The organism is Pontivivens ytuae (genome assembly GCF_015679265.1).
Taxonomy (GTDB): Bacteria; Pseudomonadota; Alphaproteobacteria; order Rhodobacterales; family Rhodobacteraceae; genus Pontivivens; species Pontivivens ytuae.
In genome coordinates this window covers 2,460,001-2,569,083 of record NZ_CP064942.1, presented here as the reverse complement: position 1 = coordinate 2,569,083, position 109,083 = coordinate 2,460,001, and the positions used below count along the sequence as shown (strand labels likewise).

The following is a 109,083-nucleotide window of genomic DNA, read 5'->3' as shown; positions in this document are numbered from 1 at the left end:
AGGGGAATCGTGGTCTGACGGTGTCATGTCAGTCGAACCGAGACAGCTCGATTTCCTTGAGGCGCTAGATCGCCCGCCGATTCCGGTACCGTCGCCGGATCTGGCACGCCGACGCCGAGGTGCCTTGGCCCACGCAGCCGGCGAGGCGGCCGAGGAGGCCGCCCTGCGGCTCTACCGGATGCAGGGCGCTCGGCTGGTCGCACGGCGGTTCCGGCGGCGCGGCGTCGGGGAGATCGACCTGATCCTGGAACTCGGCGGCAGGCTCGTCTTTTGCGAGGTCAAATCCCGCCGCACGATCGAGGAGGCCGCAGCCGCCATCACACCCCGGCAATGGTCACGCTTGGAGGCGGCGGCGAACGCCTATATCATGGAACACGGAGTGAGCGCACGGACCGACCTGCGCTTCGACGTGGTCCTCGCCGACCGCCATGGCGGCGTCGAGATCCTGGAGAACGCTCACCCGTACTGAGGCATGGATACAGGCGGAAAAGGGATCGAGCATGTCTTTCTTCAAACGGGGGCCGGGCGTGATGCTCGCCTTTGCGCTGGCGGCGGGCGGATGCGCTCCGCTGACGGTTGGCGGCATCGCCACGGGGGCGGTCACCGCCGCCCAGGAACGCAGCACCGGTGAGGCGCTGACCGATACCGAGATCAAGGTGCGGATCAACAATGCGCTGCTGCAGACGGATGCCAGCCTCTTCGGGCAGGTCTCCACCGACGTGACCGAGGGCCGCGTCGTCCTTCTGGGCGCCGTTCCGAACGAGGCACGGCGCCAGCAGGCGGAGGAGATCGCGCTCTCCGTGCAGGACGTGCGCGACGTGATCAACGAGCTCATCGTTGCGGATCGAGGCTTCGGCGACCTCGCCAACGACGCGCGGATCAGCAACACGGTGCGCTTCCGCCTCCTCGATCTGGAGGACGTGCAGTTCGTGAACTACAGCGTTGAAACGGTGAACGGTGTGGTCCATGTGATGGGGCTGGCGCAGGACGCCGAGGAGCTGCGCAAGGTCACCGATGCGGCCGCCCGGGTCTCCGGCGTCGAACAGGTGGTCAGCCACGTACTGTTCGTCGACGATCCGCGGCGCCGGCGCGACAATACCTGAGCGCCCGGTTCCGGGTGCTCCGTCCCGGAAAGGAGAGGCGATGACGCTCAAGGTCGCCGTTCAGATGGACCCGCTCGCCGATGTCGACATCGATGCGGACAGCACGTTCCGCATCATGGAGGAGGCGCAGGCGCGCGGGCACGAGCTCTTCGTCTACACCCCGAACGGGCTAAGCTGGCGGGAGGGGCGCGTGCTCGCGCGCGGCCATCGCGTCTCTCTCCGGCGGACCCATGGCGATCACTACGACGCGGAGCCCGAGACCGAGGTCGATCTCGCCGACTGGGACGTGGTCTGGCTGCGCCAGGACCCGCCCTTCGACATGAGCTACATCACGACCACGCATCTGCTCGACTTCGTCCACCCGGGCACGCTGGTGGTGAATGACCCGACCTGGGTGCGCAATTTCCCGGAGAAGCTTCTGGTGCTCCGCTTCCCCGACCTCACCCCACCCACGCTGATCGCGCGCGACCTGCAGACCCTGCGCGAGTTCCGCGCCGAGCACGAGGACGTCATCCTCAAGCCGCTCTACGGCAATGGCGGCGCGGGCGTGTTCCGCCTGACGCCGGAGGACCGCAACCTCGCCTCGCTGCATGAGCTCTTCTCCGGCATCAACCGCGAACCCCTGATCATGCAAAAGTTCCTGCCCGCCGTCTCCAAGGGCGACAAGCGCATCATCCTCGTCGATGGGGAGCCGGTCGGCGCGATCAACCGGGTGCCCGCGGCGGGCGAGACCCGTTCGAACATGCATGTCGGCGGCAAGGCGGAGAAGGTGGAGCTGACCCCGCGCGACCGCGAGATCTGCGAGGCCATCGGACCGACCTTGCGTGATCACGGGCAGATCTTCGTCGGCATCGACGTGATCGGCGACTGGCTGACGGAGATCAACGTGACCTCCCCCACGGGCCTGCAGGAGCTCGAACGCTTCGACGGCACCAATGTCACCGCCCGCATCTGGGAGGCCATCGAGGCGCGGCGGACCTGATGTCGATCCAGCTTGCCCTTCTCAACACCTACCTGCGCTGGATCGAGAAGCCGCTGCTCGCGCGCGCACCCGACGATCCGATGCGCCTGCGCGCGGGCATGAAGCGCACCGCGGATCGCGTCTTCCGCTGGCCGGAGACGGTGCGCCAGCACGGCGATTTCGTGCCCGGCCCCTATGGTTCGATCGAATGCGTCTGGATCATACCCGACGGCGCGCCGCAGGACCGGATGATCATCCATTTCCACGGCGGCGCCTTCCTGATGGGCTCGCCCGCGACGCACCGGCACCTTGCCGCCGCCCTCGCGGAGCGCACCGGTCTGCGCGTGCTGCTGCCCCATTACCGCCTCGCGCCGGAGCATCCGTTCCCCGCGGCCGTCGAGGATGCGCGGGCCGTCTGGCAGGCGATGCTCGAGAAGGGGCTCTCCCCAGACCGCATCGGCCTGACCGGGGACAGCGCGGGCGGCGGCCTTGCCCTCGCGCTCCTGCACAGCCTCTGCATCGAAGACGCCCCGCGGCCCGGCGCGCTCGCCCTGATGAGCCCGTGGACCGACATGACGCTGTCGAACGAGAGCCATCACCGCAACGCGCTGCGCGAGGCGATGCTGCCCACCAGCCGCATCGGACAGGCGCGCGACATCTACATGGGCGGCGGCCCGGCGGATGATCCCACCGCCTCGCCGCTCTTCGGCACGTTCCGTGGCGCGCCGCCCGTGCTGATCCACGCCAGCGCCGCCGAGGTGCTGGAGGATGACGCCCGCCTCATGGCGGCCCGGCTCGAACGCTTCGGAACGGATGTCACGCTGGAGATCTGGAACCGCACGCCCCATTGCTGGCACCTGTTCCACGGCTGGCTGCCGGAGGCCGACGAGGCGCTCGACCGCATCGGCAGCTTCCTGCGGCATCATCTCGACGCCGAAGCGCTGGAAAAGGCCGAGCGCCCGCGTTACGAGGAGCTTCGACCTCCAGCGAAGGCCTAGAAATGACCCACCAGATCGCCCCGCAACCCGGCATTCTCGACGTGATCCCCTACCAGGGTGGCGAGAGCAAGGTTCACGGCGCGAACCGCGTGGTGAAGCTCAGCTCCAACGAGAACCTGCTCGGCCCCTCGCAGCGCGCCATCGACGCCTACCGGCGTGTGGGCGACGGTCTCAACATCTATCCCGACGGCAGCCACGCGGAGCTGCGCCGCGCGATCGGCGAGGTGCACGGCCTCGACCCCGCGCGCCTGATCTGCGGTGCGGGCTCGGACGAGATCCTGAGCCTTCTCTGCCAGGCCTATGCCGGGCCGGGGACGGAGCTCGTCCACACCGAGCACGGCTTCGCGATGTACGCGATCTACGGCAAGGTCGCGGGCGCGACGCCCGTGGTGGTGAAGGAGAAGAACCGGGAAACGGATGTCGACGCGCTTCTCGCCGGCGTCACGGACAAGACCCGCCTCCTCTTCGTCGCCAACCCCAACAACCCGACGGGCACGCTGATCCCGGATGCGGAGATCGCACGGCTCGCCGACAGCCTGCCGCCGCATGTCCTCTTGGTGCTGGACGGCGCCTATTCGGAATTCGTGCGAGAGCCGGGCTATCAGCCGCTCTCGATCGTCGAGGGGCGGGACAACGTGGTGATGACCCGCACCTTCTCGAAGGTCTACGGCCTCGGCGCGCTTCGCATCGGCTGGGCCTACGCGCCCGCCCACGTGATCGACGTGCTGAACCGGGTGCGCGGTCCGTTCAACGTGACGGCGGCCGCACTCGCGGCGGCGGAAGCGGCGGTGCGCGACACCGAGTGGACCGAGCACTGCGTGATCCAGACAGAGATCTGGCGCGAGTGGCTGGCGCGCGAGTTGCGCCGCGCGGGGATCGAGAGCGATCCCTCGCACTGCAACTTCATCTGCGCCCGCTTCCCCGACGACGCGACCGCGAAGGCCGCCGACAAGGCCCTGCGCGAGCGCGGACTGATCGTGCGCGACGTGTCGGGCTACAACCTGCCCGGCTCGCTGCGCATCACGATCGGGGACGAAGCCTCGATGCGCGGCGTCGCCGACACGCTGACCCGGTTCATGGCCGCGCGATGATCTACCGCCGCGTCGCTCTCATCGGCCTCGGCCTGATCGCCGGGTCCATCGCGCTGGCCGCGAAACGGCGCGGGCTGGCCAGGGAAGTCGTGGGCACAGCCCGCACGGCAGAGACCCGCGCCACCGCAGCCCGCATCGGCCTCGTGGATCGCGTGACGGAGACGGCGGTCGAAGCGGTCGAGGGCGCCGAGCTCGTCATCCTCTGCGTCCCCGTCGGCGCGATGGAGGCTGTCGCGCGCGAGATCGGCCCGAAGCTGGCGCCCGGAACCGTCGTCTCCGATGTCGGGTCTGTGAAACAGGCGGTGACCGACGCCGTCGCGCCCCATCTGCCCGAGGGCGCCGTCTTCATCCCCGCCCACCCCCTCGCAGGCACTGAGCATTCGGGCCCGGAGTCCGGCTTCGCGACCCTCTTCGAGAACCGCTTCTGCGTGCTGACCCCTCATGATGCGCCGCGCGACGAGGTCGCCCGCTACCGGCAGTTCTGGGAGGGCATGGGCGCCAATGTCGACGAGATGGATCCGGCGCACCACGACCGCGTGCTCGCCGTGACCTCCCATGTGCCGCACCTGATCGCCTACACCATGGTCGGCGTGGCCGACGACCTGCGCCGGGTGACGAATTCCGAGGTCATCAAGTACTCCGCCGCGGGCTTTCGCGACTTCACCCGGATCGCGGCGTCCGATCCCACGATGTGGCGGGACGTGTTCCTCAACAATACCGGTGCGACGCTGGAGATCCTGGGCCGCTTCACAGAGGAGCTCTTCGCCCTGCAACGCGCGGTGCGAAAGGGCGACGGGGAGCACCTCCACGACTACTTCACCCGCACCCGCGCCATCCGCCGCGGGATCCTGGAGGCCGGGCAGGACACCGACGCACCCGATTTCGGACGGGTGAAGAAGGACTGATCTCCGTCGGGAGGGCCTGCCGGGCGATAGGTTGGTTCTGTACGCTACCACCCCGGACTTGATCCGGGGTCTCTTGCTGCCAAGCGCAACCGAACGGTCCCGGCGCTTCGGCCGGGACGGTCCCTCCTTCTACCGCCGCTGCAAGCGCGGCGAGGGTCCCAGGATGATCGGACCGAGCCGGGTCAGACCGTCGCGAAACTGCAGCGGTGCCGACAGGCTGCTCGGATCGCCGCTGGTGCGCGCCAGCAGCCGCAAGCCGAAGACCACGGCCTGCGCATTGCCTTCGGGAATCGCTCCGTTCGCGACGCCAAGCTGGATCATCTCCTCCCAGTTCCGCGCGCGGATCGTCATCTCGCCCTCGGCGAGGCCCTGCGGATCCGCCGTCACCTCCCCCAAGGCCCGCAGGTCGAGCGCACCCCAGGTCGCACTCGCATCCGCCACGTCGAGCGCCACGACATCCGGCAGGTCCTGCTCCAGCGCCGTGAGGCTGAGCGCCGCGTCGAAGGTCGCGACCGCGTCCAGATGCACCACGTCGAAGATCGGGGGCAGGATATCGCCCGGATCGATCCGGCCGCGCAAGTCGTCGGAGAGCGTCATCTCCGTCAGCGACAGGCCCAGCCGGTGCGTGGTCCCGTCCATCGGTTCCGCCGTATCCGTGGCCGCCGCGACCTGCGCGATCGCGGCCGTCCAGCCTTGCGTGCTCTCGACCGAGACCTCCTGTCCCTCGATCCGCGAGCGGCTGAGCGTGAAGGAGCCGTCGGCGGTCACCGCGGCCGACGCGCGCAGCACCTCGCCCTGCACCGCCAGCCGCTCGAAGGGTGTGGCGACCGTGTGCACACCGGGCCAGGCGAGGATCAGCTCGAAGGGCCGGTAGCTCAGCGTCAGCATTTCGAAACGCGGGCCGGACCAGCTCCACCCGCTCTGCGGATCGGCAAGCTCGACCCCGGTCAGGATCGTGTCGATCCGGTTGGGAAAGCCGGTGATGGTCAGGTCGTCATACTCCGCCACCCAGCCTTCGGCCGCGCGGGCCGCGAACCAGGTCTCCACCGCATCGCGGCGCAGGTCGGCACTGACCCACCAGTAGCCCGACCAGCCGAGGGCCGCGATCACGATAACGATGATGAGCGCGCGCATCTGCATGGCGATCTTCCCCCTCTCGATCCAAGCGCAGGACCGGCCTATAGCATGGGAACGAAAGGACGGTAAGCAATGGACCTCACGCAACTCTGGGTATTCGGCTACGGCTCGCTGATGTGGAACCCCGGCTTCGCCCATGCCGAGCGGCAGGTTGCCGAGCTGCCAGGCTTTCGCCGCTCGTTCTGCATGCGCTCTGTCGAGCATCGCGGCACGCCGGAGGCTCCAGGCCTCGTGCTGGCGCTGGAGGAACATGCCGGCACGTCCTGCCGCGGCGTCGCCTTCCGTCCGGAGGCCAGCGCGGCGGAGCAGACGCTCGCCTATCTGCGGGAGCGGGAGCTGGTGACGTCAGCTTATCTGGAGACCGCACAGGAGGTACATCTCGACGACGGGCGGCGCGTGACGGCGCTCACCTACGTGATGGACCCGCACCACGTGCAGTACGCCGGCGGGCTGCCGCTCGCTGAACAGGCAGAGATCATCGCACGCTCCACCGGCGGTCGGGGACCGAACGCCGACTACCTCTTCGCCACAGTGGATGCGCTGAAGGAGCTCGATATCGCCGATGTCGAGCTGGAGGAGTTGGGCCGCCGGGTGGCGGCCCATCCGAAGATCAACGGGCGGCGAGCTGCCGCGACACGATAGAGAACCACTGCCCATCGCCGCGCATCTGCTCCAGCCCCCGGTTGAGGCGGGAGATGGCGCGCACGCCGTCCGGGTTGGACTGGTTGGCGACCGCATGCAGCGTCACACCCCGCTCCAGCGCGGGCACCGGCGCGACCTGCGCGCTGAGGCCCCGCTCCGTGATGATGTCGCGCGCGTCGGTGAACGGCATGCTGATGAGGTCGACCTCACCGGCCAGCAGCGCATTGAAGCAGCCGCCATTGTCCGGGCGGCTGACCAGCGCACCACCGCGACCCGGCAGACGATCGGCCTCCAGATCGAAGGTGAACAGGTCCTCGGGCCGGCAGATGCGGGCAGAGGACAGTTCCGCGGGCTCGGACGCACCGGCAAAGCTGTTGCCGTTCAGCGCCCAGGCCGTCATCCGGATCTCGTGGAACGGCTCGGAGAACGCGTATTTCGCGCAGAGCTCGATCATCTCCACCGCCAGCGTCTCGATGACGTTGCAGTTCGGACGGATCGACGGGAAGCCCACGTCGTAGGCCTCGCTGCCCATCGCCATGAGGAACGCGAAGTTGTCGGTGACGAGCGTCGTGTCCACCTCGGCATCGGGCGCGATGCGGCCATAGGCGGTTTCCAGAAGCTCGGTCGCAAGCCCACCGTTCGGCAGGTTCGCCCCCGAATAGGGCGCGTTTCCGTCATAGGTGACGAAGCGCACGTCGGCCGGACCGCTGAGGTCGATCTCGGGCTCCGGCTCCTCGGGCACCAGGGCCGCGATGGTGGTTTCCGGCTCGGGCTCAGGCTCAGGCGCCTCGGTGACCCGCTCAGGCGCGGGCTGCGGCGGCGTCGCCTCGATCACGACCGTGGACGCGGCCGTACCCGTGTTCGAACAGGGCAGATCGATCACGTCGCCCACCTCGATGACGTTCGGGTCGAACCCGATCACGTTCCGGTTGGCTTCGAAGATCGGGCGGAAGTTGCCGTTGCCATAGGCGCGCTCGGTAATGCCCCGCAGCGTGTCGCCCGACTGAATGATGTAGGGCTCGCAGGGGACTTGCGCGGCGGCGTCTGACGCTACCATGACCGTTGCCGCCCCCGCGGCCATGAGGAGAGATGACCGTCTCACACGTACTATCCCGAATAAGTTTTGTTATTAGGTGTAACTGCACACCATGACCGCATGGCTTACAAGTGCGGTGCGGCAACAATGCGGCACCATGTTGCCGACCGTCCGCGGGACCGCCGAACGTCGTTGGATTGCCCGCGCACTGCGCGTAGGATCGCGAAAAAAAGCGGACTACGCGGGGCAGTATGATACTGGAAACCGACAAAGAGCCACACTTTTCGCAGCCCATACGCCAGGTGCTGCTGATGGTTCTCATCCTCGGGCTGACGGGCGCAGGTGCGTTCCTGATATATGGCTCGGTCGCATCGGTGTTCTTTGCGAACATCTATCTCAACGGCTTCATCCTCGGGGTGTTCGTCGTGGGCGTGCTCGCCTGTTTCTGGCAGGTGCTCACGCTGATCAGCGCCGTGAACTGGATCGAGGGCTTCGCGCTCAACCGGCCCGGCCATGAATTCGTGCAATCGCCACGGCTTCTCGCCTCGCTTGCCGCGTTGCTCAAGGACCAGCGGGCGCGGCGGGGGCTGACGGCGAACTCCACCCGCTCGATCCTCGACTCGGTGGCGACCCGCCTCGATGAGGCGCGCGACATCACGCGCTACATCATCAACCTGCTGATCTTCCTCGGCCTTCTGGGTACGTTCTACGGCCTTGCCACGACCGTTCCGGCGGTGGTGGAGACCATCCAGGCCCTCGCCCCGTCCGAGGGCGAACAGGGCATCGCCGTCTTCCAACGCCTGATGACCGGGCTTGAGAGCCAGCTCGGCGGCATGGGCACCGCCTTCGCCTCCTCGCTGCTGGGCCTCGCCGCCTCGCTCGTCGTGGGCCTCCTGGAGCTCTTCGCGGGCCATGGCCAGAACCGCTTCTACATGGAGCTGGAGGAGTGGCTGAGCTCCATCACCCGCATCGGCATCTCGACCGAGGGGGAAGGCGGCGCGCAAGGCCCCATCGCCTTCGACCTCGAAGGTCTGGGCGAACTGATGCGCCGGGCCGAGGAGCGGCGGGCCGAAACCGACGCCCGCATCGGTGAGCTGATCAATGTCGTCGCCGGTCTCGCCTCCCGCATCGACAGCGGCCAGAACGGCAGCTCCAGCGAGGACATCAACCGCCTCGTCGCAAGCCAGGAGCGCATGACCGCCGCCGTCGAGGCGCGAGAAGAAGAAGCGGGTGCCCTCGATGCAGAGACGCGGATGCGCCTCAAGAACATCGACGTCCAGCTCCTGCGCGTGCTGGAGGAACTGGCCGCGGGCCGTCAGGACAGCGTGTCCGAGATCCGGGCCGAGATCGCGGCGCTCACCTCCGCGGTGAGGGGCGACTGATGGCACTGCTCCGCCGTTCGGGCCAGCGTTTCACGGCCAACATATGGCCGGGCTTCGTGGACGCGATGACCGCGCTCCTGCTCGTGCTGATGTTCGTGCTGACGATCTTCATGGTCATGCAGTTCGTCTTGCAGGAGACGATCTCGGGCCAGGGCCGCCGGCTGGAGGAGCTCTCCACCGAGCTTGCCACGCTGGCCGAGGCACTGGGGCTGGAGCAGCAGCGCACCGACCAGCTCGAAACCGAGGTCGGCACGCTGACCGGCTCCCTCGATGAGGCCAACGAACTGGCAGAAACGCAGCGCCTCCTCATCGCATCGCTAGAGGCGGAGGCCGCCGACGCCGCCACCCGCATCGCGAGCTTCGAGGAGCAGGTGGCGAGCCTTCTGGCCCGCAACACCGACCTCACCGCCTCGCTGACCGCATCGCGGGACGAGGCGGCCGCGCAGGCCGAAGAGCTCACCGCGAGTGCCGAGGAAATCGCCCGCCTGCGCGACGAGAGCACCGAGCAGATCAGCCAGATCGAAGCCTTGCAGCTCGCCCTCGCCAGCGCCCGCGACGAGATCAGCGCGCAGGAGGAGGCCGCCCGCCTCGCCGCCGCACAGCGGGAAGCGCTCGACGCCCTCGTCGCCGATTTGCGCGCCGAGGCCGCCGAGCAGGAGGTCTCCCTCGCCGAGCTCTCCGCCGCACTCGACGAGACGCGCAACGCCAATACCGAGCTTCAGACCGCCCTCGCCGACACCCGCGCCGAGCTGACGGAAGAGGAGCAGGCGCTCCTCGCCGAACAGGCGGCCGCCGCGCGCCTGCGTGAACAGCTCGCCAATGCCGAAGGCGCGTTGACCGAGGAAGAGCAGGCCCGCCTCGCCGAGGCCGCCGCCGCCGAGGCCCTGCGCGAGCGGCTGCAGAACGCCGATGCCGAACTCACCGCCATGACCCTCGCGCTGGAGGAGCAGCGCCGCGAAGCCGAGGAGACGCTCACACTACTCGCCGCCGCCGAGGCCGCGCGCCAGATCAGCGACCAGGCGCAGGCCGACCAGGTCAGCGAGCTCGATCGCCAGCGCGCCCTGCTCGCCCAGGCCAACCAGCTCCTGACCGAGCAGCGCAGCGAGACCGCGGATGCCCGTCGGCAGATCGCGCTTCTCAACCAGCAGACCGCCGAGCTGCGCCGCCAGCTCTCCGGGCTGCAGAACCTGCTCGACGCCGCGGCCGAGCGTGATGCGGAGAACCAGGTCCAGATCGAGGCGCTCGGCTCCCAGCTCAACACCGCGCTCGCCCAGGTCGCCGCCGACCAGCGTCGCCGCGCCGAGCTGGCCGAGGACGAGGCGGAGCAGCTACGCAACGCCCGCTCCGAGTTCTTCGGCCGCCTGCGCGAGATCCTCGGCAATCAGGAGGGCGTGCGCATCGTCGGCGACCGCTTCGTCTTCTCCTCCGAAGTGCTGTTCGAGATCGGCTCGGCGCAGCTCGGACCCGAGGGGCGCCAGCAGATCTCCGACGTGGCGAGCGTCATCCAGCAGATCTCCGGCGAGATCCCGGAGGACATCGACTGGATCCTGCAGGTGAACGGCCATACCGACCGCATCCCGGTCAGCACCGCGTCCGCCTATGCCGACAACTGGGAGCTCAGCCAGGCGCGCGCGTTGTCGGTGGTTCGCTACCTCCAGCAGGTCGAGGGCATCCCGCCGAACCGACTCGCCGCGACGGGCTTCGGCGAGTACCAGCCGGTCGATGAGGGTTCGAGCTTCGAGGCGCTGGCCCGCAACCGCCGAATCGAGCTGAAGTTCACCCAGCGCTGACGGCCTGTGCTACCCTCCGAGGCCGGAGGTGACGCCATGCTCGAACTCTTTCACGCGCCGCAAAGCCGCTCCTCCCGCATCCTCTGGCTGCTGGAGGAATTGGGCGCGGACGCGGTCAAGGTCCGCTACGTGAACATCACCCGGCGCGACGGCAGCGGCGGGCGCGATCCGGCAAACCCGCATCCCGACGGCAAGGTGCCTGCCCTGCTCCACGACGGCGCGCTGGTGCTGGAGACGACGGCGATCATCCAGCACCTGTGTGACCTGCACCCCGAGGCCGGGCTGCTGCCACCGGTCGGCACCCCGCAGCGCGGCGCCGCACTCGGCTGGCTGGCCTACTATGGCGCCGTGCTCGAACCGGTGCTGATCGCGCAGTTCATGGGGCTGGGCGACGACCCGATGATCGCACGGACCTACCGCGACCTCGGCGCCGTGCATGCGAGGATCGAAGCGGCGCTGGCCGACGCTCCCTATCTCAGCGGCGAGACCTTCGGCGCGGCCGACCTGCTCTATGCCAGCCTCGGTACTTGGATGCGCGATGCGCTGCCCCAGAGTGACACCGTCCAGGACTGGCTCGACCGCTGCCTCGCCCGCCCCGCCTGCGTTGCCGGAGCCGCTCGCGATGCAGAGCCGGTCGCGTAGGGGCGGTATCGGAGAGACGGCCGATAAGGGCCCGGGCCGCGCAGGGCCTAAATATCAAAATCTCACCACCGTCCCGGCCGAAGCGCCGGGACCGCTCAGAACGAATCTCTCAGTAGCCAAAGGCCCCGGATCAAGTCCGGGGCGGTGCTACTTTGAAGCAGCGCTCCACCCAGCAGCATGGCGATGGCATCGGGCAGAACAGCTCGTTTAAGGAAAACTCGCGCGGGCCTTACCCCAACCCAAAAGGGCGGCCCACCGGACCGCCCTTTCCAATCACCTCACCCGGATCACTCCGCCGTCAGCAACGGGGGCCGGTCGTTGGAGGACAGGCGCTTGCCATCCTCGTCGATGTCGAGCTGGAGCTTGCCGTCGCGGACCGAGACCCGGACGACGCCACCCTTCGCCAGCTTGCCGAAGAGCAGTTCCTCGGCCAGCGGCTTCTTGATGTTCTCCTGGATCACGCGGGCCAGCGGCCGCGCGCCCATCTTCTCGTCGTAGCCCTTGTCGGCCAGCCACTCGGCGGCGGGCTTCGTGAGCTCGATGGTCACGTTGCGATCCATCAGCTGCGCTTCGAGTTGCAGCACGAACTTCTCGACCACCTGCAGGATCACCTCCTTCGGCAGCGCGCCGAACGAGATCACTGCATCGAGGCGGTTGCGGAACTCGGGGCTGAACGTCCGCTCGATCGCGGCCGTATCCTCACCCTCGCGCCGGTCGCGGCCGAAGCCCATGGCGGTCTTCGCCTGCTCCGCAGCCCCCGCGTTCGAGGTCATGATCAGGACCACATTGCGGAAATCGACGGTCCGCCCGTTATGGTCGGTCAGCTTCCCGTGATCCATCACCTGCAACAGGATATTGTAGACGTCCGGATGCGCCTTCTCGATCTCGTCGAGCAGCAGCACGCAGTGCGGGTGCTGGTCCACGCCATCGGTGAGCAAGCCGCCCTGGTCGAAGCCGACATAGCCCGGAGGCGCGCCGATCAAGCGGGAGACGGCGTGCTTCTCCATGTACTCGGACATGTCGAAGCGCAGCAGTTCCACGCCCAGCGTATCCGCGAGCTGCTTGGCCACCTCGGTCTTGCCCACACCGGTCGGACCGGCGAACAGGTAGTTGCCGATCGGCTTTTCCGGCTCGCGCAGACCCGCGCGGGACAGCTTGATCGCCGCGGACAGCGCCTCGATCGCCTCGTCCTGACCGAAGACGACGCGCTTCAGCGACGCCTCCAGATCCTTCAGCACCTCGGCATCGTCCTTGGAGACGTTCTTCGGCGGAATGCGGGCGATCTTGGCGACAACCGCCTCGATCTCCTTCGCCGTGATCGTCTTGCGCCGCTTCGACTCGGGCAGCAGGTGCTGCGCCGCGCCCGCCTCGTCGATCACGTCGATCGCCTTGTCGGGCAGCTTGCGGTCGTGGATGTAGCGCGCCGCGAGATCGACGGCCGACTTGATGGCCTCCTGCGTGTAGCGGATCTCGTGATGCTCCTCGAAGATCGGCTTCAGACCGCGCAGGATCTTCACCGCGTCGTCCACGGTGGGCTCCTTCACGTCGATCTTCTGGAACCGACGGGAGAGCGCGCGGTCCTTCTCGAAGTGCTGGCGGAACTCCTTGTAGGTGGTCGAGCCCATGCAGCGCAGCCCCCCGTTCTGAAGCGCGGGCTTCAGCAGGTTGGAGGCGTCCATGGCCCCGCCGGAGGTCGCACCGGCACCGATCACCGTGTGGATCTCATCGATGAAGAGCACCGCGTCGGGGTGATCCTCGAGCTCCTTCATCACGGCCTTCAGCCGCTCCTCGAAATCACCGCGATAGCGGGTTCCGGCGAGCAACGCGCCCATGTCGAGCGAGTAGATCGTGGTGTTCTCCAGCACCTTCGGCGTCTGGCCGTCCACGATCTTGCGCGCGAGGCCCTCGGCGATGGCAGTCTTGCCCACGCCGGGGTCGCCCACCAGCAGCGGGTTGTTCTTGCGGCGGCGGCACAGCACCTGGATGCAGCGCTCGACCTCGTCATCACGGCCGATCAGCGGATCGACATCACCGACGCGCGACTTGGCGTTGAGATCGACGCAGTATTTCTCGAGCGCCGTCTCCTCCTTGCCGCCCTGAGGGCCAGAGTTCGACGCCTGCTCCTCGTTCACGTCCTCGGCCCCCAGTACGGGGCGCGAGTCGGAATGGGCCGGATCCTTGGCCACCCCGTGGGAGATGTAGTTGACCGCGTCGTAGCGGGTCATGTCCTGCTCCTGCAGGAAGTAGGCGGCGTGGCTTTCCCGCTCGGCGAAGATCGCGACGAGCACGTTGGCCCCCGTCACCTCCGTCCGGCCGGAGCTCTGAACGTGGATCGCGGCGCGCTGGATCACGCGCTGGAAGCCGGTGGTCGGCGCGGCTTCAGACCCTTCGATGTCGCTCACCAGCGCGTCCAGCTCCTCGTCGAGGAAGTCTGTCAGGGTCGTGCGCAGGCGGTCGAGGTTGACGGAACACGCCGTCATCACCCGTGCCGCATCGGGTTCGTCGATGAGCGCGAGCAGCAGGTGCTCCAGCGTGGCGAGTTCGTGCTTGCGTGCGTTGGCCAGCGCCAGCGCGTTGTGAATTGCGGCTTCAAGTGTATTCGAGAATGACGGCATACCGCAGGTCCTTTCGTCTGCCGCCGCGCGTGAGAGCACGGCGGGCGAGCGCGACGGAAGCGCTCCCTTCATCATTTCGGCTTCACCGGGATCGGATCAAGGGTGAAAGTCGGGCTTTCCACCAATTCGCGGGGAATTGCCGCAGAGTGAGCCCCCCGATCACCAGGACTGCCGATATGGTGAGCATTTGTTAACGGATCAAGATGTGGGGTCCGGAGGCGGGAAAGACTCACTGCGGGCCGCGAAAGTCCTGTTCGGGAACGCGCAGCCCGCCTAGCGTGGCCCGGCCATGCGACGACCGCCCGCCCTCCGCAACGCAGGACTGCGCCGACTGCTCCTCGCGCAGATGCCCGCGGATTTCGCGGACTGGCTCGATTTCGTCGCGATCGGCGCGCTGCTGGCGTTCACCTGGCAGGCCGAGCCCTTCGTCTTCGCCCTGCTAGCGGTCAGCATTGGCGCACCGTACCTGCTGTTCGGTCCGCTCGCCGGCGTGGTCGTCGACCGGGTCGCCCTGCGCCGCGTGCTGATCCTGAGCAACCTACTGCGCGGCCTCGTGACGGCCATGATGTTCCTCGCGCCCGACTGGCCGGTGCTGCTGGCTCTCGTCGCGCTGCGCAGCGGGGTCGACACCTTCTTCACCCCCGCCAAGCAGGCGGCGATCCAGGTGCTGACAGGGCCGGCGGAGCGGACCTCCGCGAACGGTCTCAGCCACGCGATCAACCAGGCGTCCAAGATCGTGGCCCCGGCCCTCGGCGGCGCGCTGTTGCTGCAGCTCGATGCGTCGGAGGTCTTCCTCGTGAACGCAGCCGTATCGATCCTCGCCGCAGCGCTGGCCCTTCGGCTGAACCTGCCAGGCCGCGCGGGGGCGGAGAGCAGACCTTCGTTCGGACAGGACCTTCGCGCCGGGCTCAACGACATCCGGGGCAACGCCATCGTCCGTGCCGCACTGCTGATGATGGCCGCGGGGTACTTCGCGATGTTCTTCTACGACACGCTGATCGCACCTCTGATCCGCAGCCTCGGCTTCACCCCGACCGATCTGGGTCTTGCGCTCGCCTCCGTCGGTGCGGGCGGCGTGATCGGGGCGCTCGGGCTGGCGCTGGGGCCCGAGCCGCGCCGCCCCTTCCTCTGGATCGGCGCGGGCGCTTTCGTCGCAGCCGTGCTTGTCATCTGGATCGGACTGGCGGAGCTCGGCCTGGCCGCGATGCCGCGCCCCGTGTTCCTCGTCATCTTCGGGATCGTCGGCTTCGCCACCGCGCTCGCCGTGGTGCCGTTCCGCACGATCCTGCAAAACAACGTGGCCGAGGATCGGATGGGCCGGGTCACAGCACTCAGCGAGGCGGCGAACACGCTCGCCCTCCTCTCCGCCCCGTTCATCGGCGCGGCCGTGGCGGCGGTTTTCGGGATCGGCGCCGCCTTCGTTCTGGGCGGCGCCGTCATGCTCCTCGTCGCGGGCGCGGGCGTTGTCCTGCGCAACCGCCGCTAGCGGGCTCAGCCGAACTCGACGAGCAGGTCCTTCGCGTCGACCTGGCTGCCCGCCGGGGCGTGGACGGCCTTCACCGTGCCCTTGCGGTCGGCATGGATCGCCGTCTCCATCTTCATCGCCTCGATGGTGAGCAACAGGTCGCCCTCCGCCACCTCCTGCCCCGCCGCGACTGCAACGGAGGCGATCACGCCCGGCATCGGGGCGGCCACGTGGTCGGCATTGCCGAGCTCCGCCTTCGGCCGCTTCGCCACGCCCGCCGCCGCCTTGCGGTCCGGCACCCGGATCACCCGCGGCTGGCCGTTGAGTTCGAAGAAGACGCGGACCTCGCCCTCCTCCGTCGTGTCGCCGATCGCCTGCAGGCGGATCACGAGCGTCTTGCCCTGGGCAAGCTCCGGCTGGATCTCCTCCCCCGGTTCCATGCCGTAGAAGTAGACATGGGTCGGCAGGATCCGCACCGGGCCGTAGTCGCGGTGGCGGCCCATGTAGTCGAGGAACACCTTCGGATACATCAGGTAGCCGTTCAGATCCTCGTCATCGACATTCCAGCCGTTGAGCTGTTCGGAGAGGTCCTTGCGCGTCGCCTCCAGATCGACGGGCGGCAGATGGGCGCCCGGCCGGTCGGTCGAGGGCTTCTCGCCCTTCAGCACCTTCTTGACCAGCGGCTTCGGCCACCCGCCCGGCGGCTGGCCGAGATTGCCGCGCAGCATGTCGATGACGGAATCGGGGAAGGCGACGTCCTTCTTGGGATCCTCCACATCGGCCCGGGTCAGGCCCTGGCTCACCATCATCAGCGCCATGTCGCCCACGACCTTGGAGGACGGCGTCACCTTCACGATGTCGCCGAACATCTGGTTGGCGTCGGCATAGGCCTGGGCCACCTCGTGCCAGCGCTCCTCCAGCCCCAGCGAGCGCGCCTGCGCCTTGAGGTTGGTGAACTGGCCGCCCGGCATCTCGTGCAGCCAGACCTCGGAGGAGCCCGACTTCATCGTGGTCTCGAAGGCGGCGTACTGCTCGCGCACGTCCTCCCAGTACTCGCTGACCCGCCGCAGCGACGCGCGGTCGAGGCCGGTGGCACGCTCCGTATTCTCCAGCGCCTCGACGATGGAGCCGAGCGGCGGCTGCGCGGTGAGGCCCGAGAACGCGTCCATCGCCGCGTCCGCCGCATCCACCCCGGCCTCCGCCGCGGCGAGCACCGTCGCGCCGGAGATGCCGGAGGTATCGTGCGTGTGGAAGTGGATCGGCAGGCCCACCTCCTCCTTCAACGCCTTGATGAGGACGCGGGCGCCGGCGGGCTTCAACAGCCCCGCCATGTCCTTAACGCCCAGCACATGCGCCCCGCCATCGCGGAGCTGCTTGCCCATGTCGACATAGTATTTCAGGTCGTACTTCGCCCGGTCGGGGTCGAGGATGTCGCCCGTGTAGCAGATCGTCCCCTCGCAGACCTTCCCGTTCTCGATCACCGCGTCCATGGCGACCCGCATGTTCTCGACCCAGTTGAGGCTGTCGAAGACGCGGAACACGTCCACGCCGGACTCCGCGGCCTGCTTGACGAAGAACTGCACCACGTTGTCGGGGTAGTTGGTGTAGCCGACCCCGTTCGAGGCGCGCAGCAGCATCTGCGTCATGATGTTGGGCATCCGCTCGCGGATGTCGCGCAAGCGCTGCCAAGGGCATTCCTGCAGGAAGCGATAGGCCACGTCGAAGGTCGCCCCGCCCCAGCACTCGACCGAGAACAGGCCGGAGAGCTCATGCGCATAGGTCGGCGCGATCGCGATCATGTCGGCGGAGCGCATCCGGGTGGCCAGCAGCGACTGGTGCCCGTCGCGCATCGTCGTGTCGGTGAGCAGCAGCCGCTTCTGGTCGAGCATCCAGTCCGCGACCGCCTTGGGCCCATGCTCGTCGAGGATCTGACGCGTGCCCTTGGGTGCCGTCTCCGCCCGCTGCCGCGGCGCCTTGGGCAGCTTCGCGTGGGCTGACGGCTTCGGCCGCCCCTCCACATCGGGATGCCCGTTCACCGTGATGTCGGCGATGTAGTTCAGGAGCTTCGTCGCCCGGTCCCGCCGCCTGCGGAAGTCGAAGAGCTCCGGCGTCGTGTCGATGAACTTCGTCGTGTAGGTGTTGTTGAGGAAGGTCGGGTGCTTCAGCAGGTTCTCGACGAAGGCGATGTTCGTCGCCACACCGCGGATCCGGAACTCCCGCAACGCCCGGTCCATCCGGCTGATCGCCGCATCCGGCGTCGGCGCCCAGGCCGTCACCTTGGTCAGCAGCGAGTCGTAGAAGCGGGTGATGACGGCACCCGAATAGGCGGTGCCGCCGTCCAGGCGAATGCCCATGCCCGTGGCCGAACGATAGGTGGTGATGCGGCCGTAATCGGGGATGAAGTTGTTCTGCGGATCCTCGGTCGTGACCCGGCACTGCAGGGCGTGCCCGTCGAGCTTCACGTCATACTGGCTCGCGACGCCCGTCGCCTCGGTCAGGCTCTTTCCTTCCGCGATCAGGATCTGGGCGCGGACGATGTCGATGCCGGTGACTTCCTCGGTCACCGTATGCTCGACCTGCACCCGCGGGTTCACCTCGATGAAGTAGAAATCGCCCGAATCCATGTCCATCAGGAACTCGACCGTGCCCGCGCACTCGTAGTTCACGTGGGCGCAGATCTTCCGGCCGAGCTCGCAAAGCTGCTCGCGCTGGGTCGGCGACAGGTATGGCGCGGGCGCGCGCTCCACGACCTTCTGGTTGCGGCGCTGCACGGAGCAATCCCGCTCGTAGAGGTGATAGATGTTGCCGTGCTTGTCGCCGAGGATCTGCACCTCGACATGCCGCGCGTTCTGCACGAGCTTTTCGAGGTAACCCTCTCCGTTGCCGAAGGCCGCCTCCGCCTCGCGCCGACCGGCGAGGACCATGTCCTCCAGCTCCTCGGGCTTCATGATCGGGCGCATGCCCCGGCCGCCGCCGCCCCAGCTCGCCTTGAGCATGAAGGGATAGCCGACCGCGTCGGCCATCCTGCGCACCTCGTCCATGTCGTCGGGCAGCACCTCGGTCGCGGGCACCACGGGCACGCCCGCCTCGACCGCCACGCGGCGGGCGGAGGCCTTGTCGCCCAGCGCCCTCATCGTCTCCGCCTTCGGACCGATGAAGGTGATCCCGGCCGCGACGCAGGCATCGACGAAATCGGGGTTCTCGCTGAGCAGGCCGTAACCCGGATGGATCGCGTCCGCGCCGGACAGCTTGGCGACCCGGATGATCTCCTCGATCGAAAGATAGGCCGCCACCGGCCCCAGCCCCTCGCCGATCTGGTAGGCCTCGTCCGCCTTGAAGCGGTGCAGGCCCAGCTTGTCCTCCTCGGCGAAGACGGCGACGGTCCTCTTTCCCAGCTCGTTGGCCGCACGCATGATGCGGATGGCAATCTCGCCACGGTTGGCGATCAGGATCTTCTGGAATTCGGGCATGGAAAGTCCCTCCGGGCCGGGGGTCGCGTCGCCGTGAGTGTTAGCAACCGCACAATTGCGTCACAATACGCAATAGCGGGTAGCTGCACGGTTCGGGGAGGATGGCAGATGACGATGACAGGCGGATGCTATTGCGGCGCGCTGCGCTACGAGGTGACGGGCCGGCCGCTCTTCAAGGCGCAGTGCCACTGCCGCGCCTGCCAGCACATCGCGGGCGGCGGGCCGAACTACTTCATGGTGCTGCCGCCGGACGGGTTCGCCTATGTGACAGGCGCGCCGAAGCGCTTCGCCCGCCCGGATCTGGAGCAGCCGGTGACCCGCGAGTTCTGTGAGACGTGCGGGACACACATCACAACCCGCCGTCCCGATCTCAACGGTGTGGTGCTGAAGGTGGGAACACTGGACGATCCGGCGGCCTTCGGCGGACCGAAGGCTGCAATCTTCATGGAGGATCGGCAGCCCTTCCATATCGTCGCCGACGACGTCCCCTGCTTCGAGACGCTGCCGACGGGGGGCTGAAGGCGCATCGAAGCCCCCTTCCGCCCGGCTGAGAGGCCGGGCAGCGCCCGACCCTCCCCACGGGAGGGCGCTCTTGCGACGGTTCAAACCGTCGAACCGAAACTCGCCTGGCTACGACGGTGACTTGCGGCGCCGTCAGGAAGCGCCCACCCAAGGTCGTGCGCCGCCCTCCACACACTGCTCGAGTGCGGATATCAGAACCAAGAGGCCTCGGCCTCCAGACAGGTACGATCCTGCGCCGCCAGCAGGTCGAGCCACGGCCCCGTCGCCGGCAGCTCGTAGCGGAAGAAATAGCGACAAGCCGCCCTCTTCCCTGCCGCGAAATCGGCATCCGGATGGCTCTCGGCGGCCAGCGCCATGCGCAGCCACATCCAACCGACGACGACGTGCCCCAGCATGTCGAGATAGACCGTCGCGTTCGCCAGATACCCCTTCGGATCCTGCGCCGCCGTCGCCGCCATCCCCATCGTGACCTCGCCGACCCGACCCACCAACGCCGCCAGCGCATCGCGCTCTTCCGGCATTGCTTCGGCGGCCTTGAGCGTCGCCCCGATCTCGGCCAGCAGCGCCCGGAGCGGCGCGCCACCATCCTGCACCACCTTGCGGCCGAGCAGGTCCATCCCCTGGATGCCCTTCGTCCCTTCATGGATCGGGTTGAGACGGTTGTCGCGGTAGAGCCGCTCCACCGGGTAGTCCCGCGTGTAGCCGTAGCCGCCGTGCACCTGGATCGCGATGTCATTGGCGCGCAGGGCGAATTCCGAGGGCCAGGACTTCACGATCGGGGTCAGGATCGCCAGCAACTGCGTGGCAGCCGCATCCCCCGCCTTCTCCCGATCCACGAGGCTCGCGGCGTAAAGGCAGAGCGCGAGTGCTCCCTCCGCATAGCTCTTCGCCTGCATCAGTTGCCGCCGCACGTCCGCATGCTCGATGATCGGCACCATGGGCGTTGTCACATCGCGCTCGGTCACGTCGCGGCCCTGCGTCCGCTCCTTCGCGTAGTCGAGTGCGTGGAGGTAGCCCGAGACACCCAACACCGCCGCGCCCTGCCCCACGCCGATCCGCGCCTCGTTCATCATGTGGAACATCACGGCGAGGCCGCGGTGCGGCTCACCGACCAGATAGCCGACCGCCCCGCCCTCTTCCCCGAAGTTCAGCGCACAGTTCGTGGCACCGCGGTAGCCCATCTTGTGGTTGAGACCGGCCAGCCGGACGTCGTTGAGCGTGCCGTCCTCCAGCACCTTCGGCACGAGGAAGAGCGAGATCCCCTTGGTCCCCGCCGGCCCGCCGGGGATCTTGGCGAGCACCAGGTGAACGATGTTCTCCCCCATCTCGTGCGCCCCGCCCGAGATCCACATCTTGTCGCCGAAGAGCCGATAGCTCCCGTCCTCCTGCGGCTCGGCCCGTGTGCGGATATCGGCGAGCGACGAGCCCGCCTGCGGCTCGCTGAGGCACATGGTGCCGAAGAAGCGCCCCTCGACGATCGGTGCGAGATACTTCGCCTTCTGCTCCTCCGTCCCGTAGGCCGCGAGCAGGTTGCCCGCCGCCTGCGCAAGGAAGGGATAGGCCGCAAAGCCCACATTGGCCGCCGTGAACCACCCCGCCGCCGCCTGGCACAGCAGGTAGGGCAGCCCCATCCCGCCGTCGGCTTCGGCAAATCCCGCCGCCGGGAAGCCCGCCTCGGCATAGGCCTTCAGAGCCGGTTCCGTCTCCGGGATCAGGTGGACGCGCGTGCCGTCGAAGCGCGGTTCCTCCGCATCGGCCTTGGCGGCGAAGGGCTGGAACAGCTCCTCGGCCATCCGCTCCGCCGTCGCGAGGATGCCATCCGCCGTCGCGCGATCATGGCCTGTCGCCTCCAGCAGCGCCTCGAGCCCCAGCAGATCGTAGAGCAGGAACGAGATGTCGCGCGGATCCAGAATGTTCGGCATGGGCCCCTCACTTCGTTTTCCCGCAGGGTGGAGCGCCCCCGCGGCAAAGTCAGCCCTGACGTGGCGGAGGGGGCTTTTGCGTATTTGAAGAGAGTGATGGGCTAGAGGTGGCGCGAGAGGACCAGGGCATCTACCCGGCGGCCATCGCCGCGGCGGTAGTAGCCCTTGCGCTGGCCCGACAGGGTGAAGCTCGCGCTGGCATAGAGTGCGCGCGCGGCCGCGTTGTCCGCAGCGACCTCCAGGAACAGGAAGCGCGCACCGCGCCGGGCGAGCTCCGCCATCATGTCGGCGAGCAGGCCGGTGGCGCGGCCCTGGCCGCGGGCTTCCGGGGCGACGGCGATGGTGAGCAGTTCGGCCTCGTCCCCCGCCTGCTGGGCTACGGCGAGCGCACCGGGTGCGGTCAGGATCAGCGCCTCCGGCGCCGCGTCGAAATCGGCGAACTCACGCGCCGTCCACGGGCGCGGGCCGTCGGTGAAGCAGCGGGCATGCAGGTCCGCCAGCGCGTCCGCGTCGATCATGGCAGGATGACCGGCGGCGGTTCGGAGGGCAGCGCCGCGTCCGGCGGCCGGACATAGAGCGGTGCCGGGCGCGGAGCATCGGGGCGGGTCGCTGCGATCCGGGCGATGGCGGCGAGATCCGCCACCTCCCGCACGTCGAAGGAGGGGGCGGCGAGGCGCTCCGCGATCTCCTCCGCCCGGTGGCCGACCACGTGCCAGCGCTGGGGTGCGGCCTCCGCGATCTCGTCGGCATCGGTCAGGCGGATGTCGGCCTGCGCCACCCCGTCCCGGAACATCTGGGCATAGAGCCGCTCCTGCCGCGCATCGGCGAGAACCAGCGCCTCGCCGCTCTCGGGCGCAAGGCTTTCGAGCACGCTCACGCCGACCGCGGGAATGCCCTTGGCAAGCGCCAGCCCCCGGGCCGCGGCCACCGCGATGCGGATGCCGGTGAAGTTGCCCGGACCAACGCAGACCGCGAGCAGGTCGACCTCAAAGCCCGAGACCTCCTCCAGCATCGGCATCAGCCGCTCGGCCTGGCCGCGGGCCATCTCCTCCCGCGCATGGGCGAGCATCCGGCCACCCTGAAACAACGCGGCCGCGCAGTGCGCGGCCGAGGTGTCGAAGGCAAGGATGCGGGGGTCAGACGCCGACAGGGCGGACCTCCGTCACCTCGGGGATGTAGTGCCGCAGCAGGTTCTCGATCCCCATCTTCAGCGTCATCGTCGACGACGGGCAGCCCGCGCACGCACCCTGCATGTGCAGGTAGACCACGCCGCGGTCGAAGCCGTGGAACGTGATGTCGCCGCCGTCCTGTGCAACGGCCGGGCGGACCCGGGTGTCGAGCAGCGTCTTGATCTGGCCGACGATCTCACCGTCCTCACCGGTATGCTCGGCATGGCCGACGGTGCCAGCATCGCTCTCCATCACCGGCTGGCCGGACTGGAAATGCTCCATGATCGCGCCGAGGATCGCGGGCTTCACATGGTCCCACTGCACGGCATCCGCCTTAGTCACGGTCACGAAGTCGGGGCCGAAGAACACGCCGGTCACGCCCTCGACGCCGAAGACGCGGCGGGCGAGCGGCGAAGCCTCCGCCGCCTCAGCGGATGGAAAATCGGCGGTGCCGGCGGACATTACGGCCTGCCCGGGCAGGAATTTCAGGGTGGCCGGGTTCGGCGTCGCCTCGGTCTGGATAAACATGGGGCACCCCCTTCTGATTGCTTTCCCTACATGCCCTTTCCGAGTGAATTGTTCAAGTTCTCTTTAGAACCAATCTAAATCGCAACCTCAAGGCGAGTCGGCATGCTGCAATGCAACGTCAAGTTGAATTTTCAGCACCCGTTCGTTGGACGCACTGCAACATTCGGCTACACTTTTCGGCGGGGGGCCTTTGGTCGGGTTACGGCTGGGCCATTTTTTATGAGGCTCGTCGTGGACCGATCCAACCGGATTCTGTCGCTGGATATCCTGCGCTTTCTGACCGTGACCTTCGCTTTGGTGTCGCACACCGTGCTGCACTACGACTTCGAAGATCTGATGAGCGAGAACGTCTACCTCGTGGTGAAGTCCGTGACACGGACCGCCACGCCGGCGCTTCTCGTTCTCTTCGGCATCATGGCCGAGATCGTCTACACCCGGAAATTCCACCGCGACCGCCGCGGGCTGTCGATCGCGCTGATCAACCGGGCGATCGTCTGTTACCTCTGCTTCGTCCTGCTGGCGCTCGTCGCACTGATCGTGGGCGAGATCGGGGTAGCGCGCTTCGTCGGCGCGCTCGCGCTGGTGAAGACGGCGCCGCTCGCCAACATCTTCAAGATGTATGCGCTGCTGCTCCTCCTCATCATCTTCCTCGTCGCGCTGCGCGTCCGCTTCGGCATGTGGGGGATCTGGAGCTTCGCCGCCGCGATCTGGCTCGCGGACTGGGCCGTGCTGCGGCATGTGGAGGCGCTGCCGGGTCACCTCGACCATGTCGGCGGGCTTCTCTTCGGAATCGGCGATGTCTGGGGGCCGAGCATCCTGCACGCGCTCTTCCTCGTCATCGCGGGCATCACCTTCGGCAACGCGCTCTATGTCCGGCAGCCGAGCGGCGCGGGCCGCGTCGCCCTCGCACTGCTCATCGCGATCTGCCTTGGCGGGCTCGGGGCCTTCATGGCGGAGCACGGCCTGCGCGGCGTGCTGCACCGGATCTCCGACTACGACGCGTGGCGGGCCTCGAACCATATCGGCTACTACCTCTACGGCGTTCTTTCGTTGGGGGTGATCGCTCTGCTGGCCGAGGTGCTCAGCCGCGTCCTGCCGCGCGCCATCCTGCAACCCGCGACGCAGATCGGCGCACAGACGCTGCCCTACTTCCTCCTCGGCAACCTCGTCCTTCTGGCCGTGCCAGCCTATCCGGCGACGACCGGCTGGATGATCGCCGCGATCTGCGTGGTGGAGATCCTGGCGGCCTGCATCCTCACCCTCGCCTGGTCCCGGCTGCTTGCCCCGACCTCGCCGGTGGTCACGCTGAACCGCCAGCTTCGCCTCTTCGCCGAGCGGTTCGTGGAGATCGGCAGCCGCACGCGCCTCGTCGAATGGGTGGTGATCCGGCCGTTGCGGAGTGCGGCGGCCTAAGCGATCAGGCCTCCGCCGGCTCGAATGTCAGCGCCGTGCCGTTGATGCAGTGGAGCAGCTTGCGCTCCACGATCAGGATGTGGCCGAGATGGCTGGAGCAGCGGCGGCAATGCGCCTCGATATTGGTGAGGCTTTCAAGGCCCATACCCGCCTGCCCATACGCTTCCTCCGGCCCGTCGATCGCCATCAGCACCGTGTCGGGCTGCGCGTGGCGGAAGAAGACCCAGCCCTTGTCCACCTGCTCCCGCCAGCGTGAGACGTAGACGCAGAGGCCGCATCCCTTGCACAGGAACTCACCGGCCCGGTAGTCCTGCGACAGCGGATGCGAGTGCGGCCGCTCGGTCCCGCCCTCGCGCAGGATGGCGTATTCGTCCTCGGTCAGCTGCTCGCGCCACTCCGCCTCGCTGCGAACGACCTCGTAGTCCATCGCGTCGGTTTCGGCGCGAGCGGGCCGGGCAATGGTGATTGGGGCGAGGGCCGCGCCCGCAGCGGTGGCTCCGAGGAAACGGCGGCGGCTGGGCTGGGATATGGGGGCTCTCCTCTACCGATGTGCCGAAGGGAAGCCCCATCCTACCACGCCGTACCGCCCCACCCTCACAATCCGCCGTGACCCCGGCGTGAGGGCGCACAACCACCCCGGACCCGATCCGGGGCCTTTCGGAGCAGAGAGCGACGCGCGGGGAACCGAGCGGTCCCGGCTCTTCGGCCGGGACGGTTGCAAGTAGCATCAACCACCCCGGACTTGATCCGGGGCCGCTCACCACAGCTCGAGCCGCTCAACCGAAACCGAACAAAAGCTCCCAGAACTGCAGCACCTCAGCCTACCCGCCCACACCGCGCCGCTGCAGCACCGTCGTCCCGCCACGGCCCGCGCGCAGCAAACCCAGCGAAGCCATCTGCCGCCGCTGATAGGAGATCCGCCGCGCATCTCGTACCAGCCGCCCCGGGGACATCAGGACGATGCACTGCCCCTCGTCGCCGAGCCTCAGCCGCGCGACCTCCCGCGGGCCGATCCGCGCCATGAAGACCCAGACATGCCCCCAGCGACCGCGCACGCGACGCGCCCGCTCCAGCCGCCCCACTGGCAGCCGCAGTCCCGTCTCTTCCTCCAGCTCCCGCAGGACACATTCCACCGGGCTCTCCCCCGGCTCGCGCTGGCCGCCCGGAAAGTCCCAGCGGTCGGGCCATGGGATCCACGCCTTCCGGTCCCGCCGGAGCAACACGACGCGCTCGCCAGCGAAGAGAACGAGCTTCGTGCCATGGAACGACCGCCGCCCGATATGCGCATCCGCACTCAACATGGGGCGCTCAGCACCACCGGCTCAATATGACAGGCTCGGCATCAGATCCTCAGCATACGGAGCGGATCTGCTCCAGCGTCATGCCACCCGGCACGACCGTCACGGGCACCGGCATCTGAGCCGCCATCCGCCCCGCGAGCTGCGTGACCAGCGGCCCCGGCCCGTCCCCTTGCGTGCCAGCGGCGAGCACCAGGACCCCGATCTCGCGATCCTCCTTGATCTGGTCGAGCACCTCCTTCGCCGTCTCGCCCTCGCGGATGACGAGCTCGGGGGTCACGCCCTCGTTCTCCTTCATCTTCTCGGCGAAGAAGGCGAACTTCTCCTCGATCTTCTCGCGCGCCTCGGCCCGCATCAGGTCGCCGACGCCGATCCAGTGCTGGAATTCCTCGGGCTGGATGACGGCGAGGATCTGCACACCACCTTCGGTATTGCACGCCCGCAGCGCCGCGAAGCGCATCGCGTTGATGCACTCGGGACTGTCATCCATCACCACGAGGAACTTGCGCATTCTACGCTCCGCCCTGCTTCGCAAACCGCCCCACCTTGCCGGAGCGGCCCCGCCCGCGCAACAAAGCCCTGAGCATCATTTGCATAAGAAACAAGCCAATCTGCGCGCCGAGCCCGATGAGCAGCAGCAGCGCCGTTGCCGCCCGATCCGTCAGCCGCACCGTCGCACGAAAGAGGCGCGACTTGCCGAGCACCACCACCGCCTCCGACGTGCGCCCTCCCATCGCTTCGCTCACCCGGGCAAAGCGCGCCGCATCCGCGGGGCCGTCGATCAGGGGCAGCATGCGGAAGAGCCCGGTGGTCGTGGCGTTGGCCCGGATGGCGCCCAGATCGCCCATGGTCCGGCGCAGCCGCACCAGCCCCGCCGCATCGGCGCCCGGCCGCAGCGCCTTCGCCCCGTCCGTCACAACCGCGCGCAGGCCCGGCGTCAGCCGCCCCGTGCGCTTGGCCACCCGAACCACGCCCGACGCCGCCTTCACGCTGAGGCTGGAGCCCGCGGTGACCAGACCCGCGCCCGTCGCCGTCAGCCCCGCCGCGGCCAGCCCCACATCGAGCTGATCGACCTCGTCGCCCGCAGCCCAGTCCTGCGCCCCGCGCCGCAGCGCGTTGAGATCGCCGAAGGGCGTCAGCTCGAAGGGCAGGTTGCAGGCCAGGATCTCGCCAAGGCCGGGACAGCTCTCCGGCTCCACGGCGCAGCGCAGGCAGATCGCGGGCATCTCCGCCCGGTGCTGCGTGACGAAGGCCGCGACCTCCGCCTCCTGCGCCTCGGTCAGCGGGAGGCCATGCTGCGCCGCGATCCCGGTCAGCAGCTCCACGCGGTCGCTGTCCCGCGCCGCGATCGCCTCGGTCAGCCGGGGCGCAAGCCACTCCGCATCGACCTCCCGCGCCAGCTCCGCCTCGACGGCCACCCGGATCTCCGCCGCCGTCCGCTCCACGTAGGGAGCCACGAAGGGCTGCTGCGCCAGCGACCAGAGCGTCGCCAGCGTGGTCAGCGCCAGCAGCAGGCGGAGCGCACGCATCTCATCCGTCCGCGATCAGCCTGAGGCCGAGGGCGCCGAGGAACGTGCCGCTGACCCGGTCGATCACGGGCTTGGCCGAGGCATAGCGCCGCCGCATCGCGCGGGCAGCCATCACGGCTGCGACGATCCCGTACCAGGCGAACTCATTGAGGAAAACGATGGCAAAGACCGCGGCCAGCATCATCGGCGAGGGGTCGGCAGGCAGGATCACCACGAAGATCGAGCCGAAGAACACCGCGACCTTCGGGTTCGCAAGCTGCGTCAGCAGCCCCAGCCGGATCGCGTCCCACGGCCCCTTGGTCTCCGCCGCTTCCGTCGCCTCGACCACTGCCGGCGCGCGGGCATGGCGCCAGAGCTGGATGGCGAGCCAGATCAGGAACGCAGCCCCCGCCCAGCGCAGGACGTTAAGCATCCAGGGAAAGACCTCGAAGAGGGCCGCCAGCCCGAACCACGCCCCGCTCGCCCAGACGAGCGTGCCGAGGCCCAGCCCGAAGGCCACCAGCAGCCCCCGCCGCCGCGCGCCCGACACGGTCTCGCGCAGCACGACGATGAAGGACGGACCGGGACTGACAACGGCGGCCAGATGCGTCAGCGCGAAGGTCAGAAGGATGGCGGCGGTTTCCATGCGGGTCTCCTTTGCCGCGCAGGGTGCGGTGTCCCGCCGCACATGTCCATGCCTCAGGCGAGGAGCCGGGCGGCGACCTCCGGCCCCAGATACACCGGTCGGCCCCCGGCGAAGGTCGCGGCGACCCGGCCCGTCGCGGCCTCCAGCACCACCAGATCGGCACGCAGGCCCGGCGCGATGCGGCCGCGATTGGCGAGGCCCAGCATCTCCGCCGGACCACCCGAGATCAGGTGCCAGGCGTCGGCCAGCGGCAGTCCCGCCTCCGCCAGCTTCAGCGCCGCCGGCACCATCGCCGGGTAGTGGTAGTCGGAGGCGAGCGCGGTCACCCGCCCCTCCGCCACCGCCTCCGCCGCACTCGGCCCCCTGTCGTGGGAGCCGCCGCGCAGCACGTTAGGCGCGCCCATCACCGCAGGCCCCGCGTCAGGCAGCTCCACCGGAAACTCCGCGATCTCCACGCCCAACGCCGCATAGCGCGCCCGCGTCGCCGCATCGTCATCGTGGGAGGCGAGCTTCACCCCCGGCATCTCCGCGATCAGCCGGGCGAGGGCGGTCGGCACTTCCGTCGCGTTTGCCGCCAGCTCCTGCATCAGCGCCAGATGCGCCTCGGGCGAGCGTTTGGCCCGCAGCGCCGCACTTGTCAGCCGCTCGGGCCGTTTGCCTGCCGCCAACGCGCGATGCGGCAGATGATCCGAAAAGCCGACATAGCCGATCCCCGCCTGCCGCACGAAGCGGGCGATGGCGTTGAAATCGGCGATCATGTGGGTCTCGACACGCAATTGCAGCCGCAGGTCCAGCGCCCCGCGCCGCCCCGCCAGCGCCGCCGCCATGGCGCGCGCGAAGTCGGGCGAGCGCAGCCCGCCCTGCCAGCTCCAGAACTGCGCGAGCCACGCCGTGGTGATCCCGCAGGCGGCGAGCTCCGCCTCCAGCATCGGCAGTCCATCACCCGGATCGGGCACGAGGCCCCGGCGCGGCGCGACGTGCCGCTCGAACCCGTCGCCATGCACATCGATCACGCCGGGCAGGATGAGGTGGCCGCCGAGGTCCACCTCCCGCCCCGGTCCGTCCGCGATCCGCCCCTCGGCGAGGGTCAGCGCCGTCTCCTCCAGCCCGCCGGGCAGCAGCACTCGGGCGCCGGTCAGGCGCAGGGCAGGCATCATCGGCAGGGCTCCGTCAAACGGTCAGCCCGCACACTCCGCGATCGCCGTCGCCATGTCTAGGATCAGCGCGGGGTAAAGCCCGGCCCCCGGCTCATGCGCCGACCCCAGCGGGTCGATCGTGGCGATGGTCACGCCGCTGCCCTCGAACACCGTCTCCAGCAGCGAGGCGTTGAGCTGCGGCTCGATGAAGGCGCAGGCGAGCTCACGCTCGGCCACCAGCTCACGCAATGCGGCCACCCGCCGCGCGCCGGGCTGGGCCGCATCACCCAGCGCGACCGCCGCGGTCGCGGGGACGTCAAAGCGGGTCTCGAAGTACTGGTAAGCGTCATGCAGCACGATGTAGCCGGGCCGCCCTCCGTCCGCGAGGATCTCGGAGACGCGGGCCGACAGCTCTTCCATCTCCGCCTGCCCGGCGGCGGCGTTGGCGGCATAGGTCTCCGCATTGGCCGGATCCGCCTCCGACAGCTCCGCTGCGATGACGCCCAGCCAGTTCGCCGCATTCACCGGGTCGAGCCAGGCATGGGCGTCGGTATCGCCGTGCTCATGGGCATGGTCACCGTGGCCGTGATCGTCGTGACCGTGGTCGTCGTCGGCATGCTCCGCGTGCTCCTCATGGCCATGGTCGTCGTGCGCATGCTCCTCATGACCGTGGTCGTCATGCGCATGATCCGCGTCGGCGTGCTCCTCATGACCATGGTCGTCATCCCCGTGGTCATGATCATGATCGTGCGCGCCCTCCACCTCGAACGCGACACCCTCGCGCGTCGGCAGCAACACCGTGCCCTCGGCCTCCAGCAGCTCCACGACCTCGGCGTCCGCTGCGACGTTGGAGATCACCCGCGGCAGCCAAGGCGTCAGCTCTTCCGAGACCCAGAACACCATGTCAGCCGCTTGCAACGCATCCGCCTCGGACGGCCGCATCGCGTAGCCGTGGGGCGAGCTGCCGGGCGGGATCAGCAGGTCCGGTGTGCCCACACCCTCCATCACGCGCGCCACCAGCGCATGCACCGCAGCGATATCGGCGGACACGCGGGGCACCTCGGCCCGGGCCACGCCGCCACAGACCAGGGCGATCGGAAGCGAAAGGAGAAGCGCGCGCATTGCCAGTAACCTCGTATCTGGTAGAGAGGTGTCTGGACTAGCCGATATGTTATAATGTAGCAACCCGCCTCATCACAGGAGGACTGGATGACCGATCGCGGCTTCGAACAGCACGACCACGCGGCCTGCATCGCCAATGCGATGGGGGCGGCCGAGCGTCACTGTGCCGAGGCCAAGCTGCAGTTCACCCCGGCCCGGCGGGAGGTTCTGTCGATCCTGCTCGACGCGCACCGCGCGATGGGCGCCTACGACATCCTCGACAAGCTCAAGGAGGGCGGGCGCAGCGCGCAGCCCCCCGTGGTCTACCGCGCGCTCGACTTCCTGATGGCCCACGGCTTCGCCCACCGCATCGAGCGGCTGAACGCCTATATCGCCTGCTCCCATCCCGGAGCCAATCACGCCCCCGCCTTCCTGATCTGCAGGAGCTGCCAGACCGTGGCGGAGGCTCCGTCCGGCATGATGGCGCTGATGGGCGACGTGGCGAGCGAAGCGGGCTTCCGGCTGGAGACCGTGGTGATGGAGGCCGAGGGCCTCTGCCCCCGCTGCGACCGGGCGGAGAAGCAGGCGTGAGCCTCGTCACCGTCACCGGCCTCGGCGTCGACGCGGGCGCCCAGCGGATCCTGACCGGCGTCGATCTCACCCTCGCTCCGGGAGAGATCGTGACGGTCGTCGGCCCCAACGGCTCGGGCAAGACGACGCTGCTACGCGCGATCCTCGGCGCGATCCAGCCCTCGACGGGGCGGGTGGAGCGCCAGGCAGGGCTGCGCATCGGCTACGTGCCGCAGGTGCTCCATATCGACCAGACGCTGCCGTTGACCGTGCGCCGCTTCCTCGACCTGCCGGTCCGGCGCGGGGCCGCCGCCGTGCGCGAGGCACTCGTGGACGCCGGGGCCGATGGCCTCGAAAAACGGCAGATGACGGATCTCTCCGGCGGGCAGTTCCGCCGCGTGCTCCTCGCCCGCGCACTGTTGGAGAAGCCGGAGCTCCTGATTCTCGACGAGCCGACCACCGGCCTCGACCAGCCCGGCTCCGCCGCGTTCTACCGCCAGATCGAGGCGGTGCGCGCCACGCTGGGCTGCGCAGTGCTGATGGTCAGCCACGAGCTGCATGTCGTGATGAGCGCGTCCGACCGGGTGATCTGCCTCAACGGCCATGTCTGCTGCCACGGCACGCCCGAGGTGGTCGCCTCCGCCCCCGAATACCGGGCGCTGTTCGGCACCGGCACGCAGGGCGCGCTGGCGCTCTACCGCCACGACCATGATCATGGGCATGACCACGGGCACGATCATGATCACAGCCATGGCCATGACCACGCCCCGCGCGAGGATACGGCGGTCTGATGCTCGACGATTTTCTGATGCGCGCAGCCCTCGCCGGGCTGGGCGTCGCACTTGCGACCGCGCCGCTCGGCTGCTTCGTCGTCTGGCGGCGCATGGCCTATTTCGGCGACGCGACGGCGCATGCGGCGATCCTCGGCGTCGCCCTGTCGCTCGCCTTCTCCACCTCGATCTTCGCGGGCACGCTGGCGACGGCGCTGGCCATGGCGCTGGCGATCACGTCGCTCAGTGAGCGGGGCTACGCGATCGACACCCTGCTCGGGGTCCTGTCCCACGCGGCCCTCGCGATCGGCCTCGTGGCCGTATCCTTCCTGCCGGGCGCGCGGATCGACCTGATGAGCTATCTCTTCGGCGACATCCTCGCCGTGGGGCGCACAGACCTCGCGGTGATCTGGGTGGGCGCGGCGCTCGTCCTCGGCCTCGTCGCGTGGCGCTGGTCGGCCCTGCTCGCGGCGACGCTCAACGCGGATCTCGCGCGCGCGGCGGGCATCGACCCGAAGCGCGAGAAGATGATCCTGACCCTCGCACTCGCCCTCGTCGTCGCCGTCGCGATCAAGGTCGTGGGCGCGCTCCTGATCGCGGCCATGCTCATCATCCCTGCCGCCGCCGCCCGCCCGCTGAGCCGCACGCCCGAGGCGATGGCCGTGATCGCGGGGGCCATCGCCGGGCTCTCGGCCCTCTCGGGCCTCTGGCTCTCCTATCTCTACGATACGCCCGCCGGCCCCACGATCATCTGCGTCGCCGCCACCTGCTTCGCGCTGGCGGCCCTGCGCCGGCTGTCGCGCTTGTGACAAAGAGACACGGAAGTCGCTCAACAGCCGAAGGTGATTTCGCGAGCGTTGAACTGCTTTCTCGGGGATCTCCTACTTGACCTCGCCCGATCTGCTCTCCATTCCGTCCCAAAGTCGGTAAGGCAGGCTGCGCCTCCGCCGACACGATACGATTGGCATTTGCCCAACAACTCCCGTAAGAGATTGGCGCTTTGACTGAATATTCTGGCCCGAAAGATGACGCGAACCGTCCACGTCTCCTATTCATGGCTACGGAGGATTGGTTCTTCGCATCCCATTTTAAAGGCTTCGCGGCCGCTGCGCGCGCCGCAGGCTTCGCTCCCGTCCTCGCTGCACAGCTGGGAACGCGGGGTGACGTGGGGCTCGCGGAGGTGCTTCCGCAGATCGCCGTCAATACGCCCCGGTCGGCCGTGAGCATCGAAGGGCTACGCGCCGCTGTATCTGGTTACCGCTCTGCGATCCGGAAGGTGCAGCCAGAGATCGTGCATTGTATCGCGCTTAAACCGGCGCTGAACGGCGGAATAGCAGCACGACTGGAAGGGTCACCCCGGCTGGTAATCGCACCAACGGGACTTGGCGCACTCTGGGTTGCGGAGGGATGGCGTGCCCGAGCTGCTCGTGCAGGCGTGCGTATGGCTTTACGTGGCCTTTGCCTTCGCTCGCACATGCGTTTCCTTTTTGAAAACCACGATGATCCGGTATCTCTTGGGGTGCCGGACCATCATGTTCGCCGTGCGGCATTTGTTTCGGGCGCTGGCGTTGCGGCAAGCAGCTTTCCGCGCCATCCACTACCACAGAACGGCGCCGTCATGCGCGTTGCCGTGGTTGCGCGGATGGTGCACTCCAAGGGTATCCTGGAATCGATAGAAGCGGTCCGACAGGTCCGCGCCGAGGGGCACCCGGTGACACTTGATCTATGGGGCGCGCCAGATGCTGAGAACCCGGCAAGCCTCGAAAACGCAGAGTTGGAGGCGCTTGGTAGCGAGCCGGGCGTCCGGTGGCGCGGCCCTACGAGCAACGTCTCCAACATCTGGAAGGAAACCGATGTGGCGATGCTGCTCTCGCGCGGGGGCGAGGGCCTACCGCGCAGCCTTGTAGAGGCTGCAGCCTCGGGCCGTCCCATTGTCACCACGGATGTGCCCGGATGCCGCGATGTCGTAAGGGATGGGATAGAGGGTTATCTCGTGCCACCACGCGATCCCGCCGCTGCGGCGCGCGCGCTCGCAAGCCTGTCTCAAGATGCCGGGATACGCTATCAGATGGCCGACGCAGCCTACCGGCGTTTCGCCCGGGACATGACCGATAAGGCGGTTCAGACAACCGTTGAGCAGCTCTACCGCGATCTTATTACGGATTGAAGAAGCCGAGGTCCTCCTGACGAAAACCGCCCGCCAATCCGGAGTGATTTAGTGTTGCGACCTGCCCTATTTCTCGATCGCGACGGTGTGGTGAACGAAGAGACTAACTTCTGCCACAGACCCGAAGATTTTCATCCTCGTAAAGGCATCTTTGATCTCGTTCGCCTTGCACGCAACGCAGGTCGATCCGTGATCGTCGTCACTAACCAGTCCGGTATCGCGCGCGGTCTTTTCGACGAGAAAATCTATGCAGCGCTCACCACGCACATGCTTAGGCTTTTCGAACAGAAGGGCGCAGCACTAACCGATGTGCTCCATTGTCCCTACCATCCCGAAGCACCACTGGCGCAGTACCGCGTAGACCATTCCTGGAGGAAGCCGAGACCGGGCATGATTCTGGAAGCCCGAGATCGGCACGGACTCGATCTGGCAGCATCTGCTCTGATTGGCGACCGGCCCTCCGACATAGGCGCGGCGCAGGCAGCCGGGCTGGAGGCTGCCTGTCTTGTGGGTACTACACTCTCGCCTGAAGCGCCGCGGCCACGCCGCTTTGCTGTAGCACCTGACATCGTTGCCGCTTCCAGGTGGTATGCAGACTTGCTAGCCAAGGGCCAGGGGGGTTAGGGTCGCGATGGATGAAATTCCTCATGTGCGCGCTGTAGGCTCTCCGGATTGCCGATGTCGCGATGATATCCGGACGTCTCCACCGCAAGAATGCGCCCGAGGAAGTGTGGAATGACCTCTGTCGATAGATCAATGATGGGCCGCCCAAGCGATGCGGCATGCGTAGCGATCTCGGGTGTGACGACGTAGACCGCCCCGTTTGCAAGGTTGCCCGGCGGATCCGGCACCTTTTCGTGGAATGCCTGAACAATACCGTCAGCATCACATTCCAGGATCCCGCACGAAGACGGATCGTCCGTGCGAAAGGCGAGCATCGTCATCACAACATTCGGCATGCGCGCCCGATGTTGCGTGATTAGCCAATGCGGATCGAAATCGGTCAGATTGTCGGCGTGTGCAATGAGGAAATCCGAGCTCCCGAAATAGTCGCGATTAGCAAGCAGCGTACCACCAGTCCCGAGCAACTCCGCCTCGTGAACGAGATCGACTCTGGACTGCCAACGCGATCCTTCCACATGGCGGTGAACCTGATGGGCAAGATAGTGCGTGTTAAGAAGCACACGCTCGATCGCATGTGTTCCAAGCAAAAGATCAAACCAGTAATCAAGCAACGGTCGCCCGTGGATCGGAACAAGACACTTAGGCGTCGTATCGGTGATGGGCCGTAATCGCGAACCGACACCGGCAGCCAGCAGAAGCGCGTGCATCACATTGTCCCTAGCTCGGTTTGTAGTCGATTTCAGTAGCAAGCTCTGCCTGCGTCAGTGGCGTATTCCCCACCCTCGATACTTGACATCCTGCCGCCAGCGCACCGAGGTAAACCGAACGCCAGACATCTATGCCAGCGCAAAGCGCCATCGACGTGCATGTAAAGAAGCTATCGCCCGCACCAGCAACATCTTTCGGCGCGGAATTGAAGGCAGGAAGCCGGTCTGTCTCCAACTGGCCCTCCTTGTTGACATACATCAGCAAACCCTCCTCCCCAAGCGTCACCACGACATGCTCAGCCTTTGCGGTCTTACGCAATTCTTCAGCGACCATTATCAGGCCCGACTCGGCGTCCTTCAGTGCCATACGCGCCTCACGCTCAGTGGGTGTAATCAAAGTCATCCCGCGGAAACGCGAGATGTCGGCGGCCTGCGATGAGGCTTGGCTATCAGCCGCCATCATTATGCCCCGCGCTGCCGCTTTCTCACAGATGCTGTCGACAACAGGCTGAGGCAAACAACCGTAATTGAAATCGGAGAACAGCAACAGATCGGTCTGTGGCAGACGATCCTCGACTGCGGCGATCAGCTCACTCGATAGCGCAGCATCTACCGAGAGCTGCCGCAGGTGGTTCACACGCAGCAGGGTTTTTCCACGGGCTCGGAACCTCTGCTTATTTGTAGTCGGTCGCGCGGTGTCAGTGAAAAGACAGGCATCAACATCGTAATCTGCGAGCTTCGAACGCGCGAAATTGGCGGACTCGTCGTCACCACACACAGTGACGAATGAGACGTTCGCTCCAAGACCGCGCGCGTGTGCGGCCACGATTCCAGCACCACCTACAAAAGTTGTTTGCTCGATAGGCGAAACAACGATCGTCGGATCTTCTTGCGACATTCCGAGCGCCTCGCAATTTATGTATGTGTCCACTATGAGATCACCTATCACCAGCACTCTGAGATTTCTAAATTTCTCCAACACCTCCTTAAGATCTCGAATATCGAATTTACGTCGTACCGGGAAATCTTTCGGCTTTATGATTGATGAGTAATTTGTTTCAAAATACTCGCGCTTTAGAAGTGAAAATGAGGAAAAAAAGACATCACCTGATCCAAATAAGAGCCTCCCTCCATAGGATTTTAATACAGACTCTTCCTCGTTCTCACGCTCTTGATACTCCTTACCCTTGACAACAACGTCAGGGCGGAGCTGACGGATGATCTCAACAAGCGGGAAGCTCATGACGAAAGCGTGGTCGACGAAGGTAAGCGACTTCAACGCTTCGATCCGCATTGCGCCCGGCACGGATACATCTTTGTCATCATCAGGAACCAAACCGACAAGAACAACATCTCCCTGCTCTGCAGCGAATTTGAGAAGTCGGGTATGTCCAGGATGCAAAATGTTGAACTTGCCGGAGATGAAGACAATTGCCTTCTCTTTCGAACGCGCCTCTGTGATGAGATCCGAAATCGAAGTGATCGCAGAGTGGTCTATCATGCTATTGTCCTGCCTTACGTTTACGTACGGGCGAAGCCCCAGCTTTCGAGAGCATCGCGCCGTTGCGGGGCAGTTAGCTCTGAATGCCCGCATTATGGAAGCGGTCAAACCGCTTTCGCTCCGACTTTACGCTTGCTAAAGACCGCACCAGACAACCGAGCGGAGATGCACGGGATGACACCAACCAAAGGGCCTCTCGGGACCGGGATAACAGGCGTGACGGCAGTCATCCCCAATTACAACCATGGGTCGGTCATTTCCGATGCGATAGCAGCCCTCACCGCCCAAAATCCCGCCCCCAGCCGTATTGTAGTCGTCGATGACGGCTCGACCGATGACAGTCGGCGAGTGCTGCAGCGGCTTGCGGAGACTCAACCATTACTGCACGTGGTTTTTCATGAGCGGAATATGGGTGCCATCGGGGCGCTGAACACGGGCCTAGCGGCGACGCAGACGGAGTACGTCTACTTCGGCGCTGCTGACGACAAGGTGCAGCCCGGCCTGTTTGAAGCGCTGCTGCCACTGCTGGCCAGTGCGCCGGCGATCGCACTGGCCTCGACTGAGGCAATTGTCACCGATCTCGATACGGGCAGCTCTGCGTTGCGCCCGCCGGTGCTGCCGGCTTTCGAACCAGCTGTCTTTTCTCGCGACGATGTCTGCGCCCTTTTCCGGAACATTGACAACTGGATCCTAACCGGGGCTACGATATGGCGCACGGATAAGCTGCGAGCGGCAGGCGCCTTCAACCCTGCGCTTGGCGCACTAGCGGATGGCTTCGTCGCGCGGCAACTCGCATTTCGGCATGGCTCCGCGTTCGCCCCCGTACCAGGGGTCGAGTGGCGACTCAGCAACAGTGGAATTTCGCGCAGCCTCGCCTCAGATCCAGATAGCGCAGAACAGATCTTGTCCGCAGCGATGAGGCAGATGGCCACCGATCCTTGTTTTCCGTCGTGGTATCCAAAGCTGTTTGCGCGGCGATGGCGATTTGGAACTGCTCGAGTACGTCTCGCTGCGTCGCCTGCGTGGCGCCGGCTTGTTCTGCAAGTCCTACTCACGTTGCATTATCGCCCTACCAACGTTCTTCGGATCATAAAAACTATGATTTGGCGACAACTTCGTCGGATCTGATTGGCTCCGCGCCGGAAGCGCGCACAAGATCTAAAGGAACGAGAACGCCGCAAGGCCACCGAGTTGATCACCAGTGGCGCAGGGGACCACGCGCAGCGGCACAAGTTGACACCGGCGGACGGTCGGCCTATCGCAAAGCTCCTCGAGAGCTTGTCTGGCGACCACCATCATACAGGCGCTGCCCTACCATCGGCCCTGGAGAGTAAAATATGAATCCGAGTATCGGCAACCCGCTGCCGGAACGAACCTATGGTGATCCGGCACAAGCCACGGCAAAGGCCATTGGCGACCTGACGGAGGGGCTGCAGTCATGGCAACTCTGGACTAATCTCGGCTGGCAGGACGTTCAGCAACGCTACCGGCGCGCTGTGCTTGGCCCTTTCTGGATTACCATTAGCATGATGACGCTGGTTCTCGCGCTGGGTATAATTTATGCTGGCATGTTCCGGATCGAAGTCGATGTTTTCATACCACATATTGCTTCTGGTTTCGTTATTTGGTACTATTTTTCCTCTACCATCAATGATGGCAACTAGTGGCTTTACTGGTGCTGAAAATATTATAAAAGACGGGGGACGGCCCCTATCGATCCATATATTTCGGTTATGTTACAGAAATCTCATTATCGCACTACATAATGTAGCTGTAATGCTTGGCATTTATATTTGGAATCCCTCTCTCCTTAGCTGGAACTTTCTCTTTTTGATACCTGCCACTGTGCTTTTGATTATTAATATGGTGTGGCTGTCATTGCTCGTCGCTATAGTTTGTGCCCGTTTCCGCGACGTGCCCCCTATCGTCGCAAACGTTGTGCAGATGCTGTTCTTCGTGTCTCCAGTGATATTCAAGCCGGAAATCCTTCCGCCGGAACTCTCCTTTGTCGTGGACTACAATCCTTTGGCTTATATGATGGAAGTCATGCGCAGCCCGTTGCTGGGGCAGCCCCCCTCGCTTCTTTCTTTTGCTCTGATGGCGGTTTTTGCGCTTATCGGCTGGAGCTTTACGTTCAGATTCTTCCGTATGACGCGGCATCGGATCGCTTACTGGCTGTGAGGACTTCGGTATGACCCAACTCATGGATATCAAGCCCGACACTGATGTTGGCGCTCACGTCAGCTTCGAGAATGTCAACGTCGAGTTCCCGATCTATTCGTCCCATGGTCGGTCACTGAAGCGTTCAATGCTTCAGTTCACGACTGCAGGGCGAGTAGGCCTCAGTTCCGACGACCGGCTGGTCGTCCGTGCTCTGAAGTCCCTGAGCTTCGAGGCTAAACACGGTGATCGCATCGGCCTGATTGGCCGGAACGGCTCTGGAAAGTCCACACTCCTGCGTGCACTCGCCGGCGTATATGAGCCTGTATCGGGCCTCGTACGCATTCGGGGGCGTGTCCAATCCCTCATCGACATCAATCTCGGCCTCGATATCGAAGCATCGGGCTACGAGAACATACGCGTTCGCTGTCTCTTGCGCGGCGTTGGAAAAAAGCAGCTCGAGCGCCGGATGGAGGACATCGCAGAAGTGACGGAACTTGGCGAGTTCCTGCACATGCCTGTCCGCACGTATTCGAGTGGGATGGTCCTGCGGCTCGGCTTCGCTATCTCGACCTCCATGGTCCCTGACATCCTACTGATGGATGAGTGGATCGGGGTAGGCGATAGCACGTTCGTTGAGAAGGCGCAGAAGCGTCTGCGGGAGATGGTTGGGGCAAGCGGTATCCTGTTCATCGCCTCCCACAACGCGGAGATCATCGAGAAAACATGCAACCGCGTCTTATGGCTGGACCAAGGCGACATACGCATGGACGGTTGCCCGAATGAAGTTCTAAAGGCCTATGGCGACTGCGCCTCATGAGCAAGTGTTCACAAATCAAAGCGAATTCACCATTGCGCGCGTGACAGGCAATGGATAAGCGCGGTGGGCAAGGAAACTGAGTTCGCCGACAAGGTTGGTGATCGCTGCCTCAGCGCGAAGAGGCAGCAGATAAGAGGGGCTCCATGAAGATTCTCGTTACCGGTGCATGTGGCTACAAGGGGAGCGTTCTGGTTCCCAAACTTCTAGCCGCAGGGCACTCCGTCGTCGGCTTTGATATCCAGTGGTTCGGCAACGAGTTGACACCGCATCCAGACCTAACCGTCGTGAAGGGCGATGTACGCGACATAGATTCTGTGCCACTGGATGACGTGGATGCCATTATCCATCTTTCTAGCGTGGCGAATGACCCTTGTGGAGACCTGGACCCGAAGCTGACTTGGGAAATCTCTTGCCTCGCGACGATGCAGCTTGCCGATCAGGCGAAGCGAAGAGGAGTAAATCGCTTCATTTACGCTTCGTCGGGCAGCGTCTACGGTGTCAAGGAGGAGGACCAGGTTGTCGAGGATCTCGAACTTGTTCCCATCTCCGAATATAACAAGACTAAGATGTGCGCCGAACGCATCCTAATGTCCTATGCGGAAGACATGGTCGTGCAAATGGTGCGCCCGGCTACGGTCTGTGGTTTTTCGCCCCGTATGCGGCTTGATGTATCGGTCAACCTTTTGACGATGCAGGCTTTGGAAAAGGGCAAAATAACCGTCTTCGGCGGCGATCAGACCAGACCAAATATTCATATCGACGACATTACAGATCTCTATGTATTTCTACTTGAACACCCCGAACACACAGGTGTTTACAATGCGGGTTTTGAGAACATCTCGATTATGGACATCGCTAAGATGGTACAAAAGCACGTAGATGCTGAGATCGCGGTGACACCATCCAATGATCCACGCTCCTACCGTGTAAATTCCGACCGCCTGCTCGCCACGGGCTTTCGCCCCCAGAAGACCGTTGAGGACGCAATCAAGGAGATGGTCGGCCTCTACCGGCAAGGAGCGCTTGTAAATGACGATAGGTTCCACAACCTGAAATGGATGCAGAAGGGCTATGCCAAATGACCACCGCGATCCCGGATCCGGCAGATCATTTCAAGGCCTACTCCAAGCGTATCTCTCACCTGTTGTCTGAGTTCGACTGGTCTCTGGTTCAGGAACTTGCGTATGATTTGCTAGACTGTTGGAAGACGGGCCGCCAAGTTTTTCTCGCAGGAAACGGAGGCAGCGCAGGCAACGCTGTGCACCTTGCCAACGACTTTCTTTACGCGCTCTCAAAGCGTGCAGGCTCTGGACTGCGCGTGCACGGCCTTCCAGCCAACCCTGCAGTCCTTACCTGCCTCGCAAATGATGAGGGCTATGACAAGGTTTTCTCCCTCCAACTTGCCGTACAGGCTCGGGCGGGCGACGTGCTCGTCGTATTCTCAGGGAGCGGCAACTCTCCGAACATTTTGGAAGCTTTGGAAGAGGCGCGCCGCATCGGTATGAAAAGCTACGCAATCCTCGGCTTTTCCGGCGGCAAAGCACTCCAGATGGCCGATATGCCAATTCACATACAACTCGATGACATGCAGGTCGCTGAAGACATGCAACTCATCATAGGTCACATGCTTATGCAGTGGCTCTCCTTACACAGCGACGAAATTGTCCCGGCGGAGCATCGGACATGAGCGGGCACGAGCGCTTCTTGGTTCTCGGATCGAATTCTTTTTCCGGTGCGACGTTCTGCGACTTCCTCGCGGCAAGCGGCATCGACGTCATCGCCACGTCTCGCTCGCCGGAGGCTCCGACACCGCTCCTACCATACAAATGGCAAGAGAGGCCGGGCGCCGTCCGTTTCGAGCGGATCGACATAAATCACGACCTCGACGCGTTGGAAGCGCTGCTCAAACAGGAGCAAATCACTCATGTAGTGAACTTCGCAGCGCAGAGTATGGTTGGAGAAAGCTGGCAGAATCCAGACCACTGGATGATGACCAACGTTGTATCAACTGTGCGCCTGCATGAGCGCCTGCGCGGGCACAGATTTCTGGAACGGTATGTCCACATTACGACGCCGGAGGTTTATGGCTCGACGGACGGATGGGTGAATGAGGACGCGCCGTTCAATCCGTCCACGCCTTACGCTGTGTCCCGCGCCGCCGGCGACATGAGCCTGCGCACCTATGTGGACACCCATGATTTTCCAGCTGTGTCGACGCGGGCCGCGAACGTCTACGGACCCGGCCAGCAACTCTATCGCATCATTCCGCGAACAGTCTTCGCTGCTCTCGGTGGGCAGAAGCTACGGCTGGACGGCGGCGGCAAATCGGTGCGTGTCTTCGTCCACATGACCGACGTATCCGACGCCACACTTCGGATCGCACGACAAGGACGGATCGGAGAAACCTACCACATCTCTGGCTATGAGCTCGTCTCCATCCGCCGTTTGGTTGAGATGATCCTAGAACGGCTGGGCCGCAACTTCGATGAATGCGTCGAGATAGGACCAGATCGTCCAGGCAAGGATGCAGCTTATACGCTCGACAGCGTTAAACTCCGAACTGAGCTCGGTTGGCGGGACCGCACAAGCCTCGCTGAGGGGATTGATGATATCGTATCGTGGGCAGAACGGTTCCGAAATGCTCTACCTGATCTGCCTCATAAATATGAACACCGCCCTTAGGCTCGCTCACTGCCTGCCGAGCTGCCGAGGAGGCTGCAATGACCAATACGAAAGACCATAACCTACTGGACACGGTCCTTCTGCAACGCAAGGCCGCCCAACTCCGCGGACGGGTAGTGGAGATGAGCCACAAGGCGCGCGCCGCCCATCTCGCGTCGTGCCTTTCTGCCTGTGACGTTCTTGCTGCGGCCTACTGGCATGTGCTGAACGTGAACCCAGCGACGCCGGACGCGCCGGAGCGAGATCGCTTCATCCTTTCGAAGGGGCACGCTGCGGCAGCGCTATATGCTGCACTTGCCTATCGCGGTTTCTTACCCGAAGAAGAATTGGATAGCTTTTGCCAAGACGGCGGCCGCCTTGCAGAGCATCCACCCGCCAATCTGCTGCCGGGAGTAGAGGCGGCGACGGGCTCGCTGGGCCACGGTCTCCCCATAGGAGTAGGCATGGCGATGGCGGGGCGTATCCGAGGCGAACGCTTCCGCGTCTTCGCCCTGCTTTCGGACGGTGAGAACAATGAGGGCTCCGTCTGGGAGGCAGCGATGCTGGCCTCAGCTCAACGCCTGGGCAACCTCTGCGTTATCGTGGACTACAATAAGTGGCAGGCAACCGCACGATCGAACGAGACGCTGGAACTGGCTCCTCTCCGCGATAAGTGGGCGGCCTTCGGCTGGGACGCGAGAGAGATCGACGGTCATGACATCGCGGCGCTTGCTGTTGAGATGGCGGCCGTTGGGTACGAAGCGGCGCGGCCTGTCGCCTTGATCGCCCACACCATAAAGGGAAAGGGTGTCTCCTTCATGGAGGACGACAACAACTGGCACTACCGTGCCCCGACCGCCGATGAGGTCGCCGCAGCGCACGAGGAGCTTGGTCTGGTATGAGAAACGCGTTCGCGAACGAACTGACTACACTCGGCGGCGAGGACAACCGCGTGGTAATGCTGTCAGGCGACATCGGAAACCGGCTCTTCGACAAGTTCCGCGCGAAGCATCCGGACCGCTTCTTCAACTGCGGTATTGCCGAACAAAATATGATGGGCGTCGCCGCAGGGATGGCAATGTCCGGCCTTCGGCCCATTGCCTATACGATCACACCTTTTGTGACGACCCGCTGCCTAGAGCAAATCCGTACCGATGTCTGCTACCACGAAGCACCGGTAACCATAGTAGCGGTGGGTGCGGGTCTCGCATATGCCGGCCTCGGGCCAACGCATCATTCCTGCGAGGACATCTCGTTCCTCCGGTCGATCCCGAACATGACTGTCGTGTGCCCCGGCGATGAGTGGGAGGTGCGCGCAGCACTGCGCGCCGCGATCGCGGACGACCGGCCCTGCTACATCCGCATGGGTAAGAAGGGCGAACCAGTAGTTCATGACAGCATCCCGGCCGACTTCGCCATTGGCCGCGCCCTTAGCCTTCGCAAGGGAAGAGACGTTTGTCTGCTCTCCACCGGCAACATGCTGCCCGAAGTGCTGGAAGCCGCTGATCTGCTGGAGAAGGAAGGCATCTCCGCCTCCGTAGCAAGCTTCCATACAGTAAAGCCCTTGGACGAGGTGTATCTCGCGACAGCCTTTGCCGATCATCCGCTCATCGTGACTGTCGAGGAACACTCGGTGATCGGCGGCTTCGGCGCAGCAGTCGCGGAGTGGCTCATCGATACGGGCACACGCAGTGGCAGCTTGCTTCGGATTGGCACGCCGGACCGCTTCTACAAGCTTTCAGGTGAGCAGGATTTTGCACGTGAGCAGTTGGGCCTCTCCGCGCAGCAAATCGCCGGCCGCATCGTAGAGACCCGTCGTCAGAAGGAAGCATCATGAAGACTCGCGCCGCCATTCTTGTGGAGACCGGAAGGCCGCTGGAGGTAGCCGAGATCGGAATTCCAGCACTGAAGCCAGGCCAAGTGCTGGTCGAGGTGAACTACTCGGGCGCGTGCGGTACCCAGGTAATGGAGTGGCGCGGCGAAAAGGGCGAGGACAAATGGGTACCTCATTGCCTAGGGCACGAGGGGACCGGTGTCGTGCTAGAAACTGGATCTGCAGTCACAAAGGTGCAGCAGGATGACAGAGTCGTGCTCTCGTGGATCCGCGGCGTTGGGCAGGAGGCCGGAGGAGCTGTCTATGACTGGGCGGGGAGAAAGGTAAATGCCGGCGGCGTAACTACGTTCCAGAAGCTGGCTATCGTCTCAGAAAACCGCCTGACAAAGGTGCCGGTGGGGCTGTCGCAGGAACTTGGCGTACTGCTCGGATGTGCCGCGCCAACCGGCATGGGTGCAGTCTTCAACGTTTTGAAGGCACGACCGGGAGATTCTGTCGCTGTGTTCGGGACTGGAGGCGTCGGGCTCAATGCAGTAATGGCTGCAGCCTTCAGCGGCGCGACTCCGGTGATCGGTATTGATCCAAGCCCTGCCCGGCGGGAGCTGGCCATAACCTACGGTGCAACACACGTACTTGACCCCAGCGAGTCCGATGTGGTCGAGGCGATCCGAGAGATCGTGCCAGGCGGCGTTGATCTCGCAGCCGAGGCCTCCGGCCAGCCAGCTGTTATGAAACAAGCACTCCAGACTACCCGCGCTCAAGGTGGTCGTGCCGTAGTGATCGGAAACGCGAAGGCAGGCAACGCCCTCTCGCTAGACCCAGGTCTCTTCAATCAGGGGAAAAGCCTTCTGGGCACGTGGGGGGGGGACAGCGTACCCGACCGCGACTACGCTCGCTTCGGGAAGCTAATCGCAAGCGACCGTTTCCCTGTTCAAGATCTCCTATCGGCTCCATACGCTCTATCGCAAATCAACGAGGCTCTCACTGATCTGGCTGCGGGCACCATTGGCCGTCCTCTTATCGACATGTCGCTCGACTGATGGATCAGGCAATGCGCATCGGAATCGACTTTGACAATACAATTGCTTGTTACGATGGCGTATTCCACCGAGCAGCCGTGGACAGGGGCCTGATCCCGCCAGATGTCGGGATGAGCAAGAACGCTGTGCGCGACCATCTGAACAGCTCCGGCCGAAAGGAAGCATTCACCGAACTCCAGGGTTGGATCTATGGCCCAGGCATGGATCTTGTGTCGCCCTACCCGGGGTTCGACATCTTCGTCGATGCGGCGGTCGGAGTGGGTCACGCGATATTCATCGTCAGCCACAAGACTCGGACCCCATTGGCGGGCCCTGCCTACGACTTACATTCCGCCGCCCGTAACTTTCTCGATCTGAGGGACATCACCGGGCCCAACCGGATTGCAGCCGACGCTATCTTCTTCGAGGAAACGAAGGAAGCAAAGGTGGCCCGGATCGGCGAACTCGATTGTGACGTCTTTATCGATGACTTGCCGGAGATCCTGACAATGAGGGGCTTTCCGGATGAAACGAAGGCGCTGCTCTTCGATCCCCTGCGGCATCATAACGGCGACCATCCCGCCCTTCACCATGTTGGATCATGGGAAGAGATCGGTGAACTGCTTATTACTTTGGGATGACAAGCACGACGGCGGACGCAGCAACTACGAGCCTTGCAGCAGAGTTGGCGGGTCGCGCCGGACTGTTACCACCTGCGAGCATGGAGCGTTTGTCTGGCGGAAAGAACAATAGAGTCTATCTGCTCCGCAGCGACAGCGGCTCGGATAGTGTTTTGAAAGTATACTTCTCCGACAAGCGCGACCGGTTGGGCGCAGAATGGCGTTTCCTAACTTACGCTCAGGCTCACGGGATCGCGTGCGTACCTAAGCCGCTTGCCAAGGATACGTCTGCTGGAGCCGCCCTCTACACCTTTCTGCCCGGACAGAAGCGGAGCAGCAGCGCGACCTCAGAGGATGTGGCAGAGGCCGCACGCCTCATCGTCTCCTTAAATCCACCGTCCGAGGCGGAAGCGGACGCAATGGGACCTGGCTCTGAAGCATGCTTTACGATTGGTGAACATCTGGCCTCCGTCGCGCGCAGGGTCGAGCGGCTCCGCGCGCTCGATGTCGCACGGCCCTACGTTGAGCAGGCCGTAGACCTTGTGACAGATCGCCTGGCACCGATCTGGCGACAAGTTGCAGCGTCGACTCTCGAAAATGCGAAGCGCGCCGGTATAGATATCCATGCGCCACTGGTTCCGGCCGAACGAGTCATCTCGCCTTCGGATTTCGGTTTTCACAACGCACTTGTCCATAATAACACTCTGAATTTCCTTGATTTCGAGTATGCTGGCATGGACGATCCAGCAAAACTCGTCGGTGATTTCTTCGCTGTGCCAGAGATCCCCGCACCTCAGGACTGCTTCGATGTTTTCGTTTCGGCACTCTCTGCCGGCCTCGCTCTCGGCGCGGCCTTCGAAGCCCGCGCCGCAGCTCTGCGTGACGTCTACCGCGTAAAATGGGCCTGTATCATCCTGAATGACTTCCTACCTGAGGACGCTGCCAGACGCGACTTCGCGTTAGGGACCAATCATGCGGAACGTTGCCGCGCACAAATCGCGAAGGCGCACGCAAAACTTGATGAAATTGCCTAGCGAGGAGAGAGACCATGCCCTACCGCGACTTCGTGAGCTTGATCCACAAGTCCACGCCGCGAGATTATGTTGCGCGTGTTACCGAACGAGATAAAGCCGAGGTCGCCGAACTGGCTGTCCTGTTCGACTACGACTACTGGGACGGCAGTCGCCAAACCGGTTATGGAGGCTATCGCTATGACGGCAGGTGGCGCAAGGTTGCGGATGCAATGATCGACACCTATGGCCTGAAGGCTGGAATGCGAGTACTCGATGTTGGCTCCGGGAAAGGCTTCTTACTTCACGACTTTGCGGAAGCTTGTCCTGGCATTGAGGTCGCGGGAATAGACATCTCCGCCTATGCTATTGAGCATACAATGGAAACCGTGAAGTCTTTTGTACAGCAGGGCAGCGCAGCGCTGCTACCATACCCAGACGATCATTTTGACCTCGTGATATCCATCAACACGCTGCACAATCTTTATAACTACGATCTGTGGGCAGCTCTTAGAGAGATCGAGCGCGTCAGTCGCGGGAGCAAATATATTTGCGTTGAGGGCTACCGCAATGAACGCGAAAAGGTAAATCTGATGTATTGGCAGCTTACATGTCGCGCCTTCCACACGCCTACGGAATGGGAATTCATATTTGAGCAGTCCGGCTACTCAGGCGATCATGAGTTCATATTTTTCGAATAATAATGAAATCGTGCTTCCGCATCATTGCGGAGGCACGCATAATTCAAATCTTCCGGCCTGCCGCAACAGCGAAGATGTAATGCGCCATCTTATGATAGCCTGTATGCACCACCTCATCATTCATGCTGAAGATAAAGACGTTGTGGAAGTACCTTTCCATTAGCGCCTTCAAATCTGGTGCCGACTTGCAATTTACATGTCCCGCCTTCGACTGTAGTGAGGCGTAGACTTGACTCTCCAACGACGGCAAGCCGATTATCGCGCAGCCGTTCAGATCAAGCGTGCCGAAGCAGTTATCGAGAAAAAGCTGCTCCTGAGAGGGCTCTATGTGCTCGAGCACGTCGCAGGCATAGACCGCATCGAACGCACCGGGTACGGGACCGTCGAGCATGTCATGAACGAAGACATCGAATTCCCACTTCGCCATCATCCGCGACTTCACATCTTCTATGAAAACTGGATCAAAATCGATTGCCGTTAGCTTTTCGACTTCTGCTTGTACGATCCGCGTTCCAAACGCATCACCACAACCGATCTCCAGCGCGTGCTTGCGACCGGCTAGCATCTTCGACACGAATTTGTATCGGGAGAAGCGGAACACAATGTGCTTAGGATCCTCGTGCCAGCTCTCACTGCTACGCAAGCCCATGCGTTCAAAGCCACGCTCCTCCGCAGCCTCAACACAAACCTGATACTGTGTTTCCTTCGTCTTCGCTTCCATCATTCTTCCCTTGACATATTCACTGGGCAAAGCGCTCGGCGTCTGCAAAATCAATGGGTTCCTCGCCATCTCGGCCGACAACGCGGGTTTCCGGGCACAATATTACAAACCGGCCGCCCTTCTCGAGATAATCGCGGTTGGTCTCGACGATTTTTGCAGAGTGCACCCAGGCAAGGATGACACAGTAGTCCGGCATCCGTTCGCAGAGTTCCGCTGTCGGCAGGATCGGTACGCCATCCCCCGATGAATAGCGCCCAACTTTTTGTGGGTGATCGTCCACAATAAAATCGATTGACTCGCGCAATCCCATCTGAGCCATCAGCGTTGGACCACTGCGTGCCGCCCCGAAAGCAGCGATGCTTTTGCCTTCAGATTTCCATTTGGCCGCGAGCGCCCTGGTGCCATCTCGCAAATGCTGCACCCGCGCGCCGAAGTCCAGCATCGTGTCGAGCTCGTCGAGAGACCGCGCATCCTCCAGCGCAATTGTTTCAATGACCGAGTGTTCGACGGGACGGCCCGCACCCTTTATCTGAACAGCGCCAACCATCGAGCCGTGCTGGATGCGCGCCCGGTCTAGTGCGATGAGTTCCAGTCCATGTCGGTCCAGGAATTGCACGAGCGGTTTAACGGAGTGATGGCTGAGATGCTCGTGAAAGATCGTGGCGATCAACATACCGTCGATAATGTCGAGCAGATATTGTGCCTCGAAGAAGAACAGGCCATCGGGTGCCAGCATCTCACGCACGCAATCGGTCATCTCGCCTAGATCGTCGGCGTGTGCAAAAACGTTGAATGCGCATATAATATCGGCGAGACCATGTTCCGACTTGATTTGACGGGCGAGTGCGGGGCTCATCAGTGCGTCGAATGTTGGGATGCCATCTTCGTTGGCTTTGCGCGCCACGTCCTTGGCGGGATCAATGCCAACTACTTCATATCCCCTCTCCTTGAAGGGCTTCAGCAGAGAGCCGTCATTGCTGCCAATATCAACTACGAGCGCTCCCTCCGACGGCTGAACACGCTCGAGTATGCGCGCAGAGACGTTGGCGAAGTGTTCAGACATGCCCTTTGCGTCGCCTGAGAAGTATGTGTAGCTGTCCCACAGCGTGTCAGGGTTGATAACATCAAGCTGCTGCACATGCCCGCAGGACTCACACATATAGACGTCCACCGGATACCGCTCAGCCAATTTCGCACTCTTTGGATCGTCTGTGTAGCCTTCCGAGAGTGGAATGGGCTCGAGTGCCACCACGCGATGCACATCCGGGCTGCCGCAAAGCCGACAAGTGTCACGACGAAAGTGAATTGCGTTCACGAAGAGATCTCCTTTCACGCAGGTCTGAATTCAAACCGGAAAGATATCGGCAATGGCTGCATCCAGCGGCTGTGGTTCGATACCAGTAAGTGGTGTCGTGCGCGTCATGCCGAGCCCGCTGTAAGTGGGAAGAAAGGCGATGTGCACGCCCTTCGCTTTTGACGTGGTTGGTCTCACCCGACTGGGATCTACACCGATGCGCCGAGCAATTGCCTCAGCGAAAGCAGTGTAGTCAACATTCTCTGCTCCGGATAGATGCAGATTGCCAGCGATCTTAAGCTCGGCAATCCGTGCGAGGGAGGCGCTGACAAAATCAACCGACATCGGGGCGAAGACGAGGTCTTCAAAGGGCTCCACATCTTCTCCCCGCTCCCATATCGCACGCCATGCAGGTATGGGCGAGGTATCAGAGGAAAGGATCTTGGTCAGACGGGTTATGCAAAGCCGGTCTGCCGTCGAAGTTGTCTGTGCCACCGAACGTATAGCAGCTTCGCACTCCGACTTCTGACGCGCATAGGCGATTCCGGGCGAATGTGGGTCATCCTCGTGCGGCCACGGCCTATCTCCACCGAAGACCGAATTGGTGGAAATAAAGGTGACGTGCAGACCTCGATCAAGCAACGCGGCCACAGTTCGCGGTACCATCTCAACATTGATGACACGTGCCATCGGATCAGTCTCGCAGAAATCATAGTTAGTAGCGGCTGCAATCACGAGGGCGGAGCCGACCTGCTCCGGAACGTCAAACTCCTCAGGACGTTCGAAATCGAGCAGAAGGCGCTCACCATCAAGGGTATCCGGCCGCCGAGTGGTGGCGAAGACGGGTCTTCCCTGCGATTTCAAATGCCTGATGACGCCGCCTCCCACTAGACTGTCGCCGCCAACGACGAGAATGGCTTCGTCACTCATTTCTAGTCCCTTTCGGAATACCTGGCGACAGGCCGATCATGCAGCCTTGGACTTGTCAAGGCGGACAGACGTCCGCGCCGGCGTTCTGATGTTCACAAGCATTGCGCTCGCACCGGCGCGCTGGGCTGTGCCCGTAGCAGGTTGCAAGAGATTCGCACCCAGAATGAACAGAGTCGCCGCCGCGCCCGTCACAATGCCAAGAAGGCTTTTGAGCAGGCTTGAGGATCCATCGACAAAAACTGTTCGCGCAGCGACCTTCTGCACTCGGCTCATACTGGAGAGCAGATCAGAGCCGACGAAATGGGTTTCTACTTCTCCATATTTCAAGAGATCTCCAGCATCGTCAAGAAGATAGTCAAGAACCCGACGCGCAAGATCGGCCTGACTCATTCCGAGCTGTGAGTGCTCAATGAAGATTGATAGCCTCCCACCATTTACCAGAGCCTTCAACAAATGCTCTGCTTGTGAAAAAATGTAATCTGATCCTGAAATATTTGTGATTACTAATATCTCATGAAATGTTTTCTCCAAGAGATCCGCTGCAAGCTCATCAATATAGAACATCTTTGCCCCCGAGGATGCTGCGACAGCAGAGGCCCAAGATCTGATATTGCCATCAAGCACGTCGCTGCGGCTCCACATCACGCACGTATTCGCGCCGTTGGGATCAACCGAAGATTCGCGCCAGATGCGGAAGAGACGGCGAGCCTGATATCCCAGATGCCAGAGCGGATAAGGAGGTCCAGTTCGCAACACGCGGTAGATCTGTGAACGCACAAACCTGGTAAGATAGCGTACTAGTGTTGGAAAACGCCCTCCTTTGATCTTATCTGCGGTGCCGGCGACTGGCATTGCGCCGAGCTCTTCTGGCTCAATGTGATTTTTCCGCCCTTGCCAAGTCGAACGCTCCATTAAGTCTCGCCACGCCTCCACACCAAGAACCCATTGGGCGTGATGTTCGGCAGGAAGCGGATCCCGCATGCGGGCATGCAATGCATCAACAAATGCTTTTGCCTCAGTCCGGACATCATCGAGGCCGGTCGGCACCTCACCGGAGTGAAACACCACATCACAACGCGCGCAGAGGCGATGTTCTCGCGTCGTCCAGCTTTCGAGTTGCTTTACGATGCGGCTCGTATCGGCTTTTCCCCACGACACCATCTCGGCCTCCTGCTGAGACGGCTGCAGTTCCAGCATGAAGAAGGTGTCAGAGTCATCGATAACGTCGATCCGACCGGAAGGAACCATGGCCGGCGTAAATCCATAGTCGCAATATGACGAGATAGGTGCAAGAGGCACCTCTGGCCGGATCGCCAGCATGAATATCAAATGATTTCGCGCAAGCAGTGTCTGATCGTCTACGCGCCAGTAAAGCTGATTATGAGTGGAAGATGTGATTGCAGATTGTGACAACGTCTTTGCGACTACCGTCCGATGCGGGTGTTCAAGCGCTAGTCGTACGCCCTCCCGTGAAGAAAGTGACAGTATTGTTTCACCCTGGCACCGATAGCTATCGAGAAGCGGGACCACCCTTTCGGCCTTCGCCCTGAGAGAAGCGGACATTATGGCACCGGGCTCAACGCCCAGATGGGGAAGAAGAGATCGGAGGCTGCCATCGGCCAATACAAAGTCCGAGTTCATAAACACGAACCACGTATCGGTCTGCGCTGCTCCAGCGTCCATAATGCCTCGGGCATACGCGAGGGTCAGCGTAACACCGTAGAGACCGTTCGTGACCAGATCATCAATGAAGATGAAGCGGCAGGGCGCGGTCTCTCGCAGGCGCCTAACCGCCGGTTCACGATCAAATGCCTCGCTGCTTGACTGCGTCGTCATAATCACGACCTCGAGATCGACCTCCCGAACCAGCGCTGGTAGATTTCCTGGCGCAAGGAAGCTGGGCAGCGACAAGGACGCGAACTCCCGAACATAGCGTTCCCCCCATACGGCGGTGAGAAACCGGACCTTTCGTTTGGCAGAGACCTCTTCAACCAATGAATTTCTCCTGCTAAATCTCGCACTGCTTGAACGCAGAAGGGGTGTCGGTCAAGCGGTGAACTCGGAGCGTAGACTTTTCGCGGCGCCAGCCCCAACCAACGTGCGTTGAAGGTGATTGAAAGCGATGACGGGATTGCAGTATCGGCAGGTCGCGCCGGAAGTCTTTTATTCAGATGGTGGCTTTCGTGCGGTGACGGACGCCGACGTTGCGATGCTCCGATCAGCAGCTGAAACCTCACCGCGCCGTCGGGCGCGGCTGTGCCTTCATGATAGCCCGACGGACACCCAACAGGAGATGGTGATCGTCATGCACGAGGACAGCTATGTTCGTCCGCATCGTCATAGTCGCCGGGTCGAGACGCTGGGTATGATTGAAGGACACTGCACGGCGGTGCTCTTTCACGACGACGGGAGCGTATATGAACGGGCTGTCCTGAGCGCGCCGGGCGGTGGTGGCGCCTTCTTTTACAGGATGCCGACGGGTCGATATCATACTCTGCTCTTCGACACGCGCTGGACAGTCTTCGTAGAAACCACAATCGGTCCGTTCGACCCATCCGACAATGAAGGCGCGCCATGGGCGCCGGCAGAAACCGACCCAACCGCCGGCGCTGCCTTTCTTGCTCAGCTGCGAGAAACATCGCCCACCGGTGCTTGACGAAATGAAACGGCGGATGCACCAACCTTTTCAGTTTCGCTTTTTCAAAGGATCCTAATGACCTGTCTCGTCTGTGGTGCCGATACCGTCAAACAGCAACTCGATGTCGGTTCACACCCGGTCGCGTCTTTTTTCCTGCAGGAACCGAACGCGGTAGAAAAATTGCATCCTATCCGTCTGGGTCAGTGCGGCACCTGTGCCGTAGTCCAGATGATGCAGCCGGTGCCTCATCACGCTCTAATACCGCCCTACGACTGGCTATTTGCACGTGAGCCTGAAGAGCATCTCGACCAAACGGTGGAAGATATTCTCGCTTATGGGCATATAAACGCAGACAGCATCGTCTCCGGCATTAGCTACAAAGATGATACTACAATCGATCGTTTCCGCGCCAAGGGTTTCGAGAATGGATGGCGGCTGGAGCTCGAACGGGACCTAGATGTCTCGGATCCTTCTGCGAGTATCGAGACCGTGCAGAAACTCATATCATCGGATCGAGCGCGGAAGGTGGCAGAGCGGCACGGCCCAGCAGATCTCCTCATCGTTCGCCATATTATAGAGCATGCGGAGAATCTGCGCGAATTCATGGCAGGTCTCGCTGCCCTTGTAGCGCCGAATGGGTTGCTGATGCTCGAGATTCCGGACTGCGCGGCGAACCTTTGTAATGCTGACTACTGCATGGTTTGGGAGGAGCATTCGCTGTACTTTACCCCGGAGACATTCGCGCTCGTGCCCACATTGGGCGGGTTTGAGACGCTTCGCCTCGATGTCCATCCACGACCTTTCGAGAATTCCATCGTCTTAATCGCACGAAAGACAGGTGCACCAGGTGACGTGCTGCCAACCTCCGCTGCGCTCGAACAGGCTGACTTACTTGCGCGCTACGCGGCTAGCTATCCTGTGACAAAGATCGAACTGCGTCGCCATCTGGAAAAATATCGCGACGTAAAAGGGCGGATCGCTTTGTTCGGTGCGGGGCATCTTGCGCACGCCTTCGCTAATTTCATAGACGTAGCGGATCTCATCGACTTTGTGGCCGACGACACTCCTCAAAAACAAGGTAAATTCCTACCAGGCGCCCGCCTGCCGATCCGACCCTCAGCTGCATTGCTTGATGACGGAGTGACGCTCTGTCTCCTCGCGCTGTCTATCAACAACGAGGATGCCGTAATCAGTCGCAACCGGGCCTTTGTCGACTCTGGAGGAACTTTCCGCTCCATTTTCCGCTCCAGTCCTCGCTCTATCTTCGCTTACGACTGGTAGCACAGCGGCTGTGTCCATGCATGTCGCTCTAAAACATTGAGAAATGAGGCCTAGGAAAGATCTTTGGCGACCCCTGGAGGATTCGAACCCCCGACCTGATGATTAGAAGTCACCTGCTCTATCCAGCTGAGCTAAGGGGCCGCGGCGGCGTCAGTGATCCGATATCGGGGCGAGGCTGTCCATGCTAAAACCGCGCCCATGATCCGCACACGCCTGATTTTCATCATCCTCGCCGTATCCGCCGCCGCCTTCGGCTGGCAGGCCCTGCAACCCGTCGGCCCAGCGGAGGGCATCCGGCTGAGCTTCCCGCTCGACGGCACCCGGATGAGCATGGTTCCACCCCGCGGCGCGCGCCTGATCGAGGGCGATCCGGTGCAGGTCGTCCTCGGCGCCACCACCCGCACCCCGCATGTCATGGAGCTCCACCGGGGCAACCCGCAGCACACCCATCCCGACAGCACCCGCCTCGCCAATGGCAGGCTGCACTACACGGTCGAAGATCACGAAGGGGGATCGGGCGGCGCCTACGCGACCCTGAGCGGCGACATCCAGCTTGACGACACCGACATCACCATCGGCGTGACCTGCACCGCGCAGTCGGAGTTCACGCCCGAGCCGCGCTGGTGCCTGCCCTATCTCGCGAGCCTGAGGCCCGGCCGCTAGCTCAGTGGGTCCACGCGCCCCGGCGGTCGTGGGCGAAGTTGTCGCCGTAGCCCCGCGCCCGCACGTTGGGGCGGCGCGTCTTGGGCTCCTGCACCTGGAAGGGCAGACCGTGGCGGCGGGCATATTCCACCGCCGCGTCCTTGGTCTCGAAGGTCAGCTGGATCTGCCCACGCGTGTCGCCCGAGCCGTGCCAGCCCATCAGCGGGTCGATGCGCTTGGCCTCCTCCGCCTCGAACTCCAGCACCCAGTGCTGCGTGTTGGCGGTGCCGGACGACATGGCGGTCTTGGCGGGCTGGTAGATACGGGCGAACATCGTCTGAAACGTCCTTCGAAGGGCGGTTTTCCGGCCCCGGTTATATGAGAAACCGCCCCGCCGCGCAAGGGCCGCCCGCTCACTTCGGCGGCAGCGTCCGGGCGAAGTCGAGCGCGCGGGCCGTCCAGTCGCGCAGGGCCGCCGCGTCGCAGGCCCCGGCCGCCACGAAGATCAGCCCGCCCATGCGCCGCCCGCCGAGGATCGCGGGCTCGGCCCCCGGCTGCGCCAATGCGTCGTCCTGCGCCGCCTTGCCCACGCGGAACATGAACCGGCCGTCCCCGTCGCCGAGGTCCGCGCAGCCCACCATGTTCCCGTCCAGAAAGAAGCACACGGCGCCCATCATCGGCTTTTCGGAGATGCCCTCGTGCCCCTCCAGCGCCGCGCGCAGCCGCGCCTCGGTCTCGGGCGAGCGCGCCATGGATCAGCGCATCGCCGCGGCGAAGTCGAGCTCGCCCGGAAAGACCGGATGGCTGTCGTCGATATGCGCCCAGCCCGGCGCGCGCGAGGCGAAGACGGTCATGGCGGGCGCGATGAGCTCCGGATCGTCGAGGCTGGAGGCGCGCAGGAACACCATGCCCGGCATCGCCGCATTGCGCGACAGCACCGCCGCGCCACATTCCGGACAGAACCCGCGGGAGACGATGTTGCCGCTGTCCGCGGGCTTGTCGAAGAAGCGCAACTCGCCCGACAGCTCCACATCCGCCTCCTTCATCGCGACATGGGTGCCGTGGCTGGTGCCGCTCGCGCGCCGGCAGTCGGTGCAGAAGCAGTGACCGGCCGCCGCGATCTCGCCCCCGGTCCGGTAGCGGACTGCGCCGCACAGGCATCCGCCCTCGAGTGTCGTCGCCATGAGTCGCCTCCCATCCGTTGACCTTCTGGTTGGATGGTCCCATAGTCACTTGCAACTTGCAAATTACAAGCGAATTCCGTGACCGACCACCGCTCCGCCTGCCCCATCGCCAGCACGCTCGACATCGTCGGCGACAAGTGGACGCTCGTCATCGTGCGCGACATGCTGAACGGAAAGTCCCGCTACGGCGAGCTTCTCGACGGGCCGGAGCGGATCGCGACCACCGTCCTCGGCGACCGCCTGCGCCGGATGGAGGAGGCGGGCCTCGTGCGCAAACGCCTCTACCAGGAACGGCCGAAGCGCTACGCCTACGAACTGACCGAGATGGGTCGCGCCCTGCACCCCGTGCTGCAGGAGATGTGCCGCTTCGCCAATGTCCACCTGCCCGGAACATGGGCGGCGCCGGAGCACTTCATGCGTCCGATCGGTCGGGGTGAGGACTAGGGGATCAAGCTGCGGTCGTCGGCCCCGAACTGGGAGCGAGGGGTGGGTGGGTGGTCCGTCCAGCGCCGACGACACAGCTGCTTGCCCGAATGAACGTAGCCGCAGGGTTCCCTATGGCAAACAGGAAAGCCCATAAATATCGGCGCTTTATTCCCGAAGCACCGCGCCCGCCGTTAAACTTGCCTTAACGATTGGAGGCCGGAAGCCCACCCCATTTTCCCGCAGAGCGGGAGCCCGTCAGCGCTGGCAACCGCACCGGTTTTGCGATGACACCGGAGGATGAGCTTGTGCAGGACGTGACACCCATAGCGGATGCGATCCTGCCACACGACGTCTCCACCTTTATCGCAGCGTCATCGGATCGAGGCTCCCCCTAGCACCACCGCAAAAGACAAAACCCAGCAACTTCACTCACCACGGCAGCATTCTCCCAGCCCCCACCGCGCCCCGATCCCGGAGCTACCCTCCTGACACAACCCTGTCAGGGCGCGACGGCGGCGCATCTTGAACCTCCCTCCCACGGTCGCACATGTTGCGGCTGAGGGCGCGACCGCCCCGCGAGGACGATCCATGGCCGACACCGACACGCTCACCGAACCTGACATGCAGATGCGCGCCCCCGAGCGCCGGGAAAAGCTCGAGGGCGGCAAGCGCTTCGTCATGAATACCGAGTTCAAGCCGGCGGGCGACCAGCCCACCGCGATCGAGGAGCTGTCGGCCGGTGTCCTCAACGGCGAGCAGGACCAGGTGCTGCTGGGTGCGACCGGCACCGGCAAGACCTTCACCATGGCCAAGGTGATCGAGGAGACGCAGCGCCCCGCCATCATCCTCGCCCCCAACAAGACGCTTGCCGCCCAGCTCTATGGCGAGTTCAAGGGCTTCTTCCCCGAGAACGCGGTGGAGTACTTCGTCAGCTACTACGACTACTACCAGCCGGAGGCCTACGTCCCGCGGTCGGACACGTATATCGAGAAGGAAAGCCAGATCAACGAGCAGATCGACCGGATGCGCCACTCGGCCACCCGGGCCCTGCTCGAACGCGACGACGTGGTGATCGTCGCCTCCGTCTCCTGCATCTACGGCATCGGCTCGGTCGAGACCTACGGGGCGATGACCCAGGACCTCGTGACCGGGAAGGAGTACGACCAGCGCAAGGTCATGGCCGACCTCGTCGCCCAGCAATACCGCCGCAACGACCAGGCGTTCCAGCGCGGATCCTTCCGCGTGCGCGGCGACAGCCTCGAAATCTGGCCCGCCCACCTCGATGATCGCGCGTGGAAGCTCTCCTTCTTCGGGGAGGAGCTCGAAACTCTCACCGAGTTCGACCCCCTGACGGGCGAGAAGACCGGCGTGATGGAAAAGGTGCGCGTCTACGCCAACTCCCACTACGTCACGCCGCGCCCGACGATGAACCAGGCCATCCAGGGCATCAAGAAGGAGCTGAAGCAGCGCCTCGACCAGCTCGTGAACGAGGGCAAGCTGCTGGAGGCCCAGCGCCTCGAACAGCGCACGAACTTCGACCTGGAGATGCTGGAGGCGACCGGCGTCTGCAACGGAATCGAGAACTACTCCCGCTACCTCACCGGCCGCGCGCCGGGGGAGCCGCCGCCCACGCTCTTCGAATACATCCCCGACAACGCCATCGTCTTCGCCGACGAGAGCCACGTCTCGGTCCCTCAGATCGGCGGCATGTACAAGGGAGACTACCGGCGCAAGTTCACGCTGGCCGAGCACGGCTTCCGCCTGCCCTCGTGCATGGACAACCGCCCGCTGAAGTTCGAGGAGTGGGACGCGATGCGCCCCCAGTCGGTCTTCGTCTCCGCCACCCCGGCGGCGTGGGAGCTGGAACAGGCCGGCGGTGTCTTCATCGAGCAGGTGATCCGCCCCACCGGCCTCCTCGATCCGGAGGTCGAGATCCGACCCGTCGAGATGCAGGTCGACGACCTCCTCGACGAGATTCGCAGGACGGCCGAGAAGGGCTTTCGCGTCCTCGCCACCGTGCTCACCAAGCGCATGGCCGAGGACCTCACCGAATACCTGCACGAGCAGGGCGTGAGGGTGCGCTACATGCACTCCGACATCGACACGGTGGAGCGGATCGAGATCCTGCGCGACCTGCGCCTCGGCGCCTTCGACGTGCTGGTGGGCATCAACCTGCTACGCGAGGGTCTCGACATTCCCGAATGCGGGTTGGTCGCCATCCTGGATGCGGACAAGGAGGGGTTCCTGCGCTCCGAGACCTCCCTGATCCAGACCATCGGCCGCGCCGCGCGCAACGCCGAGGGCCGGGTCATCATGTATGCCGACCGCATCACCGGCTCGATGGAACGCGCGATCGGCGAGACCAACCGCCGCCGCGAAAAGCAGAAGGCCTATAACGAAGAGCACGGCATCACGCCCGAGACGGTGAAGAAGAACGTCGAGGATATCCTCGCCGGTCTCTACCAGGGCGACACGGATCAGAGCCGCGTGACCGCCACGCTCGACGCGGCCCCCAAGGTAGGCGACAACCTCGCCGCCCATCTCGACGGCCTGCGCAAGGAGATGCTGAAGGCCGCCGAGAACCTCGAGTTCGAGGAGGCCGCCCGCCTGCGCGACGAAGTCAAGCGGCTGGAGGCCGTGGACATGGCCGTCGCCGACGATCCGCTGGCCCGCCAATCCGCCATCGAGGAGGCGGTCGAGACCGCGCAGAAGACCAAGGGCCGCTCCACCGCGGGCCGCGGCGGCACCCGCGCCTACAAGGGCAAGTCAAAGCCGAAATTCGGACGGTGATCGCCCGCGCCTAAGGCTTCCTGCACCCTTTCCGCGCTTCGGAGGCGCATCGCCACCAGAGCGTGAGGGAGAGATCGGAGTACACAGCTCAGACGGCCCCTCGCACTCGGCTTTCTCGGACAGGTCCCCGCCGCGATGACCCAGTTCGACACGCGGCCCCTGTTTGCGGAGGGGAAATGGCGGGACACCCCACCCATGACTGCGGCTGCGGCACCCGCGACCTCTGATGCGCAGCGGAGACGGGCAACGGCACCGATCTGGGCTTCGCCTTGGTCGCCACCGGCATCGCGGAAACTCGCTCTTCGTCCTCAACCCGAACTGGGACCTGCGGGCGCGCCCAGTGCGCTTCATGGTCGATGTCGACTACGCGCGCTGGACCACAGACGGGCAGGTGGAGGGGCATGCCGTCAGGGTCGGTCTCGCGTGATCGGATGACGGCGTCCGCTTCATAGCGCAACTCATGGCCGGCAGCGCGGTCGCCATCTGCAACGACGCGGGCGCGCACCTCACAACTCTCTCCCTCGACGGCTCGGCCGCTGCCCTCAGGGCCTTCGCCGCGTGCTGTCGGCAGCATCTCCGCCACCCGGGCGGATCCGTTCAGCGTCAGCGCCGATTCCTTCTGAGCCGGGACTACTCCGCGCTCAGGATCTCCGGCGCGTGGTAGCCGCTTACCAGCGTGCAGATGCCATCCACCACCGCCTCAGCGTTCCCGGCCAGCACATCGGCTTCCAGCCGGTCGAGGCGGGGGCGCAGGTCGGAGAGCCGCAGCGTCTCCGGCTCGGCAATGAAGATGTCGCGGTCGTTCAGCCGGGTCAGCGCCTCGCCGTCATAGAACAGCTCTTCTTCCAGCTTTTCACCCGGCCGCGGGCCAGAGATCACGATGGGGATGTCCACGTCGGGCTCAAGTCCCGCCAAGCGGATCATCTGACGCGCGAGCTCGATGATCTTCACCGGCTTGCCCATGTCGAGCACGAAGAGCGAAGCGCGCGCCGCCGGGTCCGCGCGGTAACCGTAGCGAAACGCCTCCAGCACCAGCGATACCGCCTCCGGGATCGTCATGAAGAAGCGGGTCATGTCGGGGTGGGTCACCGTCACCGGCCCGCCTGCCTCGATCTGCTTCTTGAAGAGTGGCACGACCGACCCGCTCGACCCCAGCACATTGCCGAAGCGCACGGCGACGAAGCGCGTCGCGCCCTGCCGCCCCCGGCCCGCATCGTCGAGCGCCTGGCAATACATCTCCGCCACCCGCTTGGTGCAGCCCATGAAGTTCGTCGGGTTAACCGCCTTGTCCGTGGAGATCAGCACGAAGCCGCGCACGCCGCTCGCCACGCTGGCATCCGCCACGTTCCGCGTCCCGGCGACGTTGGTCCGCACCCCCTCGCCCGGATCGGCCTCGACGATAGGCACATGCTTCATGGCGGCGGCGTGGAAGACGAAGTCCGGATGCTCCTGGGCTATGATGCGGTGGATCCGCGCCCGGTCACGCACATCGGCATAGACGGTATGCAGTTCCCCTCCGGCCATGCGCGCGCGGACGTCCATCTCCGCGGCGTATAGGTTAAGCTCACTCATATCGAGGATCGTCAGGCGCGCCGGACCCACGGCCGCGATCTGCCGGCAAAGCTCCGACCCGATGGAGCCGCCCCCACCCGTCACCAGCACCCGCCGTCCGCGCAGCAACTCCAGATCATCGGGCCCAAGTAGGCCGGAGACGTCGCGAAACAGCAGATCCTCGACCTGCACGGGCACGATGCTGACCCGGTCGCTCTCCGGCGCGCCGAGCGCTAGGGGGCGGTCCGCGACGCGGGCGATGGGGATCCGGTGGGCGCGTGCCACCTTCAGAAGCTCGCCATCGCGGGCGCGCAGACGCTCCACGGCTCGCTCGCCGGTGACGATCAGCCGCGTCGGATGCACACCGACCCGTCGCAGCCCCTGAAGCACATCATCGAGCGCATCGATCTGACCCAGAACCGGCACGTCGAAGATCGAGTGGCCCGAGTTCCGCGCGCTCCGCGACAGGATGCCGACAGGATGAAACGCCGCCTGCCCGTCGAAGATCTGCCGCACGAAGCTCTCCGCCGCCATGCCGTCCCCGAGGATCAGCACCGGCGGCAGCTCCACGGTCGAGCGTCGATGGCCTGAGCGCCAAAGCGCATAGTGCCGGTACGCGAACCGCATACCGACGAAAAAGGCGAGCTGGATGAACCAGTAGATCACCACGATCGAGCGCGGCAGGGGATACGCCCGCCCCAGCACGAAGCTGAGCACGATCAGTCCCAGCGAGATCGCGCTCGCCGCAACGATCAATCGGTTCACATCGCGAGAGGACAGATGTCGCCACAACCCGCGCCCGAGCTTCAGGAAGTGCGCCGCGACGAAGTAAAGGATGGTGGCGAAGACGACGGTGGCCTGGAACGTGCCGCCATACCGGCCCAGCATCGGATCGAGCAGTCGTAGCCAGAACGCCAGATATACCGCCAGGGACACCGAAACGGTGTCGAACATGTAGACCAGTATGGTCCGGTGACCCGGAAGCGAAAAAAACCAACCCCTCATTTTGCCGTGTTACATCACACCCGCGCGAGGGACCAGATGACGGTTTCGTCACTGTTGCGGAATAGCCCACATAGTCCCTTCGAATTGTATGGAATCCGAAGCTCAGCCCTCCGGCCCTGCGAGATCGGCGAGGATCGGGCAGTCGGGCCGGTCGTCGCCGGCGCAGGCTTTGACAAGCGTCGTCAGGGTGCCGCGCATCGCCTCGAGATCCGCGATGCGCCGCTCGATCTCCGCCAGGTGATCCTGCGCGATCCGGCGGACATCGGCGCTCGCCCGCGCCCGATCCTCCCACAAGGCCAACAGGTTGCGGCAATCCTCCACCGTGAAGCCGAGCGCCCGTGCGCGGCCGATGAAGGTGAGCTTGTGCAGGTCGCTCTCCTCGAAGGCGCGGTAGCCGTTGGGGTCGCGTGCCGGGCGGATCAGCCCGATCTCCTCGTAGTAACGGATCGTCTTCGGGGGCAAGCCGGAGCGGCGGGCCACCTCGCCGATATTCATGCCCCCGCCCCCTTCAACCGCAGTGCATTGGTAACGACGAAGACGCTCGACAGCGCCATCGCCGCGGCCGCCAGCATGGGTGACAGCAACAGCCCCGTCACCGGGTAGAGCACGCCCGCCGCCACGGGGATCAGCAGTACGTTGTAGCCGAAGGCCCAGACGAGGTTCTGGCGGATGTTGCGCATGGTCCGGCGGCTGATCTCCAGCGCGCGGGGCACGCCGTGCAGGCGGCCGGACATCAGCACGACCTCCGCCGCGCCGATCGCGACGTCCGTGCCGGAGCCAAGCGCGATGCCCACATCCGCTGCGGCGAGCGCGGGCGCATCATTGATCCCGTCGCCGACGAAGGCCACCCGGCCGTCGCGGCGCAGGCCCTCGATCACGGCGAGCTTGTCCGCCGGAAGCTGTTCGGCGACGACCTCGCGAATGCCCAGCTCGGCCGCCACCGCTTCCGCCGTCGCGCGGGCGTCACCTGTGACAAGAACAGGCCGGATACCCAGATCCTGTAACATGTCGAGCGCCGCCCGCGCTTCCGGCTTCACGGGGTCGGAGACGGTGATCCGCGCCGCCGCCCGCCCGTCGATCGCGACATGGATCGGAGCGTCACCTTCCACAGCGATCCCCTCCTCCGCCATGAACCGGGCCGAGCCGATCAGGACGCGCCGCCCGGCGACCTCGGCCCGGACGCCGCGGCCCTCGACCGCCTCGAACTGCTCCACCGGCGGCAGGTCGAGGGCCCCGGCGCGGGCGACGATGGCGCGGGCCAGCGGATGCTCCGACTTCGCCTCCACCGCGGTGGCGAGGCGCAGCACCTCCTCCTCCGCAAAGCCGGGGGCGAGGTCGAAGCCCGTGACCTCCGGCCGCCCTTCGGTCAGCGTCCCGGTCTTGTCGAAGGCGACCACGTCGACGGAGCCCAGCGATTGCAGGGCATCGCCGCCGCGAAACAGCACGCCGAGCTCCGCCGCGCGACCCGTGCCCACCATGATCGAGGTCGGCGTGGCGAGACCCATGGCGCAGGGGCAGGCAACGATCAGCACCGAGACCGCGGCGATCAGCGCCAGCGCCGGATCGTCCGAGAGGACCAGCCACGCCCCCAGCGTCACCGCCGCCACCGCCAGCACCGCCGGAACGAAGCGCAGCGCGATCCGGTTCACGAGGTCCTGCACCGGCAGCCGGGCGCCCTGCGCGGCGGAGACCATGCGCACGATCTGCGCCAGCGCCGTCTCCTCCCCCACGCGGGTCGCGCGAAAACTGAAGGCGCCGGTGCCGTTGACCGTACCGCCGACGACCGGATCGCCGGGAACGCGGGAGACGGGGTTGGGCTCGCCGGTCATCATGCTCTCATCGACGCGGGAGCGGCCCTCGACCACCTCGCCATCGACCGGGATGCTCTCACCAGGACGGACATGGACGATGTCGCCGGGCCGGACCTCGGCCAGCGGCAGCTCGACCACCGCGCCGTTGCGCTCGACCCGCGCCGTGGCGGGGCGCAGGGCCATCAGCTCGCGGATCGCCGCCCCGGCCCGACCCTTGGCCCGCGCCTCCATCCACCGGCCGAGCAGGATCAGCGTCACGATCACCGCAGCGGCCTCGAAATAGACGCCGCGGCTCGCCTCCGGCAGCAGACCGGGCGCGAGCGTGACCACGGTGGAGAAGCCCCAGGCCGCCCCCGTCCCGATCGCCACGAGGCTGTTCATATCCGGCGCCCCGATCCTCAGCGCCCGCAGCCCGCGGGTGAAGAACAGGCGCCCCGGCCCGGCGAGGACCAGCGTCGTAAGCACGAGCTGGATCCACCAGTTCGTCCGCATCCCCAGCGTGCCCATGATCCAGTCGTGCAGGGCGGGGATCATGTGGCCGCCCATCGCCAGCGCGAAGACCGGCGCGGTGAGGACTGCCGCGAGGATCGTCTGCCGCCGCAGCGCCGCCGTCTCGTCATCCTGCTCCGGCGGCGGGTCGGTGGCCTCGCGCGCGCCGTAGCCGGCCTGCTCGACCGCGCGGCGCAGATCGCTGCCGATCCCCTCGGCCCCGCTGATCCGCGCCGTGCCGTCGGCGAAGTTGACCCGGGCCGTGACGACGCCCGGAACCGCCGCCAGCGCCCGCTCGACCCGCGCGGCGCATCCGGCACAGGTCATACCCTCGAGCGCGAGGCGATACTCCGTCAGCTCCGCCTCGAAACCCGCCGCCGCCAACGCCGGAGGCAGATCCGTCGCCGCGACCTGTCCCGAGACATGGGCAGTGCCGGTGGCGAGGTTCACACGCGCGCTCTCCACCCCCGCCACGGCGCGCAAGGCATCCTCGGCCCGCGCGACGCAGGAGCCGCAATGCAGTCCGCCCACGCTCAACGTGAATTCGGCGCGATCGCCCATGTGCCACCTCCAATCGTTCCCAGAGATAGGGGTTCCAGTCACGGGAAGGTCAAGGGTCCACAGGGTGGAAGCGGGCGGCGCCGGGCTCGACTCGGTCGCCGCCGCAGGTTTCAAATCAAGGACATACCGCCGGATTTCGGGAGCACGCCATGACCGATCCCGCCTTCACCACGCCGGGCCGCTTCTGGCGCGGCAACCTGCACACCCATTCCAACCGCTCGGACGGGGCGCTGGAGCCGGCGGAGGTCTGTCGCCGCTACCGGGCGGAGGGCTACGACTTCATTGCGCTGACCGACCATTTCGTGGGGCTCTTCGGCTATCCGATCGTGGACACGACGGGGTTCCGCGGCGAAGGTTTCACCACGATCCTCGGCGCGGAGCTGCATTCGGGCGCGATGGAGAACGGCGAGCTCTGGCACCTGCTCGCCGTCGGCCTGCCGCCGGACTTCGCGCCGCCCGACGCGCCGCATTTCCACCCGGTGGAGGGGCAGGAGAGCGGGGCAGAGCTCGCCGCCCGCGCTCGCGCCGCCGGGGCGTTTGTCGCCGTGGCGCATCCGGAGTGGTCCGGGCTGACCCATGCGGACGCGATGGGGATCGAGGCGGCGCACGCGGTCGAGATCTACAACCACGGCTGTGCGGTGGGGGCGGACCGGCCCCACGGCTTCCATACGCTCGACAGGATGCTGGAGGCGGGGCGGCGGCTCACGCTGATCGCGACCGACGACGCGCATTTCACCGAGCCCGATCATTTCGGCGGCTGGGTGATGGTGAAGGCGGAGGAAAATACGCCGGACGCCCTGCTCGCGGCGCTGAAGGCGGGGGCGTTCTACAGCTCGACCGGGCCGGAGATCCACGAGGTCGCGTGGGAGGAAAAGCGCGTCGTCGTCCGCCATTCGGAGGCGGCGAGCGTCGTGGTGCTGGGACGCGGAAGTGCGGCGCGGGCGATCCATGGCGAGGGCATCACCGAGACGGTCGTGCCCTACGACCGGGTCGGCGGATCGCCCTGGCGGCGGCTCACGGTGATGGATGCGCGCGGCAGGCGGGCCTGGACGAACCCGGTTTGGGTTGGGTGAGGGCTGTCTTGCAGGGCTCGCGCCCTTCATTTCTCGGAGCCCCGAGAGCTAGCGCTGTTAATCGTCAGAACTGTGCGATGAGGGCAGCGCCCGACCCTGGGTGGGCGCGGCGGACCGACGGTACGGCTTGAAACCTTGAAACATTCGAGACAGGAAGCGCCGCTTGATCCGTTGCAGAAGCGCCCTCCCGTGGGGAGGGTCGGGCGCTGCCCGGCCTATTCGCCGGGCGGGACAGTGCTTCAAAGCGATACCGCCCCGGACTTGATCCGGGGTCTTTCGCAGCGGAGTGCTTCGGGGGCAGAAGGTCCCGGCGCTTCGGCCGGGACGGTGGCTCTTCTCGCAGCCGCCCCAGACCCCCTCACGCCACCTGCCGGCCCTGGCTCCAGACGCCGCGCACCACGGGCGTGCCGCCTTCGCGCTCGCGGAACCGCACGAGGTCTGCGCGCAGGCCCGGCGCGAGCCGCCCCCGGTCGTCCAGCCCCACAGCCGCCGCCGGAGCCGATGTCACCGTGGCCAGCGCCCGCGCCATGTCGTCCCAGAGCGCGCCGAGCCGCGCCGCCGCCAGCAGCAGCGCCGCGGGCACGTAGTCCGAGGAGAGGATGTCGAGCAGCCCCGCTTCCGCCAGCTCGCCCGCCGCGACGTTCCCCGAATGCGACCCGCCGCGGATCACGTTGGGCGCGCCCATCATCACTGCGATCCCGTGGTCTCGGCAGGCCTGCGCCGCCGCGCGCGACGTCGGAAACTCCGCGAGCTGGATGCCGTGCCGCGCCGACTCCTCCACATGCGCCACGTCCGTATCGTCATGGCTCGCGAGCACCGCGCCGCAGACCCGCGCGGCCTCCAGCGCCGCCGCCTCGTTGCGCGCGCCGTGCTCCGCCTTCACCGCGTAGAGCCGCGCCACATGCTCGTCGAAGCCCGCCTCGTCGAGGTTGTTCTTGCCCATCACGTAGGTCTTGAGCTGGCCGATATCGCGGAACTGCCGCTGACCGGGCGTGTGGTCCATCAGGCTGAGGAGCCCCACCCGATCCTCCGGCCCGAACTCGGCCAGCTCCTCGACCAGCGTTTCGGAGCAGATCTCGGCCCGCAGATGCAGGAAGTGGCTGATCTTGAAGACGCCGGCGGCGCGCAGCGCCAGCATCTCGCGCGAGAGGTCGCGGGCATATTGCAGGTAGCGGCCCTTGCCCTTCGGAATGGAGCCCACCCGCATCGCGTCGAAGACGGTGGTGATCCCGGTCCCGGCAAGCTCCGCATCATGGGCGAGCAAGGCCGCCTCATGCGGCCAGTTCACGCCGGGGCGCGGGGTCATGTGGCGCTCCAGGTTGTCGGTGTGCAGCTCGATCAGCCCCGGTGCCACCCAGTCGCCGCCGCAATCCACCGCGCCCTCGGGCACCGCGGCGTCGAAATCGAGGCCCGCGATCTTGCCGTCCTCGACCGTCACCCGGCCGGTCCGGGTCTCGTCATCGAGGATGAGCGTGGCATTGGCGAGAACGAGATCCTGTGTCACGAGAGCGTCACCGAGCATTGAGAGGAAAGGGAAAACGGGAGGGCCGGATGTATCGCCGCTACGCCATCTACTACACGCCGCCGCCGGGCGCGCTGGCCGAATTCGGCGCCGACTGGCTGGGCTGGGACGTGGCGAGCGGGACGCCGCGCGCAGTCGCCGCGGAGCGGGAGGACATCGTGGCCCGCCCCCGCAAGTACGGCTTTCACGCGACGATCAAGCCGCCGTTCCGCCCCACCGCGGACGTGGGCGCGCTGCAGGCGGACGTCGCCGCCCTCACCGCCCGCCTCGCCCCCGTCACGCTGGAGGCGCTGATCGTCCGGCCGCTGGGCCGGTTCGTGGCGCTTGTGCCTGCGGGCGACGTGACCGCGCTCAACGCCATGGCGGCGGAGGCGGTCCGAGCGCTCGACGCCCACCGCGCCCCTGCCCCGGCGGAGGAGCTGGAGCGGCGCCGTGCCGCGGGGCTCACCCCGGCGCAGGAGGCGAACCTCATCCGCTGGGGCTACCCTTACGTGATGGAGGAGTTCCGCTTCCACATGACCCTGTCCCGCGCGCTCGACGATCCCGCGCCGGTGCGGGCCGAGGCCGAGGTGCAGCTCACCGGCATCATCGGCAGCCCCCACGTGATCGACAGCCTCACGCTGGTCGGCGAGGGCGCGGACGGGATGTTTCGCGAGGTCCACCGCTACGCCCTCACCGGGTAGAGGGCGGCGAGCGCCGTCTCCACCGTCCGCTCCAATGGGCCGCCATTGTCGATCTCGACCACGTGCAGGCCCTCGGGCAGCTCGACCCGGCGGGCGAGGCGGCGGGCCTGGTCGGCCGCATCCTCCCGCCCGCGGGCGGCGAGCCGCTCGGCCAGCACCTCGGGCGCGGCCGTCAGCGAGATCACCATGAAGCCCGGCACCAGCGCCGCCGCCCGCTCCAGCACCCGGCGGGAGAGGTTGACGAGCATGTCGCGCTCGGCCAGCGCCGCGCGCACCTCCACCGGGATGCCATAGCTCAGCCCGTGCGCCTCCCAATCCAGCAGGAAGGCGCCCGCGGCGCGGCGGCGAGCGAATGCGTCGGCGCTCACCACGTCGCAGTCCTCACCCACCGCATCGGTGCGCGTGATGACCCGGCGCACGAGGCCGAGCTCGGCCCGCGCGGCCAGCGCCCGCATCACCGTGTCCTTGCCGACGCCGGAGGGGCCGACCACCGCGATCAGACGTCCGCTCATGCAGGGGCGAAGGCCGTCACATCGACCTCCCGATCCGCGAGGCGCTGCCGCGCCGCCACGTCGTGGAAGATCCCCACGATGGCCGCGCCGCGGGCCTTCGCCTCCTCGATCAGGGTCAGCACCTCCTCCCGGTTGGCAGCATCGAGGCTCGCCGTCGGCTCGTCGAGCAGGAGGGCGGGGTATTCGTGGGCAAAGCCGCGGGCGATGTTGACCCGCTGCTGTTCCCCGCCGGAGAAGGTGGTCGGGCTCAGCGTCCACAGCCGCTCGGGGATGTTGAGGCGGGTGAGCAGGGCCTCGGCCCGGCTCTGTGCCTCCCCCTCATCGACGCCCAGCGCCAGCAGCGGCTCGGCCACGACCTCCACGGTCGGCACCCGCGGCAGGACGCGGAGGAACTGGCTCACATAGCCGAGCGTCCAGCGCCGCAGCTCCAGGATCTCCCGCGGGGCGGCTTGCGCCACGTCGAGCCCGTCGACCGCGATCACGCCACGGCCCACGCGGTAATTACCGTAGATCATCCGCATCAGCGTGGACTTGCCCGCGCCCGAGGCGCCGGTCAGCGCCACGCACTCGCCCGGTGCGACCTCCAGCTCCGCCCGCTCCATCACCGGGATCGCCGTGCCGCCCTGATTGTGCAGCACGAAATCCTTGCCCACGCCCTCTACCCGGATCATTCGCCCTCTCCCGTCGCATGTTTGTGCAGCATGGTCGCCCCGCCGCGCACCCCGCGCAGCATGGCGACGCCCAGATGCGGGTTCTCCCCCGCCAGTTCGTCGAGCAGGTTGCGCGGGACGTGCAGCACGGTGCAGTCCGTCTCCGCCTTGACCTCGGGCGGCGCCACCGCGTCGATCAGCCCGATCCCGCCATGCCAGTTGCCCGGCCGGTCGTCGATCCAATCCCGCGGGGCGACGCCCCGGATGGTCCGCCGCATCCACCAGCGCCCCTCCAAGAGGAACGAGTAGAACGCGGGCGAGGTCTCGGGATCGAGGATCGCCGCCCCCGCCGCATAGCTCTCCACCCGGCTGCCTGCGAGCAGCCGGTCGAGTTGGCCGGCGTCCAGGCCGCTGAAATGATCGATGGCCGCGATCCGCTCCCGCATCTTCATCTGTCTCCAAGTATCCCGGGGTCCGGGGCAGCGCCCCGGTCCTCAGACCTGCAACACGGAACTCACCAGCAGCTGCGTATAGGCGTGCTGCGGATCGTCGAGCACCTGGTCGGTCAGCCCCGCCTCGACCACGTGCCCGTCCTTCATCACCATCAGCCGGTCCGCGAGCAGCCGCACGACGGCGAGGTCGTGGGTCACCACGATCGCCGACAGCCCCATGCGCCGCACCAGCGAGCGCAGCAGGTCGAGCAGCCGCGCCTGCACGCTGACGTCGAGGCCCCCCGTGGGCTCATCCATGAACACCAGCCGCGGACCCGTCACGAGGTTGCGCGCGATCTGGAGCCGCTGCTGCATCCCGCCCGAGAAGGCCGAGGGCCGGTCGTCGACCCGGTCCGCCGCAATCTCCACCCGGCCCATCCAGTCGATGGCGCTTTCCCGGATCTCGCCGTAATGGCGCGCACCGACGGCCATCAGCCGCTCACCGACATTGCCGCCCGCGCTCACGCCCATGCGCAGGCCGTCGCGCGGGTTCTGGTGGACGAAGGCCCAGTCGGTGCGGCCGAGCATCCGACGCTCCGGCTCGCTCATGGTCAGCACGTCGCGCGGCCCCTCCGCCCGCGTGTCGAAGATCACCTCGCCGCGATCGGGTGCCAGATGCCCGGCGAGGCAGGAGAGGAGCGTCGATTTGCCCGATCCGCTTTCGCCCACGACGCCCATGACCTCACCGGGCCAGAGGTCGAAGGTCACGTCGGCGCAGCCGATGCGGGGGCCGTAGAACTTCGTGAGGCCCTTCACGTCGAGGAGGGGGGTCATGTCGCACTCCCGATTGCAGCGGAAAACTCGGTGGGGGTGAGCACGGCGCTTTCGATCTCGCCGACGAGGTTGCCGTGCTCGGCGGCAGTGCGCGCCTTGATGTCCTTCCACTCCTGGTTGGCCATGAAGGCGGCCCAGCGCGCGTCCATCTCGGCCGCGTCGGTCCAGGCGAGGAGGTAGACGAAGAAGAGGCGGCCGTCGCGCTCCATCTCCCACATCGCCTGGATGCGGAAGCCGTGATCCGCCATCAGCCGTGCGGCGTGGTCGCGGAACCGGTCGAGGAAGGCCTGGCGGTTCTCGGCGAAGATCTCGTAGGTGCGCAGCTGGTTGATCATGGTCGGTCCTTTGGTTGGGTGGGGTTTGCCCCCTCCCCGGCCCTCCCCCCGCGGGGGGAGGGGGCGATATCGGCGAGGGCGGCGCGACAGTGTAGCGCCTCGTCCGCCGTGAAGGCGACAGCCTCGCCCCCAATGCACCAATCCCCTCCCCCAGCAGGGGGGAGGGTTAGGGAGGGGGGTAAGCTCGTCCCCATCACGCCGCCTCCAGAAATCCCTCGACCGCCGCGGCAAAGGCCACCGGGTCGTCGAGATGCGCGAAATGTCCGCCCGGCAGCATCTGCGCGCGGGCCTCCGGGATGTGCCGCTCCATGTAGCGCGCCTGAGCGTGGGTCCGACTGTTCTGCTTGCCGGTCAGCACCAGTGTCGGCGCCGCGATCCGCGGCAGCAGCGGCCGCCCGTCGAAGCGCGCGGCGGCCCGCAACTGCCGCATCGTCTGCCTGTGCGGAGCCGCCTCCAGCAGGGGCCGGAACGCCGCCACCGTCTCCGGCTTCTGGCCGATCGAGGTCAGCGCCGCGATGCGCCGGGGGCTCAGCACCCGCGCGATGAAAAGCGCGACCCGCGTGCCGATCCGGTCCATGATCCGGGTGCGCACACCATAGGTGCTCTCGTAGATCACCAGCCGCCGCACGCGCCCCGGCCAGGTCGCCGCGATCACCATCGCGACCATGCCGCCTAGCGAATGACCGATCACGTCCGCCCGTTCGGGCATGTCGCGGACGATGGCCTGCGCCATATCCTCGACCATCGCGACATCCGGCAGGGGATGCGCCGCGGCCTCCAAGGGCGGCACTTCGCCGTTCATCCCGGCCCCGTTGATCCAGACGCGCGGTGTCACGCGGCCCCCTCCCGCCGACCTTCGCAATAGTCGGTGTCGGAGCAGACGAACATCCGGCTGCCGGCATCGTCCATGATCACCTCGTCGAGGTAGCTGGTCCGCGACCCGCAGAGCGCACACGGATGCTCCGCCTTCGAAGGATCAAACGGGTAGTCGTCGAAGTCGAGGCTCACGACCTTGGTGTAGGGCGGCAGCGCATAGATCCGCTGCTCCCGGCCCGCGCCGAAGAGCTGGATCGCGGGGTTGTCCGACAGCTTCGGATTGTCGAATTTCGGGATCGGCGAGGGGTCCATCACGTAGCGGTCCTCCACCTTCACCGGGTACGCATAGGCGGTGGCGATGGCACCGTGGCGCGCGATGTCCTCGTAGAGCTTCACATGCATCAGGCCGTATTCCTCCAGCCCGTGCATGCGGCGCGTCTCGACTTCCCGCGGCTCCAGAAAGCGCAGCGGCTCGGGGATCGGCACCTGGTAGACGAGGATCTGGTCCTCGGTCAGCGGCTCCTCCGGGATGCGGTGGCGGGTCTGGATGACGGTCGCCTCGCTCGTGTGGGTGGTTGTCGGCACGTCCGCCGTCCGCTCGAAGAACTTGCGGATCGAGACCGCGTTCGTCGTGTCGTCCGCCCCCTGGTCGATGACCTTGAACGTATCCTGGGGCGTCAGCACCGCGGCGGAGACCTGCACCCCGCCGGTGCCCCAGCCATAAGGCATCGGCATCTCGCGGGATGCGAAGGGCACCTGGTAGCCCGGGATCGCGAGCCCCTTGAGGATCGCCCGCCGGATCATCCGCTTGGTCTGCTCGTCGAGATAGGCGAAGTTGTAATCGGTCATGGCGCACCCGGTCTCGTGACGTCGAATTGAACTGCTGAGGAAGCTGAATGCCCGAAGTCCTGATATTCGTTGTCTTTGGCGTGCTCCTGAGTGTGGCGATCCGCTTTTCCTACAGGCTCGGCAAATACCTGAGCCCGCGCAGGAGCTATGGGCGGACCGACAACCTGCCCCCATACGCCGGCGATCTGCGAGGTCGGGACGATGGCGGCGGTGGCTTCGACGGCGGCGGCAGCGACTGACATCACGCACTCCTCCGTGCCGCATAGGCCGCGAGGCGCTGGTCGAGCGTGCCGGTGTGCAGCTCCAGCAAGTGCCCGTCGGCGCTGTGGAAGTAGAGGCTGCGCCCCTCGCCCTCGATCCGCGGGCGGGGCGGGCGCAGGTCGAGGCCGAGTGCCTCGATGGCGGCCTGCCGGGCCTCGAATTCGCTCTCGTCAATTCGAAAGGCGACGTGGTTGTAGGTGCGTTCGGCCAGCGGCGCGCCCTCCATGGTCGCGAGCCAGACGTCGCCGACGAGGTAGAACCGCTCCTTCGACAGGGAGAACGTGTCGGCACCGCTGTCATAGACGAGGCGGCCGCCCAGCACCTGCTCCACCATCGCCTGCGTCCGGTCGAGATCGGCCACGATCAGCGTGATGTGGGAGAGGGCGCTCATCGGGCGAGCTCCATGGCGAGTTGGGCGAGGACGCCGTCGAGACTGGTAAAGACGTCGTGGTTGCTGACGCGCAGGACCCGGTAGCCGCGGGCCGCGAGGTCGGCGTCGCGGCGCAGGTCTTCGGCGGGGTCGTGGGTGTCGCCGTCCACCTCCAGGATCAGGCGCTTTGCGGGGCAGACGAAATCGACGATCCACGGGCCGATCGGGGCCTGGCGGCGGATCGAGTACCCGAGGAAGCGGTGGGCGCGCAGGTGGTACCAGAGCGTGCGCTCGGCCGGCGTCATCTCGGCGCGCAGGGCGCGGATGCGGGTCTTCTGGCGTGCCGTGAGGTTGCGGCTGTGCATGGGGCGGCTCCGAGGACTGGGGCGCTCCGGAGCGTTGCGGGTTGTGGTGAAGGTGGGGTTAAGGGCGTTGGGGAAGCCCCCCTCCCTAACCCTCCCCCCCCGGGGGGAGGGGATTGGTGCGTAGGCGGTGATGATTTCGCCCCCTCCCCCTACTGGGGGGAGGGCCGGGGAGGGGGGCCACCCGCAAAGCACCGAAGAGGGGGGCAACGCCGCGCTCACTCCGCCGCCTCCCGGCTCGCCATCGCCTCAGCCCGCAGCTTGCGGATCAGCTCCAGCTCGGACTGGAAATCCACGTAATGCGGCAGCTTGATATGCTCGAGGAAGCCCGTCGCCTGCACGTTGTCCGCGTGCATCAGCACGAATTCCTGGTCCTGCGCCGGTGCGCCCACGTTATCCTCGCCCAGTTCCTCCCAGCGCAGCGCCCGGTCGACCAGCGACATCGAGATCGCCTTGCGCTCCGACTGGCCGAAGACGAGCCCGTAGCCGCGGGTGAACTGCGGCGGCTCGGTCTTGGAGCCCTGGAACTGGTTGATGGTCTCGCACTCGGTCAGCTCCACCTCGCCGATCTCGATGGCGAAGCCGAGCTCCGGCACCTCCATCTCCACCGCCACGCGGCCGATGCGGAGCTCGCCGACGAAGGCGTGGGTGCGGCCGAAGCCGCGCTGGGTCGAATAGGCCATGCTCAGCACGAAGCCCTCGTCACCACGGGTCAGCGCCTGCAGCCGCAGCGGCCGGTCGGCAGGCACCTCGATGGGCTCGCGGGTGAGGTCGGGCGGTGTGGGCGTGCCCTCGGCCTCCGCCTGCAACAGTCCTTCCCGGTCGAGGAAACCGGCGATATGCGGCGTCGGCTCCAGCCGCGGCTCGCCCTCCTCGGCCCGCGGTGCCTCGCCCTCGGCCGCCAGTGCGAAGTCGATCAGGCGGTGCGTGTAGTCGAAGGTCGGGCCCAGCACCTGCCCACCCGGCGCGTCCTTGAAGGTGGCCGAGATCCGGCGGTCGCAGGCCATGTTCCCCGTCTCTACCGGCTCCGACATGCCGAAGCGAGGCAGCGTGGTGCGGTAGGCGCGGATCAGGAACACGGCCTCGATCAGGTCGCCGCGCGCCTGCTTGATGGCGAGGGCGGCGAGATCGGGATCGAAGAGAGAGCCCTCCGCCATCACCCGATTGACCGCGAGCTTCATCTGCTCCCGGATCTGCGCGATGGAGAGCTCGGGCACCGACGGATCGCCCCGCCGCTCCTCGGCCAGCCAGGCATGGGCGTTGTCGATGGCGCGCTCGCCGCCTTTCGTCGCAACATACATCAGCCGACCCTCGTGCTGCGCGGCATCGCTGCGAGGCGGTCGCCGCAAGTCAGGAACGTGTCGAAGCCCAGCGGGAAGTGGCGCGCATTGGCCGCGAAGGCCGCCGGGTCCGGCAGGTTGAGCTGCGCCTCGATCTCGATGCCGGGGCCGGTGAGGGTCGCGCCCGCGGCCTCCAGCTCCTCCACCTCGACGATCAGCGTGGCGGAGCGGTCGGGATAGTCCGGCTCCCCGATCCGATAGGTGTCGAGCGGTTGCAGCGCCGCCCAGGTGCCGAGCGCGAAATCGGCCTCCCCCGCCGCCACGATCGGCGCGCCGGTGTGAAAGGCGATCCACTGCCGGATCGCGTCGGTGTCGTGGCCGGGTGCGAGGTAAAGCGCCGTATCCGTGTCGCAGAGCGTCAGCAGCAGCGTGCCTGCCGCGGGGGAGAGCGGTGCGGGGGGCTGGGCCGCCGCCGCATGCTCGATCCGCCCCGGCCGGGCCATCGCGTTCATCGCCGCGCGAAAGGCCTGCGCGGCCTCGAGGGCGGGTTCGGTGAAGCCTCCGGCCAGTGCGGTCATCCGTTCTCTCCCCGGACCATGGTGAAGAAATCGACCTTGGTGGAGGCGGCCTTGGCCGCGCGGGTGCGCCGGGCCTCCGCCATCTCCGCCTCCAGCGGGGTGAGGAGCGCCGTGCGTATCTTCCCGGCGGCGCCGGTCTGCATCAGTGCGTCGACGAGCGCCGCGCGGCGCGCCTTTTCCTTGTCGCGGCCCTGCACGTAGCCGTGGCCGACCGTACCGTCCGAAAGCTGGAGCGCGCAGCGCGTCACCGTCATCTCGCCGAGGTTGAAGGGCGCGCCGACCGCCCCGGCCCGGCCGCGGACCATGATGCTGCCGATCTCGGGCGCGCGCAGCCAGTCGAAGGCGGGCTCCTCGCCCAGCGCGGGCCAGAGCCGTGCGACCGCCGCCGCGGGCGCCTTGGCCATCAGGCTCATCCAACCGGCTCTCGCGGCGTCCTGCGACATAGACAACCCTTTCCACTTGTCGGAGTTATTATACAACTATACAAGTGATACCGATAGAGGCGCTTCGGCGCAATCGCCACGAAGTGAAGTTTCGATGACATGAGCCGCACACCGATCTGGACCGCGATCCACGACGCCCTGTCCGGCGAGATCGCCGCGGGGCACTACGATGTCGGCGACCGCCTGCCGAGCGAGGCGCAGCTCGCCGGGCGCTTCGGCGTCAACCGCCACACGGTGCGCCGGGCGCTGGCGGCCCTGGCCGAGGACGGCGTGGTGCAGTCGCGGCAGGGGGCGGGCGTCTTCATCTCCGCCCGTCCCACGGAATACGCCATCGGGCGGCGCGTTCGGTTCCGCAGCAACCTGAATGCGGCGGGCCGCCTGCCGGGGCGCAAGCGGCTGTCCAACGAGACCCGGCAGGCCAATCCGGCGGAGCTGGAGGCGCTGGCGCTGGAGGAGGGGGCGAAGGTCCACGTGTTCGAGGGCGTCTCCCTCGCCGACGGGCAGCCGCTCGCCCTGTCGCGCAGCGTGTTCCCGGCGGAGCGCTTCCCCGACCTGCCCGCGATCCTGGCCGAGGAGGAATCGATCACCCTGGCCCTCGCACAGTGCGGCGTGACCGACTACACCCGTGCCTCCACCCGGATCACGGCGAAGCTCGCCACGGCGGCGCAGGCCCGGCACCTGCGCCTGCGCGAGGGCGCGCCGATCCTGCGCACGGTCAGCATCAACGTCGATCCGCAAGGGGTGCCGGTGGAGTACGGCCACGCCTGGTTCGCGGGCGACCGCGTGGCGCTGAGCGTCGAGGATCAGGGGTAGACGCGCTGCGCCGGGACCTTTGGGTCCGGAGGTGATCCGCGGAAGAAGGCCCCGGATCAAGTCCGGGGTGGTCGTGCTCAGGGGCCACCGTCCCGGCCGAAGAGCCGGGACCTTTCAGCAACCGAAGCGCTCCTCAGCCAAAGGCCCCGGATCAAGTCCGGGGTGGTGATGCATTGATTACACGCCTTGCCCGGCGGCACCGCCGGGCCGCGCCCGCCCCGGGCTCCGCCCGTTCTCGCCTCAAACGCTCCACCGGAGCGTTTGCAAGACGGCGCTCACCCTCCCCCCGAGGGCGCGGCCCTCGTCTCTTCAATGGAGCGTCATCCTCGGGCTTGACCCGAGGATCTCCGAAATCCGGGCGATGGCCGGGTCGAGCCCGACCATGACGGCCTGCTAGCCGCCGTACTTCTCCAGGAACGCTTCCGCCTTCAGGCCCCGAAAATCCTCCAGCGCCTCGCGCAGGGCCGCGTGGTCCCAGTCCCACCACCCCAAGCCGATGAGCCGGTCCGCGATCTCCGCGGGCTGGCGGTGGCGGATCACCTTCGCCGGCCCGCCTGCGACGATCGTGTAGGGTGCGACGTCCTTCGTCACGATCGCGCCCGCGGCGACCACCGCGCCGTGGCCCACCGTCACCTCCGGCTTGATGATGGCGCCGTGGCCGATCCACGTGTCGTGGCCGATATGGGCGACCCGCGCCGCGCGCGCCTCGAAGAACGCGGTCTCGTCCTCCGCATCGTCCCAGTAGCTCGCCGCGCGGTACATGAAGTGGTGCAGGCTCGCCCGGTCGAGCGGATGGTCGGTCGGGCCGATCCGCACGAAGCTCGCGATGTTGGAGAACTTGCCGATCACCGTGTTGGCGAAGTCGCAATAGCGCGTCGCGTACGAGTAGTCGCCGAGCTCGGTGTTCAGCAGGCTGCAGCCCTGCCCGACCTCCGTATAGCGGCCGAGCGTGCTGTTGCGCACCTGGGCGTCTGCCGCGACCAGCGGCTCCTCCGACAGCTTGGCCATGGTCAGCCCTTGCCGCGGATCAGCCGCTGCCGCAGCCAGCCGGAGACGGTATCCATCAGCATCACCATCAGGACGATGAGGACGATGTAGTAGGTCACCTCCTCCCAGTCCTTCTGCGTGATGATGGCCTGGGTGAGCAACAGCCCGATGCCGCCCCCGGTGATCGCGCCGATGATGGTGGCCGAACGGGTGTTGGACTCCAGGAAATAGAGGATCTGGCTCATCAGGACCGGGGTGATCTGCGGGATGACGCCGAAGCGGTAGCGTTGCAGCGGCTTCGCGCCGGTCGAGCGGATACCCTCGATCTGCTTGCCGTCGACGTTCTCCAGCGCCTCGGAGAAGAGCTTGCCGAAGGAGCCCGTGTCGGTCAACAGGATCGCGAGCGTTCCGGTCAGCGGACCGGGGCCGAAGGCGCGGGAGAGGACGATGGTCCAGATCAGCCCGTCCACCCCGCGCAGGAAGTCGAAGACCCGACGCACGAAGAAGCGCGCAGCCCCCAATGGCGCGAAGTTCTTCGCCGCCAGGAACGCCAGCGGCAGGGCGAAGATCGCGGCCCCCATGGTGCCGAGGAACGCCATCAGGATCGTCTCCCCGATGGCCCAGGCGACATCGGCGTGGCGCCACATGTCGTTGGTCCAGAAATCGTCGAGGATGGCACCCGCCTCGCCTGAGAACGCGCGGCTGCCAAGCTCGCCCCAGCTCAGCCCGTGATAGGGGCTGTCGAGGGTGAAGAAGAAGAGCTCCCATCCGCCGAAATAGCGGAAGACCTCGGTCCGGTTGCGGGTGATGGTCAGCCGCCCCGCTTCCGTCGTGATCGCGACGCGGTTGCGGGAGGCGTTGATCCACTCCGGCAGTTCCTCCGTCGGGAATGTCGCCTGCGCGCCCTGCCGTCCCGGCTGCGCGGTGATGAGGCCGTAGCCCGGGATGTCGTAGGTCACGACCTCCGGCCCGTAGGTGATGATGTGACCGTCGCCGAGGTCGATCACCGTCTCGTCGCCCAGATCGACCCAGTCCGGCCCCTCGCCCTGCGGATAGCGGCCCTTGCGCTCGCCCTCGATGGCGACACCGACCTCGCCGGAGCGGTTGTCGCGCGTCACGTGCACCTTGTAGCTGTAGGTGTCGCGGACGAGGGTGCGCCCGTTCTCCCCGTTCGCATCCGAGAAGACCTCCGCCATGTCGAAGGCGACGAAGATGTAGATGCAGTAGGCGAGGATCGCGGCCGGAAGGCCGAAGGACATGATCCGCTTGCGGCGGAACAGCCGGTCGGCGGTCGCGTAGCGGTCGTCGGTGCTCAGGGCCTCGGCACTCATCGCGCGTCTCCATGCACCAGTCGGTTGCGGAAATGGCTGGAGATCTGGTCGATCACCACGATGGTGAGGAACAACAGGATGAAGATCGCGGCCGCCTTGTCGAACTGCCCCTGCCCCCAGGAGATCGTGTTGCGCAGGTCATACCCGATGCCGCCCGCGCCGACGAAGCCGAGGATGGCTGAGGCCCGCACGTTGATCTCGAAGCGCAACAGCGCGTAGCTCAGGAAGTTCGGGGCGACCTGCGGGATCACGCCCAGCCACATGCGCTGGGTCCAGTTCGCACCGGTCGATTGCAGTCCCTCGACCGGGCCGAGGCTCGCATTCTCCGCCACTTCGGAGAAGAGCTTGCCCAGCGCGCCCACGGAATGCAGCGCGATGGCGATCATCGCAGGCACCGGGCCGCCGCCGAGGATGAAGATCAGGATCAGCGCGATCACGATGTCCGGGACTGCGCGGAGGAAATCGAGGAAGCGGCGGAAGAGCGGGATCAGCCGCGGGTAGAGCGCCAGCCCGCGTGTCGAGAGGAACGCGAAAATCGCTCCGAAGATTGCGCCGATAAGGGTCGAGGCGGCGGCGATGTTGATGGTCTCGACCAGCGACGGGAAGTATTCGACGAGGTAGCCCGGCAGCTCGTCCCGCTTGCGCCAGGCCTCGTTCACGACGTCCGCGGGGAAACCGAAGATGTTGCCGATCCCGGCCCAGAAGCCGCCGGCATTGCGCTCGTTCGCGGTCAGAAAGCCCGCGACCATCAGCGCGATGAAAACGGCGAGCAGCACGGTGCTCCACAGCCGCCGCGTGCGCAGCTCGGCCATGTAGCTCTCGTAGCGTCCGCCGGGGGTGGCAGCGGTCAGGGTGGTGTCGCTCATCGGGTCCGCCCAAAAAAGCGCGAAGCCCCGGACAGGCCGGGGCTCCGCTGGTGCCGATTACTCGGAGCGCGCGCGGCGCACTTCGATGATCGTCTCGTAGGCTTCGTGGGTGATCGGGGTGAAGCCCGCGGTGTCACCCGCCGCCACGCCGTAGGCGCAGTCGGGGTCGTTCTCGTGCAGGTTCTGCACCAGCTCGGTCATGGTGTCCTTGACGTCCTGCGGCAGGTCCTGTGCGAGCACGACCGGGCCTTCCGGGATCGGCTTCGACATCCAGATCTGGACGAGGTCGTTCATGTCGACGAGGCCGGCATCCACCGCGCGGCGCAGGGCGCCGGAGTTGTAGCCGTCTTCCCACTCGCCGAGGCCGTCGGCCCAGGTCACGCCCGCGTCGATATCGCCGTTGGCGACCGCGACGATGGTCTGCTCGTGACCGCCGGTGAACACGACGTCACCGAAGTAGTCGCCGGGCTCCATGGTGATCTCGTCGGCTTCCTGCGGGATCTCGATGGACGGGATCAGGTAGCCGGAGGTGGAGTTCGGGTCGCCGAAGCCGAATACCTTGCCTTCCATGTCCGTCAGGCTCTCGATCGCCGCGTCCGCGCGGGCAAAGCCGATGGAATGGTACGAGAAGGAGCCGTCGAGGTTGGTCTTGACCAGCACCGGCTCGACCGCATCGGGGTTCTGCACGTAGACGCCGGCATAGGAGGACGCGCCGAGCCAGGCCATCTGGATGGTGCCGCCCAGAAGGCCCTGCATCACGCCGTTATAGTCGGCCGGGGCGAAGAGCGAGACGGGCACGCCCAGCGCTTCCTCGGCATAGGCGCGAAGGCACTCGTTGTTCGACAGGCGGTCCTGCGCGTTCTCACCGCCCAGCAGGCCGATGTTGAACTCTTCGATCCCCTGCGCCAGCGCGGGGGTCGCCAGCACGGTGGTGGCCGCAAGGGCCGTCAGAATCTTCTTCATGGTGGTCTCTCTCCGAGGTTATGCCCCGCCGTCCCTGTCGGCCGGGGCGAAACGGGTAATGGGTCAGAGGGTGGCGAGCGCCTCGCGGCCTTCGCGGCCGTCCAGCGTCTCGATCTCGGTGGAGGTCGCCTCCTCCGAGAACGTCTCATCCGCGCCGTAGATCTCGCGCGCCATGTCGGTGGTCAGCAACTCCGGCGTGCCGTCGAAGACGACGCGGCCCGCACGCATCCCGATCACCCGGTCGCAATAGCGCCGTGCGGTGTCGAGCGTGTGCAGGTTGCAGATGACGGTGCGCCCGTCCTCCTCGTGGATCCGGCGCAGCGCCTGCATGACGATCTGCGCGTTCATCGGATCGAGCGAGGCGATGGGCTCGTCCGCGAGGATGATCCGCGGGTCCTGCATCAGCGCCCGCGCGATCGCGACCCGCTGCTGCTGCCCGCCGGAGAGCGCCTCGGCGCGCTTGGGCGCCTGCTCCGCTATGCCCAGCCGGTCGAGGATGTCGATCGCCCGCCGGATATCCTCCTTCGGGAACAGGTTGAACATCGTCGCGAGCGTCGAGCGGCGGTTCAGCGTGCCGTGCAGCACGTTCGAGACCACGTCCATCCGCGGCACGAGGTTGAACTGCTGAAAGATCATCGCGCAGTCCGACTGCCAGCGCCGCTTCGCCGCACCGTTGAGCGCGGTCACGTCCTGCCCCTCGAACACGATCCGTCCTTCGGTGGAATCGGTCAGCCGGTTGAGCATGCGCAGAAGGGTCGACTTGCCCGCACCCGAACGCCCGATGACGCCGATCATGCAGGCTTCGTCCACGCGCAGGGACACGTTGTCCACGGCTGCATTGCCGCCGAAACGCTTCGTCAGTCCATCGATCTGGAGCATCGTCCCTCCGCCAGAATTCGGCGGGACGCTATGGGGGATCGTGTGACTATTTTTTTCAGTTTAGTGAAGCTTCGATGACGACCCCGCACGATGGCCGCGGCGCGCCGACGCACCTGGAGCGGCCCGTGAAACGGGGTTCGAGGCCGTTTCCAGCGTCAATTCCGATGGAGAGAGAAAATGGAGCGGGCGATGAGATTCGAACTCACGACTTCAACCTTGGCAAGGTTGCGCTCTACCCCTGAGCTACGCCCGCGTCCTTGGGTGAGGGCGATGTATAAGGATTCGCGAGGGGGCTGCAAGGGCAAAATGTCCGCCCTGTTCCACCGGGCGTGAGGGCGGGTTAGGGTGGTGTTCGAGGAGGATCCGATGCCCTGGACCGAAGCCGATCTCCTGGCCTTCCTGGCCGAGCACGACATCCCCGTGTCGCTCCACCGGCACCCGCCGCTCCGCACGGTGGAGGAGAGCCAGGCGCTGCGTGGTGCGCAGCCCGGCACCCATTGCAAGAACATGTTCCTCAAGTCGAAGAAGGGCGAGCTGGTGCTCGTCACCTGCGAGGAAAGCCGGCAGATCCGCATCCGCGACCTCGAAAAGGCGATCGGGGCGCGCAAGCTCTCCTTCGCGTCGGCCGAGCGGTTGATGGAGCATCTGGGCGTGAGCCCAGGTGCCGTGACGCCGCTTGCGGTGCTCAACGACACCGATCGGGCCGTGCGGGTAATCCTCGATGCGCAGATGATGCAGGCCGACGTGCTCAACTGCCACCCGTTGCACAACGAGGCGACCGTGGCCATGTCCACCTCGAACCTGATGCGCATCTTCGCCCTGACCGGGCATTCCCCCGAGACGGTCGATTTCGACGCACTGGAAGCGGCCGCGCTGGCCGCGTAGGCGAAACGCTGTATCTTAACGGGCACTCACCGCCCCGAATGACGAAAGATAAACGATGCTCGAACTTGGCACCGCACCCGCCGCCGATCTGATCAAGGACTCCAGCGAGGCGACCTTCATGGCCGATGTCGTCGACGCCTCCATGGAGGTGCCGGTGATCGTCGATTTCTGGGCGCCCTGGTGCGGGCCGTGCAAGCAGCTCACCCCGGCCATCGAGGCGGAGGTGACGGCGGCCCGCGGTGCCGTGAAGCTCGTGAAGATCAACGTGGACGAGAACCAGCAGATCGCGGCCCAGCTTCGCATCCAGTCGATCCCGACGGTCTATGCCTTCTACAAGGGTCAGCCGCTCGACGGCTTCCAGGGCGCGCTGCCGCAGAGCCAGATCAAGGCGTTCATCGAGAACGTGGTGAAGGCCGCGGGCGGCGACATGTCCGGCGGGCTCGACGACGCGGTGGAGCAGGCCGAGCAGATGCTGGAGGAAGGCGCGGTGGCCGACGCCGCCCAGGTCTTCGCCGCGATCCTCGGCGAGGATCCCGAGCATGTGCGCGCCATCGCGGGTCTCGCCCGCGCGTACATGGCCGCAGGCGACGTGGAAAAGGCGCAGGCGACCCTCGACAACGCGCCCGAGGCGCTGCAGGACAAGCCCGAGATCGCCGCGGTCCGCGCCCAGATCGAGCTCAGTGCCAACGCCGGTGCCGCCGGGGAGATCGCTGGCCTCGCCGCCGCCGTGGAGGCGGCACCCGACGATCTGGAGAAACGCTACGAGCTTGCCACCGCGCAGATCGGCGCGGGCCAGAATGCAGAAGCCATCGACAGCCTGCTCGAGATCTTCCGCCGCGATCGCGAGTGGAACGAGGCGGCCGCGAAGGAGCAGCTCTTCAAGCTCTTCGACGCGATGGGGCCGAAGGACCCGCTCACACAGTCCGGCCGCCGCCGGCTCAGCTCGATGATCTTCGCGTGATGCGCCGGTTCACGTCAGCCGACCTGCCCGAGATCATCCCGATCTTCCCGCTCGGCGGCGCTCTGCTGCTGCCGCGCGCCCGCTTGCCCCTCAACCTTTTTGAGCCGCGCTACCTTGCCATGTTGGAGGATGCGCTGAAGACGCCCGAGCGCTTCATCGGCATGGTGCAGCCCGCCGACGGGCCGGAGGGGTCGAGCAAGCGGCTCCACTCCATCGGCTGCGCGGGCCGCGTCACCCAATTCTCCGAAACCGATGACGGGCGCTACATCATCTCGCTCACCGGCATCAGCCGCTTCCGCCTGGTCGAGGAGGTCGAGGGCTTCACCCCCTACCGCCGCGCCCGCATGGACTGGTCCAGCTTCGAGCGGGACTTGGGTGGCGAGGAAAAGGACAAGGGCTTCGACCGCCCCGCCTTCCTCAAACTGCTCGGCCGCTTCTTCGAGAGCGCGCAGCTTTCCTCGGACTGGGACAGCCTGCGCGAGGCAGACGAAGAACTGCTCATCAACTCCCTCTCGATGCTCTGTCCCTTCGATCCCGAGGAGAAGCAGGCGCTGCTGGAGGCCCCGTCGCTTGCCACCCGGCGGGAGACGCTGGTCACGCTGATGGAGTTCGCGCTGCGCAGCGGCGCCAGCCCGCAGGACGACACGCCCCTGCAATGAGCGAGCCGGTCGATCGCAAGCTTCTGGAAATGCTGGTCTGCCCGGTCACGCGCGGCGTGCTGGTCTATGACCGCGAGGCGAACGAGCTGATCTCCCGCAACGCCGGCCTCGCCTTTCCCATCAACCAGGGCGTCCCGGTGATGCTGGTGGACGCGGCGCGCGAGCTGGACGAATAGCAGCCGCCCCCGGTGAGGGCGGCCGCCTTGTTTCAGGGCCGGAACACGAATTCCCCGTCCTCGCCGGACAGAAGGCCGGGACCGGGGTTCAGTTCCCCCGGCGTCCCGATCTCCGACCGCTCGATGGGCCGTTCCTGCACGCAGGCGGTCAGCCCCATCAGGACCAGCGTGGCGGCCAGGGCCCGCACCATCAGAAGCGGACCCGCGCGCCGGCCATGACGGCGGTGATGTCGTCGAACTCCTGCGCGTCGTCCTCGTATTCGAACTGACGCAGGCCGAGGAAGACCTCGGTGCCGACGCGGTCGACCTCCTGCACGGCGAAGACGCCGTAGGTGGTGGACTCGTCGCCTTCGCTGTCCGTGTTCTCCCCGTCGAAATAGTCGACGGCGAACGCCGTGGTGCCGAGGCTCGTCAGGTCGTTGGTCTGCCAGCCGCCCTTCACGTAGTAGAAGGTGTTCTCGTCACGATCGCCCTCGAACTCGCCCTGACCGGCGGCGAAGGTGAGGCTGAGCCCCGTCGGCGTGTGCAGGCCCGAGAACGAACCGTTCACGAACTCCTCCACATCGTCGGCATCCGCGCCGCCATTGTTGCCATAGGCGATCGCGCCCTCGAACCGCACCGGTCCGAAGTCGTTGCCGTAGCGCAGGGCGACGTCATACCGGTCATCCGAGATCGCGGAGGTCGAGACCTGGAAGCCTGCGATCTCCGGCGAGTCGTAGCGGATCCGGTCCTGTCGGCTGAAGCCGTCGAGGTTGCTGAACGTATCCCCGATATCCGGGTTGTCGTCCCCGCCGCCGTCGACCAGTTCGCCATCCTCGCCGCGGAAGATGATCCCGCCTGCGAAGTCGGAGACGCCCGAATAGCCGACCACGTCCGTGTTCGACAGGTCGACCTCCGACGTGCCGTTCGACGCCGTGTCGCCCTGGCCCAGCGCGATACGGCCGAGCTGATCGTTGTCGACGAAGAGCTCCAGCTTCCGATCGCTGAAGCTCTCGGACCCCGTGTTCTCGTTCAGCTGGCTGACCTCGGCGGACGAGTTCGACTCGATCTCCACCTCGATCAGGGTCCCGACCGTGGTGCTCTCGTTCAGGTCGCCCTCGCCGGTGAAGCGGACGCGGGTGGACGAGTTGTCGTTGTCGACGAAGAACGTGTCGGTGGACTCCCCGTCATCGGTGAAGAGCACGCCGCGGTTGACCTGTCCCGACACGGTGAGCCGGATCCCGGTGTCCCCGGTGGTGATGTCGCCCCGGGTGCCCGGCGCGACCTGGGTCGCGGTGATCATCTGTTGCTGCGTCTCGGCCATGGCGGACTCGAGCGCGGCGAGCCGGGCCCGAAGCACTTCGAGCTCCGCCTGCATCGCGGCCGTATCCTGAGCCAGAGCCGGACCGCCGGTGGTGAGCGCGGCGACGCTGGCAGCAAGTAGGAGGGTGCGTTTCATGGGATTGCCTTTTCTGTGGGGTGCCGGATCACGACACCATTACAGAATGCAATGTTCACGAGAGATTCGGAGTAACCGCGAGGCAACAACACGCCTGATAACAGGCATTTAGCCACACATATTTAGATACGCTGCGTATCCACTTCGAGCACAATCAGTTTTATTTGACTAATTACTTGAAATGCCCCTCGCGCACGCCACGTGTAAACATCGGCTTACAGGTAGAGCGCAAACGCGCGTGATCTACCCCCGGATGCAGAACGGGCCGTTCGCGTTCAGTGGATGATCGAAGGAAGGGGCCGGTTCAGACCCGGTGATAGGGCGTTCCGGCGAGGATCGTCGCGGCGCGATAGAGCTGTTCGGCGAGCATCACGCGCACCAGCGCATGCGGCCAGACCATGGCGCCGAAGCTCACCTTCAGGTCAGCCGTCTCCCGCAACTCCGGCGCGATCCCGTCCGCCCCGCCGATCACGAGGGCGACGTCGCGCCGCCCCTCCTCGGCCCAGCCCATCAGGCGCGTCGCAAAGTCAGGGGAGGTGAGCTGCCGTCCGCGCTCATCCAGCATCACCCGCACGGCGCCCGCGGGGATCGCTGCAGCGAGCAGCTTCGCCTCGGCCGCCATGCCGCCGGCCTTGCGGTCTTCCACTTCGGTGAGCTGAGCGGGGGAAAAACCCAGTGCGCGCCCGGTGCGCGCGTACCGGGTGAGGTAGTCCTCGACCATGTCCCGCTCCGGCCCGGACCGCAGCCGCCCGACGGCGGCAATCGTCACGCGCATGCGGAGCTGACCATCAGTGCGTGACGGGCATCTCGCCGGGGGCGAGCCACATCTTCTCGAGCTGGTAGAACTCGCGCACTTCCGGGCGGAAGAGGTGCACGATCACGTCGCCCGCGTCCAGGAGCACCCAGTCGCCGGTGTCCTGCCCCTCGGTCCGCGGCGCCTGTCCGGTCGCGGCCTTCACCTTCTCGATCAGGTGATCGGCCATCGAGGCGACCTGGCGCGACGAGCGTCCAGAGGCCACGACCATGTGATCCGCCATCTCCGACTTGCCCTTGAGCGGAATCGGAACGACGTCCTCAGCCTTGTCATCGTCGAGGGAAGAAAGGATCAGCGCCAGCAACTCGGAGGGGCTGATCTGGTGTGCCTTGAGCCCGGTGGCACGGCCCGGTGCGGCGTCCATAACCGCGGAAACACGTTCCGTCAGAACGATGTCCTCCTGCACTTGCGGGCCAACGGGCACCGCTTCACATCGCTAAATATAGCGGTTCGCGCGCCCCCGAACAATAAGACGAGCGTGACGTTTCCGTGGCGAGGTGTTAAGCGGAGCGCACAACCCGATCCGCCCTGTCCGCAAGGGCGGCCACAGCGCGGGCATTGGGCAGGTCGTTCTCCTCGATCTTCACGCGCCGCGCTTCCGGCGTCATGGCGGCCCAGCGCTGCTCCAGCCGCCGGCGCAGTTCGCCCTCATCGACGTTCAGATGCCAGATGGGGGAGAGCTGTTCGCGGACCTCTGGCCATAGGCTCAGCCAGTTGCCCTCCACGACGACGAGGCGGTGTTCGGGCGCGATGCGGATCGCACCCGCGCGGCTCAGCTCCATCGACCGGTCGAAGCGGGGGGCGAAGACCTCCTCGCCTGCGCGCACCCGGGCGAGCATCGCGGCGAGCCCCGCCCGGTCGAAGGTCCACTCCGCCCCCTTGCGCGGCAGGTCGCCCCGCGCACGCAGGATGTCGTCGTCGAGGTGAAAGCCGTCCATCGGCAGCACCACGGCGTCCGGCCCCGCCGCAAGCCGCTTGGACAGCGTCGACTTGCCCGAGGCCGGCGGCCCCACCAGTCCCATGACGAGCCGCCCTTGCGCCGGGATCAGCGTGCGCAGCTCCGTTCGCAGCGCCTCAATGTCCAAGGGGCACCAGCCGCAGCGGAAGGCCGTTCTTGGGTTTCGCGATCGGCACGCGGGCCCAGTCCGCATCGGTCCCCGCCACCGCCTCGACGCGGAAGCGGCGCAGGAACTGGAATGTGAAGGCCCGCACCTGCAACAGCGCGAAATGCATCCCGATGCACTTGTGCGCCCCGCCGCCGAACGGGCACCAGGCGAAGCGGTGGCTGCGGTCCTCCGCCCGCTCCGGACTGAAGCGGTCGGGGTCGAACCGGTCGGGGTGGCTCCAGTACTCCTCGCTGATCATCACGGCGCCGGGCGAGACGCCGACATGCGCGCCCGCCGGGATCTCCATCCCCGCCCAAGTGAAGGCCCGCTCCGCCTGTCGCGGAATGAAGGCGAGCGGCGGCATGAAGCGCAGCGCTTCCTTGAAGACCCGTTCCGTCAATTCCATCCGCGCCGCGTCGTCGTAGTCGAGGGTCGTGCCACCGATCCCCGCAATCTCCTCTCGGATCGCCTCCTGCCACTCCGGCTGGTTGGCGAGCGCCCAGACCATCGTGGTGAGCGCCGAGGTCGTGGTGTCGTGCGCGGCCATCATCAGGAAGTTCAGATGATCGACGATGTCCTGCTCCGACCAGCCATCCTCGGTCGCGGCGACGAGCTGGCTGAAGAAGTCGGGACCGGGCCGCGCCCGCCGCTCCGGGATCATCTCGGCGAAGCGTCCCGTGAGGTAGGCCCGCGCATCCAGCCCGCGCTTGTAAGCGAGCCCCGGCACCGGCGCGCGGATCAGCGCCAGCGACGCCGCCACCTCCGCCTGGAAGGCCCGGTTGAGCCGCTGCGCCTCCTCCCCCTCCAGCGGCAGGCCCATGAAGACCGCCGCGCCGAGCTTCAGCGTCAGATCCTTGATGGCGGGGTAGAACCGCATCTCCCCACCCCAGCCGTCGAGCAGCGTGGCAATGCCGCCGTTCATTCCGTCGAGATAGTCGCGCATGGCACTCGCCCGGAACGCCGCCTGCATCACCCGCCGATGCGCCCGGTGATCGGCCCCGTCGCGCAGCATCAGCCCGCCGGGAAAGAGCTCGTGCAACAGCCGCCAGCCCTCGTAGGAAGAGAACATGCCGTCGGGATCGCCCAGCACGTATTCGACCGCATCCGCCCCGGTTAGGCTGACGGTCCAGTGGCCCAGCAGGTACTGGCGGAAGACCGGGCCGAACCGCTCCGTATGCCGGCGGCCCATCGCGTAGGGATCGCGGATGAACTCCAGCGCCACGCCGACATAGGGCAGCCCCCGGCGGCCCGGGATGTGAGCAAGGGCGGAGAGCGGCGCGGGCGTGGCAACCATGCCCCGAGTGTTCCGCGCCCGGCCGCCGCAATCAACCGCGATCTGGCGGGGCGCGCTGTCACACGTCGCGGCCCGGAACGTGTTAAGGCGGTGCGAAAAGGAGCCGCCAGATGATCCGCACCCTGCTCGCCCTCGCCCTCGCCAGCCCGGCCTCGGCCGCGTGTCTCTCGCCGTTGCAGACCGTCTTCGCCTGCAACATCGCGGGGGAGGACCGCCGGTTGGAGATCTGTGCGGTGCACGACGACTATTTCGCGGAGTACTTCACCTACAGCTTCGGTCGACCCGGCGCCGAACCCGAACTGGCCTTCAGGAGCAGCGAGAACTGGGGCACCACGAAATACGGGGGCTTCGTGGGCGACGTGGCAACGTTCGGCATCGGGCTCGTGCACGACTCGGGCTACGTCTACACCCTGCACGCAACGGGCCGGTACAGCGACGGCGCGGTGATGCGCGGCATCCTTGAAGTGTTCCGCGATCTCGACGCGTTCCATGCGGAGACCCAGCCGCTCACCCACCGCGAATGCGACCGCGCGACGATCGAGGGGGATTTCCGCTTCTTCGCGCCCTGAGGGCGGCTTACCGCGCCCTGCGCATGCCCGGCGGGAGGGAGCCCGGATGCCGCATCCGCACCCAGTCGAGCGGCACCGGCTCCCCGCGCAGCGCCGCTCGCCGCATCGGCTCGCGCCGGTAGGCGAGCGCGTGCACCGCGGTCCAGAGCACCAGGAGCGCCGCCGCCGGCAGGTGCAGCGCCGCGGGCCCCCAGCCCAGAACCACCGTCGCGGCGAGCACGATGCAGAGGCCCAGCCCCGCCGCCCGACCGCTCCGCCGCAGCCTTCGCGGATCGAGCCAGGCGATCAACGCCGCTCGCGCGCAGACGCGCAGCACCACCACGACAAAGGCCCAGCCGAACACGGCATGAAGTCGCCCGCCAACCGGCCCGCTCACCAGCGCCGCCGCGAGCCCCGCGACCAGCAGGACGTGTAGCGCCCGCTCGCCGCGTGACCAGCGGAGGACGCGCAGGCTCACCTCAGGCCTTGCCGCGCACCAGCTTTTCGTAGCCCTCGGCAATGTCGCGGGTGAGCGTGCCGACCTCGAAGTTGTAGTCGCCGATCTGGCCCACGGGCGTGACCTCAGCCGCCGTGCCGGTCAGCCAGCACTGCTCGAAGCCCTCCAGCTCATCTGGCATGATGTGCCGCTCGTGCACCTTGACCTGCCGGTCCTTCAGCATGCCGATCACGGTCTGCCGGGTGATGCCGTTGAGGAAGCAATCCGGGTCCGGCGTGTGCACCTCGCCATCCTTGACGAAGAAGATGTTGGCCCCCGTCGCCTCGGCCACATAGCCGCGATAGTCGAACATCATGGCGTCCGCACAGCCCTTCGCCTCCGCCGTGTGCTTCGACATGGTACAGATCATGTAGAGCCCGGCGGCCTTCGCATGGGACGGGATCGTCTCGGGGCTCGGACGCTTCCACTTGGAGATGTCGAGCTTCGCGCCCTTGAACTTGCTGTCACCGTAGTAGGCGCCCCACTCCCACGCCGCGATGGCGAGGCGGACCGGGTTGCGCTTGGCCGCGACCCCCATGTCCTCCCCCGAGCCGCGCCAGGCGACGGCGCGCACATAGGCGTCGGTGAAGCCGTTGGCGGTCAGCACCTGCTGCTTGGCCGCCTCGATCTCGTCCACCGTCCACGGGATCTCGAAATCGATCATGTTGGCCGAGGCGTGCAGGCGCTCGGAATGCTTGCGGCTCTCAAAGATCACGCCCTCATAGGCCCGCTCCCCCTCGAAGACCGAGGAGGCATAGTGCATCGCGTGGGTCAGGATGTGCACGTTCGCATCCCGCCAGGGGACCATCGTCCCGTCCAGCCAGATCTGCCCGTCCCGATCGTCGTAGGAGCCCGCCATCTTCGTTTCCTTACCCTTGTCATTTTCGATTGTTGCGCGAAACACCCGGGTTAGGGCATGAAGTTTCGCAAAATCGAGAATCGGCTATCATTCCGATCTTGGATAGTCAACAAGACTGACATAAAATGTGAGCCCGAGAACGAGCAGGACAATCCGATGAGCCAGCGCTTCGCGCCTTCCAACACCCGCAGCGAGCAGCTCCTGTTCCTGACGGACGATCAGCTCCGCAACGGGATCGAGCTGATGTTCTTCGCCTATCGCGGCTTCACCGCCGATCCCGACAGGATGCTGGAGGATTACGGCTACGGCCGCGCGCATCACCGCGCGCTCCACTTCATCAACCGCCGGCCCGGGCTGACGGTGAACGAGCTGCTCGACATCCTCGGCGTCACCAAGCAGTCGCTGAACCGCGTCCTGCGGCAGCTCGTCGACGACGGCCTGGTGGAGAGCCGCGTCGGCCGCACCGACCGCCGCCAGCGCAACCTGCACCTGACCGAGCGCGGGCAGTCGCTGGAGCGCAGCCTCTCCGAAGCCCAGCGCGGCCGCATGCGCCAGGCTTACATGCGGGCGGGGCCGGAGGCGGTGGCGGGCTTCCGTACGGTGCTTGAGGAGATGATCGATCCGGAGATGCGCCCCCGCGTGCTCAGCCTGATGGGGGACGGCCGTGAGTGAGCTCGACAGCGACCCGCATATCCTGATCGTCGACGACGACGAGCGGATCCGGACGCTCCTGCGCAAGTTCCTCAGCCGCAACGGCTACTTCGTCTCCATGGCCCGCGACGCGGCCCATGCCCGCCGCCTGCTCGACGGCCTCGAATTCGATCTGCTGGTGGTCGACGTGATGATGCCGGGCGAGGACGGCTTCGCCCTGACACGCTCGCTGCGGGAGACGCTGGCGACCCCGATCATGCTGCTGACCGCCCGGGGTGAGGCCGACGACCGCATCACGGGGCTCGAGGCAGGCGCCGACGACTACCTCGCCAAACCCTTCGAGCCGCGGGAGCTGCTGCTGCGCATCAACGCCATCCTACGGCGTGTGCCGAAGCCGCAGCCAAAGACGGAGCCGCCCAAGACGCTCCACCTCGGCCCCATCCGCTATGACATGGGCCGGGGCGAGATGTGGCGGGACGAGGAACAGGTGCGCCTCACCTCCACCGAACAGGCGCTGATGCGCATCTTCTCCGGCCAGCCGCACGCGCCCGTCACGCGCCAGACCCTGATCGAGGAGCTCGGCCGCGACCACGGCCAGGCGCAGGAGCGGGCGATCGACGTGCAGATCACCCGACTGCGCCGCAAGATCGAGACGGATCCCAAGGCGCCCCGCTACCTGCAGACCGTGCGCGGCGCGGGCTACATGCTGGTACCGGACTGATGGCCGTCCTGCGGATCGTCCCGAATATCGACGGAGACCCCGCAAACGCGCGTGCCTTCTACACGACCTTCTCGGCCTCGACGTCGTAATGGACATGGGCTGGATCGCCACCTTCGCCGCCCCGGCCGACGCTCGCCCCCAGATCAGCGTCGCCACCGAAGGCGGCAGCGGCACCCCGGTCCCCGACCTCTCTATCGAGGTGGACGACCTAGACGCGACCCTCGCCCGGTTCGAAGCCGCCGGCCACACGCCTGAATACGGACCCGTCGAGGAGCCCTGGGGCGTGCGCCGCTTCTATGTCCGCGACCCGTTCGGCCGCCTCCTCAACATCCTCGCCCACTGAGGCCCAGCGGCTTCTTCTTGCTCGAAATATCCCCGCCGGAGGCCTCCGCCCCGCGCAACTCTTGCCTCGGACCGCGCCTTGCGCCCAGATACCGCCGTGGGAGGAGCTGCCGATGACCGATACACCCAAGATCGCCGTGCTGGGCGCGGGCGCCATCGGCTGCTTCGTCGGCGGCACCTGGGCGACCACGGGCCTCGACGTCGTCCTGATCGGCCGCGCCCGCCGGGCGGAGGAGGCGGCGAAGGGTCTGCACCTCACCGACTATGACGATTGGGAGCATACGTCCTTCCCCCCCTTCACCACCGACCCGTCCGTCATGCACGACGCCGACCTGATCGTGCTGACGGTGAAGTCCACCGGGACCGAGGCCGCCGCCGCCCAGATCGGCGGCCATGCGCGGGCCGAGACGCCGGTGCTCTCGCTCCAGAACGGCGTGTCGAACCCGGACGTCCTGCGTCGCCTGCTGCCCGGCCGCACGATCCTCCACGGCACCGTGCCCTTCAACGTGGTCTCCGAAGGGCCGGGGCGCTGGCATAAGGCAACGCTCGGCCACATCTTCGCCGACCGTCACCCGCTGCTCCACGCGATCCACCATGAGGCCGTCGGTACACCGGCGGAGCTGGAGGAGGTCGACGACATGGAGCCGATCGCCTGGGGCAAGCTCCTGCTCAACCTCAACAACGCGGTGAACGCGCTTTCCGGCCTCACCCTGCGGGAGGAGCTGTCCCAGCGCCCCTATCGCCGCGTCCTCGCCGCCGCGATGCGGGAGACGCTGGAGCTTTTGCAGGTCGCGGGCATCCGCCCGGCCAAGGTCGGCGCGATGGCCCCCAACCTCGTTCCCACTTTCCTGTCGCTGCCCGACGTGATCTTCCGCCCGGTGGGCCTGCGCCTGCAGAAGATCGATCCGAAGGCCCGCTCCTCGATGGCCGACGATTTCGCCGAAGGACGGCCGAGCGAGATCGACATGCTCAACGGCGAGGTCGTCCGCCTCGCTCAGCGCCTGGGCCGCGAAGCACCCGTCAACGCCCGCCTCGTCGAGCTGGTCCGCGATGCGGAGGCCGGCGGGCGCCGCGACTGGCCGGCCCGCGACCTCGCCTCCGCCGTGCTCGACCCGCCCAAGGAGTGACGCATGCCCTACCTGCAACTCGACACGCCGTTCTCCCACACGCCCGCGCAGAAGCAGAACCTCGCCCGCCGCTTCGGCGAGATCTTCGCGGCGCAGATGGGTGCGAGCCCGCACCGGATCACAGTGGCCATCCGGGAGCTCGGCGAAGGCAGCGTCTGGCGCTGTACCGATGACGCGCCCTATCCCGCCGCCCTCCTGATGCTCGACATCCGCAAGGGCCGCCCGCCGGAGCAGCGCGCGGAGCTGGCCCGGCTGCTCATCGAGGCGTGCAAGGAGATCCTGGGCTACGAGGACCACCAGGTGAACGCCGAGTTCACCCAGCACACCGGCGACGAGATGTACCACACCCTCTACGGAGGCCTGTCGGAGGACTGGCAGGCCGGCGAGCCTGACCGCCTGACCGAGCGGGGCTGAGGCGTCCGGAGTGCACCGTCATCCTCGGGTCCGACCCGAGGATCTGCTGCAACGCTCTACACGACCCCGGATCAAGTCCGGGGCGGTTGCCATTCCTGCACCGTCCCGGCCGCAGCGCCGGGACCGCTCGCAACCGACGCCTTGGACATCCTGAAAACCGATCGAGAACTGACAATCTCCTAAGGAAGCTTTCCGCCCGGCGGCACCGCCGGGCCGCGCCCGACCTCCCCCAGGAGGGCGCGTTGGTGATGTCATGCATCGAATGAGCGACACCGATGCTTGAAAGCGCGCGCCTCTCAATACAGTCCCGCTTGCGCCCTCCAGGTCGGGCGCGGCCCTCGGCACTCCGTGTCAGCCTTGCTCACACGGCGAGCCACATCACGCCACCGCACCCCATTAACCTTTGCGCCCTCGAAGCGGGTCGGTCATACGCGGGTCATACGCAAATCATACGTCCCGTGCACAGCGGTTTGCGCCCGTTGACCAAGTCGCTAAGGTCTCGCCCATGACGCTCCTCATCACCCACCCGTCCGGCGCCGACCACCGCGTTCCCGAGGGCCACCCCGAGCGGCCCGAGCGGCTGGAGGCGATCGCCCGCGCCCTCTCCGCCCCCGAATTCGACCCGCTCGACCGGGAGGAGGCGCCGGAGGTCAGCGACGAGGCGCTGCTGCGCGTCCACCCCCAGCCCCATATCGACGCACTCACCACGGCTGCTCCGGCCGAAGGGATCGTCCAGCTCGACCCCGACACCTGGATGTCGCCCGGCACGCTGAAGGCCGCGCGCCATGCCGCGGGCGGGGCGATCCGGGCGGTGGATGCGGTTTTGTCCAATGCTGGCAATGCCTTCGTCGCCACCCGCCCGCCGGGCCACCATGCGGAGCGGGCCAAGGTCATGGGTTTCTGCCTCTTCGGCAACGTGGCCGCGGCGGCGAAGCACGCGCTCGACGTCCATGGCCTCGACCGGGTCGCCATCGTCGATTTCGACGTGCACCACGGCAACGGCACGCAGGACCTGTTGTGGGAGGAGGACCGCGTCCGCTTCGTCTCCTCCCACCAGTCGCCGCTCTGGCCCGGCACCGGCGCGCGGTCGGAGCAGGGGACGTTCGGGCAGGTGGCGAACATCCCGCTGCCGCCCGACAGCGACGGGGCCGCGATGCGGGCGGCCTACGAGGCCGAGGTCTTCCCGATGCTCGACGCTTATGCCCCCCAACTCGTGCTGGTTTCGGCCGGTTTCGACGCCCACGCCGCCGATCCGCTCGCCCAGCTCAACTGGGTGGAGGAGGACTTTGTCTGGATCACCGAGCGGCTCTGCGCTATCGCGGAACGGCACGCGGGCGGGCGGCTCGTATCGATGCTGGAGGGGGGCTACGACCTCGACGCCCTCGGCGCCTCCGTCGCCGCTCATGTCGGCGTACTTATGGAAAGGGAGAGGGCATGAGCGACACACCCGTGAGCGAGATGAGCTTCGAGGCCGCAATGGCGGAGCTCGAGAAGGTGGTCGCGCAGCTCGAGGGCGGCGACGTGCCGCTCGACCAGTCCATCGCCCTCTACGAACGCGGCGCGGCGCTGAAAAAGCATTGCGAGCAACAGCTTGCCGCGGCGGAGGAGAAGATCGCCCAGATCACCGCCGAGGGCGGTCAGGTCAGCGCCAAGCCCGCCAGCTACGAGTGATGGACGGTTTTCCGGAGCGGCTCGCGTCCGTCGCGGCGGAGATCGAGGCGCGTCTCGACGCCCTGCTCCCGACTGGAGACGCGGTTGCCGATGCCATGCGCTGGGGCACGCTGGGCGGCGGCAAACGGCTGCGCGGGTTCCTGGTGGTGGAGAGTGCGGCGCTGTTCGACGTGCCGCGCGACAGGGCGCTGAATGCAGCAGCGGCCGTAGAGTGCCTGCACGCCTATTCCCTCGTCCACGACGACCTGCCCTGCATGGACGATGACGACCTGCGCCGGGGCCGACCGACGGTCCACAGGCAGTGGGACGAGGCGACGGCGGTGCTGGCGGGCGATGCGCTCCAGACCGAGGCTTTCGCGATCCTCGCGGCTCCCGCGACGCACCCCTCCGGCGATGTTCGGGCGGCGCTGGTCGCGGCGCTCGCCGCCGCCTCGGGGCAAAAGGGCATGGTCGGCGGGCAGGCGATGGACATCGCGGCGGAGACGGCGGGCCGGGCGCTGACCCTCGAAGAGATCACAGCACTCCAAGCGCTGAAGACCGGCGCGCTGATCCGCTTCTCCGTCGAGGCGGGGGCGATCCTGGGCGAGGCCGATGAGGCCGCCCGCACCGCCTTGCGCGACTATGCCGACGCGCTCGGCCTCGCCTTCCAGATCCGCGACGACCTGCTCGATGTGGAGGGGGACGAGGATCTCGCGGGCAAGGCGCTCCACAAGGATGCCGAGGCCGGCAAGGCCACCTTCGTCTCGCTCTTGGGGGTGGAGGGCGCCAGGTCGCAGGCCGAGGCGCTGGTTTGCCAGGCCGTCTCGCATATGTCACAGTTCAGGGAGGCGGCCCGGCCGCTCGTCGAGGCCGCCCGCTTTACCCTCGCGCGCCAAAGCTGAGGAGACCGCCATGGCCCCGCGCCCCGATACCCCGCTTCTCGACCGGGTCACCTATCCGTCCGACATGCGCCAGTTCAACGACCGCGAGCTCAAACAGCTCGCCGATGAGCTGCGGGCCGAGACGATCAGCCAGGTCAGCCAGACGGGCGGGCATCTGGGCGCCGGCCTCGGCGTGGTGGAGCTCACGGTGGCGCTGCACGCGGTGTTCGACGCGCCGCGCGACAAGATCGTGTGGGACGTGTCCCACCAATGCTATCCGCACAAGATCATCACCGGGCGCCGCGACCGGATGGGCACGATCCGGCAGGGCGGCGGGCTGTCGGGCTTCGCCAAGCGCAAGGAGAGCCCCTACGACCCGTTCGGGGCCGGGCATTCCTCCACCTCGATCTCGGCGGCGCTCGGCTTTGCCGTGGCGCGCGATCTGCAGGGGCGCTGTCCCGAGGGGCTGGGCGATGCGGTGGCCGTAATCGGCGACGGCGCGATCAGTGGCGGCATGGCCTACGAGGCGATGAACAATGCGGGCCATCTGGGCAAGCGGCTCATCGTCATCCTCAACGACAACGAGATGAGCATCGCTCCGCCGACGGGTGCGATGTCGAACTACCTCTCCCGCCTCTACACCGAAGGCCCGTTCGAGGAGCTGAAGGCTGCGGCCAAGACCGCGGCGAGCTTCCTGCCGCCGCCCTTCCGCGAGGGGGCCAAGCGCGCCAAGGAGCTGGTGAAGGGCATGGCCGTGGGCGGCACGCTCTTCGAGGAGTTGGGCTTTTCCTATATCGGCCCGATCGACGGGCACGACATGGACCAGCTCCTCGCCGTGCTGCGCGCGGTGAAGGCTCGTGCGGACGGCCCGGTCCTGATCCACGCGATCACCAAGAAGGGCAAGGGTTACGCGCCCGCCGAGGGGGCACCGGACAAGGGCCACGCCCGCGCGAAGTTCGACGTCGCGACCGGCGAGCAGAAGAAGGCGAAGTCGAACGCGCCCTCCTACACCAAGGTCTTCGCCAGCGCGCTGGTGCAGCAGGCCGAGATGGACGAGCAGATCTGCGCGATCACCGCCGCGATGCCGGATGGCACGGGCCTCGACATCTTCGGCGAGCGCTTTCCGAAGCGGACCTTCGACGTCGGCATCGCGGAGCAGCACGCGGTGACCTTCGCCGCGGGGCTTGCGGCCGGCGGAATGAAACCGTTCTGCGCGATCTACTCGACCTTCCTGCAGCGCGGTTACGATCAGGTAGTACATGACGTGGCGATCCAGCGGCTGCCGGTGCGCTTCGCCATCGATCGGGCGGGGCTGGTGGGGGCCGATGGGCCGACCCATGCAGGCGCCTACGACATCGCCTATCTCGCCAACCTGCCGGGCATGGTGGTGATGGCCGCCGCGGACGAGGCGGAGCTGATGCACATGGTCGCCACCGCCGCGGCCATCGACGACGGCCCGTCGGCCTTCCGCTATCCGCGGGGCGAGGGGCTGGGCGTCGATATGCCGGAGCGGGGCCAGGTGCTGGAGATCGGCAAGGGCCGCGTGCTGAAGGAGGGAACGCGCGTCGCCCTGCTCAGCTTCGGCGCCCGCCTCGGCGAGGCGATGATCGCGCGGGAGGAGCTGGAGGTGAAGGGCATCTCCACCACCCTCGCCGACGCCCGCTTCGCCAAGCCGCTGGACGAGGATCTGATCCTGCGCCTCGCCCGCGAGCACGAGGTGCTGATCACGCTGGAGGAGGGGGCCGTCGGCGGCTTCTCCTCCCAGGTCATGCACCTGCTGGCGCATCAGGGCGTGTTGGAAAGCGGTGTGAAGGTGCGGCCGATGGTGCTGCCTGACATCTTCATCGACCAGGCGAGCCCGCGGGAGATGTACGAGGTCGCGGCGATGAATGCTCCGCAGATCGTGGCGCAGGCGCTCGACGCGCTCGGGGTCGCGAGCCTCGGGGACGTGCGGGACACAGCCTGACACGAAAAAGGCGAATGCCACATTGGCGACACAACCTTAACGCGAGTTTGCGTTAAGGATTCCAGCGTCACGCGACTCAAACAGTGATGCTGGAAGGAAAAACCATGCGCGCCACGCTTCATCACATCGCCATTGCAGGGCTCGTGGCCCTGATCGCCGGGACGGCCGTCGCCCAATCCATCAAGTTCGGGGACGACAGCAACCAATGGGCCAATGACGGAGAATGCGACGACCCCCGCTTCGTGGGAGAGGGCATGGCGGCGAGCCTTGCCGCGGAATCCGTGCTCACGGACGCGTCGGACTGCGCGATGCTGTTCGATGCCGGGATGATCCGCATGGTGCGCACGCGCGCCGAAGCGGACGTGTCCGAATGCCGCTCGATCTCCTTCGGAGATGACAGCTCGGAATGGTCGAACGACAACGAGTGCGACGACCCGCGCTTCACCGGCCCCGGCATCCATTCGATCATGAATGCCGAGGACCTGATGGGCGACGCCACCGACTGCCGGGCGCTGTGCGAATCCGGTGACGTCTGGCTGCGCTAAGGCGCGGTTTCGCGGTGCCGGGCTGATGCGGCCCGGCACCCAATTGCCCTAGCGGATGACGACGGTCTGTGCGGGCGCGTTCACCGCGCCCGGCAGTTGCTCGCCCGGCAGCACGCGGGCACGACCGTTGGAGGCGACCTGGATCCGGCAGGTCTCACCCGCCTGGGCCACACGATCGCCGGGCAGGAACTCCTGCACCAGAACGACCTCCTGCCCGCGCTGGTCGATCACCGAGTACTCGAGCCCGGTGCGCGTGCCGCGCGCGTCGTCGAGCTGCTCGCCAAGCGCACCGCCCGCCACAACACCGGCGAGGATGCCGAGGCCCGTGGCAAGCTCGTTGCCCGAACCGCCGCCCACCTGGTTGCCGAGGGCGGCCCCGATGCCGCCGCCCGCAAGGCCGCCGACCCCGGCGGAGATCCCGGCCTCCTGCTCGTCGCGGATGGTGACCTCGCGCACTTCGAGGACGCGGCACCGCTCGACGGTCGAGCGCAGGCCCACGTCGCGCGAACTGACGACGGACTCGCTGCCCGTGCGGTTGGGGGAGCACGCCGCGAGCGTCAGCGCCGCGGTCGCCCCAATGAGGATGGTCTTCAACATGATCTTCGCCTTTCACTCCTGCGGCCGGGCGGGGGCGTCCGGCCGGACCGCACCATCATGCCATGAAACGGCGGGACGCAAGCGGGCCTGTGCAAGATGTGATCGGGCGGGATGGGTTCAGACGGCGTTAACGGCCCAGTCGTAGCGGTCGTCACGGATGCGGGTGGCGGCCCCGACCGCCGGATCCTCGGCATAGCGGCCCAGATGCGCGATCACGCCGGCATCGGTGCCGCCGAAGTCCGCCTTGAACCAGTCATATATCGAGGAGACGACGAGCCCGCCCGACGTGACCTCCACCCCGCGCGGATGGTTGACGTAGGCCCGCGCCGCGGTGTCGAGCTCGGCGGAGAGATTTGCGGCACGCCATGGCGTCGCCTTGAGGTTCGGGCAGCCGATCGAGGCGCAGTTGACCGCGTAGTGCACCCGCGCATCGCCGAAGACCGGCCGCATGATCCCATGCTCGATATCGTCGAGGGAGAGCGTCTGGCCCATCACCGCGAACCGCTTCTCCCGCCAGGGACCGGGGGAGAACAGCCCGCCGCCGATGTCGCGGATCGAGCGGACGGGCCAGGCCTCGGCCACCACGGCGATGGTGACGGCGTTGTAGACATTGGCCCAGTAGGCGAAGGCGGCGTCGCGGTTGAGGGTCGTCACGTCGACCTGCTGCATCGCGCCGATGAACTGGCGCAGCTCGGGCAACGGCACAGCCGAATAGCGAACGCGCGCCACGCCGTCGGCGCCCATGACGAGGTGCTGCGCGAGGATCCCCTCCCACACGCCCATTGCGGGATCGCCCGTACTGCCGAAGCGCTGCCACGGACCGTCGATCAGGCGGGCCGTCACCGCACGGGCCGCGGCGGGGACAAGGGTGGCGGCGCCCAGCGCCAGGGCGAAATCGCGTCGGTTCATCGGGATCTCCTGCTCTGAAGCCTGATCTAGAGCACGCACGCGCCGCGGTCAGCCCGATGCGACACCGACGTGATCGGTCGTGAGCTGCCGCCGCGCTTCAAAGAGCGCGATACCCGCGCTGACCGCCACGTTGAGCGACCGCGCGCCCTCGGCCATCGGGATCGCCACGCGCAGGTCGGCCGCGGCGTGGACCTCCTCGGGCACGCCCGCGCTCTCTCGCCCGGTCATCAGGATGTCGCCGGGGCGGAAGGCCGCACGCTCCAGCGGCTCCGCCCCCTTCGTGGTCAGGAGAACCAGCCGTCCGGTGCAGGATGCGGCGAATTGTTGCCAATCATCATGTCGCACCACCTCCGCCCGCTGGCCGTAGTCCATGGCAGCCCGGCGCAAGGCCTTGGCAGACAACGGAAACCCGCAAGGCTCGATCACGTCGAGCGGAACGCCGAAGCAGGCGGAAATCCGCACCAAAGCTCCCAGATTGGCCGCCATATCGGGCTGGAAGCTGGCAAGCCGCAAAGGAAGAACCATATCGCTCGATCAGGGATGAACACGTGAATTCGTGCGTCGCACTGTCCGCTGGACCGGCGTCGCACCAAGGTGTAGGTGGGAGCCACCTCGCGGGCCCTTATACTCCGCGACGAAGATGACGTGTCCGCCTTGACGCTTCAAGGGGGCGAGAGACCGAAAAGGGAGATGCACTTCGTGTCCCAGTCCGCAGAAGAACCAAACCGCCGCGACTTTCTCTACGTGGCGACAGCCGGCGCCGGGGTCGTGACCGTCGGGGCCGCCGTCTGGCCGCTCATCAATCAGATGAACCCGTCCGCAGATGTGGCGGCGCTGTCCTCGATCCCCGTGGACGTGTCCGCGCTGCAGCCGGGCTCGCAGCTCACTGTCCTGTTCCTCGGCAAGCCGGTCTTCATCCGCCGCCGTACGCAGGAAGAGATCGAGGCCGCCCGCGCCGTCGACGTGGCCGACCTGCCGGATCGCGACGCGCGCAACCCCAACATCGACGACAGTGCGGCCACCGACGAGAACCGTTCGCTGGACGAGACCGGCGAGTGGCTCGTGATGAACGGCGTCTGCACGCATCTGGGCTGTGTCCCGCTGGGCAATGCCGGCGATTTCGACGGCTGGTTCTGCCCGTGCCACGGCTCTCACTACGACACCGCCGGCCGCATCCGCCGCGGCCCGGCACCTGAAAACATGCACATACCGGTTGCGGAGTTCGTCTCCGACACCGTCATTCAACTCGGATAAGGGAGCGACCGATGGCTGGTATTCCCCACGACCATTACGAGCCGAAGAGCGGCGGTGAGAAGTGGCTTCACAGCCGCCTGCCGATCCTCGGCCTCGCCTACGACACCCTGATGATCCCCACGCCCAAGAACCTGAACTGGATGTGGATCTGGGGCATCGTGCTGACCTTCACCCTGGTGATGCAGATCGTCACCGGCATCGTGCTGGTGATGCACTACATCCCGCACGAGGACATGGCCTTCGCCTCCGTCGAGCACATCATGCGCAACGTGAACGGGGGCTGGGCGATCCGCTACATCCACGCAAACGGCGCCTCGCTGTTCTTCGTGGCGGTGTATCTGCACATCTTCCGCAGCCTCTACTACGGCTCCTACAAGGCGCCGCGCGAGGTCACGTGGATCATCGGCTGCATCATGCTGATCATCATGATGGCGACCGTGTTCATGGGCTACGTGCTGCCCTGGGGCCAGATGTCCTTCTGGGGTGCGACGGTGATCACCGGCCTCTTCGGTGCAATCCCGTTCATCGGTGAGCCGATCCAGACCTGGCTGCTCGGCGGTCCGGCGGTGGACAACGCGACGCTGACGCGCTTCTTCTCGCTGCACTACCTGATGCCATTCCTGCTGCTCGGCCTGACCGCCGTGCACATCTGGGCCTTCCACACCACGGGCAACAACAACCCCGATGGGGTCGAGGTGCGCCGCGGCTCGAAGGAAGAGGCGCAGAAGGACACCCTGCCCTTCTGGCCGTACTTCGTAATCAAGGACCTCTACGCGCTCGCACTGATCATGGTGGTGTTTGTGGCCATCGTCGGCTTCATGCCGAACTACCTCGGCCACCCGGACAACTACATCCCGGCCGATCCGCTGGCGACGCCATCCCACATTGTGCCCGAATGGTACCTGCTGCCGTTCTACGCGATGCTGCGCGCAATCACCTTCTCGATCGGGATCCCGTTCACGGACATCACGATCCTCGAGTCGGACTTCCTGGGCGTGCTGGTGATGTTCGCATCGCTGTTCATCCTGGCGCTGGCGCCGTGGCTGGACACGTCCAAAGTGCGCTCGGGCAAGTACCGCCCGATGTTCAAGTACTGGTTCGCCCTGCTCGTAGTGGACTTCATCGTCCTGATGTGGGCTGGCGCGATGCCGGCGGAGGGTCTGATCCCGGTGATCTCGCTGATCGGCACGATCTACTGGTTCGCCTACTTCCTGGTGATCCTGCCGCTGCTCGGTCTCTTCGAAGAGCCGCTGCCGCAGCCGGTGACGATCGAGGAAGCCTGGGACAAGGCCCATCCGGCCACCGCCCATGACGCGCGCGGCACCACCGACGTGGCCCCGGCGCTCAACCAGCCGGCGGAATAAGGCCCGAGAGGAAAGAAGACCGATGAAAAAGATCATCCTCACGGCCCTTGCGGCCTTCACCCTGACCTTCGGCAGCGCCCATGCTGCCGGGGGCGACGGCGAAACCGTCGACTACGACTTCCCGTTCGAGGGACCGTTCGGCAGCTACGACACGGCACAACTCCAGCGCGGGCTCGCCGTCTACCACAACGTCTGCGCGGCCTGTCACGGGATGGAGTACGTCTATTTCCGGAACCTGACGGAGCCTTCGGGCCCCAACATGCCGCCGGAGATGGTGACGGAGCTCGCCTCCAACTACTTCGTGCCCGATGACAGCCTCGACGCCCAGCCGGGTGACGAGCGTGAGGCGGGCCTTACGGACCGCTTCCCGGGTTCGCAGATGGAGACGGCGCCCGACATGTCGCTGCTCGCCAAGGCGCGCGCGGGCTTCCACGGCCCCTACGGCACCGGCATCAGCCAACTCATCAACGGCATGGGCGGGCCGGAGTACATCGCCTCCGTCCTGACCGGCTACACCGGTGAGGAGCGCGAGGAAGCGGGCGTGATCTACTACGAGAACACCGCCTTCCCGGGCGGCTGGATCGCGATGGCCCCGCCGCTCTGGGGCGAGGACATCGAGCACGCCGACGGCGCGCCCAACGATCTGGAGAGCCTGTCGGTCGACGTCGCGGCCTTCCTGATGTGGGCGGCCGAGCCGAAGCTGAACCAGCGCAAGGCTTTCGGCCTGACTGCGGTGTTGTTCCTCGGCCTGCTGACGGTGCTGTTGTACCTCACCAACAAGAAGCTGTGGCACGACGTGAAGCACCGGCGCAGCGACGACGCCTGATCGGCTGAATTCTGACTGGAAGGGCCGGAGAGTGATCTCCGGCCCTTTTCATTAAGCTGAACTTCTCAAGTTTCCCGCCCGGCTGACAGGCCGGGCCCTCAGCTCTCAGCGATCAGTCGTCCCCGAGATACGCCTGCAACGCGGGCGTTGGCGCGGCGAAAAGCTCCCCCGTCTCCCGCGGCGCCTCCGCGACGCCATCGGCGACCAACAGCGTTTCAGTCGCCACCCGCTTCGCGTCTTCCGGGTCGTGGGTTACAATGAGGGCCGTCAGCCTCCGCTCCGCCACGATCTCCGCCAGCAGGTCCAGCATGTCGCGCTTCAGCCCCGGGCCGAGTGCCGCGAACGGCTCATCGAGCAGCAGCACCGGGCGATCCCTCAGAAGCGCCCGTGCTAGTGCCAAGCGCTGTCGCTGGCCGCCGGACAGGGCGGAGACGGCTCGCGCGCCGAGGCTCTCGAGGCCCGTCCGCTCCAGTACCGCCTCGACCTTCGCGCGCTCGTCGGCGCTCAGTCGTAGGCTCGGGCGCAGCCCGAGGCCCACGTTTCCGGCGACATCGAGATGGGCGAAGAGGTTGTGCTCCTGGAACAGGATCGAGACCGGGCGGCGGTCGGGCGCGCGCCGGGTGATGTCCTCACCGCTCACGAGGATCCGCCCTTCCGCCGGCCGTACGAAGCCGGCAAGCGCCATTAGCAGGGTCGACTTGCCGCCGCCCGATGGCCCGATAACGGCAGTGATGCCGGGCCCCGCAACCTCGAGATCGGCGCGCAGCACGAAATCGCCTTGCCGGATCACCACGCGATCGAACCGGATCATGCCCGCCGCCCCCACAGGTCGAATGCCGCGAAGAGCGCGAGGCTCAGTGCCAGAAGGAGCAGGGCCGCACCTGCCGCCGCCTCCATCCGGTAGGCGCCCATGAGCTGGTAGACCACGAGCGGCAGCGTCGACGTGCTGGTCGAGCCGAAGAGCGCGATGACGCCGAGGTCGCCCATCGACAGTGCTGCCGCCAGCCCGGCGGAAAAACCGAGCGGTCCCCGCAGGCGCGGCAGTAGCGCCACCCGCCACCGGGTCCAGCCGCGCAGGCCGAGCGCGTCGGCCAGCCGTCCATCCGTGCGACGGGCAAGGGCCAGAGCCGGAACCAGCGCGCGGAGCGCGAAGGGCAGGCTCATGAGCGCGTTCACCAGCACCACCATCGGCAGCGCGATCGCGAAGGGATCGACGCGGCCGCGCAGCAACAGGAACAGCCCGGCGGCAAGCACGAAGGGGGAGACTGCGAGGGTGATGAGCATGGCGCCCTCCGCCGCGCGGGCCAGCCGGGGCAGCCGCTCCGCCAACCGCACCAGCCCCGCCGCGATGCCGAGCGCCCAGAGCACGCAGATCGCTGCGGAGGACAGAGCCACGGCCAGCGACCGCCCGACGGCGCGCAGCACGCTGCCATCGAGCTCCGCTAGCCCTGGCAGGCCGCGCAGCACGATCGCCAGCAGCGGCAGGCCCAGCAGCGCCACCGCGCCGAGCAGAAGGGCGCTGTCGGCGCCGCGCCGCCAGCCATGCCGCTCCACCCCTCCGGCCTCGGGCAGCAGGCCGCCCTGCGCTGTGACGGGGCGCCCGGCGAGCATCAGTAGCCCGGCGAGGCAGAGGCACAGACCGGTCTGCACGAGGGCCAGCAGCCCGGCGCGGCCGAGGTCGAACTCGAACCGGATCGCCTGGTAGATCGCAACCTCTACGGTGGTGCTCCCCGGCCCGCCGCCGAGCGTCAGCGCGATCGCGAACGACGTCGTGCAGAGGAGGAAGACGAGAAGGGCCGCGCCCGGCACGACCTCGCGCAGCATCGGCCACTCCACATGGCGGAACTGGTCTGCGGGCCGGAAACCGAGGCCGGCGGCAAGACGCAACTGCTCCGCCGGGATCGCCGCCCAGCCTTGCAGCAGCAGCCGCGTAACGAGCGGGAGGTTGAAGAAGACATGGGCGAGCAGGATCCCACCGAGCCCGTAGATGTCGAGCGGACCGCGTCCGACCAGCGCCAGCCCGTCGGAGATCACGCCCCCGCGCCCCCAGATCGCCAGCAGGCCGAGCACCGCGACCAGTGCAGGCAGCAGGAACGGCGCCCCCAGCAGCGTCAGTAGCGCCCCGCGCCCCGGGAACCGGCGCAGCGCGAGCGCGCGGGCCAGCGGAACCGCCAGCGCCACGGAGAGCAGCGCCGACAGCACCGCCTGCATCAGAGTGAAGCGCAGGATCGCGGTGTCGGCCCCGGCCCAGGTGCCCGGCGTCGCGGCCTGCATCAGCGCCGCGATGGGTGCTGCGCAGACCGCGAGGACGAGCAGTCCCAGAACCAGGCCGACGGCGCCGATCACCGGCTCAGCGCCTCCCGCCAGAGGGCGAGCGCCGCATCGCGCCGGGCCGCGGCCTCCTCGGCGGGCAGCAGCAGCGCGGTTTCGGGCACGTGCAACGTCTCGTAGCCCTCGGGCAGCGGGGTCGGGAAGGCGGGATACATCCACTGCGTCGTCGGCAGCGCGGACTGGAACGGCGGCGTCGCGATGAAACGCAGGAACGCCTCGGCCAGCTCAGGCTGATCGGTGGAGGCAAGCTGCCCCGCAACCTCGACCTGCATGTAGTGACCGGCCTCGAAGGGGGCCGCGGCCTTGGTGCCATCCTCCTCGGCGATCAGGTGGTAGGCGGGCGAGGTGGTATAGGAGAGGACCATGTCCGCCTCCCCCTCGAGGAACAGGCCATAAGCCTCCGACCAGCCGGGGGTGACGGTGACGATGTTGTCGGCGAGCTCCCCCCAGATCGCGCCGGCCTCCTCGCCATAGAGCGCATCGACCCACATCAGCAGGCCGAGGCCGGGGGTGGAGCTGCGCGGGTCCTGGATCACGATGCTCACATCGCTCTCGGCCAGCGACTCGAAGGAAGTCGGCGGCTCGGCCAGAACCGTGGTGTCGTAGATGAAGGCGAAGTAGGACCAGTCGAAGGGGACGAAGGTCGGATCCTCCCACACCACCGGCAGATCGGGCGCGGGCATGTCGGTGGGCGCGGGCGCGAACAGCCCGGTCTCCGCCGCCGCATGGGTCAGGTTGGTGTCGAGCCCCAGCACCACGTCCGCATCGGTCCCCGCCCCTTCGAGCTGCAGCCGCGCGACCATCGCGGCGCCATCGCCGGTACCGACGAAGGTGAGCTCACAGCCGCACTCCGCCTCGAACGCGGCCTCGATGACCGGGCCCGGCCCCCACTCGGATGTGAAGCTGTCATAGGTATAGACGATGAGCTCCTGCGCGGCGGCAGGCAGGGTGGCGAGCGTAGCAAGGGCAGTCAGCGCGTGACGCATGGTCGGGTCTCCTCCAGCCATGGGATCGAAGGGGAGCAGCGTACGCGTCTCGGCCTTCCCTCCGCCGGCATGATCCGGTTCAGGTTCAACGGGTCCGCGCGGGATGCGCATCTCAGGCCGGTCAGGCCCCCCCGAGGCGAGACCGACCTTACGCGCCTGTGCGAGGGATTGCAAAGAGCGGCGAATTGACAGGCTTTGCAGGCATTTCTAGGGTCGCGCGAACGCGGCAGACAGGGGGAGCGCCCGATGAATTACCTGTTCCTCCACCAGAACGCGCCGGCGCAGTTCCGGCACATCGCCGCACGCCTCGCCAAGGACCAGACGAACCGGGTGGTCTACGTGACGCAGCCCGGCAAGCAGCGGCTGGCGGGGGTCGATCATGTCGAGTATCGGCCGCATCGCACGGCGCACGAAAGCACGCACCACTACCTGCGCCCGGCCGAGACGGCCGTCATCAACGGGCAGGGCGTGGCGAAGGCGCTGATCGCGCTGCGGGACCGGGGCTTCGAGCCTGATGTCGTGATCGGGCATCCGGGCTGGGGCGAGACGCTCTTCGTCAAGGACATCTACCCCGACGTGCCGCTCGTGAGCTATTGCGAGTTCTACTACAACGCGCGCGGGGCTAATATCGGCTTCGACCCCGAGTATCCCGAGCATGCGGAGATCGCCTTCCGCACCCGGATGCGCAACGCCCATCACTTGGTCGCGGCGGAGGCGGCGGATGCACTCTATGCCCCGACGGCCTGGCAGCGGCAGCAGTTTCCGGAGACGCTGCGCGACCGGATCGAGGTGATCCACGACGGCATCGATTGCTCGGTGGTGAAACCAGATGCGAAGGCGACGTTTGATGTGGCCGGTGGCGTGCTGCGCGCGGGCGATCCCGTGGTGACCTATGTGGCGCGCAATCTGGAACCCTATCGCGGCTTCCACACCTTCATGCGCGCCCTGCCCCGGATCCTGTCCGAGCGTCCGGACGTTCAGGTCGTCGTGGTCGGCGGCGATGAGGTGAGCTACGGCCGCGCGGCGCCGCCGGGGCGGACCTATCGTGACCTGCTGACCCGAGAGGTGGACCTGCCGGAAGGGCGCGTCCACTTCCTCGGTAAGATCCCCTACGCGCAATATGTCCGGCTGCTCCAGATCTCGGCGGTGCACATCTACCTGACCTATCCGTTCGTGCTGTCCTGGTCGTGTCTCGAGGCGATGGCCGCGGGCTGTCGCATCGTCGGCTCCCGCACGGCTCCGGTGGAGGAGGTAATCACGGATGGCGAAACCGGCGTCCTGGTAGACTTCTTCTCCGCGGACGAAGTGGCGGAACGGGCACTGGAGGTGCTCGGACGTGAAGTTCCCGCGGTCGAGGACACGTTAGGCGCCGCAGCCCGGCAGACGGTGATGGAGCGCTTCGAGTTGCAGGACTGCCTCGACCGCCTTGACGCGCTCATCGCCGGGGTCGCTCGGCGAGGATAATGCTCGCGTTGGGG

General features: G+C 66.2%; 119 protein-coding genes, 2 tRNA genes, 1 pseudogene and 1 riboswitch (1 of these 123 only partly in view). Of the genes and pseudogenes, 60 read left to right on the top strand and 62 right to left on the bottom strand.

What is annotated here, in order from left to right:
* The 7 genes from rsmI to I0K15_RS12575 form a co-directional block, all read left to right on the top strand.
* Window positions 1-2 carry a 2-nt sliver of a 16S rRNA (cytidine(1402)-2'-O)-methyltransferase gene (gene rsmI, locus I0K15_RS12605; protein WP_196101862.1) on the top strand. It extends 844 nt beyond the left edge of the window, so just 2 of its 846 coding nucleotides fall inside the window; the start codon falls outside the window, past its left edge; only part of the stop codon is in view: it crosses the left edge, with 2 bases visible at window positions 1-2.
* Window positions 3-124: 122 nt separating this feature from the next.
* Window positions 125-469, top strand: coding sequence for a YraN family protein (locus I0K15_RS12600; protein ID WP_230374109.1), 345 nt, complete (start codon window positions 125-127; stop codon window positions 467-469).
* Window positions 470-500: 31 nt separating this feature from the next.
* Entirely contained in the window at window positions 501-1,103 is a 603-nt protein-coding gene (locus I0K15_RS12595) for a BON domain-containing protein (RefSeq protein WP_196101860.1), read from the top strand.
* Window positions 1,104-1,143: 40 nt separating this feature from the next.
* Window positions 1,144-2,085, top strand: coding sequence for a glutathione synthase (gene gshB, locus I0K15_RS12590; RefSeq protein ID WP_196101859.1), 942 nt, complete (start codon window positions 1,144-1,146; stop codon window positions 2,083-2,085).
* The gene (locus tag I0K15_RS12585) at window positions 2,085-3,062 is read left to right on the top strand and encodes an alpha/beta hydrolase (RefSeq protein WP_196101858.1); all 978 of its coding nucleotides are present in this window, start codon (window positions 2,085-2,087) and stop codon (window positions 3,060-3,062) included. Before gshB ends, I0K15_RS12585 begins: the two co-directional genes overlap by 1 nt.
* A gap of 2 nt (window positions 3,063-3,064) precedes the next feature.
* Window positions 3,065-4,153 (top strand): histidinol-phosphate transaminase, encoded by a 1,089-nt coding sequence (hisC, locus tag I0K15_RS12580; protein WP_196101857.1) that lies wholly within the window; start codon window positions 3,065-3,067, stop codon window positions 4,151-4,153.
* Window positions 4,150-5,058: a prephenate/arogenate dehydrogenase family protein gene (locus tag I0K15_RS12575; protein ID WP_196101856.1), complete on the top strand. Its 909-nt coding sequence runs from the start codon at window positions 4,150-4,152 to the stop codon at window positions 5,056-5,058. Before hisC ends, I0K15_RS12575 begins: the two co-directional genes overlap by 4 nt.
* Window positions 5,059-5,187: 129 nt before the next feature.
* Here the strand turns inward: I0K15_RS12575 and I0K15_RS12570 are convergent, their stop codons facing one another.
* Window positions 5,188-6,198 carry a DUF2125 domain-containing protein gene (locus I0K15_RS12570; protein WP_196101855.1) on the bottom strand — a complete coding sequence of 337 codons (1,011 nt, stop codon included), beginning with the start codon at window positions 6,196-6,198 and terminating at the stop codon, window positions 5,188-5,190.
* Between the two features lie 69 nt (window positions 6,199-6,267).
* On the opposite strand from I0K15_RS12570, the gene I0K15_RS12565 reads away from it, so the two are divergent.
* Complete coding sequence (locus I0K15_RS12565) at window positions 6,268-6,837, top strand: gamma-glutamylcyclotransferase (RefSeq protein ID WP_196101854.1); 570 nt, start codon at window positions 6,268-6,270, stop codon at window positions 6,835-6,837.
* On the opposite strand, the gene I0K15_RS12560 is transcribed toward I0K15_RS12565, so the two are convergent.
* Window positions 6,806-7,894 carry a hypothetical protein gene (locus I0K15_RS12560; protein WP_196101853.1) on the bottom strand — a complete coding sequence of 363 codons (1,089 nt, stop codon included), beginning with the start codon at window positions 7,892-7,894 and terminating at the stop codon, window positions 6,806-6,808. The genes I0K15_RS12565 and I0K15_RS12560 overlap by 32 nt on opposite strands.
* A gap of 290 nt (window positions 7,895-8,184) precedes the next feature.
* On the opposite strand from I0K15_RS12560, the gene I0K15_RS12555 reads away from it, so the two are divergent.
* The 3 genes from I0K15_RS12555 to I0K15_RS12545 are packed head-to-tail and all read left to right on the top strand — an operon-like array spanning window position 8,185 to window position 11,687.
* Entirely contained in the window at window positions 8,185-9,255 is a 1,071-nt protein-coding gene (locus I0K15_RS12555) for a biopolymer transporter ExbB (protein WP_230374108.1), read from the top strand.
* Window positions 9,255-11,045: a peptidoglycan -binding protein gene (locus I0K15_RS12550; protein ID WP_196101851.1), complete on the top strand. Its 1,791-nt coding sequence runs from the start codon at window positions 9,255-9,257 to the stop codon at window positions 11,043-11,045. Before I0K15_RS12555 ends, I0K15_RS12550 begins: the two co-directional genes overlap by 1 nt.
* A 36-nt stretch (window positions 11,046-11,081) precedes the next feature.
* Window positions 11,082-11,687, top strand: coding sequence for a glutathione S-transferase family protein (locus I0K15_RS12545; RefSeq protein WP_196101850.1), 606 nt, complete (start codon window positions 11,082-11,084; stop codon window positions 11,685-11,687).
* 287 nt (window positions 11,688-11,974) lie between these two features.
* On the opposite strand, the gene clpA is transcribed toward I0K15_RS12545, so the two are convergent.
* Window positions 11,975-14,302 (bottom strand): ATP-dependent Clp protease ATP-binding subunit ClpA, encoded by a 2,328-nt coding sequence (gene clpA / locus I0K15_RS12540; protein ID WP_196101849.1) that lies wholly within the window; start codon window positions 14,300-14,302, stop codon window positions 11,975-11,977.
* A gap of 289 nt (window positions 14,303-14,591) precedes the next feature.
* Here clpA and I0K15_RS12535 point away from each other — a divergent pair, with 289 nt between their 5' ends.
* Entirely contained in the window at window positions 14,592-15,788 is a 1,197-nt protein-coding gene (locus I0K15_RS12535; protein ID WP_196101848.1) for an MFS transporter, read from the top strand.
* 5 nt (window positions 15,789-15,793) lie between these two features.
* Here the strand turns inward: I0K15_RS12535 and pyc are convergent, their stop codons facing one another.
* Complete coding sequence (pyc, locus tag I0K15_RS12530) at window positions 15,794-19,237, bottom strand: pyruvate carboxylase (protein WP_196101847.1); 3,444 nt, start codon at window positions 19,235-19,237, stop codon at window positions 15,794-15,796.
* Between the two features lie 108 nt (window positions 19,238-19,345).
* On the opposite strand from pyc, the gene I0K15_RS12525 reads away from it, so the two are divergent.
* Window positions 19,346-19,756 (top strand): GFA family protein, encoded by a 411-nt coding sequence (locus tag I0K15_RS12525; RefSeq protein ID WP_196101846.1) that lies wholly within the window; start codon window positions 19,346-19,348, stop codon window positions 19,754-19,756.
* Between the two features lie 194 nt (window positions 19,757-19,950).
* On the opposite strand, the gene I0K15_RS12520 is transcribed toward I0K15_RS12525, so the two are convergent.
* The 4 genes from I0K15_RS12520 to I0K15_RS12505 form a co-directional block, all read right to left on the bottom strand.
* A complete protein-coding gene (locus I0K15_RS12520) occupies window positions 19,951-21,681 on the bottom strand; it encodes an acyl-CoA dehydrogenase family protein (RefSeq protein ID WP_196101845.1) in 1,731 nt (576 codons plus the stop codon).
* A gap of 101 nt (window positions 21,682-21,782) precedes the next feature.
* Window positions 21,783-22,199 carry a GNAT family N-acetyltransferase gene (locus I0K15_RS12515; RefSeq protein ID WP_196101844.1) on the bottom strand — a complete coding sequence of 139 codons (417 nt, stop codon included), beginning with the start codon at window positions 22,197-22,199 and terminating at the stop codon, window positions 21,783-21,785.
* On the bottom strand, window positions 22,196-22,750 hold the full coding sequence (gene tsaB / locus I0K15_RS12510) for a tRNA (adenosine(37)-N6)-threonylcarbamoyltransferase complex dimerization subunit type 1 TsaB (protein ID WP_230374107.1): 555 nt from the start codon (window positions 22,748-22,750) through the stop codon (window positions 22,196-22,198). The genes I0K15_RS12515 and tsaB overlap by 4 nt, the downstream gene beginning before the upstream one ends.
* A 67-nt stretch (window positions 22,751-22,817) precedes the next feature.
* Entirely contained in the window at window positions 22,818-23,378 is a 561-nt protein-coding gene (locus tag I0K15_RS12505) for a NifU family protein (RefSeq protein WP_196101843.1), read from the bottom strand.
* Between the two features lie 231 nt (window positions 23,379-23,609).
* Here I0K15_RS12505 and I0K15_RS12500 point away from each other — a divergent pair, with 231 nt between their 5' ends.
* Window positions 23,610-24,791, top strand: coding sequence for a hypothetical protein (locus tag I0K15_RS12500; protein ID WP_196101842.1), 1,182 nt, complete (start codon window positions 23,610-23,612; stop codon window positions 24,789-24,791).
* A gap of 4 nt (window positions 24,792-24,795) precedes the next feature.
* Here the strand turns inward: I0K15_RS12500 and I0K15_RS12495 are convergent, their stop codons facing one another.
* The 8 genes and pseudogenes from I0K15_RS12495 to I0K15_RS12460 all read right to left on the bottom strand — a co-directional run bounded on the left by I0K15_RS12495 (window position 24,796) and on the right by I0K15_RS12460 (window position 30,501).
* Window positions 24,796-25,218 carry a peptide-methionine (R)-S-oxide reductase gene (locus I0K15_RS12495; protein WP_196101841.1) on the bottom strand — a complete coding sequence of 141 codons (423 nt, stop codon included), beginning with the start codon at window positions 25,216-25,218 and terminating at the stop codon, window positions 24,796-24,798.
* Between the two features lie 48 nt (window positions 25,219-25,266).
* Window positions 25,267-25,320, bottom strand: a pseudogene (locus tag I0K15_RS21280) (twin-arginine translocation signal domain-containing protein); the annotation flags it as partial.
* A gap of 292 nt (window positions 25,321-25,612) precedes the next feature.
* Window positions 25,613-26,092 (bottom strand): NUDIX domain-containing protein, encoded by a 480-nt coding sequence (locus tag I0K15_RS12485; protein WP_196101840.1) that lies wholly within the window; start codon window positions 26,090-26,092, stop codon window positions 25,613-25,615.
* Window positions 26,093-26,141: 49 nt separating this feature from the next.
* Window positions 26,142-26,600 carry a universal stress protein gene (locus I0K15_RS12480; protein ID WP_196101839.1) on the bottom strand — a complete coding sequence of 153 codons (459 nt, stop codon included), beginning with the start codon at window positions 26,598-26,600 and terminating at the stop codon, window positions 26,142-26,144.
* A 1-nt stretch (window position 26,601) separates the two neighbouring features.
* Window positions 26,602-27,618, bottom strand: coding sequence for a hypothetical protein (locus tag I0K15_RS12475; RefSeq protein WP_196101838.1), 1,017 nt, complete (start codon window positions 27,616-27,618; stop codon window positions 26,602-26,604).
* A 1-nt stretch (window position 27,619) separates the two neighbouring features.
* The gene (locus I0K15_RS12470; protein ID WP_196101837.1) at window positions 27,620-28,243 is read right to left on the bottom strand and encodes a LysE family translocator; all 624 of its coding nucleotides are present in this window, start codon (window positions 28,241-28,243) and stop codon (window positions 27,620-27,622) included.
* Window positions 28,244-28,296: 53 nt separating this feature from the next.
* The gene (locus I0K15_RS12465; RefSeq protein WP_338420744.1) at window positions 28,297-29,400 is read right to left on the bottom strand and encodes an alpha-D-ribose 1-methylphosphonate 5-triphosphate diphosphatase; all 1,104 of its coding nucleotides are present in this window, start codon (window positions 29,398-29,400) and stop codon (window positions 28,297-28,299) included.
* Window positions 29,401-29,421: 21 nt separating this feature from the next.
* Complete coding sequence (locus I0K15_RS12460; RefSeq protein ID WP_196101836.1) at window positions 29,422-30,501, bottom strand: zinc ABC transporter substrate-binding protein; 1,080 nt, start codon at window positions 30,499-30,501, stop codon at window positions 29,422-29,424.
* A gap of 87 nt (window positions 30,502-30,588) precedes the next feature.
* Between I0K15_RS12460 and I0K15_RS12455 the strand changes: the two genes are divergently transcribed.
* The 5 genes from I0K15_RS12455 (at window position 30,589) to I0K15_RS12435 (ending at window position 34,611) form a co-directional block, all read left to right on the top strand.
* Window positions 30,589-31,071 carry a transcriptional repressor gene (locus tag I0K15_RS12455; protein ID WP_196101835.1) on the top strand — a complete coding sequence of 161 codons (483 nt, stop codon included), beginning with the start codon at window positions 30,589-30,591 and terminating at the stop codon, window positions 31,069-31,071.
* Window positions 31,068-31,841, top strand: coding sequence for an ATP-binding cassette domain-containing protein (locus tag I0K15_RS12450; RefSeq protein ID WP_196101834.1), 774 nt, complete (start codon window positions 31,068-31,070; stop codon window positions 31,839-31,841). Before I0K15_RS12455 ends, I0K15_RS12450 begins: the two co-directional genes overlap by 4 nt.
* On the top strand, window positions 31,841-32,629 hold the full coding sequence (locus tag I0K15_RS12445; protein ID WP_196101833.1) for a metal ABC transporter permease: 789 nt from the start codon (window positions 31,841-31,843) through the stop codon (window positions 32,627-32,629). The genes I0K15_RS12450 and I0K15_RS12445 overlap by 1 nt, the downstream gene beginning before the upstream one ends.
* Before the next feature lie 245 nt (window positions 32,630-32,874).
* A complete protein-coding gene (locus I0K15_RS12440; protein WP_196101832.1) occupies window positions 32,875-33,987 on the top strand; it encodes a glycosyltransferase in 1,113 nt (370 codons plus the stop codon).
* Between the two features lie 51 nt (window positions 33,988-34,038).
* On the top strand, window positions 34,039-34,611 hold the full coding sequence (locus I0K15_RS12435) for a D-glycero-alpha-D-manno-heptose-1,7-bisphosphate 7-phosphatase (protein ID WP_196101831.1): 573 nt from the start codon (window positions 34,039-34,041) through the stop codon (window positions 34,609-34,611).
* On the opposite strand, the gene I0K15_RS12430 is transcribed toward I0K15_RS12435, so the two are convergent.
* Window positions 34,608-35,318: a nucleotidyltransferase family protein gene (locus I0K15_RS12430; protein ID WP_196101830.1), complete on the bottom strand. Its 711-nt coding sequence runs from the start codon at window positions 35,316-35,318 to the stop codon at window positions 34,608-34,610. The two genes, I0K15_RS12435 and I0K15_RS12430, sit on opposite strands and share 4 nt — an antisense overlap.
* Before the next feature lie 10 nt (window positions 35,319-35,328).
* Window positions 35,329-36,819: a PfkB family carbohydrate kinase gene (locus I0K15_RS12425; RefSeq protein ID WP_196101829.1), complete on the bottom strand. Its 1,491-nt coding sequence runs from the start codon at window positions 36,817-36,819 to the stop codon at window positions 35,329-35,331.
* 216 nt (window positions 36,820-37,035) lie between these two features.
* On the opposite strand from I0K15_RS12425, the gene I0K15_RS12420 reads away from it, so the two are divergent.
* The 13 genes from I0K15_RS12420 to I0K15_RS12360 all read left to right on the top strand — a co-directional run bounded on the left by I0K15_RS12420 (window position 37,036) and on the right by I0K15_RS12360 (window position 47,644).
* Window positions 37,036-37,947: a glycosyltransferase family 2 protein gene (locus I0K15_RS12420; RefSeq protein ID WP_196101828.1), complete on the top strand. Its 912-nt coding sequence runs from the start codon at window positions 37,036-37,038 to the stop codon at window positions 37,945-37,947.
* Window positions 37,948-38,156: 209 nt separating this feature from the next.
* The gene (locus tag I0K15_RS12415) at window positions 38,157-38,483 is read left to right on the top strand and encodes an ABC transporter permease (RefSeq protein WP_196101827.1); all 327 of its coding nucleotides are present in this window, start codon (window positions 38,157-38,159) and stop codon (window positions 38,481-38,483) included.
* Window positions 38,380-39,000 carry an ABC transporter permease gene (locus I0K15_RS12410; RefSeq protein WP_338420743.1) on the top strand — a complete coding sequence of 207 codons (621 nt, stop codon included), beginning with the start codon at window positions 38,380-38,382 and terminating at the stop codon, window positions 38,998-39,000. The genes I0K15_RS12415 and I0K15_RS12410 overlap by 104 nt, the downstream gene beginning before the upstream one ends.
* A gap of 10 nt (window positions 39,001-39,010) precedes the next feature.
* On the top strand, window positions 39,011-39,799 hold the full coding sequence (locus I0K15_RS12405) for an ABC transporter ATP-binding protein (RefSeq protein ID WP_230374106.1): 789 nt from the start codon (window positions 39,011-39,013) through the stop codon (window positions 39,797-39,799).
* 143 nt (window positions 39,800-39,942) lie between these two features.
* Window positions 39,943-40,881: an NAD-dependent epimerase/dehydratase family protein gene (locus I0K15_RS12400; protein ID WP_196101825.1), complete on the top strand. Its 939-nt coding sequence runs from the start codon at window positions 39,943-39,945 to the stop codon at window positions 40,879-40,881.
* Window positions 40,878-41,486: an SIS domain-containing protein gene (locus I0K15_RS12395; protein ID WP_196101824.1), complete on the top strand. Its 609-nt coding sequence runs from the start codon at window positions 40,878-40,880 to the stop codon at window positions 41,484-41,486. The genes I0K15_RS12400 and I0K15_RS12395 overlap by 4 nt, the downstream gene beginning before the upstream one ends.
* Window positions 41,483-42,481, top strand: coding sequence for a GDP-mannose 4,6-dehydratase (locus I0K15_RS12390; protein ID WP_196101823.1), 999 nt, complete (start codon window positions 41,483-41,485; stop codon window positions 42,479-42,481). The genes I0K15_RS12395 and I0K15_RS12390 overlap by 4 nt, the downstream gene beginning before the upstream one ends.
* A gap of 38 nt (window positions 42,482-42,519) precedes the next feature.
* Entirely contained in the window at window positions 42,520-43,362 is an 843-nt protein-coding gene (locus tag I0K15_RS12385) for a transketolase (RefSeq protein WP_196101822.1), read from the top strand.
* The gene (locus tag I0K15_RS12380; protein ID WP_196101821.1) at window positions 43,359-44,297 is read left to right on the top strand and encodes a transketolase family protein; all 939 of its coding nucleotides are present in this window, start codon (window positions 43,359-43,361) and stop codon (window positions 44,295-44,297) included. The genes I0K15_RS12385 and I0K15_RS12380 overlap by 4 nt, the downstream gene beginning before the upstream one ends.
* Window positions 44,294-45,334: a zinc-binding dehydrogenase gene (locus I0K15_RS12375; protein ID WP_196101820.1), complete on the top strand. Its 1,041-nt coding sequence runs from the start codon at window positions 44,294-44,296 to the stop codon at window positions 45,332-45,334. Before I0K15_RS12380 ends, I0K15_RS12375 begins: the two co-directional genes overlap by 4 nt.
* An 11-nt stretch (window positions 45,335-45,345) precedes the next feature.
* The gene (locus I0K15_RS12370) at window positions 45,346-45,954 is read left to right on the top strand and encodes a hypothetical protein (RefSeq protein WP_196101819.1); all 609 of its coding nucleotides are present in this window, start codon (window positions 45,346-45,348) and stop codon (window positions 45,952-45,954) included.
* A complete protein-coding gene (locus I0K15_RS12365) occupies window positions 45,951-46,967 on the top strand; it encodes an aminoglycoside phosphotransferase family protein (protein ID WP_196101818.1) in 1,017 nt (338 codons plus the stop codon). The genes I0K15_RS12370 and I0K15_RS12365 overlap by 4 nt, the downstream gene beginning before the upstream one ends.
* A gap of 14 nt (window positions 46,968-46,981) precedes the next feature.
* Window positions 46,982-47,644: a class I SAM-dependent methyltransferase gene (locus I0K15_RS12360; protein WP_196101817.1), complete on the top strand. Its 663-nt coding sequence runs from the start codon at window positions 46,982-46,984 to the stop codon at window positions 47,642-47,644.
* 43 nt (window positions 47,645-47,687) lie between these two features.
* Here the strand turns inward: I0K15_RS12360 and I0K15_RS12355 are convergent, their stop codons facing one another.
* Genes I0K15_RS12355 through I0K15_RS12340 form a run of 4 tightly spaced genes read right to left on the bottom strand, consistent with a single transcriptional unit; the run spans window position 47,688 to window position 52,584 of the window.
* Window positions 47,688-48,365: a class I SAM-dependent methyltransferase gene (locus I0K15_RS12355; protein WP_230374105.1), complete on the bottom strand. Its 678-nt coding sequence runs from the start codon at window positions 48,363-48,365 to the stop codon at window positions 47,688-47,690.
* 19 nt (window positions 48,366-48,384) lie between these two features.
* Entirely contained in the window at window positions 48,385-49,698 is a 1,314-nt protein-coding gene (locus I0K15_RS12350; RefSeq protein ID WP_230374104.1) for a class I SAM-dependent methyltransferase, read from the bottom strand.
* Between the two features lie 12 nt (window positions 49,699-49,710).
* Window positions 49,711-50,589, bottom strand: coding sequence for a sugar nucleotide-binding protein (locus tag I0K15_RS12345; protein ID WP_196101815.1), 879 nt, complete (start codon window positions 50,587-50,589; stop codon window positions 49,711-49,713).
* A 36-nt stretch (window positions 50,590-50,625) separates the two neighbouring features.
* Window positions 50,626-52,584 carry a hypothetical protein gene (locus tag I0K15_RS12340; protein ID WP_196101814.1) on the bottom strand — a complete coding sequence of 653 codons (1,959 nt, stop codon included), beginning with the start codon at window positions 52,582-52,584 and terminating at the stop codon, window positions 50,626-50,628.
* A 127-nt stretch (window positions 52,585-52,711) separates the two neighbouring features.
* On the opposite strand from I0K15_RS12340, the gene I0K15_RS12335 reads away from it, so the two are divergent.
* A complete protein-coding gene (locus I0K15_RS12335) occupies window positions 52,712-53,245 on the top strand; it encodes a WbuC family cupin fold metalloprotein (RefSeq protein ID WP_230374403.1) in 534 nt (177 codons plus the stop codon).
* Between the two features lie 57 nt (window positions 53,246-53,302).
* Window positions 53,303-54,508: a methyltransferase domain-containing protein gene (locus I0K15_RS12330; protein WP_196101812.1), complete on the top strand. Its 1,206-nt coding sequence runs from the start codon at window positions 53,303-53,305 to the stop codon at window positions 54,506-54,508.
* Window positions 54,509-54,572: 64 nt separating this feature from the next.
* On the opposite strand, the gene I0K15_RS12325 is transcribed toward I0K15_RS12330, so the two are convergent.
* A tRNA-Arg gene (locus I0K15_RS12325) sits at window positions 54,573-54,649 on the bottom strand.
* A 57-nt stretch (window positions 54,650-54,706) separates the two neighbouring features.
* Here I0K15_RS12325 and I0K15_RS12320 point away from each other — a divergent pair.
* Entirely contained in the window at window positions 54,707-55,171 is a 465-nt protein-coding gene (locus tag I0K15_RS12320; RefSeq protein WP_196101811.1) for a hypothetical protein, read from the top strand.
* A gap of 1 nt (window position 55,172) precedes the next feature.
* Here I0K15_RS12320 and I0K15_RS12315 read toward each other — a convergent pair whose 3' ends face one another.
* From I0K15_RS12315 to I0K15_RS12305, 3 genes are all read right to left on the bottom strand, one after another.
* The gene (locus I0K15_RS12315; protein ID WP_196101810.1) at window positions 55,173-55,484 is read right to left on the bottom strand and encodes an ETC complex I subunit; all 312 of its coding nucleotides are present in this window, start codon (window positions 55,482-55,484) and stop codon (window positions 55,173-55,175) included.
* A gap of 79 nt (window positions 55,485-55,563) precedes the next feature.
* The gene (locus I0K15_RS12310; RefSeq protein WP_196101809.1) at window positions 55,564-55,902 is read right to left on the bottom strand and encodes a TfoX/Sxy family protein; all 339 of its coding nucleotides are present in this window, start codon (window positions 55,900-55,902) and stop codon (window positions 55,564-55,566) included.
* 3 nt (window positions 55,903-55,905) lie between these two features.
* The gene (locus tag I0K15_RS12305) at window positions 55,906-56,334 is read right to left on the bottom strand and encodes a GFA family protein (RefSeq protein WP_196101808.1); all 429 of its coding nucleotides are present in this window, start codon (window positions 56,332-56,334) and stop codon (window positions 55,906-55,908) included.
* A 78-nt stretch (window positions 56,335-56,412) separates the two neighbouring features.
* Here I0K15_RS12305 and I0K15_RS12300 point away from each other — a divergent pair, with 78 nt between their 5' ends.
* Window positions 56,413-56,778, top strand: a complete 366-nt coding sequence (locus tag I0K15_RS12300; protein WP_196101807.1) for a winged helix-turn-helix transcriptional regulator — start codon at window positions 56,413-56,415, stop codon at window positions 56,776-56,778.
* 570 nt (window positions 56,779-57,348) lie between these two features.
* Window positions 57,349-59,550, top strand: coding sequence for an excinuclease ABC subunit UvrB (uvrB, locus tag I0K15_RS12295; protein WP_196101806.1), 2,202 nt, complete (start codon window positions 57,349-57,351; stop codon window positions 59,548-59,550).
* 630 nt (window positions 59,551-60,180) lie between these two features.
* On the opposite strand, the gene I0K15_RS12290 is transcribed toward uvrB, so the two are convergent.
* The 3 genes from I0K15_RS12290 to I0K15_RS12280 all read right to left on the bottom strand — a co-directional run bounded on the left by I0K15_RS12290 (window position 60,181) and on the right by I0K15_RS12280 (window position 64,967).
* On the bottom strand, window positions 60,181-62,055 hold the full coding sequence (locus tag I0K15_RS12290; RefSeq protein ID WP_196101805.1) for a polysaccharide biosynthesis protein: 1,875 nt from the start codon (window positions 62,053-62,055) through the stop codon (window positions 60,181-60,183).
* A 153-nt stretch (window positions 62,056-62,208) separates the two neighbouring features.
* Window positions 62,209-62,601, bottom strand: a complete 393-nt coding sequence (cueR, locus tag I0K15_RS12285) for a Cu(I)-responsive transcriptional regulator (RefSeq protein ID WP_196101804.1) — start codon at window positions 62,599-62,601, stop codon at window positions 62,209-62,211.
* The gene (locus tag I0K15_RS12280) at window positions 62,598-64,967 is read right to left on the bottom strand and encodes a heavy metal translocating P-type ATPase (protein WP_196101803.1); all 2,370 of its coding nucleotides are present in this window, start codon (window positions 64,965-64,967) and stop codon (window positions 62,598-62,600) included. The genes cueR and I0K15_RS12280 overlap by 4 nt, the downstream gene beginning before the upstream one ends.
* A gap of 149 nt (window positions 64,968-65,116) precedes the next feature.
* On the opposite strand from I0K15_RS12280, the gene I0K15_RS12275 reads away from it, so the two are divergent.
* Window positions 65,117-66,040, top strand: a complete 924-nt coding sequence (locus tag I0K15_RS12275; RefSeq protein WP_196101802.1) for a CehA/McbA family metallohydrolase — start codon at window positions 65,117-65,119, stop codon at window positions 66,038-66,040.
* Between the two features lie 358 nt (window positions 66,041-66,398).
* Here I0K15_RS12275 and I0K15_RS12270 read toward each other — a convergent pair whose 3' ends face one another.
* Window positions 66,399-67,544, bottom strand: a complete 1,146-nt coding sequence (locus I0K15_RS12270; protein ID WP_196101801.1) for an alpha-D-ribose 1-methylphosphonate 5-triphosphate diphosphatase — start codon at window positions 67,542-67,544, stop codon at window positions 66,399-66,401.
* A gap of 47 nt (window positions 67,545-67,591) precedes the next feature.
* On the opposite strand from I0K15_RS12270, the gene I0K15_RS12265 reads away from it, so the two are divergent.
* Window positions 67,592-68,245, top strand: coding sequence for a DUF1045 domain-containing protein (locus I0K15_RS12265; protein WP_196101800.1), 654 nt, complete (start codon window positions 67,592-67,594; stop codon window positions 68,243-68,245).
* On the opposite strand, the gene phnN is transcribed toward I0K15_RS12265, so the two are convergent.
* The 7 genes from phnN to I0K15_RS12230 all read right to left on the bottom strand — a co-directional run bounded on the left by phnN (window position 68,227) and on the right by I0K15_RS12230 (window position 72,672).
* The gene (gene phnN, locus I0K15_RS12260; protein WP_196101799.1) at window positions 68,227-68,757 is read right to left on the bottom strand and encodes a phosphonate metabolism protein/1,5-bisphosphokinase (PRPP-forming) PhnN; all 531 of its coding nucleotides are present in this window, start codon (window positions 68,755-68,757) and stop codon (window positions 68,227-68,229) included. The genes I0K15_RS12265 and phnN overlap by 19 nt on opposite strands.
* A complete protein-coding gene (gene phnL, locus I0K15_RS12255; protein ID WP_196101798.1) occupies window positions 68,754-69,428 on the bottom strand; it encodes a phosphonate C-P lyase system protein PhnL in 675 nt (224 codons plus the stop codon). The genes phnN and phnL overlap by 4 nt, the downstream gene beginning before the upstream one ends.
* On the bottom strand, window positions 69,425-69,859 hold the full coding sequence (locus tag I0K15_RS12250) for a Crp/Fnr family transcriptional regulator (RefSeq protein ID WP_196101797.1): 435 nt from the start codon (window positions 69,857-69,859) through the stop codon (window positions 69,425-69,427). The genes phnL and I0K15_RS12250 overlap by 4 nt, the downstream gene beginning before the upstream one ends.
* 42 nt (window positions 69,860-69,901) lie before the next feature.
* Window positions 69,902-70,672, bottom strand: a complete 771-nt coding sequence (gene phnK / locus I0K15_RS12245; RefSeq protein WP_196101796.1) for a phosphonate C-P lyase system protein PhnK — start codon at window positions 70,670-70,672, stop codon at window positions 69,902-69,904.
* Complete coding sequence (locus tag I0K15_RS12240) at window positions 70,669-71,007, bottom strand: NIPSNAP family protein (RefSeq protein WP_196101795.1); 339 nt, start codon at window positions 71,005-71,007, stop codon at window positions 70,669-70,671. The genes phnK and I0K15_RS12240 overlap by 4 nt, the downstream gene beginning before the upstream one ends.
* Window positions 71,008-71,200: 193 nt before the next feature.
* A complete protein-coding gene (locus tag I0K15_RS12235) occupies window positions 71,201-71,842 on the bottom strand; it encodes an alpha/beta fold hydrolase (protein ID WP_196101794.1) in 642 nt (213 codons plus the stop codon).
* Window positions 71,839-72,672, bottom strand: coding sequence for an alpha-D-ribose 1-methylphosphonate 5-phosphate C-P-lyase PhnJ (locus I0K15_RS12230; RefSeq protein WP_196101793.1), 834 nt, complete (start codon window positions 72,670-72,672; stop codon window positions 71,839-71,841). The genes I0K15_RS12235 and I0K15_RS12230 overlap by 4 nt, the downstream gene beginning before the upstream one ends.
* A gap of 47 nt (window positions 72,673-72,719) precedes the next feature.
* On the opposite strand from I0K15_RS12230, the gene I0K15_RS12225 reads away from it, so the two are divergent.
* A complete protein-coding gene (locus I0K15_RS12225; RefSeq protein WP_196101792.1) occupies window positions 72,720-72,911 on the top strand; it encodes a hypothetical protein in 192 nt (63 codons plus the stop codon).
* A 2-nt stretch (window positions 72,912-72,913) separates the two neighbouring features.
* Here the strand turns inward: I0K15_RS12225 and fosX are convergent, their stop codons facing one another.
* From fosX to phnG, 5 genes are all read right to left on the bottom strand, one after another.
* Window positions 72,914-73,324 carry a FosX/FosE/FosI family fosfomycin resistance hydrolase gene (fosX, locus tag I0K15_RS12220; RefSeq protein WP_196101791.1) on the bottom strand — a complete coding sequence of 137 codons (411 nt, stop codon included), beginning with the start codon at window positions 73,322-73,324 and terminating at the stop codon, window positions 72,914-72,916.
* Window positions 73,321-73,668 (bottom strand): endonuclease domain-containing protein, encoded by a 348-nt coding sequence (locus I0K15_RS12215; protein WP_196101790.1) that lies wholly within the window; start codon window positions 73,666-73,668, stop codon window positions 73,321-73,323. Before I0K15_RS12215 ends, fosX begins: the two co-directional genes overlap by 4 nt.
* 215 nt (window positions 73,669-73,883) lie before the next feature.
* Entirely contained in the window at window positions 73,884-74,966 is a 1,083-nt protein-coding gene (locus I0K15_RS12210; RefSeq protein ID WP_196101789.1) for a carbon-phosphorus lyase complex subunit, read from the bottom strand.
* Window positions 74,966-75,523 carry a phosphonate C-P lyase system protein PhnH gene (gene phnH, locus I0K15_RS12205; protein ID WP_196101788.1) on the bottom strand — a complete coding sequence of 186 codons (558 nt, stop codon included), beginning with the start codon at window positions 75,521-75,523 and terminating at the stop codon, window positions 74,966-74,968. The genes I0K15_RS12210 and phnH overlap by 1 nt, the downstream gene beginning before the upstream one ends.
* Window positions 75,520-75,927, bottom strand: coding sequence for a phosphonate C-P lyase system protein PhnG (gene phnG / locus I0K15_RS12200; RefSeq protein ID WP_230374103.1), 408 nt, complete (start codon window positions 75,925-75,927; stop codon window positions 75,520-75,522). Before phnG ends, phnH begins: the two co-directional genes overlap by 4 nt.
* 138 nt (window positions 75,928-76,065) lie before the next feature.
* Between phnG and phnF the strand changes: the two genes are divergently transcribed.
* Window positions 76,066-76,779, top strand: coding sequence for a phosphonate metabolism transcriptional regulator PhnF (phnF, locus tag I0K15_RS12195; RefSeq protein ID WP_196101786.1), 714 nt, complete (start codon window positions 76,066-76,068; stop codon window positions 76,777-76,779).
* Window positions 76,780-77,172: 393 nt separating this feature from the next.
* On the opposite strand, the gene I0K15_RS12190 is transcribed toward phnF, so the two are convergent.
* From I0K15_RS12190 to I0K15_RS12165, 6 genes are all read right to left on the bottom strand, one after another.
* A complete protein-coding gene (locus I0K15_RS12190) occupies window positions 77,173-77,787 on the bottom strand; it encodes an LbetaH domain-containing protein (protein WP_196101785.1) in 615 nt (204 codons plus the stop codon).
* 2 nt (window positions 77,788-77,789) lie between these two features.
* Window positions 77,790-79,097, bottom strand: coding sequence for a phosphonate ABC transporter, permease protein PhnE (phnE, locus tag I0K15_RS12185; protein ID WP_196101784.1), 1,308 nt, complete (start codon window positions 79,095-79,097; stop codon window positions 77,790-77,792).
* A complete protein-coding gene (gene phnE, locus I0K15_RS12180) occupies window positions 79,094-79,963 on the bottom strand; it encodes a phosphonate ABC transporter, permease protein PhnE (RefSeq protein ID WP_196101783.1) in 870 nt (289 codons plus the stop codon). The genes phnE (I0K15_RS12185) and phnE (I0K15_RS12180) overlap by 4 nt, the downstream gene beginning before the upstream one ends.
* A 57-nt stretch (window positions 79,964-80,020) precedes the next feature.
* The gene (gene phnD / locus I0K15_RS12175; RefSeq protein ID WP_196101782.1) at window positions 80,021-80,926 is read right to left on the bottom strand and encodes a phosphonate ABC transporter substrate-binding protein; all 906 of its coding nucleotides are present in this window, start codon (window positions 80,924-80,926) and stop codon (window positions 80,021-80,023) included.
* Between the two features lie 63 nt (window positions 80,927-80,989).
* On the bottom strand, window positions 80,990-81,805 hold the full coding sequence (phnC, locus tag I0K15_RS12170) for a phosphonate ABC transporter ATP-binding protein (protein WP_196101781.1): 816 nt from the start codon (window positions 81,803-81,805) through the stop codon (window positions 80,990-80,992).
* Window positions 81,806-81,983: 178 nt separating this feature from the next.
* A tRNA-Gly gene (locus tag I0K15_RS12165) sits at window positions 81,984-82,058 on the bottom strand.
* 113 nt (window positions 82,059-82,171) lie between these two features.
* On the opposite strand from I0K15_RS12165, the gene I0K15_RS12160 reads away from it, so the two are divergent.
* From I0K15_RS12160 to I0K15_RS12145, 4 genes are read left to right on the top strand one after another with little or no spacing between them, the layout of a single operon-like run.
* Window positions 82,172-82,690 (top strand): prolyl-tRNA synthetase associated domain-containing protein, encoded by a 519-nt coding sequence (locus tag I0K15_RS12160; RefSeq protein ID WP_196101780.1) that lies wholly within the window; start codon window positions 82,172-82,174, stop codon window positions 82,688-82,690.
* Window positions 82,691-82,745: 55 nt separating this feature from the next.
* On the top strand, window positions 82,746-83,651 hold the full coding sequence (gene trxA, locus I0K15_RS12155) for a thioredoxin (protein WP_196101779.1): 906 nt from the start codon (window positions 82,746-82,748) through the stop codon (window positions 83,649-83,651).
* Window positions 83,651-84,310, top strand: a complete 660-nt coding sequence (locus I0K15_RS12150; RefSeq protein ID WP_196101778.1) for an LON peptidase substrate-binding domain-containing protein — start codon at window positions 83,651-83,653, stop codon at window positions 84,308-84,310. Before trxA ends, I0K15_RS12150 begins: the two co-directional genes overlap by 1 nt.
* Window positions 84,307-84,486, top strand: a complete 180-nt coding sequence (locus I0K15_RS12145) for a Trm112 family protein (RefSeq protein ID WP_196101777.1) — start codon at window positions 84,307-84,309, stop codon at window positions 84,484-84,486. The genes I0K15_RS12150 and I0K15_RS12145 overlap by 4 nt, the downstream gene beginning before the upstream one ends.
* A gap of 32 nt (window positions 84,487-84,518) precedes the next feature.
* Here the strand turns inward: I0K15_RS12145 and I0K15_RS12140 are convergent, their stop codons facing one another.
* The 6 genes from I0K15_RS12140 to I0K15_RS12115 all read right to left on the bottom strand — a co-directional run bounded on the left by I0K15_RS12140 (window position 84,519) and on the right by I0K15_RS12115 (window position 89,138).
* Window positions 84,519-84,677: a hypothetical protein gene (locus I0K15_RS12140; RefSeq protein ID WP_196101776.1), complete on the bottom strand. Its 159-nt coding sequence runs from the start codon at window positions 84,675-84,677 to the stop codon at window positions 84,519-84,521.
* Entirely contained in the window at window positions 84,677-85,924 is a 1,248-nt protein-coding gene (locus tag I0K15_RS12135; protein ID WP_196101775.1) for a porin, read from the bottom strand. The genes I0K15_RS12140 and I0K15_RS12135 overlap by 1 nt, the downstream gene beginning before the upstream one ends.
* Before the next feature lie 304 nt (window positions 85,925-86,228).
* A complete protein-coding gene (rlmH, locus tag I0K15_RS12130) occupies window positions 86,229-86,699 on the bottom strand; it encodes a 23S rRNA (pseudouridine(1915)-N(3))-methyltransferase RlmH (protein WP_196101774.1) in 471 nt (156 codons plus the stop codon).
* Between the two features lie 13 nt (window positions 86,700-86,712).
* Complete coding sequence (gene rsfS, locus I0K15_RS12125; RefSeq protein WP_196105460.1) at window positions 86,713-87,102, bottom strand: ribosome silencing factor; 390 nt, start codon at window positions 87,100-87,102, stop codon at window positions 86,713-86,715.
* A 136-nt stretch (window positions 87,103-87,238) separates the two neighbouring features.
* On the bottom strand, window positions 87,239-87,823 hold the full coding sequence (locus I0K15_RS12120) for a nucleoside/nucleotide kinase family protein (RefSeq protein ID WP_196101773.1): 585 nt from the start codon (window positions 87,821-87,823) through the stop codon (window positions 87,239-87,241).
* Window positions 87,813-89,138 carry a cytochrome P450 gene (locus tag I0K15_RS12115; RefSeq protein ID WP_230374102.1) on the bottom strand — a complete coding sequence of 442 codons (1,326 nt, stop codon included), beginning with the start codon at window positions 89,136-89,138 and terminating at the stop codon, window positions 87,813-87,815. Before I0K15_RS12115 ends, I0K15_RS12120 begins: the two co-directional genes overlap by 11 nt.
* 110 nt (window positions 89,139-89,248) lie before the next feature.
* On the opposite strand from I0K15_RS12115, the gene I0K15_RS21050 reads away from it, so the two are divergent.
* Window positions 89,249-89,707, top strand: coding sequence for a hypothetical protein (locus I0K15_RS21050; protein ID WP_230374101.1), 459 nt, complete (start codon window positions 89,249-89,251; stop codon window positions 89,705-89,707).
* 7 nt (window positions 89,708-89,714) lie between these two features.
* On the opposite strand, the gene I0K15_RS12110 is transcribed toward I0K15_RS21050, so the two are convergent.
* Window positions 89,715-90,164: a hypothetical protein gene (locus I0K15_RS12110; RefSeq protein WP_196101772.1), complete on the bottom strand. Its 450-nt coding sequence runs from the start codon at window positions 90,162-90,164 to the stop codon at window positions 89,715-89,717.
* A gap of 1 nt (window position 90,165) precedes the next feature.
* A complete protein-coding gene (locus tag I0K15_RS12105) occupies window positions 90,166-91,041 on the bottom strand; it encodes a branched-chain amino acid aminotransferase (protein WP_196101771.1) in 876 nt (291 codons plus the stop codon).
* 156 nt (window positions 91,042-91,197) lie between these two features.
* On the opposite strand from I0K15_RS12105, the gene I0K15_RS12100 reads away from it, so the two are divergent.
* The 10 genes from I0K15_RS12100 (at window position 91,198) to I0K15_RS12055 (ending at window position 99,338) form a co-directional block, all read left to right on the top strand.
* Complete coding sequence (locus I0K15_RS12100; RefSeq protein WP_196101770.1) at window positions 91,198-91,713, top strand: MarR family winged helix-turn-helix transcriptional regulator; 516 nt, start codon at window positions 91,198-91,200, stop codon at window positions 91,711-91,713.
* Complete coding sequence (locus I0K15_RS12095; RefSeq protein WP_196101769.1) at window positions 91,706-92,413, top strand: response regulator; 708 nt, start codon at window positions 91,706-91,708, stop codon at window positions 92,411-92,413. Before I0K15_RS12100 ends, I0K15_RS12095 begins: the two co-directional genes overlap by 8 nt.
* Window positions 92,414-92,507: 94 nt before the next feature.
* On the top strand, window positions 92,508-92,756 hold the full coding sequence (locus tag I0K15_RS12090; protein ID WP_230374100.1) for a VOC family protein: 249 nt from the start codon (window positions 92,508-92,510) through the stop codon (window positions 92,754-92,756).
* A gap of 112 nt (window positions 92,757-92,868) precedes the next feature.
* Window positions 92,869-93,882: a 2-dehydropantoate 2-reductase gene (locus tag I0K15_RS12085; protein WP_196101768.1), complete on the top strand. Its 1,014-nt coding sequence runs from the start codon at window positions 92,869-92,871 to the stop codon at window positions 93,880-93,882.
* Window positions 93,883-93,885: 3 nt separating this feature from the next.
* Complete coding sequence (locus tag I0K15_RS12080; protein ID WP_196101767.1) at window positions 93,886-94,296, top strand: tautomerase family protein; 411 nt, start codon at window positions 93,886-93,888, stop codon at window positions 94,294-94,296.
* Between the two features lie 505 nt (window positions 94,297-94,801).
* A complete protein-coding gene (locus I0K15_RS12075; protein WP_196101766.1) occupies window positions 94,802-95,734 on the top strand; it encodes a histone deacetylase family protein in 933 nt (310 codons plus the stop codon).
* Window positions 95,731-95,967 carry an exodeoxyribonuclease VII small subunit gene (locus tag I0K15_RS12070; protein ID WP_196101765.1) on the top strand — a complete coding sequence of 79 codons (237 nt, stop codon included), beginning with the start codon at window positions 95,731-95,733 and terminating at the stop codon, window positions 95,965-95,967. The genes I0K15_RS12075 and I0K15_RS12070 overlap by 4 nt, the downstream gene beginning before the upstream one ends.
* Window positions 95,967-96,848, top strand: a complete 882-nt coding sequence (locus I0K15_RS12065; protein ID WP_196101764.1) for a polyprenyl synthetase family protein — start codon at window positions 95,967-95,969, stop codon at window positions 96,846-96,848. Before I0K15_RS12070 ends, I0K15_RS12065 begins: the two co-directional genes overlap by 1 nt.
* 10 nt (window positions 96,849-96,858) lie before the next feature.
* On the top strand, window positions 96,859-98,793 hold the full coding sequence (dxs, locus tag I0K15_RS12060; protein WP_196101763.1) for a 1-deoxy-D-xylulose-5-phosphate synthase: 1,935 nt from the start codon (window positions 96,859-96,861) through the stop codon (window positions 98,791-98,793).
* A 104-nt stretch (window positions 98,794-98,897) separates the two neighbouring features.
* On the top strand, window positions 98,898-99,338 hold the full coding sequence (locus I0K15_RS12055) for a hypothetical protein (RefSeq protein WP_196101762.1): 441 nt from the start codon (window positions 98,898-98,900) through the stop codon (window positions 99,336-99,338).
* 48 nt (window positions 99,339-99,386) lie between these two features.
* Here I0K15_RS12055 and I0K15_RS12050 read toward each other — a convergent pair whose 3' ends face one another.
* From I0K15_RS12050 to I0K15_RS12040, 3 genes are all read right to left on the bottom strand, one after another.
* Window positions 99,387-99,935, bottom strand: coding sequence for a hypothetical protein (locus I0K15_RS12050; RefSeq protein WP_196101761.1), 549 nt, complete (start codon window positions 99,933-99,935; stop codon window positions 99,387-99,389).
* A gap of 117 nt (window positions 99,936-100,052) precedes the next feature.
* Window positions 100,053-100,844, bottom strand: a complete 792-nt coding sequence (locus I0K15_RS12045) for a DUF547 domain-containing protein (RefSeq protein ID WP_196101760.1) — start codon at window positions 100,842-100,844, stop codon at window positions 100,053-100,055.
* 48 nt (window positions 100,845-100,892) lie between these two features.
* Complete coding sequence (locus I0K15_RS12040; protein ID WP_230374099.1) at window positions 100,893-101,369, bottom strand: tRNA (cytidine(34)-2'-O)-methyltransferase; 477 nt, start codon at window positions 101,367-101,369, stop codon at window positions 100,893-100,895.
* Between the two features lie 174 nt (window positions 101,370-101,543).
* On the opposite strand from I0K15_RS12040, the gene petA reads away from it, so the two are divergent.
* From petA to I0K15_RS12025, 3 genes are read left to right on the top strand one after another with little or no spacing between them, the layout of a single operon-like run.
* Complete coding sequence (gene petA, locus I0K15_RS12035; protein ID WP_196101759.1) at window positions 101,544-102,098, top strand: ubiquinol-cytochrome c reductase iron-sulfur subunit; 555 nt, start codon at window positions 101,544-101,546, stop codon at window positions 102,096-102,098.
* A gap of 11 nt (window positions 102,099-102,109) precedes the next feature.
* Entirely contained in the window at window positions 102,110-103,462 is a 1,353-nt protein-coding gene (locus tag I0K15_RS12030; RefSeq protein WP_196101758.1) for a cytochrome b, read from the top strand.
* Window positions 103,463-103,484: 22 nt separating this feature from the next.
* Window positions 103,485-104,288: a cytochrome c1 gene (locus I0K15_RS12025; protein ID WP_196101757.1), complete on the top strand. Its 804-nt coding sequence runs from the start codon at window positions 103,485-103,487 to the stop codon at window positions 104,286-104,288.
* Between the two features lie 112 nt (window positions 104,289-104,400).
* Here I0K15_RS12025 and I0K15_RS12020 read toward each other — a convergent pair whose 3' ends face one another.
* The 3 genes from I0K15_RS12020 to thiB are packed head-to-tail and all read right to left on the bottom strand — an operon-like array spanning window position 104,401 to window position 107,605.
* Complete coding sequence (locus tag I0K15_RS12020; protein ID WP_196101756.1) at window positions 104,401-105,099, bottom strand: thiamine ABC transporter ATP-binding protein; 699 nt, start codon at window positions 105,097-105,099, stop codon at window positions 104,401-104,403.
* A complete protein-coding gene (locus I0K15_RS12015; protein WP_422394015.1) occupies window positions 105,096-106,655 on the bottom strand; it encodes a thiamine/thiamine pyrophosphate ABC transporter permease ThiP in 1,560 nt (519 codons plus the stop codon). Before I0K15_RS12015 ends, I0K15_RS12020 begins: the two co-directional genes overlap by 4 nt.
* A complete protein-coding gene (gene thiB, locus I0K15_RS12010) occupies window positions 106,631-107,605 on the bottom strand; it encodes a thiamine ABC transporter substrate binding subunit (protein ID WP_196101755.1) in 975 nt (324 codons plus the stop codon). The genes I0K15_RS12015 and thiB overlap by 25 nt, the downstream gene beginning before the upstream one ends.
* A gap of 39 nt (window positions 107,606-107,644) precedes the next feature.
* Window positions 107,645-107,749: riboswitch (TPP riboswitch) on the bottom strand.
* Window positions 107,750-107,851: 102 nt separating this feature from the next.
* On the opposite strand from thiB, the gene I0K15_RS12005 reads away from it, so the two are divergent.
* Window positions 107,852-109,069: a glycosyltransferase family 4 protein gene (locus tag I0K15_RS12005; protein WP_196101754.1), complete on the top strand. Its 1,218-nt coding sequence runs from the start codon at window positions 107,852-107,854 to the stop codon at window positions 109,067-109,069.
* The last annotated feature ends 14 nt before the right edge of the window (window positions 109,070-109,083 follow it).

Coding starts and splice junctions, on each gene's coding strand:
- I0K15_RS12265 (WP_196101800.1), top strand. CDS start 67,592: ATGTATCGCCGCTACGCCATCTACTACACGCCGCCGCCGGGCGCGCTG.
- I0K15_RS12230 (WP_196101793.1), bottom strand. CDS start 72,672: ATGACCGATTACAACTTCGCCTATCTCGACGAGCAGACCAAGCGGATG.
- I0K15_RS12080 (WP_196101767.1), top strand. CDS start 93,886: ATGCCCTACCTGCAACTCGACACGCCGTTCTCCCACACGCCCGCGCAG.
- cueR (WP_196101804.1), bottom strand. CDS start 62,601: ATGAATATCGGCGAGGTGGCCCGCCGCTCCGGCTTGCCCCCGAAGACG.
- I0K15_RS12030 (WP_196101758.1), top strand. CDS start 102,110: ATGGCTGGTATTCCCCACGACCATTACGAGCCGAAGAGCGGCGGTGAG.
- I0K15_RS12545 (WP_196101850.1), top strand. CDS start 11,082: ATGCTCGAACTCTTTCACGCGCCGCAAAGCCGCTCCTCCCGCATCCTC.
- I0K15_RS12045 (WP_196101760.1), bottom strand. CDS start 100,844: ATGAACCGACGCGATTTCGCCCTGGCGCTGGGCGCCGCCACCCTTGTC.
- I0K15_RS12055 (WP_196101762.1), top strand. CDS start 98,898: ATGCGCGCCACGCTTCATCACATCGCCATTGCAGGGCTCGTGGCCCTG.
- I0K15_RS12105 (WP_196101771.1), bottom strand. CDS start 91,041: ATGGCGGGCTCCTACGACGATCGGGACGGGCAGATCTGGCTGGACGGG.
- trxA (WP_196101779.1), top strand. CDS start 82,746: ATGCTCGAACTTGGCACCGCACCCGCCGCCGATCTGATCAAGGACTCC.
- I0K15_RS12455 (WP_196101835.1), top strand. CDS start 30,589: ATGACCGATCGCGGCTTCGAACAGCACGACCACGCGGCCTGCATCGCC.
- I0K15_RS12280 (WP_196101803.1), bottom strand. CDS start 64,967: ATGGGCGATCGCGCCGAATTCACGTTGAGCGTGGGCGGACTGCATTGC.
- I0K15_RS12570 (WP_196101855.1), bottom strand. CDS start 6,198: ATGCAGATGCGCGCGCTCATCATCGTTATCGTGATCGCGGCCCTCGGC.
- I0K15_RS12310 (WP_196101809.1), bottom strand. CDS start 55,902: ATGGCGCGCTCGCCCGAGACCGAGGCGCGGCTGCGCGCGGCGCTGGAG.
- I0K15_RS12395 (WP_196101824.1), top strand. CDS start 40,878: ATGACCACCGCGATCCCGGATCCGGCAGATCATTTCAAGGCCTACTCC.
- phnN (WP_196101799.1), bottom strand. CDS start 68,757: ATGAGCGGACGTCTGATCGCGGTGGTCGGCCCCTCCGGCGTCGGCAAG.
- I0K15_RS12020 (WP_196101756.1), bottom strand. CDS start 105,099: ATGATCCGGTTCGATCGCGTGGTGATCCGGCAAGGCGATTTCGTGCTG.
- I0K15_RS12405 (WP_230374106.1), top strand. CDS start 39,011: ATGACCCAACTCATGGATATCAAGCCCGACACTGATGTTGGCGCTCAC.
- I0K15_RS12210 (WP_196101789.1), bottom strand. CDS start 74,966: ATGTATGTTGCGACGAAAGGCGGCGAGCGCGCCATCGACAACGCCCAT.
- phnK (WP_196101796.1), bottom strand. CDS start 70,672: ATGACCCCCCTCCTCGACGTGAAGGGCCTCACGAAGTTCTACGGCCCC.
- I0K15_RS12005 (WP_196101754.1), top strand. CDS start 107,852: ATGAATTACCTGTTCCTCCACCAGAACGCGCCGGCGCAGTTCCGGCAC.
- rlmH (WP_196101774.1), bottom strand. CDS start 86,699: ATGCGCGTGACGATTGCCGCCGTCGGGCGGCTGCGGTCCGGGCCGGAG.
- gshB (WP_196101859.1), top strand. CDS start 1,144: ATGACGCTCAAGGTCGCCGTTCAGATGGACCCGCTCGCCGATGTCGAC.
- I0K15_RS12575 (WP_196101856.1), top strand. CDS start 4,150: ATGATCTACCGCCGCGTCGCTCTCATCGGCCTCGGCCTGATCGCCGGG.
- fosX (WP_196101791.1), bottom strand. CDS start 73,324: ATGAGCGCCCTCTCCCACATCACGCTGATCGTGGCCGATCTCGACCGG.
- I0K15_RS12480 (WP_196101839.1), bottom strand. CDS start 26,600: ATGCGCAAGTTCCTCGTGGTGATGGATGACAGTCCCGAGTGCATCAAC.
- I0K15_RS12565 (WP_196101854.1), top strand. CDS start 6,268: ATGGACCTCACGCAACTCTGGGTATTCGGCTACGGCTCGCTGATGTGG.
- I0K15_RS12305 (WP_196101808.1), bottom strand. CDS start 56,334: ATGGCGACGACACTCGAGGGCGGATGCCTGTGCGGCGCAGTCCGCTAC.
- hisC (WP_196101857.1), top strand. CDS start 3,065: ATGACCCACCAGATCGCCCCGCAACCCGGCATTCTCGACGTGATCCCC.
- I0K15_RS12360 (WP_196101817.1), top strand. CDS start 46,982: ATGCCCTACCGCGACTTCGTGAGCTTGATCCACAAGTCCACGCCGCGA.
- I0K15_RS12485 (WP_196101840.1), bottom strand. CDS start 26,092: ATGTTGAGTGCGGATGCGCATATCGGGCGGCGGTCGTTCCATGGCACG.
- tsaB (WP_230374107.1), bottom strand. CDS start 22,750: ATGCTCGCCCATGCGCGGGAGGAGATGGCCCGCGGCCAGGCCGAGCGG.
- I0K15_RS12415 (WP_196101827.1), top strand. CDS start 38,157: ATGAATCCGAGTATCGGCAACCCGCTGCCGGAACGAACCTATGGTGAT.
- I0K15_RS12070 (WP_196101765.1), top strand. CDS start 95,731: ATGAGCGACACACCCGTGAGCGAGATGAGCTTCGAGGCCGCAATGGCG.
- I0K15_RS21050 (WP_230374101.1), top strand. CDS start 89,249: ATGATCCGCACCCTGCTCGCCCTCGCCCTCGCCAGCCCGGCCTCGGCC.
- I0K15_RS12025 (WP_196101757.1), top strand. CDS start 103,485: ATGAAAAAGATCATCCTCACGGCCCTTGCGGCCTTCACCCTGACCTTC.
- I0K15_RS12430 (WP_196101830.1), bottom strand. CDS start 35,318: ATGCACGCGCTTCTGCTGGCTGCCGGTGTCGGTTCGCGATTACGGCCC.
- I0K15_RS12595 (WP_196101860.1), top strand. CDS start 501: ATGTCTTTCTTCAAACGGGGGCCGGGCGTGATGCTCGCCTTTGCGCTG.
- I0K15_RS12525 (WP_196101846.1), top strand. CDS start 19,346: ATGACGATGACAGGCGGATGCTATTGCGGCGCGCTGCGCTACGAGGTG.
- I0K15_RS12150 (WP_196101778.1), top strand. CDS start 83,651: ATGCGCCGGTTCACGTCAGCCGACCTGCCCGAGATCATCCCGATCTTC.
- uvrB (WP_196101806.1), top strand. CDS start 57,349: ATGGCCGACACCGACACGCTCACCGAACCTGACATGCAGATGCGCGCC.
- phnE (WP_196101783.1), bottom strand. CDS start 79,963: ATGAGCGACACCACCCTGACCGCTGCCACCCCCGGCGGACGCTACGAG.
- I0K15_RS12465 (WP_338420744.1), bottom strand. CDS start 29,400: ATGATGCCTGCCCTGCGCCTGACCGGCGCCCGAGTGCTGCTGCCCGGC.
- phnD (WP_196101782.1), bottom strand. CDS start 80,926: ATGAAGAAGATTCTGACGGCCCTTGCGGCCACCACCGTGCTGGCGACC.
- I0K15_RS12315 (WP_196101810.1), bottom strand. CDS start 55,484: ATGTTCGCCCGTATCTACCAGCCCGCCAAGACCGCCATGTCGTCCGGC.
- I0K15_RS12460 (WP_196101836.1), bottom strand. CDS start 30,501: ATGCGCGCGCTTCTCCTTTCGCTTCCGATCGCCCTGGTCTGTGGCGGC.
- I0K15_RS12040 (WP_230374099.1), bottom strand. CDS start 101,369: ATGGTTCTTCCTTTGCGGCTTGCCAGCTTCCAGCCCGATATGGCGGCC.
- I0K15_RS12355 (WP_230374105.1), bottom strand. CDS start 48,365: ATGGAAGCGAAGACGAAGGAAACACAGTATCAGGTTTGTGTTGAGGCT.
- I0K15_RS12345 (WP_196101815.1), bottom strand. CDS start 50,589: ATGAGTGACGAAGCCATTCTCGTCGTTGGCGGCGACAGTCTAGTGGGA.
- I0K15_RS12470 (WP_196101837.1), bottom strand. CDS start 28,243: ATGGAAACCGCCGCCATCCTTCTGACCTTCGCGCTGACGCATCTGGCC.
- I0K15_RS12375 (WP_196101820.1), top strand. CDS start 44,294: ATGAAGACTCGCGCCGCCATTCTTGTGGAGACCGGAAGGCCGCTGGAG.
- phnF (WP_196101786.1), top strand. CDS start 76,066: ATGAGCCGCACACCGATCTGGACCGCGATCCACGACGCCCTGTCCGGC.
- I0K15_RS12135 (WP_196101775.1), bottom strand. CDS start 85,924: ATGAAACGCACCCTCCTACTTGCTGCCAGCGTCGCCGCGCTCACCACC.
- phnL (WP_196101798.1), bottom strand. CDS start 69,428: ATGATCCGGGTAGAGGGCGTGGGCAAGGATTTCGTGCTGCACAATCAG.
- dxs (WP_196101763.1), top strand. CDS start 96,859: ATGGCCCCGCGCCCCGATACCCCGCTTCTCGACCGGGTCACCTATCCG.
- I0K15_RS12065 (WP_196101764.1), top strand. CDS start 95,967: ATGGACGGTTTTCCGGAGCGGCTCGCGTCCGTCGCGGCGGAGATCGAG.
- I0K15_RS12370 (WP_196101819.1), top strand. CDS start 45,346: ATGCGCATCGGAATCGACTTTGACAATACAATTGCTTGTTACGATGGC.
- phnE (WP_196101784.1), bottom strand. CDS start 79,097: ATGAGTGCCGAGGCCCTGAGCACCGACGACCGCTACGCGACCGCCGAC.
- I0K15_RS12335 (WP_230374403.1), top strand. CDS start 52,712: ATGACGGGATTGCAGTATCGGCAGGTCGCGCCGGAAGTCTTTTATTCA.
- I0K15_RS12385 (WP_196101822.1), top strand. CDS start 42,520: ATGACCAATACGAAAGACCATAACCTACTGGACACGGTCCTTCTGCAA.
- I0K15_RS12495 (WP_196101841.1), bottom strand. CDS start 25,218: ATGGACTACGAGGTCGTTCGCAGCGAGGCGGAGTGGCGCGAGCAGCTG.
- phnC (WP_196101781.1), bottom strand. CDS start 81,805: ATGCTCCAGATCGATGGACTGACGAAGCGTTTCGGCGGCAATGCAGCC.
- I0K15_RS12250 (WP_196101797.1), bottom strand. CDS start 69,859: ATGAAGATGCGGGAGCGGATCGCGGCCATCGATCATTTCAGCGGCCTG.
- I0K15_RS12330 (WP_196101812.1), top strand. CDS start 53,303: ATGACCTGTCTCGTCTGTGGTGCCGATACCGTCAAACAGCAACTCGAT.
- I0K15_RS12475 (WP_196101838.1), bottom strand. CDS start 27,618: ATGCGTGCGCTCCGCCTGCTGCTGGCGCTGACCACGCTGGCGACGCTC.
- I0K15_RS12535 (WP_196101848.1), top strand. CDS start 14,592: ATGCGACGACCGCCCGCCCTCCGCAACGCAGGACTGCGCCGACTGCTC.
- I0K15_RS12075 (WP_196101766.1), top strand. CDS start 94,802: ATGACGCTCCTCATCACCCACCCGTCCGGCGCCGACCACCGCGTTCCC.
- I0K15_RS12515 (WP_196101844.1), bottom strand. CDS start 22,199: ATGATCGACGCGGACGCGCTGGCGGACCTGCATGCCCGCTGCTTCACC.
- I0K15_RS12290 (WP_196101805.1), bottom strand. CDS start 62,055: ATGTTCGACACCGTTTCGGTGTCCCTGGCGGTATATCTGGCGTTCTGG.
- I0K15_RS12190 (WP_196101785.1), bottom strand. CDS start 77,787: ATGGCCAAGCTGTCGGAGGAGCCGCTGGTCGCGGCAGACGCCCAGGTG.
- phnH (WP_196101788.1), bottom strand. CDS start 75,523: ATGACCGCACTGGCCGGAGGCTTCACCGAACCCGCCCTCGAGGCCGCG.
- I0K15_RS12585 (WP_196101858.1), top strand. CDS start 2,085: ATGTCGATCCAGCTTGCCCTTCTCAACACCTACCTGCGCTGGATCGAG.
- I0K15_RS12275 (WP_196101802.1), top strand. CDS start 65,117: ATGACCGATCCCGCCTTCACCACGCCGGGCCGCTTCTGGCGCGGCAAC.
- I0K15_RS12140 (WP_196101776.1), bottom strand. CDS start 84,677: ATGGTGCGGGCCCTGGCCGCCACGCTGGTCCTGATGGGGCTGACCGCC.
- I0K15_RS12390 (WP_196101823.1), top strand. CDS start 41,483: ATGAGCGGGCACGAGCGCTTCTTGGTTCTCGGATCGAATTCTTTTTCC.
- I0K15_RS12560 (WP_196101853.1), bottom strand. CDS start 7,894: ATGGTAGCGTCAGACGCCGCCGCGCAAGTCCCCTGCGAGCCCTACATC.
- I0K15_RS12050 (WP_196101761.1), bottom strand. CDS start 99,935: ATGTTGAAGACCATCCTCATTGGGGCGACCGCGGCGCTGACGCTCGCG.
- I0K15_RS12145 (WP_196101777.1), top strand. CDS start 84,307: ATGAGCGAGCCGGTCGATCGCAAGCTTCTGGAAATGCTGGTCTGCCCG.
- I0K15_RS12550 (WP_196101851.1), top strand. CDS start 9,255: ATGGCACTGCTCCGCCGTTCGGGCCAGCGTTTCACGGCCAACATATGG.
- I0K15_RS12520 (WP_196101845.1), bottom strand. CDS start 21,681: ATGCCGAACATTCTGGATCCGCGCGACATCTCGTTCCTGCTCTACGAT.
- rsfS (WP_196105460.1), bottom strand. CDS start 87,102: ATGGACGCCGCACCGGGCCGTGCCACCGGGCTCAAGGCACACCAGATC.
- I0K15_RS12400 (WP_196101825.1), top strand. CDS start 39,943: ATGAAGATTCTCGTTACCGGTGCATGTGGCTACAAGGGGAGCGTTCTG.
- I0K15_RS12115 (WP_230374102.1), bottom strand. CDS start 89,138: ATGGTTGCCACGCCCGCGCCGCTCTCCGCCCTTGCTCACATCCCGGGC.
- I0K15_RS12440 (WP_196101832.1), top strand. CDS start 32,875: ATGGCTACGGAGGATTGGTTCTTCGCATCCCATTTTAAAGGCTTCGCG.
- I0K15_RS12425 (WP_196101829.1), bottom strand. CDS start 36,819: ATGATAGACCACTCTGCGATCACTTCGATTTCGGATCTCATCACAGAG.
- I0K15_RS12090 (WP_230374100.1), top strand. CDS start 92,508: ATGGGCTGGATCGCCACCTTCGCCGCCCCGGCCGACGCTCGCCCCCAG.
- I0K15_RS12445 (WP_196101833.1), top strand. CDS start 31,841: ATGCTCGACGATTTTCTGATGCGCGCAGCCCTCGCCGGGCTGGGCGTC.
- thiB (WP_196101755.1), bottom strand. CDS start 107,605: ATGCGTCACGCGCTGACTGCCCTTGCTACGCTCGCCACCCTGCCTGCC.
- I0K15_RS12320 (WP_196101811.1), top strand. CDS start 54,707: ATGATCCGCACACGCCTGATTTTCATCATCCTCGCCGTATCCGCCGCC.
- I0K15_RS12365 (WP_196101818.1), top strand. CDS start 45,951: ATGACAAGCACGACGGCGGACGCAGCAACTACGAGCCTTGCAGCAGAG.
- clpA (WP_196101849.1), bottom strand. CDS start 14,302: ATGCCGTCATTCTCGAATACACTTGAAGCCGCAATTCACAACGCGCTG.
- I0K15_RS12240 (WP_196101795.1), bottom strand. CDS start 71,007: ATGATCAACCAGCTGCGCACCTACGAGATCTTCGCCGAGAACCGCCAG.
- phnG (WP_230374103.1), bottom strand. CDS start 75,927: ATGGCCAAGGCGCCCGCGGCGGCGGTCGCACGGCTCTGGCCCGCGCTG.
- I0K15_RS12085 (WP_196101768.1), top strand. CDS start 92,869: ATGACCGATACACCCAAGATCGCCGTGCTGGGCGCGGGCGCCATCGGC.
- I0K15_RS12225 (WP_196101792.1), top strand. CDS start 72,720: ATGCCCGAAGTCCTGATATTCGTTGTCTTTGGCGTGCTCCTGAGTGTG.
- I0K15_RS12160 (WP_196101780.1), top strand. CDS start 82,172: ATGCCCTGGACCGAAGCCGATCTCCTGGCCTTCCTGGCCGAGCACGAC.
- pyc (WP_196101847.1), bottom strand. CDS start 19,237: ATGCCCGAATTCCAGAAGATCCTGATCGCCAACCGTGGCGAGATTGCC.
- I0K15_RS12505 (WP_196101843.1), bottom strand. CDS start 23,378: ATGTTTATCCAGACCGAGGCGACGCCGAACCCGGCCACCCTGAAATTC.
- I0K15_RS12380 (WP_196101821.1), top strand. CDS start 43,359: ATGAGAAACGCGTTCGCGAACGAACTGACTACACTCGGCGGCGAGGAC.
- I0K15_RS12100 (WP_196101770.1), top strand. CDS start 91,198: ATGAGCCAGCGCTTCGCGCCTTCCAACACCCGCAGCGAGCAGCTCCTG.
- I0K15_RS12215 (WP_196101790.1), bottom strand. CDS start 73,668: ATGCACAGCCGCAACCTCACGGCACGCCAGAAGACCCGCATCCGCGCC.
- I0K15_RS12555 (WP_230374108.1), top strand. CDS start 8,185: ATGGTTCTCATCCTCGGGCTGACGGGCGCAGGTGCGTTCCTGATATAT.
- I0K15_RS12410 (WP_338420743.1), top strand. CDS start 38,380: ATGCTGGCATGTTCCGGATCGAAGTCGATGTTTTCATACCACATATTG.